The sequence below is a fragment of the Cellvibrio sp. 25HG11W-0 genome, from assembly GCF_057815475.1.
The window spans coordinates 1,499,459-1,614,801 of record NZ_CM174230.1 but is presented as its reverse complement, the minus strand read 5'-3'; the positions used below and the strand labels follow the sequence as shown (position 1 = coordinate 1,614,801).

91 protein-coding genes (1 of these 91 cut by a window edge) are annotated in these 115,343 nt (G+C 47.8%); 46 read left to right on the top strand and 45 right to left on the bottom strand.

Annotated features, from left to right (window positions below):
- Positions 1–8,611, bottom strand: partial view of an FG-GAP-like repeat-containing protein gene (locus AC0KUT_RS06665; RefSeq protein WP_488834530.1) — the 5' portion only. The gene continues 7,241 nt to the left of window position 1, outside the view; 8,611 of the gene's 15,852 nt are visible here — the first part of the coding sequence; the start codon lies at positions 8,609–8,611; its stop codon lies off the left edge, out of view.
- A 690-nt stretch (positions 8,612–9,301) separates the two neighbouring features.
- On the opposite strand from AC0KUT_RS06665, the gene mltF reads away from it, so the two are divergent.
- The gene (gene mltF, locus AC0KUT_RS06660; RefSeq protein ID WP_488834529.1) at positions 9,302–10,816 is read left to right on the top strand and encodes a membrane-bound lytic murein transglycosylase MltF; all 1,515 of its coding nucleotides are present in this window, start codon (positions 9,302–9,304) and stop codon (positions 10,814–10,816) included.
- A 258-nt stretch (positions 10,817–11,074) separates the two neighbouring features.
- Here the strand turns inward: mltF and AC0KUT_RS06655 are convergent, their stop codons facing one another.
- Positions 11,075–13,471, bottom strand: coding sequence for a TonB-dependent receptor (locus AC0KUT_RS06655; protein ID WP_488834528.1), 2,397 nt, complete (start codon positions 13,469–13,471; stop codon positions 11,075–11,077).
- Positions 13,472–13,477: 6 nt separating this feature from the next.
- On the bottom strand, positions 13,478–13,981 hold the full coding sequence (locus AC0KUT_RS06650) for a TonB-dependent receptor plug domain-containing protein (RefSeq protein ID WP_488834527.1): 504 nt from the start codon (positions 13,979–13,981) through the stop codon (positions 13,478–13,480).
- A gap of 248 nt (positions 13,982–14,229) precedes the next feature.
- Between AC0KUT_RS06650 and AC0KUT_RS06645 the strand changes: the two genes are divergently transcribed.
- The 8 genes from AC0KUT_RS06645 to tcdA all read left to right on the top strand — a co-directional run bounded on the left by AC0KUT_RS06645 (position 14,230) and on the right by tcdA (position 25,240).
- Complete coding sequence (locus AC0KUT_RS06645; protein WP_488834526.1) at positions 14,230–14,376, top strand: hypothetical protein; 147 nt, start codon at positions 14,230–14,232, stop codon at positions 14,374–14,376.
- Positions 14,377–14,484: 108 nt separating this feature from the next.
- Positions 14,485–17,538, top strand: a complete 3,054-nt coding sequence (gene ydiJ / locus AC0KUT_RS06640) for a D-2-hydroxyglutarate dehydrogenase YdiJ (protein WP_488835660.1) — start codon at positions 14,485–14,487, stop codon at positions 17,536–17,538.
- A 14-nt stretch (positions 17,539–17,552) separates the two neighbouring features.
- On the top strand, positions 17,553–17,933 hold the full coding sequence (locus AC0KUT_RS06635; protein ID WP_488834525.1) for a transmembrane 220 family protein: 381 nt from the start codon (positions 17,553–17,555) through the stop codon (positions 17,931–17,933).
- A gap of 149 nt (positions 17,934–18,082) precedes the next feature.
- Positions 18,083–20,884: a DUF349 domain-containing protein gene (locus tag AC0KUT_RS06630; protein WP_488834524.1), complete on the top strand. Its 2,802-nt coding sequence runs from the start codon at positions 18,083–18,085 to the stop codon at positions 20,882–20,884.
- Positions 20,885–21,005: 121 nt separating this feature from the next.
- The gene (locus tag AC0KUT_RS06625) at positions 21,006–21,245 is read left to right on the top strand and encodes a hypothetical protein (RefSeq protein WP_488834523.1); all 240 of its coding nucleotides are present in this window, start codon (positions 21,006–21,008) and stop codon (positions 21,243–21,245) included.
- Positions 21,246–21,592: 347 nt separating this feature from the next.
- On the top strand, positions 21,593–22,312 hold the full coding sequence (locus tag AC0KUT_RS06620; RefSeq protein ID WP_488834522.1) for a GntR family transcriptional regulator: 720 nt from the start codon (positions 21,593–21,595) through the stop codon (positions 22,310–22,312).
- A gap of 95 nt (positions 22,313–22,407) precedes the next feature.
- Positions 22,408–24,222, top strand: a complete 1,815-nt coding sequence (locus AC0KUT_RS06615; RefSeq protein ID WP_488834521.1) for a sensor domain-containing diguanylate cyclase — start codon at positions 22,408–22,410, stop codon at positions 24,220–24,222.
- Positions 24,223–24,430: 208 nt separating this feature from the next.
- The gene (tcdA, locus tag AC0KUT_RS06610; RefSeq protein WP_488834519.1) at positions 24,431–25,240 is read left to right on the top strand and encodes a tRNA cyclic N6-threonylcarbamoyladenosine(37) synthase TcdA; all 810 of its coding nucleotides are present in this window, start codon (positions 24,431–24,433) and stop codon (positions 25,238–25,240) included.
- A 59-nt stretch (positions 25,241–25,299) separates the two neighbouring features.
- On the opposite strand, the gene AC0KUT_RS06605 is transcribed toward tcdA, so the two are convergent.
- On the bottom strand, positions 25,300–25,731 hold the full coding sequence (locus AC0KUT_RS06605; protein WP_488834518.1) for a SufE family protein: 432 nt from the start codon (positions 25,729–25,731) through the stop codon (positions 25,300–25,302).
- Entirely contained in the window at positions 25,728–26,582 is an 855-nt protein-coding gene (locus AC0KUT_RS06600; protein WP_488834516.1) for a TatD family hydrolase, read from the bottom strand. Before AC0KUT_RS06600 ends, AC0KUT_RS06605 begins: the two co-directional genes overlap by 4 nt.
- Positions 26,583–26,895: 313 nt before the next feature.
- Between AC0KUT_RS06600 and AC0KUT_RS06595 the strand changes: the two genes are divergently transcribed.
- The gene (locus AC0KUT_RS06595; protein WP_488834514.1) at positions 26,896–27,837 is read left to right on the top strand and encodes a GGDEF domain-containing protein; all 942 of its coding nucleotides are present in this window, start codon (positions 26,896–26,898) and stop codon (positions 27,835–27,837) included.
- Between the two features lie 132 nt (positions 27,838–27,969).
- Here AC0KUT_RS06595 and AC0KUT_RS06590 read toward each other — a convergent pair whose 3' ends face one another.
- Positions 27,970–29,838 (bottom strand): cellulase family glycosylhydrolase, encoded by a 1,869-nt coding sequence (locus AC0KUT_RS06590; protein WP_488834512.1) that lies wholly within the window; start codon positions 29,836–29,838, stop codon positions 27,970–27,972.
- A gap of 591 nt (positions 29,839–30,429) precedes the next feature.
- Here AC0KUT_RS06590 and AC0KUT_RS06585 point away from each other — a divergent pair.
- Positions 30,430–30,918 carry a signal peptidase II gene (locus tag AC0KUT_RS06585; protein ID WP_488834510.1) on the top strand — a complete coding sequence of 163 codons (489 nt, stop codon included), beginning with the start codon at positions 30,430–30,432 and terminating at the stop codon, positions 30,916–30,918.
- Positions 30,919–31,129: 211 nt separating this feature from the next.
- On the opposite strand, the gene AC0KUT_RS06580 is transcribed toward AC0KUT_RS06585, so the two are convergent.
- Positions 31,130–32,965, bottom strand: a complete 1,836-nt coding sequence (locus AC0KUT_RS06580; protein WP_488834508.1) for a glycoside hydrolase family 9 protein — start codon at positions 32,963–32,965, stop codon at positions 31,130–31,132.
- A 418-nt stretch (positions 32,966–33,383) separates the two neighbouring features.
- Here AC0KUT_RS06580 and AC0KUT_RS06575 point away from each other — a divergent pair, with 418 nt between their 5' ends.
- The 9 genes from AC0KUT_RS06575 to AC0KUT_RS06535 all read left to right on the top strand — a co-directional run bounded on the left by AC0KUT_RS06575 (position 33,384) and on the right by AC0KUT_RS06535 (position 41,211).
- A complete protein-coding gene (locus tag AC0KUT_RS06575; RefSeq protein ID WP_488834507.1) occupies positions 33,384–34,082 on the top strand; it encodes a MotA/TolQ/ExbB proton channel family protein in 699 nt (232 codons plus the stop codon).
- On the top strand, positions 34,083–34,523 hold the full coding sequence (locus tag AC0KUT_RS06570) for an ExbD/TolR family protein (protein ID WP_488834505.1): 441 nt from the start codon (positions 34,083–34,085) through the stop codon (positions 34,521–34,523). It abuts the gene before it with no gap.
- Positions 34,520–34,966, top strand: a complete 447-nt coding sequence (locus tag AC0KUT_RS06565; RefSeq protein WP_488834503.1) for an ExbD/TolR family protein — start codon at positions 34,520–34,522, stop codon at positions 34,964–34,966. Before AC0KUT_RS06570 ends, AC0KUT_RS06565 begins: the two co-directional genes overlap by 4 nt.
- Entirely contained in the window at positions 34,966–35,886 is a 921-nt protein-coding gene (locus AC0KUT_RS06560) for an energy transducer TonB (protein WP_488834501.1), read from the top strand. Before AC0KUT_RS06565 ends, AC0KUT_RS06560 begins: the two co-directional genes overlap by 1 nt.
- 44 nt (positions 35,887–35,930) lie before the next feature.
- Positions 35,931–38,240, top strand: coding sequence for a TonB-dependent receptor (locus tag AC0KUT_RS06555; protein ID WP_488834499.1), 2,310 nt, complete (start codon positions 35,931–35,933; stop codon positions 38,238–38,240).
- Positions 38,241–38,397: 157 nt separating this feature from the next.
- Positions 38,398–39,540 carry an alpha-hydroxy acid oxidase gene (locus AC0KUT_RS06550; protein WP_488834497.1) on the top strand — a complete coding sequence of 381 codons (1,143 nt, stop codon included), beginning with the start codon at positions 38,398–38,400 and terminating at the stop codon, positions 39,538–39,540.
- Between the two features lie 42 nt (positions 39,541–39,582).
- Complete coding sequence (locus tag AC0KUT_RS06545; protein WP_488834496.1) at positions 39,583–40,266, top strand: Fe2+-dependent dioxygenase; 684 nt, start codon at positions 39,583–39,585, stop codon at positions 40,264–40,266.
- A gap of 46 nt (positions 40,267–40,312) precedes the next feature.
- Positions 40,313–40,651, top strand: coding sequence for a PepSY domain-containing protein (locus tag AC0KUT_RS06540; RefSeq protein ID WP_488834494.1), 339 nt, complete (start codon positions 40,313–40,315; stop codon positions 40,649–40,651).
- A gap of 20 nt (positions 40,652–40,671) precedes the next feature.
- Positions 40,672–41,211, top strand: a complete 540-nt coding sequence (locus tag AC0KUT_RS06535) for a cytochrome b/b6 domain-containing protein (protein ID WP_488834493.1) — start codon at positions 40,672–40,674, stop codon at positions 41,209–41,211.
- 53 nt (positions 41,212–41,264) lie between these two features.
- Here the strand turns inward: AC0KUT_RS06535 and ltrA are convergent, their stop codons facing one another.
- The 3 genes from ltrA to AC0KUT_RS06520 form a co-directional block, all read right to left on the bottom strand.
- Positions 41,265–42,572 carry a group II intron reverse transcriptase/maturase gene (ltrA, locus tag AC0KUT_RS06530; RefSeq protein ID WP_488834491.1) on the bottom strand — a complete coding sequence of 436 codons (1,308 nt, stop codon included), beginning with the start codon at positions 42,570–42,572 and terminating at the stop codon, positions 41,265–41,267.
- A 730-nt stretch (positions 42,573–43,302) separates the two neighbouring features.
- Positions 43,303–46,893, bottom strand: a complete 3,591-nt coding sequence (locus AC0KUT_RS06525) for a family 31 carbohydrate-binding protein (RefSeq protein ID WP_488834490.1) — start codon at positions 46,891–46,893, stop codon at positions 43,303–43,305.
- A gap of 579 nt (positions 46,894–47,472) precedes the next feature.
- The gene (locus AC0KUT_RS06520; protein ID WP_488834488.1) at positions 47,473–50,088 is read right to left on the bottom strand and encodes a chondroitinase-B domain-containing protein; all 2,616 of its coding nucleotides are present in this window, start codon (positions 50,086–50,088) and stop codon (positions 47,473–47,475) included.
- 552 nt (positions 50,089–50,640) lie between these two features.
- Between AC0KUT_RS06520 and AC0KUT_RS06515 the strand changes: the two genes are divergently transcribed.
- Positions 50,641–52,074 (top strand): polysaccharide lyase family 7 protein, encoded by a 1,434-nt coding sequence (locus tag AC0KUT_RS06515; protein WP_488834486.1) that lies wholly within the window; start codon positions 50,641–50,643, stop codon positions 52,072–52,074.
- 108 nt (positions 52,075–52,182) lie between these two features.
- Entirely contained in the window at positions 52,183–52,755 is a 573-nt protein-coding gene (locus AC0KUT_RS06510; RefSeq protein WP_488834485.1) for a PEP-CTERM sorting domain-containing protein, read from the top strand.
- A gap of 9 nt (positions 52,756–52,764) precedes the next feature.
- Here the strand turns inward: AC0KUT_RS06510 and hda are convergent, their stop codons facing one another.
- Together hda and AC0KUT_RS06500 are read right to left on the bottom strand one after the other, a co-directional pair.
- Positions 52,765–53,493: a DnaA regulatory inactivator Hda gene (hda, locus tag AC0KUT_RS06505; RefSeq protein ID WP_488834483.1), complete on the bottom strand. Its 729-nt coding sequence runs from the start codon at positions 53,491–53,493 to the stop codon at positions 52,765–52,767.
- A 3-nt stretch (positions 53,494–53,496) separates the two neighbouring features.
- The gene (locus AC0KUT_RS06500; protein WP_488834481.1) at positions 53,497–54,984 is read right to left on the bottom strand and encodes a DUF2066 domain-containing protein; all 1,488 of its coding nucleotides are present in this window, start codon (positions 54,982–54,984) and stop codon (positions 53,497–53,499) included.
- A 341-nt stretch (positions 54,985–55,325) separates the two neighbouring features.
- Here AC0KUT_RS06500 and purM point away from each other — a divergent pair, with 341 nt between their 5' ends.
- The 4 genes from purM (at position 55,326) to AC0KUT_RS06480 (ending at position 58,352) form a co-directional block, all read left to right on the top strand.
- On the top strand, positions 55,326–56,381 hold the full coding sequence (purM, locus tag AC0KUT_RS06495) for a phosphoribosylformylglycinamidine cyclo-ligase (RefSeq protein ID WP_488834478.1): 1,056 nt from the start codon (positions 55,326–55,328) through the stop codon (positions 56,379–56,381).
- Positions 56,382–56,385: 4 nt separating this feature from the next.
- On the top strand, positions 56,386–57,060 hold the full coding sequence (gene purN / locus AC0KUT_RS06490; protein WP_488834476.1) for a phosphoribosylglycinamide formyltransferase: 675 nt from the start codon (positions 56,386–56,388) through the stop codon (positions 57,058–57,060).
- A 9-nt stretch (positions 57,061–57,069) separates the two neighbouring features.
- Entirely contained in the window at positions 57,070–57,795 is a 726-nt protein-coding gene (locus AC0KUT_RS06485; protein WP_488834475.1) for a DUF3108 domain-containing protein, read from the top strand.
- Between the two features lie 74 nt (positions 57,796–57,869).
- Positions 57,870–58,352, top strand: coding sequence for an FKBP-type peptidyl-prolyl cis-trans isomerase (locus tag AC0KUT_RS06480; RefSeq protein WP_488834473.1), 483 nt, complete (start codon positions 57,870–57,872; stop codon positions 58,350–58,352).
- 111 nt (positions 58,353–58,463) lie between these two features.
- Here the strand turns inward: AC0KUT_RS06480 and AC0KUT_RS06475 are convergent, their stop codons facing one another.
- Both AC0KUT_RS06475 and AC0KUT_RS06470 read right to left on the bottom strand, forming a co-directional pair.
- Positions 58,464–58,649, bottom strand: coding sequence for a hypothetical protein (locus AC0KUT_RS06475; protein ID WP_488834471.1), 186 nt, complete (start codon positions 58,647–58,649; stop codon positions 58,464–58,466).
- A 148-nt stretch (positions 58,650–58,797) separates the two neighbouring features.
- Complete coding sequence (locus AC0KUT_RS06470) at positions 58,798–59,400, bottom strand: TetR/AcrR family transcriptional regulator (protein ID WP_488834469.1); 603 nt, start codon at positions 59,398–59,400, stop codon at positions 58,798–58,800.
- A gap of 138 nt (positions 59,401–59,538) precedes the next feature.
- Here AC0KUT_RS06470 and AC0KUT_RS06465 point away from each other — a divergent pair, with 138 nt between their 5' ends.
- On the top strand, positions 59,539–60,090 hold the full coding sequence (locus AC0KUT_RS06465; RefSeq protein WP_488834468.1) for a carboxymuconolactone decarboxylase family protein: 552 nt from the start codon (positions 59,539–59,541) through the stop codon (positions 60,088–60,090).
- Positions 60,091–60,510: 420 nt separating this feature from the next.
- Positions 60,511–61,164: a DsbA family oxidoreductase gene (locus tag AC0KUT_RS06460; RefSeq protein ID WP_488834466.1), complete on the top strand. Its 654-nt coding sequence runs from the start codon at positions 60,511–60,513 to the stop codon at positions 61,162–61,164.
- 175 nt (positions 61,165–61,339) lie between these two features.
- On the opposite strand, the gene AC0KUT_RS06455 is transcribed toward AC0KUT_RS06460, so the two are convergent.
- From AC0KUT_RS06455 to AC0KUT_RS06425, 7 genes are all read right to left on the bottom strand, one after another.
- Positions 61,340–61,504, bottom strand: coding sequence for a hypothetical protein (locus tag AC0KUT_RS06455; RefSeq protein ID WP_488834464.1), 165 nt, complete (start codon positions 61,502–61,504; stop codon positions 61,340–61,342).
- A 160-nt stretch (positions 61,505–61,664) separates the two neighbouring features.
- Positions 61,665–62,312, bottom strand: a complete 648-nt coding sequence (locus AC0KUT_RS06450) for a peroxiredoxin-like family protein (RefSeq protein ID WP_488834463.1) — start codon at positions 62,310–62,312, stop codon at positions 61,665–61,667.
- 251 nt (positions 62,313–62,563) lie between these two features.
- Positions 62,564–62,731, bottom strand: a complete 168-nt coding sequence (locus AC0KUT_RS06445) for a hypothetical protein (protein WP_488834462.1) — start codon at positions 62,729–62,731, stop codon at positions 62,564–62,566.
- 646 nt (positions 62,732–63,377) lie between these two features.
- Positions 63,378–64,097: an SIR2 family protein gene (locus AC0KUT_RS06440; protein ID WP_488834461.1), complete on the bottom strand. Its 720-nt coding sequence runs from the start codon at positions 64,095–64,097 to the stop codon at positions 63,378–63,380.
- A gap of 123 nt (positions 64,098–64,220) precedes the next feature.
- Positions 64,221–65,459 (bottom strand): BaiN/RdsA family NAD(P)/FAD-dependent oxidoreductase, encoded by a 1,239-nt coding sequence (locus tag AC0KUT_RS06435; RefSeq protein ID WP_488834460.1) that lies wholly within the window; start codon positions 65,457–65,459, stop codon positions 64,221–64,223.
- 84 nt (positions 65,460–65,543) lie between these two features.
- The gene (gene dcd, locus AC0KUT_RS06430) at positions 65,544–66,113 is read right to left on the bottom strand and encodes a dCTP deaminase (RefSeq protein WP_488834458.1); all 570 of its coding nucleotides are present in this window, start codon (positions 66,111–66,113) and stop codon (positions 65,544–65,546) included.
- An 80-nt stretch (positions 66,114–66,193) separates the two neighbouring features.
- Entirely contained in the window at positions 66,194–66,706 is a 513-nt protein-coding gene (locus AC0KUT_RS06425) for a MerR family transcriptional regulator (protein WP_488834457.1), read from the bottom strand.
- A 442-nt stretch (positions 66,707–67,148) separates the two neighbouring features.
- On the opposite strand from AC0KUT_RS06425, the gene AC0KUT_RS06420 reads away from it, so the two are divergent.
- The 8 genes from AC0KUT_RS06420 to AC0KUT_RS06385 all read left to right on the top strand — a co-directional run bounded on the left by AC0KUT_RS06420 (position 67,149) and on the right by AC0KUT_RS06385 (position 76,186).
- Positions 67,149–67,376 carry a 4-diphosphocytidyl-2C-methyl-D-erythritol kinase gene (locus AC0KUT_RS06420; RefSeq protein ID WP_488834455.1) on the top strand — a complete coding sequence of 76 codons (228 nt, stop codon included), beginning with the start codon at positions 67,149–67,151 and terminating at the stop codon, positions 67,374–67,376.
- 303 nt (positions 67,377–67,679) lie between these two features.
- Positions 67,680–68,075: a GtrA family protein gene (locus tag AC0KUT_RS06415; protein WP_488834454.1), complete on the top strand. Its 396-nt coding sequence runs from the start codon at positions 67,680–67,682 to the stop codon at positions 68,073–68,075.
- A gap of 1 nt (position 68,076) precedes the next feature.
- Positions 68,077–69,042, top strand: coding sequence for a glycosyltransferase family 2 protein (locus AC0KUT_RS06410; RefSeq protein ID WP_488834453.1), 966 nt, complete (start codon positions 68,077–68,079; stop codon positions 69,040–69,042).
- A gap of 131 nt (positions 69,043–69,173) precedes the next feature.
- Positions 69,174–71,147, top strand: a complete 1,974-nt coding sequence (locus AC0KUT_RS06405) for an NPCBM/NEW2 domain-containing protein (RefSeq protein ID WP_488834450.1) — start codon at positions 69,174–69,176, stop codon at positions 71,145–71,147.
- A gap of 70 nt (positions 71,148–71,217) precedes the next feature.
- A complete protein-coding gene (locus AC0KUT_RS06400; protein WP_488834449.1) occupies positions 71,218–73,047 on the top strand; it encodes a hypothetical protein in 1,830 nt (609 codons plus the stop codon).
- Positions 73,048–73,146: 99 nt separating this feature from the next.
- On the top strand, positions 73,147–73,869 hold the full coding sequence (locus AC0KUT_RS06395) for a glycosyltransferase family 2 protein (protein WP_488834447.1): 723 nt from the start codon (positions 73,147–73,149) through the stop codon (positions 73,867–73,869).
- Positions 73,866–74,255 carry a DUF2304 domain-containing protein gene (locus AC0KUT_RS06390; protein ID WP_488834445.1) on the top strand — a complete coding sequence of 130 codons (390 nt, stop codon included), beginning with the start codon at positions 73,866–73,868 and terminating at the stop codon, positions 74,253–74,255. The genes AC0KUT_RS06395 and AC0KUT_RS06390 overlap by 4 nt, the downstream gene beginning before the upstream one ends.
- The gene (locus AC0KUT_RS06385; protein ID WP_488834444.1) at positions 74,255–76,186 is read left to right on the top strand and encodes a hypothetical protein; all 1,932 of its coding nucleotides are present in this window, start codon (positions 74,255–74,257) and stop codon (positions 76,184–76,186) included. Before AC0KUT_RS06390 ends, AC0KUT_RS06385 begins: the two co-directional genes overlap by 1 nt.
- Before the next feature lie 108 nt (positions 76,187–76,294).
- On the opposite strand, the gene AC0KUT_RS06380 is transcribed toward AC0KUT_RS06385, so the two are convergent.
- The 3 genes from AC0KUT_RS06380 to AC0KUT_RS06370 all read right to left on the bottom strand — a co-directional run bounded on the left by AC0KUT_RS06380 (position 76,295) and on the right by AC0KUT_RS06370 (position 80,977).
- The gene (locus AC0KUT_RS06380) at positions 76,295–77,650 is read right to left on the bottom strand and encodes an MATE family efflux transporter (protein WP_488834443.1); all 1,356 of its coding nucleotides are present in this window, start codon (positions 77,648–77,650) and stop codon (positions 76,295–76,297) included.
- A gap of 127 nt (positions 77,651–77,777) precedes the next feature.
- Positions 77,778–80,276, bottom strand: a complete 2,499-nt coding sequence (locus tag AC0KUT_RS06375) for an ABC transporter permease (RefSeq protein WP_488834441.1) — start codon at positions 80,274–80,276, stop codon at positions 77,778–77,780.
- Positions 80,273–80,977 (bottom strand): ABC transporter ATP-binding protein, encoded by a 705-nt coding sequence (locus tag AC0KUT_RS06370; protein ID WP_488835658.1) that lies wholly within the window; start codon positions 80,975–80,977, stop codon positions 80,273–80,275. The genes AC0KUT_RS06375 and AC0KUT_RS06370 overlap by 4 nt, the downstream gene beginning before the upstream one ends.
- A 73-nt stretch (positions 80,978–81,050) precedes the next feature.
- Between AC0KUT_RS06370 and AC0KUT_RS06365 the strand changes: the two genes are divergently transcribed.
- Positions 81,051–81,671: an arylesterase gene (locus tag AC0KUT_RS06365; RefSeq protein ID WP_488834439.1), complete on the top strand. Its 621-nt coding sequence runs from the start codon at positions 81,051–81,053 to the stop codon at positions 81,669–81,671.
- A gap of 150 nt (positions 81,672–81,821) precedes the next feature.
- On the opposite strand, the gene nhaR is transcribed toward AC0KUT_RS06365, so the two are convergent.
- Positions 81,822–82,718 (bottom strand): transcriptional activator NhaR, encoded by an 897-nt coding sequence (gene nhaR / locus AC0KUT_RS06360; protein ID WP_488834438.1) that lies wholly within the window; start codon positions 82,716–82,718, stop codon positions 81,822–81,824.
- A gap of 168 nt (positions 82,719–82,886) precedes the next feature.
- On the opposite strand from nhaR, the gene htpX reads away from it, so the two are divergent.
- From htpX to AC0KUT_RS06345, 3 genes are read left to right on the top strand one after another with little or no spacing between them, the layout of a single operon-like run.
- Complete coding sequence (gene htpX, locus AC0KUT_RS06355; protein ID WP_488834436.1) at positions 82,887–83,774, top strand: protease HtpX; 888 nt, start codon at positions 82,887–82,889, stop codon at positions 83,772–83,774.
- A gap of 27 nt (positions 83,775–83,801) precedes the next feature.
- The gene (locus AC0KUT_RS06350) at positions 83,802–84,137 is read left to right on the top strand and encodes a TFIIB-type zinc ribbon-containing protein (RefSeq protein ID WP_488834434.1); all 336 of its coding nucleotides are present in this window, start codon (positions 83,802–83,804) and stop codon (positions 84,135–84,137) included.
- Positions 84,138–84,188: 51 nt separating this feature from the next.
- Positions 84,189–85,289: a calcium/sodium antiporter gene (locus tag AC0KUT_RS06345; RefSeq protein WP_488834432.1), complete on the top strand. Its 1,101-nt coding sequence runs from the start codon at positions 84,189–84,191 to the stop codon at positions 85,287–85,289.
- A gap of 137 nt (positions 85,290–85,426) precedes the next feature.
- Here the strand turns inward: AC0KUT_RS06345 and recJ are convergent, their stop codons facing one another.
- From recJ to AC0KUT_RS06295, 10 genes are all read right to left on the bottom strand, one after another.
- Positions 85,427–87,178, bottom strand: a complete 1,752-nt coding sequence (recJ, locus tag AC0KUT_RS06340; protein ID WP_488834431.1) for a single-stranded-DNA-specific exonuclease RecJ — start codon at positions 87,176–87,178, stop codon at positions 85,427–85,429.
- A gap of 110 nt (positions 87,179–87,288) precedes the next feature.
- On the bottom strand, positions 87,289–88,686 hold the full coding sequence (gene thrC / locus AC0KUT_RS06335; RefSeq protein ID WP_488834430.1) for a threonine synthase: 1,398 nt from the start codon (positions 88,684–88,686) through the stop codon (positions 87,289–87,291).
- Between the two features lie 56 nt (positions 88,687–88,742).
- Positions 88,743–90,047: a homoserine dehydrogenase gene (locus AC0KUT_RS06330; protein WP_488834428.1), complete on the bottom strand. Its 1,305-nt coding sequence runs from the start codon at positions 90,045–90,047 to the stop codon at positions 88,743–88,745.
- A 207-nt stretch (positions 90,048–90,254) separates the two neighbouring features.
- Positions 90,255–91,064 carry a DsbC family protein gene (locus AC0KUT_RS06325; protein WP_488834426.1) on the bottom strand — a complete coding sequence of 270 codons (810 nt, stop codon included), beginning with the start codon at positions 91,062–91,064 and terminating at the stop codon, positions 90,255–90,257.
- 50 nt (positions 91,065–91,114) lie between these two features.
- A complete protein-coding gene (gene xerD, locus AC0KUT_RS06320) occupies positions 91,115–92,026 on the bottom strand; it encodes a site-specific tyrosine recombinase XerD (protein ID WP_488834424.1) in 912 nt (303 codons plus the stop codon).
- A 133-nt stretch (positions 92,027–92,159) separates the two neighbouring features.
- Positions 92,160–92,516, bottom strand: coding sequence for a 50S ribosomal protein L19 (gene rplS, locus AC0KUT_RS06315; protein ID WP_488835656.1), 357 nt, complete (start codon positions 92,514–92,516; stop codon positions 92,160–92,162).
- Positions 92,517–92,542: 26 nt separating this feature from the next.
- Entirely contained in the window at positions 92,543–93,316 is a 774-nt protein-coding gene (trmD, locus tag AC0KUT_RS06310) for a tRNA (guanosine(37)-N1)-methyltransferase TrmD (RefSeq protein ID WP_488834422.1), read from the bottom strand.
- 49 nt (positions 93,317–93,365) lie between these two features.
- Entirely contained in the window at positions 93,366–93,905 is a 540-nt protein-coding gene (gene rimM / locus AC0KUT_RS06305; protein WP_488834420.1) for a ribosome maturation factor RimM, read from the bottom strand.
- 32 nt (positions 93,906–93,937) lie between these two features.
- Positions 93,938–94,186 (bottom strand): 30S ribosomal protein S16, encoded by a 249-nt coding sequence (gene rpsP / locus AC0KUT_RS06300; RefSeq protein ID WP_488834418.1) that lies wholly within the window; start codon positions 94,184–94,186, stop codon positions 93,938–93,940.
- Between the two features lie 150 nt (positions 94,187–94,336).
- On the bottom strand, positions 94,337–96,259 hold the full coding sequence (locus tag AC0KUT_RS06295) for a beta-ketoacyl synthase (RefSeq protein ID WP_488834416.1): 1,923 nt from the start codon (positions 96,257–96,259) through the stop codon (positions 94,337–94,339).
- Positions 96,260–96,380: 121 nt separating this feature from the next.
- Between AC0KUT_RS06295 and AC0KUT_RS06290 the strand changes: the two genes are divergently transcribed.
- Positions 96,381–97,388, top strand: a complete 1,008-nt coding sequence (locus AC0KUT_RS06290; RefSeq protein WP_488834415.1) for a GlxA family transcriptional regulator — start codon at positions 96,381–96,383, stop codon at positions 97,386–97,388.
- 53 nt (positions 97,389–97,441) lie between these two features.
- On the opposite strand, the gene AC0KUT_RS06285 is transcribed toward AC0KUT_RS06290, so the two are convergent.
- Positions 97,442–97,927 carry an Hsp20 family protein gene (locus AC0KUT_RS06285; RefSeq protein WP_488834414.1) on the bottom strand — a complete coding sequence of 162 codons (486 nt, stop codon included), beginning with the start codon at positions 97,925–97,927 and terminating at the stop codon, positions 97,442–97,444.
- Between the two features lie 447 nt (positions 97,928–98,374).
- On the opposite strand from AC0KUT_RS06285, the gene AC0KUT_RS06280 reads away from it, so the two are divergent.
- Entirely contained in the window at positions 98,375–98,686 is a 312-nt protein-coding gene (locus AC0KUT_RS06280) for an HPF/RaiA family ribosome-associated protein (RefSeq protein WP_488834412.1), read from the top strand.
- 161 nt (positions 98,687–98,847) lie between these two features.
- Here the strand turns inward: AC0KUT_RS06280 and AC0KUT_RS06275 are convergent, their stop codons facing one another.
- The 8 genes from AC0KUT_RS06275 to minC all read right to left on the bottom strand — a co-directional run bounded on the left by AC0KUT_RS06275 (position 98,848) and on the right by minC (position 105,337).
- On the bottom strand, positions 98,848–99,054 hold the full coding sequence (locus AC0KUT_RS06275; protein WP_488834410.1) for a hypothetical protein: 207 nt from the start codon (positions 99,052–99,054) through the stop codon (positions 98,848–98,850).
- A gap of 450 nt (positions 99,055–99,504) precedes the next feature.
- Complete coding sequence (locus AC0KUT_RS06270; protein ID WP_488834408.1) at positions 99,505–100,137, bottom strand: PEP-CTERM sorting domain-containing protein; 633 nt, start codon at positions 100,135–100,137, stop codon at positions 99,505–99,507.
- A gap of 279 nt (positions 100,138–100,416) precedes the next feature.
- Positions 100,417–101,967, bottom strand: a complete 1,551-nt coding sequence (locus tag AC0KUT_RS06265; protein WP_488834406.1) for a helicase HerA-like domain-containing protein — start codon at positions 101,965–101,967, stop codon at positions 100,417–100,419.
- 21 nt (positions 101,968–101,988) lie between these two features.
- Positions 101,989–102,618: a YceI family protein gene (locus tag AC0KUT_RS06260; RefSeq protein ID WP_488834404.1), complete on the bottom strand. Its 630-nt coding sequence runs from the start codon at positions 102,616–102,618 to the stop codon at positions 101,989–101,991.
- A 43-nt stretch (positions 102,619–102,661) separates the two neighbouring features.
- A complete protein-coding gene (locus AC0KUT_RS06255; protein WP_488834401.1) occupies positions 102,662–103,318 on the bottom strand; it encodes a 3'-5' exonuclease in 657 nt (218 codons plus the stop codon).
- Between the two features lie 85 nt (positions 103,319–103,403).
- On the bottom strand, positions 103,404–103,661 hold the full coding sequence (gene minE, locus AC0KUT_RS06250; protein WP_488834400.1) for a cell division topological specificity factor MinE: 258 nt from the start codon (positions 103,659–103,661) through the stop codon (positions 103,404–103,406).
- Between the two features lie 3 nt (positions 103,662–103,664).
- Positions 103,665–104,474, bottom strand: coding sequence for a septum site-determining protein MinD (gene minD / locus AC0KUT_RS06245; protein ID WP_488834397.1), 810 nt, complete (start codon positions 104,472–104,474; stop codon positions 103,665–103,667).
- Positions 104,475–104,563: 89 nt separating this feature from the next.
- The gene (minC, locus tag AC0KUT_RS06240) at positions 104,564–105,337 is read right to left on the bottom strand and encodes a septum site-determining protein MinC (protein WP_488834396.1); all 774 of its coding nucleotides are present in this window, start codon (positions 105,335–105,337) and stop codon (positions 104,564–104,566) included.
- 220 nt (positions 105,338–105,557) lie between these two features.
- Here minC and AC0KUT_RS06235 point away from each other — a divergent pair, with 220 nt between their 5' ends.
- Positions 105,558–107,342 (top strand): DUF3300 domain-containing protein, encoded by a 1,785-nt coding sequence (locus AC0KUT_RS06235; protein WP_488834394.1) that lies wholly within the window; start codon positions 105,558–105,560, stop codon positions 107,340–107,342.
- A gap of 90 nt (positions 107,343–107,432) precedes the next feature.
- Here the strand turns inward: AC0KUT_RS06235 and AC0KUT_RS06230 are convergent, their stop codons facing one another.
- Positions 107,433–109,019, bottom strand: a complete 1,587-nt coding sequence (locus AC0KUT_RS06230; protein ID WP_488834393.1) for a carbon-nitrogen hydrolase family protein — start codon at positions 109,017–109,019, stop codon at positions 107,433–107,435.
- Between the two features lie 566 nt (positions 109,020–109,585).
- Between AC0KUT_RS06230 and ettA the strand changes: the two genes are divergently transcribed.
- From ettA to AC0KUT_RS06215, 3 genes are all read left to right on the top strand, one after another.
- Positions 109,586–111,250 carry an energy-dependent translational throttle protein EttA gene (gene ettA / locus AC0KUT_RS06225; protein ID WP_488834392.1) on the top strand — a complete coding sequence of 555 codons (1,665 nt, stop codon included), beginning with the start codon at positions 109,586–109,588 and terminating at the stop codon, positions 111,248–111,250.
- Between the two features lie 119 nt (positions 111,251–111,369).
- A complete protein-coding gene (gene nhaD / locus AC0KUT_RS06220; RefSeq protein ID WP_488834391.1) occupies positions 111,370–112,812 on the top strand; it encodes a sodium:proton antiporter NhaD in 1,443 nt (480 codons plus the stop codon).
- A gap of 380 nt (positions 112,813–113,192) precedes the next feature.
- Positions 113,193–115,034 (top strand): choice-of-anchor X domain-containing protein, encoded by a 1,842-nt coding sequence (locus AC0KUT_RS06215; RefSeq protein WP_488834389.1) that lies wholly within the window; start codon positions 113,193–113,195, stop codon positions 115,032–115,034.
- Positions 115,035–115,343: the final 309 nt, after the last annotated feature.

The following is a 115,343-nucleotide window of genomic DNA, read 5'->3' as shown; positions in this document are numbered from 1 at the left end:
TAGCAGGCGGGTTGACAATCGCAATGCCAGGTTCAGAACATTGCCCAGTGGTATTACACGCACTAACGGCGTAAGTGTAAGTTTCCCCTGGCGTTACTGATGTGTCGCTATAAGCACGGCCAACAGCTGTCAGCGGTAGTGCATTACGGCTTAGGTTATAGGAAACGCCTCCATCTGATTCCGTCCAACTAACATCAATATTTGCACCGTTTACAACGGCACTTACAAACGGGGCAGATGGCGGTAGGTCGCCAGTAAGAAGCACTGATTTATACGGCGACGTAATACATTCACCTGAAGGCACACAGTTTTTAAGTGCAAACTCGTAAAAGCCAGGTAAGCGATTAATGGTAAACACCTGCACACTATTAGATGTAGTTCCGTTTTGAAGCTGAACAGATCCTCTCACCCGATCTTGAACAATCCAACTATACCCCCCCCCCACAAGGAAGGTAATAGTAGTCGGGCCCGACGCATAAGCATCAAAGTAAGGTCCAGCGGGAATATTTAACGTTGCGCTGCCCGGTGAAGAGCATTGATCCTGAGCATTACAAGCTCTAACTTTATAGACATGCGTACCGGCGTTTAACGTAGTGTCAACGAACTTATTTGTCGAGAGTGTAAACTCTGTATCACTGTCACGCTGCACACGATAATTCGCGGTACCTGTCGGTGTATCCCAACTTACGGTTACAGAGGCACCTCCAAATATAGCCGCTACCGACGGTGGTGCCGGTAACACAGGGGTAGAGTCATAAACTATTGTGGCCGAGTCTGGCGCCGAACATTCACGCTGAACATTGCAAGCTCTTATTGAATAGGTGTACTCAACACCAGAAATCACAGAGCTATCAACATATGAAAGCCCCGTTAACTCTATGGGCGCAGCTAAGTTACGTACCAATTGATAATATGATGCCCCGCTCTGCAAAGTCCAACTAGCTCGGACACCTTGAGCAACATTGATAAGCGATAGCTCTGGTACCGCAGGAGGAATTCTCACTTCCTTGGTCGCTGATGAACAATCACCATTTATATTGCATGCTTGAACGGTGTAAATATAGGTTCTGCCTGATAGCACCAGGCTATCGGTATAAGACGTTGCAGCAGGTAAAGGCAATAGAACAGATCCCCTGTCCCTTAGCAACTTATAAGACACAGCACCGACAGGAGAGGTCCAGCTAAGACTTACAACAGTGCCATTAACCACAGCGGTTACTGCAGGGGCAGCCGGAGGCACGCTCCCACTTACCAAAATGATATTGGATAGCCAAGTGCTGCATCCATTTGTCGTTGGGTAGCAGTTATAAAGTTTATAGGTATAGCTGCCAGAAGGCCGAGTTAACAAAAATGTTCGAGTCTTGCTAATTGCCGATTCATCTAAATTCGGTACCCTACTCCAAATCCCATCTACTAACTCCTCAACATACCAAGAGTAAGTGCTACCAACTATAAGCTGAACTTGATTGGCGACTGTTGATACAACTTGAAATAGAGGCTGGTCAGGGACGCTGGCAGTTACGGTACCTGCTACCGAACACTGGTTATTAAGATTGCATGCTTTGACAGAATAAAGATAACCACTATTAGATTGAATATCTTTATCAACGTAGCTAGTGCCTGAGGAAACAATTGGAACGCCATTTCGCTCAAATTTATAAGAAACTGCTCCTGAGGGTGCATTCCAAGTAACGTCGATAGAAGCTCCTTTAAACTCAGCTGATACCGCAGGTGCTAGAGGGGCTGCAGAGCCTGTTGGACCATCCACGCTTAAATAATCAACATTTGGACCACCTTTACCAATGGTCGCAACCGCACGAATTTTGTTAGCGCCTGCCAATACTTGAACAGTGGTAGTTTGATCCAACCACTTAGCCCAACTGCCTCCGGCAGTAAAGCTCAATGCCCCCTGAGATACACCGTTAACAAATATCTCCATTGGCCTAGAAGTAGCGACGCTATCACCATTAGCGTAGCGGAAATTCAACGCTGCTGTACCCGCAGCAACAGCATTGATATCCCACTCAACATAGCTACCTAAAACGGAATCATAATCAACAAAGCCCCGCCCAGAATATCCAGGATGATTTGTGGCCGTTACTCCGCGATATACGAACGCATCCTCAGCTTCATAGAGAGTACTTAATACGGTCGGCACAGTGATTTCAGATACAGCTTCGGCCGAGCATTCACCGCCTGCACTACAGGCTTTGAGCCTATAGATGTACAGCGTGCCCGGCGTCACATCGCTATCAAGATACGAGGTCCCCGTTGGGGTTAAAGGGCTGGTATTGCGCGTGAGCGAATAAGAAGCCGCTCCGCTTACCGTATTCCAGCTGGCCAGCACTGAAGTGCCACTCATGCTGGTGCTCAAAGTTGGGATAGCCGGCGGAGCTGTACCCGTCAAGGTTACTGATTGGGATGACGAGGTACTACAACCATCGGTTACGGGATAGCAGTTATAAATGCGGTAACTGTAGGTGCCTGCAGGGCGGGTAATGCTATAGGACTGGGTAGCACCTAGTGCAACGCCCGTCTGAACACTCGTCCAGTTACCACCAACCTGCTCATCAATGTGCCAAGAGTAGGTATTGCCCACCAAGAACACCACAGTGTTAGTACCGCTGGTATTCACCTCGAATAAGGGCGCACTATTGGATACGCTAACGGTTGCACTACCCGCCGCCGAGCATTGGCCAGTGGCATTACAGGCTTTCACCGTATAGGTGTAACTTCCCGTGCTGATGGCAGTATCCCGATAGGAATTACCCGATGCACTTAGGGTGCTGCCATTTCGTTGCAGCTGATACGAAGAGGTACCTGATGGCGCGTTCCAGCTAACGGCCACCGAGGCACCCTTAAAGACAGCAGATACCGTCGGTACCGCAGGGATAGACAAAAGCTCGAACGTAGCCGTTGCGGCAGCAGAGCATTGACCTGCAGCGTTACAGGCTTTGAGTGTATAGGTATATGAATTACCTGAAGCAACGCCGCTATCCGTATACGTCGTCCCAGTCGGCGACAAGCTCGTAGTATCACGCTTTAGCTGATACGACGTGGTATAGGTCGGAGCATTCCAATTCAATATGACAGAAGTACCATTAACACTACCGGTTAATACAGGCACTGCGGGAACTGCAGGATACGTAATGGTAACGCTGTCTGCCGCAGAGCAAGCACTAATCGCATTACAAGCCTTGACCGAATAGGTGTAGGTTTCACCCGGCACTATCGTTGAATCTGCATAGCTAGTACCTGAAGGGCTCAATACTTTAGTACCACGCAACAGCTGGTAAGTGGCAGCGCCACTTGGAGCCGTCCAACTAACGTTGATAACGCCCGCGCCGACGGATGCTGAAATAGTCGGAACTGTAGGTATAGGTGCAACGGTGTAACTCAATGTCGCCTCTGCTGAACACTGTCCAACACTGTTACACGCTTTTATACCGTAGGTATACGTTGTACCGGAGGTAACATTGGTTTCCCGATAAGACGTTTGCGTGGTGGTCGTGGGCGCTGCAGCGTTGCGACGGAATTGATAATTTACGGCACCAGCGGGAGAACTCCAACTCACCACCAAGTCTGCACCGGACAGAACCGAACTGATCGACGGAACCGCTGGAATAGCTGGCGGTGTAATCGTCGAGGTGGCTGCAGCAGAACATTCACCCGTTGCATTACAGGCTTTTAAGAGATAGGTATAAAGCGTGCCCGGCGTCACATCGCTATCAAGATACGAGGTCCCCGTTGGGGTTAAAGGGCTGGTATTGCGCGTGAGCGAATAAGAAGCCGCTCCGCTTACCGTATTCCAGCTGGCCAGCACTGAAGTGCCACTCATGCTGGTGCTCAAAGTTGGGATAGCCGGCGGAGCTGTACCCGTCAAGGTTACTGATTGGGATGACGAGGTACTACAACCATCGGTTACGGGATAGCAGTTATAAATGCGGTAACTGTAGGTGCCTGCAGGGCGGGTAATGCTATAGGACTGGGTAGCACCTAGTGCAACGCCCGTCTGAACACTCGTCCAGTTACCACCAACCTGCTCATCAATGTGCCAAGAGTAGGTATTGCCCACCAAGAACACCACAGTGTTAGTACCGCTGGTATTCACCTCGAATAAGGGCGCACTATTGGATACGCTAACGGTTGCACTACCCGCCGCCGAGCATTGGCCAGTGGCATTACAGGCTTTCACCGTATAGGTGTAACTTCCCGTGCTGATGGCAGTATCCCGATAGGAATTACCCGATGCACTTAGGGTGCTGCCATTTCGTTGCAGCTGATACGAAGAGGTACCTGATGGCGCGTTCCAGCTAACGGCCACCGAGGCACCCTTAAAGACAGCAGATACCGTCGGTACCGCAGGGATAGACAAAAGCTCGAACGTAGCCGTTGCGGCAGCAGAGCATTGACCTGCAGCGTTACAGGCTTTGAGTGTATAGGTATATGAATTACCTGAAGCAACGCCGCTATCCGTATACGTCGTCCCAGTCGGCGACAAGCTCGTAGTATCACGCTTTAGCTGATACGACGTGGTATAGGTCGGAGCATTCCAATTCAATATGACAGAAGTACCATTAACACTACCGGTTAATACAGGCACTGCGGGAACTGCAGGATACGTAATGGTAACGCTGTCTGCCGCAGAGCAAGCACTAATCGCATTACAAGCCTTGACCGAATAGGTGTAGGTTTCACCCGGCACTATCGTTGAATCTGCATAGCTAGTACCTGAAGGGCTCAATACTTTAGTACCACGCAACAGCTGGTAAGTGGCAGCGCCACTTGGAGCCGTCCAACTAACGTTGATAACGCCCGCGCCGACGGATGCTGAAATAGTCGGAACTGTAGGTATAGGTGCAACGGTGTAACTCAATGTCGCCTCTGCTGAACACTGTCCAACACTGTTACACGCTTTTATACCGTAGGTATACGTTGTACCGGAGGTAACATTGGTTTCCCGATAAGACGTTTGCGTGGTGGTCGTGGGCGCTGCAGCGTTGCGACGGAATTGATAATTTACGGCACCAGCGGGAGAACTCCAACTCACCACCAAGTCTGCACCGGACAGAACCGAACTGATCGACGGAACCGCTGGAATAGCTGGCGGTGTAATCGTCGAGGTGGCTGCAGCAGAACATTCACCCGTTGCATTACAGGCTTTTAAGAGATAGGTATAAAGCGTGCCCGGCGTCACATCGCTATCAAGATACGAGGTCCCCGTTGGGGTTAAAGGGCTGGTATTGCGCGTGAGCGAATAAGAAGCCGCTCCGCTTACCATATTCCAGCTGGCCAGCACTGAAGTGCCACTCATGCTGGTGCTCAAAGTTGGGATAGCCGGCGGAGCTGTACCCGTCAAGGTTACTGATTGGGATGACGAGGTACTACAACCATCGGTTACGGGATAGCAGTTATAAATGCGGTAACTGTAGGTGCCTGCAGGGCGGGTAATGCTATAGGACTGGGTAGCACCTAGTGCAACGCCCGTCTGAACACTCGTCCAGTTACCACCAACCTGCTCATCAATGTGCCAAGAGTAGGTATTGCCCACCAAGAACACCACAGTGTTAGTACCGCTGGTATTCACCTCGAATAAGGGCGCACTATTGGATACGCTAACGGTTGCACTACCCGCCGCCGAGCATTGGCCAGTGGCATTACAGGCTTTCACCGTATAGGTGTAACTTCCCGTGCTGATGGCAGTATCCCGATAGGAATTACCCGATGCACTTAGGGTGCTGCCATTTCGTTGCAGCTGATACGAAGAGGTACCTGATGGCGCGTTCCAGCTAACGGCCACCGAGGCACCCTTAAAGACTGCCGAGACAGTCGGGGCAGCGGGAATAGGTAGCAACTCCACAGTAACCACTGCATCCGTAGAACAAAGACCTGCGCTGTTACAGGCTTTCAGCGTATAGCTATAGGTGTTGCCTGCTGAAACAGAGGTATCTGTATAAGAGGTTCCGGTCGAGCTAAGGGTGGTATTACCACGTTTTAACTGATACGACGCTGTATAAGTCGGCGCATTCCAATTCAGGACGACAGAAGTACCAACAACGCTACCAGTAAACTGAGGTATTGCAGGCACTGCAGGATAGGTAATGGTTGTAGTAGCCGCGGTTGAACAATCGCCAATTAGATTACAGGCCTTAACCGAATAGGTGTAGCTGGTACCCGCAACGACCGAAGTGTCGCTATAGCTGGTGCCTGATGCATTCAAGACGGTCGTACCGCGCAGCAACTGGTAACTGCTGGCACCGCTCACGGCTGGCCAGCTGACACTTATCACCCCAGCACCAATCGAGGCAGAAAAAACTGGCACCGCAGGTACTGATGCCACGGTAGCACTGGTTGTCGCTTCAGTTGAGCACTGCCCAACGGCGTTGCATGCCGCTATACCGTAGCTGTAGGTGGCACCGGATGACAGGTTAGTTTCCCGATAGGAATTATCGGTTGTGGTAACCGCTGCAGCACTGTTGCGACGGAATTGATAATAAGAAACACCCGTCGGTGCACTCCAGCTCACAATCAAATCCATACCGGAGAATGTCGTACTGATCGAGGGCTTGGCCGGAATAACGGGCGGGGCTATAGATGAAGTAGACTCCGCCGAGCAATCGCCATTAGCATTACAGGCTTTCACCGCATAGATATAGGAGGTGCCTGGGGTGACACTGTTATCTAGATAGGATGTACCTGTGGATGCTAATGTCGTGGTATTGCGTCGCAACACATAACTGGCCACACCGCTGACACTATTCCAGCTGGCCAATACTGAAGTACCGCTCATAGCCGTGTTCAAAGTCGGTTTGGCTGGCGGCGTTGATCCCACTACAGTCACTGACTTGCTTGAAGAGGTGCTGCAACCATCGGTCACGGGGTAGCAGTTATAAATGCGGTAACTGTAGGTGCCTGCAGAGCGGGTAATGCTATAGGACTGAGTAGCACCTAGCGCACTACCCGTCTGAACACTCGTCCAGCTACCACCAACCTGCTCATCAATGTGCCAAGAGTAGGTATTGCCCACCAAGAACACCACTGTATTAGAACCGCTGGTATTCACCTCGAATAAGGGCGCACTATTGGGGACACCAACGGTTGCACTACCCGCCGCCGAGCACTGACCAGTGGCATTACAGGCTTTCACGGTATAGGTGTAGCTTCCCGTGCTGATAGCGGTATCCAGATAAGAATTACCCGATGCACTTAGGGTGCTGCCATTTCGTTGCAGCTGATACGAAGAAGTACCTGATGGCGCAGACCAACTCACCGAGACCGAAGCGCCTAAAAAGCTGGCCGACACTGTCGGCGCACTGGGTGTGGCTAAAGGAACGGTAATACTAGTAGACGCACCACTGGAACAGCCCGATGCATTACATGCTTTGATGGTGTAGGTATAACCGCTACCGGCAGATACACCCGAGTCAGTGTATGAAGTACCCGATGCAGATAATGAAGTAGAACCACGGACCAACTGATACGAGGTGGTATAGGTCGGTGCCGACCAACTAAGGTACACCGACGAGCCGCTCATCGACGAAGAGATGCTGGGATTAACCGGCACAGGCGCTGTCACGGTAATACTGGCAGAAGCACCCGCAGAACAGCCATTGGAATTACAGGCCTTGACTGTATAGGTGTAGCTGGTTCCGGGAGTTACTGCGCTATCGGTATAACTGGTACCCGAGGCGGACAAACTGGTGCCTCCACGAGTCAGTTGATAAGAGGTAGCACCTGATGGAGCAGACCAACTCACGGCCACAGACGCGCCGCTCATGCCTACAGAAATACTGGGTGCCGCGGGCATTACGACAAGTACTGCGGTAGTCGTCTGGCTGCCGCCGGCACCGGTACAGGTAATGGCATAACTCCAGTTGGAGGTTGTGAGCACAGAGTACACATAGCTACCACTTGACCCAGTACTAGGCGCTCCCGTACAACCGGTGGCGTTGGTAGAAGACCAGCTCAGAGTCGTGTTTTGACCAATAGTCGCCGGATTAGGACTAAATGACACTGACACCGTTGGCGCGGGTGTAGGGGTTGTTATCGAGGAAGAAGCGCCCGACGAGCAGCCATAGGCATTACAGGCTTTTATGATATAAGTATAACTGGCGCCCACGGCCACACTCGAATCGGTATAAGAGGTTCCCGACGCGCTCAGCGTAGTGCCATTGCGAGTTAGCTGATAACTCGTGGCTCCGCTGGGAGCCGACCAGCTAACATAAACGGATGTCCCGCTCATGGTTGCTGAAATACTGGGGTTGACTGGGGGGCTATTACCTACCAGGGTGACAAATGCGCTGGAGGAATAATTACACACACTGGGATTGGTGGGGTAACAACTATAACCACGGAATGTATAGGTGCCCCCCGCGCGCGCGGCAGTGTATGAAGAAGATGTACTTATAGTACTCCAGTTACTCCCCACCTTCTCTTCGATGCGCGTGCTGGCATAATAATTACCCAACTGCACGCTTAGGGTGGTTGCGCTAGTGGCCGTCGCTGTAATCGTCGGTGCTTGCGCCTCCGCCCTAGCAGCGAGCAACAAGAGCAAAAATGATAGCGCAACCAAAACAGAGCGGTACCCGCCCACAAATAATCCTATACGCATAAAATACTTCCCTGATGAGGAGAATGGGTTTAAGTGGAAAATATGAATCTTGAGAAAGCTACAGACGAGCCACACAAAGACAGCAATCAGTATAAACGTCGAAAAATTGACCAAGCATCTTAGATCATCAATCAACCGGACACAAGCGTCAAAAAATAAAATGCAATTAGGTAAGTAGAAATCGGGACGGTATTAGTAGAAAAACCTAATATCGGCCTTCGTTTAGATTAAAAACAAAATCACTAGCCAAAAATCATTTCCACTCAAAGGTTACCTATCACCTCATTTGATTATTTTATGCCACAAAATAACCCGAATCTTTACACTCATTGGGGTAAAAATCCGACGAAAGGCATATAAAAGCACATTCTTTATACGAACTAACCGCTTTAGAAATTGCTATTTTTGCACTATTTACACCTTAAATGCGCTACTTTTAACCCCTCTATTTGCCTCATCCTCTACCACGAACCCCTTGCCACGACTGACGCCTGATCAAATTTCAAGCATTTTACACAGTCCTGGCTATCTCACTTTTGCTCAAAAAACAAGCTAGGCACGCCGGTTGCCCAAAGATAAAATGGCCACATATTTGCACGGGTCAGTAATGGAATAGATTCGGCATGAGTGCACACGCGAAAACGAACACCCTTTCGGGCGCTGCAATTCAGAAAACCGGAGTAACCCCTTATGGATATTCGCAAACCTTTTGTGTTAGTGATTAAGTCCTTTTTTACCAGCCTGTGTTTAGGCTTACTTATTATTACCCACTGCGCACTCTTGGTTCGCAGCGCACCCCCAAGTCAACTTGAGCAGGTGCTTACCTCAGGCGAATTGCGCGTACTGTCGAGCAATGGCCCCACAACGTTCTACGAAGGTGCCAATGGCCTCACAGGCTTTGAGTACAATCTCGCCAAAGGCTTTGCCGACTCTTTGGGCGTAACTTTGACGATGGTCGATGAGCCCAACCTTGGCCAACTCTTAGATTCCGTGAGCCGCGGCCAATATGACCTTGCGGCAGCAGGCTTGACGGCGATTGAAAGCCGTCAGCAGCGTCTGCGTTTTAGCAGTGCTTACATGCAGGTAACCCAGCAATTGATTTACAGCAGCCGCGTGCCTGCACCTACCAGCATTCAGGATTTAGCAGGTAAAGAAGTGCTGGTAGTGGCCGACTCTGCCCACGCCGAGCGCCTACGCGAACTGCAAGCTGAATTTCCCGATTTAAACTGGCGCCAAGTGGCCAATGCTGAAATGATTGATCTGCTCGATATGATTCATAAAGGCAAGGCTGATTATGTCGTGCTAGATTCCAATGCCTATGAACTCAATCGCTACTCCTATCCGCGTGCCAAACTCGCTTTTGATCTCAGTGATCCGCAACCATTGGCCTGGGCCTTTCAATCAACGCGCGATCAAAGTCTATTTAAAGCCGCACAAAAGTACTTTGCACGTATTAAACAAGACGGTTCACTGGCCAAGGTGACGGATAAATTCTTCAACCAACATATAGAAGAAGTGACCACTGGCGAAGCCATGGTATTTGCCTATAGATTGGAAAAACGCCTGCCGCAATGGGCAGATGAAATGAAAAAAAATGCCGAAAAGTTTAATCTCGACTGGCAGCTACTGGCAGCTATTAGCTACCAAGAATCACACTGGAAAGCGAACGCCAAATCTTATACCGGTGTGCGCGGTTTGATGATGCTAACCCAGCGCACTGCACGTGCCATGGGTGTCAGTGACCGCGAAGACCCTGCACAAAGTATTTACGGCGGTGCCAAATACTTTCGCCGCGTACTCGACCGCTTACCCAAGAGCATCGAAGGTGAAGATCGTATTAGCATGGCGCTGGCTGCCTACAATCAGGGCTTAGGACACTTAGAAGACGCACGCGTACTCACCCAGCGTATGGGCGGCGACCCGAATAAGTGGAGCCATGTTGCCAAACACATGCCGCTCTTAGCTAAACAACAATATTACAGCCAAGCAAAACATGGCTATGCACGGGGTTGGGAACCAGTGAAGTTTGTGAAGAATATTCGCAACTATCACAAGATTCTCGCCTGGCATCAAAAACAAAAAGCGTTTCGCTTGGCGACTGCCAATACTGGCAGCATGCATCTTAACGAAGAGACCGAGTTCACCACGCGTGTCAGTCGTCGCAGCAAGCTACAAGGTGACTCTGCAAGCCTGTCAGTGCTTTAGGCCTTAGATATTCCCATATCGCTCTCGTTTAAGAGGGCGATTTGATCCTCACTCTCATTAGTTAAACGCCCCCTCAACGCAAGCTGCCCATAGACAACCTCTGCAACATTAAAAAAACCTAGGCACCGCTGTCAGTAAGCCGCAGGCTCGCCCTGTTGTTTCAATCTAAAAACTACCCGCAAAAAAAAGCCCCGATTAAATTTCGGGGCCAATAAAAAACGGCAAAGATTTTTTAACAACTAAACGTGCGATTAATACTTAAAACTTACCGCTAACACCAAAGGTATAGGTTACACCGGGATTGTAGTAAGACTCAGGTACACCTTCATAACCATACCAAGAGCCAACAGGTTCATTGGTAAGGTTGTAAGCATCAAAGGTTACTACCAAGCTGCCATCATCGCCCAAGGTATAGGGCAAGGTATAGCTGGCAGAGAGATCTACCTGTGAGCGCGCCAATGCATAGCGGAAGCGCGCTGGCAGAGGATCACCGTCGTAATTGTTATCAAGGAAACCACTGGCCTTGGCCATATCTTGGTGATAGTAGGTCATGCGAATCGACAGCGCTTCATTTTCGTAAAAGCCGGTCATGTTATAAGCCCAGTCCGACAGGCCAGTCACCTCCGCTAAAGGGTTACTGGAGTTCTGCTCAATATGGGTGGCACTGGTATCAAAACCTAAGCCTTCCACAATAAAATCAAGCGGTTGCACCCAGGTTATTTCACCGCCGAGCAAGTCGGTATTACCTTTCACATTCAAGCGCGTGGACACAGTGACATTACACACACTCGGGCCGCCACATTGGTTGAGAGAGGTCTGCTGTGCTTCGCCTAGGCTGCTGGTATCCAAACCATAGATTGCGTTGAGATCAGCAAACTTTACCGTTTGATTATCTGTATAGGTAAACCCGCTGACATTTTTCTGGAACAGTGTCAGGCCAACATAACCCATATCGCTAAAATACCACTCACCGCCTATGTCTACGTTCTCAGAGAAATAAGGGTCAAGACCGGGGTTACCCGCACGCGCCGTGTCTATACCAGAACTGCTCCAAGAGGCATTGGGAAACATATCCGCAGGATTGGGCCGCGTCATGGAACGCGACGCTGCAGCGCGCAGTTTGATGCTGTCATTCAGATCATAAACAGCACTGAACGATGGCAGCCACTCTTGATACTCAGTGGTAGTGCTCTGCACAATTTGCGTTGAGGTGTTGAGGCTCGCCACATATTGCTCGGTGTTAACAAAGCGGAGGCCAAGATTAGTGCGCAAATCACGATTTAACACTTGCGATTCACTGTTCACCATTAAATAAGCAGCCGTGTAGGTTTCATCAATATCACCTACGGTTTGCCCAAACGCATCACCGCCACGAGTTGCGCCCTTGACTAACGCGTCGTAGTCATAGGTAGCTTTAATAGCATCGTAATCCAACTGTGCCCAACCGGCGTAACCAATACCAGCACCGTCCATAGTGTGACTAAAATCAGTCGTCATTGGCTTGAGGAAGTCGTTGATATCAGGCGCACCAGCCAGCGTTGCCGCTTGGGCATTACCGTTACCATAAGCTTGCATATTGCGCGCTGCATCGTCGTACGACAGGCCAAACTTAATACCATTGCGATCAGCTTCTTCACCCAAGGCGAAATCCGCATGCAGCCCATTGGTTTCGGTATCGCGTGCATCTATATTGAAGCGAATTGGACCAGAGCCACCGCCACCCCAGTTCCAGCCACTGGTGCCATTCAGATCAAACGTAGAGCCGGGGACACTAAAACTGAAGTTACCCACATTATCGGAACCCAAGGTGTATTGCGTCACGCCCTTAGGTGTGGTGTAAAGCCAAGTAGGCATTACCCGACGAAAATCGGACTCGGTATGGCTAGCTGAAATATTCATTTGCACACCATCAGCTATTTGCCAAGAAAAACTTGGCATCACACTGAGGAAATCCACATCTTCTGTGTAGTCACGCGCTTCAACCCAAAACTGCGAGTTGTACAGCGTCGCCGAACGCACCACTTCATTCTCATCCACCACAACATTCTCGGGAATCAAGCCATCGCTTTTATTGTTGGCACGACGCACCCAGAGCATATTGTCGATACGGTTAAAGTCGCGTGTGGCTTGCGTCGCCATCACATCCAATACAAAGCCCATATCATCATTGGGGCGGAATTCAAAAGAGACTAATTCGGTAGTCGCATTGCGGTCACCTTCAACCTTGGCACCGCGACCTAGGTAGGGCATAAGGCCATGATCAAGCTGGGTAGCGGTAGCACCCGAAGTAGCGAGCAAGTCCAAGGTATCACCCACTGCTACCCCAGGGTGAGTAGCCGCATAATCAGCTGAAGCGACCGGATTCCAGTGGAATTGATTGCGCCCTACCATGCCGGTTTGGCAGCTCAGGCCATTAGCATCAGTGGGCGCGTTAACCAGGCAGCCGTCGGTGTAGCCAATAGTTTCATAGCCATCGACTCGGGATTTCATTTGGCTGGTAGTCACGCCCACTAACAGACCAAAACGATCATTCCACGTATTACTGTAAATAAATGAACCCTTAGGACTCAGCTCTTCATTGATTTCAGCATAGGATCCTTTTAGCGAAAACTTTATTTGCTCGCCGGGTGTATCAAAAGCGCGCGCGGTACGCATATCGACCTATCCAGAAACACCACCTTCCATTTGTGCAGCATCTGCAGATTTAGAAACAGAAAGCTTTGAAAATAGCTCGGTAGGAAACATACCCAAATCCACTTCGCGGCCACGACCACCTGCATCCAAAGCACCATCAGATGCTACGGAAATATTATTGCCGTTCAAATTAACCTTGGTAAAAGATGAGCCCAAACCACGCACAGAAATCTGCAAGCCCTCGCCCGTCACTTCACGGGCAATTTTTACCCCTGGAATACGATTAAGTGACTCAGCCAAGTTTTGGCTGGGCATCTTGCCTATGTCGTCGGCATATACTGAATCTGCAAAGCCTTGGGAATCTCGCTTAGCTTCCATAGCACTTTGCAAGGTAGCGCGATAACCGGTAACCGTTACTTCTTCTAGCTCCGGCTTAGATGTCGCCGCCTCTTGAGCCTGCACCATTGACGCGGCAATGGCCAAACTAAGCAGACTGATTTTGAACAAAGGGAGAGTGTGTGTTTTTAGCATTTTCAATTCCTATGGTTTTATCGTATGCGAAAAGCAGGTCCTCGCTAAATACCCAATAGCCGCTAAACCACGACAGCCACTCCTAACACTCGCTGCCGCACCTAGCTCTACAACCTGCTCAACCGGAGTATCCACAAGAGATGACTCCGTCGAAATCAACTTGCGCACTTGTATACAAGCAGCAATCGAGCGAGATGCTATTACTTGTATACAAGCGTGTCAACGACACCAGAAAGGCCCACACTAAAGTGAGTACGTCAGTAACATCAGCACCTGAAATTGATTCCCAGCATGCTTTGAAACAAACCTCCACCCTACTTTCTGATACTGATGCCGACACCCTGCAAGTACCTGACGCGCACCTATTTAGTACTGATCCCACCACTGTGCGCTAGCGTAAAACTCAACCAAGCGACCCATCCTGAACCGACCTGTTGCTAAGGACTTTAGCCACGCAAGGGAGTACAATGCGCCCACATTTTTCTACTGAATTTCAGAGCGCCATGATTCCACGTATCGACCAAACCTCCCCAGTCCAAGCCCTGTATCTAAACTTCATCGACGCCTTGCGCGCCCAGAACTTTAGCGGCGACCTCAATCCCGACTACGCCAATCGCACAGTACTGGCGACCGATAACTCGATATATCAGGTATTGCCGCAAGGGGTGCTTTACCCGCGCGATACAGCAGATCTAGTGAAAATCGCCCAGCTCAGCCAGCAGCCACAATTTCAGAGCATAGTGCTCAGCCCCCGCGGCGGCGGTACCGGCACTAACGGCCAATCGCTTACCGATGGTTTAGTGGTAGACACCTCTAAGTACATGAATCAAATTCTGGAGATCAACGTCGAAGAGCGCTGGGTGCGCGTGCAGTGCGGTGTGGTGAAAGATCAGCTCAATGCGGCAATCAAACCCCACGGATTATTCTTCGCACCGGAGCTTTCCACCAGTAACCGCGCCACCATTGGCGGCATGATCAACACCGACGCATCAGGCCAAGGTTCCTGCCGTTACGGCAAAACCCGCGATCATGTTCTGGAATTAACCACGGTGCTGCTCGACGGCACTGAATGGACCTCTGCGCCCATCAGCGAAAGTGAATTGGAAGCATTATGGCTACGCGAAGATAAAGTGGGCGAAGCGCACCGTGTGATCGATGCGATTCAACGCGAACATCACCAGCTTATTGAACAAAAATTTCCCAAGCTCAATCGCTGCCTTACGGGCTATGACTTGGCGCATATCCGCGATGAACAAGGCCGTTTCAATCTCAACAATATTTTGTGTGGCAGTGAAGGCACGCTAGGTTTTATTACCGAAGCCAAAATTAACTTGCTGCCCATTCCCAAATGCGCCGCGTTGATCAATGTTAACTACCGCGATTTTAATGTAGCGCTGCGCGATGCAACGCAATTAATGACTGCTGAACCCACCTCAATTGAAACTGTCGATTCAAAAGTCTTAAATTTGGCGATGAACGATATCGTCTGGCACAGCGTGGCAGCGTTTTTCCCCGCGCCTGCCAGCGGCGAAAAAATTCAAGGCATCAACTTGGTTGAATACACCGCTGATAGCGAAGACGAACTAAAAGCCGATGTCAAAAAACTCACCGATCTATTGGACCAAGCTGCGCAAAATGCGGGCACAGGCCGCATTAGCTACTCCATTGCCTGGGGCAGCGATGCCGTGAACAAAATTTGGGGCATGCGCAAAAAAGCCGTCGGTCTACTCGGCAATGTCGAAGGTGAAATTCGCCCTGTGCCGTTCGTAGAAGACACCGCTGTACCGCCCGAAAACCTCGCCGATTTTATCGCCGAGTTCCGTCAAGTATTGGATGACCACAAACTCACCTACGGCATGTTCGGTCATGTGGATGCAGGCGTTTTACACGTGCGCCCTGCGCTCAATATGAAAGACCCAGAACAAGAAAAAATGGTGCGCGTTATTACCGATAAGGTGGTCGCCCTAACCCAAAAATACAACGGCTTACTCTGGGGCGAACACGGCAAGGGCGTGCGCTCGGAATATTCGCCTGCTTTTTTTGGCGAACTCTATCCGCAAATTCAGCGCATCAAAGCCGTTTTTGATCCGCGCAATCAACTAAACCCGGGCAAAATTGCTACGCCCGCCGCTGATATTGAACTGCTCAAAATCGATGGCGTAGTAACCCGCGGCCAGGAAGATCGCAAAATTCCCGTGCAAGTATGGGAAGGCTACAGCGAAGGTATGCACTGTAACGGCAATGGTCTCTGCTACAGCTGGAACCCTAACGATGCTATGTGCCCCAGCTGGAAAGGCACGCGCGAGCGCAAACATTCACCCAAAGGTCGCGCGTCGCTCATGCGCGAATGGCTCAAGCAAATGAGCGAGCGCGGTGTTAATGCGGTCGATGAAAGCAAAAAGCTCAAACACACCAGCTTCCTGTTCAACTTGCCTGCGCGCATTGTCAACACTATCGGTAAAAATCGCGGTGACTACGACTTCTCACACGAAGTAAATGAATCTATGCAGGGCTGCCTCGCCTGTAAATCCTGTGTAGGCCAATGCCCCATTAAAGTGGATGTGCCCGAGTTTCGCGCCAAATTTTTACAGCTCTACTACAGCCGCTACCTGCGTCCACTCAAAGATTATTTTATCGGCGGCTTGGAGTTTATGATTCCCACCCTCGCCAAAATGCCATGGGCCTACAACGCCATGATGAAGCCGCAGTTTATGCAAAAATTTATGGCGCGCTTTGTGGGCATGGTCGACAGCCCCTTGCTCACGGGCATAAGCCTGCATAAAGCCTGTGAAAAACTTGGCGTACATTACGCGACACTTGAAAATATCGCCCAGCTCAGCCCCGAGCAAAAAGCCAAAGCGGTTATCCTAGTACAGGACGCCTTCACCAGTTACTTTGAAACGCCCTTGGTTATCGACAGCTTGCGTTTGCTGCAAAAGTTAGGTTTCACCCCCTTGCTCGCACCCTTTAAACCCAATGGCAAACCGCTACAAGTACACGGGTTTTTAACGGCCTTTGCCAAGGCTGCCGACGCCAATGCGACTCAGTTAAATGGTCTAGCCTCTTCAGGGATTCCACTGGTCGGTATTGAACCGGCCATGACCCTCGCCTATCGTGCCGAATACAAAAAAGTATTGGGCGATAACGCACCCAAAGTATTATTAGTGCAAGAGTGGTTGGCGCAGCATACCGACGTCTATCAAGAAAAAGCCGCGCAGCTTAAAGCCAGCGAATTTTCACTGCTGGCACACTGCACCGAAAAAACCAACGCCGCGGGTTCCATTAAAGATTGGCAAACCCTTTACAGCGCGCTAGGGCAAAAACTAACGATCATCGAAACCGGCTGCTGTGGCATGGCGGGTACCTATGGTCACGAAGCGCAAAATGTGGAGACTTCCAAAAAAATCTATGCGCTCTCTTGGACCAAGGTCGTAAACAATCCAGCCAACGCCAATAAGCTAACGGCCACGGGCTACTCCTGCCGCAGCCAAACCAAGCGAATTGATAATGTAAAACTGCCGCACCCACTGCAAGTGCTCTTGCAGCAAATGCACTAGGCGAAGGGCCGGCCATGAATTGGTTGATACGCACCTCTGCGGGCCTGTTGTCGCTCACACTGTTCGGCTTTGCCGCCTTGCAGTTGAATGACCCCGACCCCATTATCTGGGTAGGCTTTTATAGTATTTGTGCACTGGTGCCACTGTTGTTAGTATTCGGACGTTTTTCGTCCGGTTTGTTCTGGGTAAGCTTAGTACTCTGCGCGGTGCAACTGGGGATAGCCGCACCCGAGGCACTAGCGTATTTACACCACAGTGCTCAAGAACCCTTAATGCAGGCCATGAATCCGGATAAACCCTATATTGAAGCGGCGCGCGAGTTCCTCGGCGCGGCGATTGCTCTACTGTTGGTAGGCGCGTGCAAGCCAATGGCGCGCAAGTTAGGTTTACGCTGAAAATGTTCACTTTCTCTGTTTTATACGCTCGCCTATTTTTTAGATTTACCCATTTTTAATATTCACTGATGTTTCACTGTCGCCACTGACTGGCGACTTCTAATAACTGATCACGACCCTCAACTGATCCCAATAAATACCTGAACTCTATGAAACTACTCAAACGCCTCTTTCAAAAAACACCCCCGAAAATCGCCACAATTGACGAGCAAATTCACGCTCTGGGCGCACAATCTGCCGCTCAGTTAGCGGAAGTCGCACTCGGCAGCGCAGACGATAATTTGCGCGAAGCGGCAATTGCCAAGCTCGCCTATGGCAGCGAGCTGCTAGGCCTTGCTAGCAGCAGCGGCACGCAAAGTGCGCGCATTCAAGTAGCGGCGCGCAAACGCATTTGCAAGCTGCTGGATGACGAAACCATCACGCTAAATACCGTCGCACGCGATATTCCCCAACCAATAGAATTAATGACGGTCATCAGCTACTCCGCCAGCACCAGTCAAGCGGCGCTCACAGGCATAACCGATACCGAATTACTCTTGCAGCTTGCAAGCGAAGCGACTACCACGCAAATTCGCCAAGCGGCGGCGGCACAAATTAGTGCGCGCACACAACTAGAACAGCTGGCTAAAACAGCGCAAAGCAAAGACAAAAATGTGTACAAGCTGGTAAAAGCCAAACTTGATGGATTCAAAGCCCAAGATGCACAACTAGCCGCACTAGAAGTGAGCGCCGAAGCACTCTGCATTAAAATGGAAAAACATATTCATCAAGAAGCCGATGCACTCTTCAAAGCCAAGCTCGGCATATTAGCGCAAGAGTGGGAAATTTTAGCGGCTCAAGTTTCGAGCACCTTACAAGCGCGCTATCAAACTGCCCTGCACGCCTGCGAAGCAAAAATTCAAGCACAAGCAGATGTAATCGCTCAAGAAGAGGAAAAACTTGAACTGGATAAACAGGCAATGAATTTTGCCCAAGCGGCGCTCGCGGATGTAAAAGTACTCGCTAAAGAAATTTATACTGCCAGCCACATTGACGATTTGCTTGCCGTTAATTATCAGCAGCGTTTGCAAGAACTAACGCAAGCCATGCGCTTAGCGGCAAATCGCAACCTGCCGATGGATGCCATCAACAAAGAATTTGAACTGCGTAAACAGCAGGCGCTTAACTTGCTCGATCAAGTAAAAACATCGGGCAGCGTGCAGCAACTCATGACTCAACTGCAAGATGTAAAAGATGCTGAGCTAAGTCAGCAACTGCAACACAAACTCAATCAATTACTCAAACAAGCGAAAGATTTTGGCGATGATTTACCAGATATTATCGAGCAGGCCAAAGCTACTCTCGCACGCTGGAATCAAGAGCGCCGCGAATTAGAACAATCGGCTAAAAATTCACTGCGTGAATTCAGCGAACTCACGCGCAAAGGCCTTTGGGCAGCTGAGCAGGGCTTTGTACGCAAAGCGCGCGGCATCCAAAAAGAACTCGCCGAAAAGCGTCAACAATTATCAGAGCTTCCCAAAGCCATGGAAGCTAAGTTCGAAGACTTTGAACAGCAGCTACTCAAGCTGGGCGACTGGCACGAGTTCGCGGTAACACCCAAAAAAGAAGCGCTTGTTACGCAAATGCAAGAACTGATCGGCAGCGATACCAACCCTGAGCACCTCGCCACCAAAATTCACGAACTGCAAGACAACTGGAAAGAAGTCAGCAAGGGCGGCCAGCAGCAAGACGACGAACTTTGGAATCAATTTCAAGAAGCATCCAAAGCTGCCTACGCGCCCTGCAAAGAATTTTTTGATGCCCAAGCTGCTGTGCGCGACGCCAACCTCGCTAAACGCCAAGAAATGGTAGGGCAGCTGCAGACCTATCTCAGTGCTTACGACTGGCAAAACGCAGTTTGGAAAGATGTTGAAAAAACCTTAAAAGTCGCGCGCCAAGAGTGGCAAGGCTATTGGCCTGTACCACGCAAAGCGGGCAACGATTTACAAAAAGAATTTGAAAACTTGATGGAACAATTATTCGGCAAAATTAGCAGCGAATATGAAACCAACAAACAAGCCAAACAAACACTGATCGAGCAGGCGCAGCAGTTGCAAGACAATAGTGATCTGCGCGCAGCAATTGATACTGTGAAAAATTTGCAAGCGCAATGGAAAACCATTGGCAAATGCCGCTACAAAGACGACCAACAGCTTTGGAATGACTTCCGTCAACACTGTGATGCCGTTTTCGCGCGTCGCGAACAGGAGATGAGCACCGCCAACGAGGAGCGCCAAGCTCAGCAGCAACAAGCCGAGGTATTACTGGAGCGCTTGGACACCTTGGCGATGCAGGATTTAGTCGCCCTCACTGCGGCAAAAGCTGATATTGAAATAATTAAAAGCGAATTTTACGCGTTGGAGTTGCCGCGCGATCACGTCAAGCCACTTACCGCAAAACTGCACGATGCCCTGAATAAAATCAGCACTCAAATTAATGCTGAACGCCACAAGGCTGAAGCGCAGAGCTGGAAAGATTTATACAGTGCCGCCGAAATGATAATCCGCTACGAAAATGCCATTATTACTAAAAGCGATGCAGCACAGATCGATAGTCTCAAAACAGAACTCGATAAACATATAGAGCAAATACCACGTCTACCTAGCGGCTTCGCATCGGTATTACAACAACGTATTGCACTGGCTCCCACTCTCGATGCCGCTACCCAAGAGCAAAATACTCAAACCTTGCATTTGCTCGCCATTCGCGCCGAAATTGCTGCAGGTCGAGAAACGCCCACGGAAGACAAGTCACTGCGCATGGCCTACCAAGTCCAACAAATGCAAGAGTCTTTTGGGCAACGCCAAGACAGCGAAGCACAGTTACTTAACGAGTGGATGGCCGTTGGCGGCGTTAAACCTGACGCCTATGCACAACTGCTGCAACGCTTTAATCAGGCGCAGAGTGTCTAATCAAACAACAACTGCTTTCGGCTGAACACTGAAAGTATGAAATACATAAAAAGGCGAGCCACATTCATTTTTGGCTCGCCTTTTTTAATGCACGCATGCAGAGAATAAATATTTATGGCGTGTGCCAGTAAAACTGGCACTTTGTGCAATAAAACAAGTAAATGAAAGAAACAGCCAAAAAGGAAAGAAAGAAGGAAAAGAAACCAGAGGTAAAAAGGTAAACGAAGAACAAGCAGAAGAAAAGTGCAGACAAAAAAATGGCGGATTGCTCCGCCACAAAAGGTCAAACAACAGGGTATATAGCTTGCTAATGTTAATTACCCTACTAGCAATAGAGCAATCAGCAAGCCAGACCCTGTAAATACTACCACTTGCATACTAGTACATCAATAAGACTTTTCACCCTGCGGTCATCCTCTCAAGCCGAACCAAATTAGCAAAAAAAACGGCCACTAAACTCTAGGGGCACGGCCTTGGTTTTACTAAGAATTGGAAGTGCTGACTTTAGCCTTCTATTATTTACGATGAATTCACTCACATTGAGCAAATAACAAACAATAGAGCTACCCCTCGCTTGATATATCTGCATACTTGAGACAAGATCACCCCGCCCTAAAGCTGCACCTATGGCGGACTCGATTACCGCCCACTGTAAGCGCTAAACCTAAAGCGATAACAGATCACACCTTGCACAGGAGAGACCACATAGTGGCCAAACAGCCCCAACTTATCATGCGCCCAGAATCGAAAGGACTATCCTACGACCGCCCTGCGGCAAGCCAAATTTTTAGCTTTATTCGCGATGCTATTGTGAGCATGGAATTACTACCAGGCCAAATGATCTCAGAAACCGCCCTGGCGCAACAATTCGGTGTGAGTCGCACACCAGTACGCGAAGCCTTAATCCAATTGTCGGGCATAGGTTTTGTTGAGGTACTACCCCAACGCGGCACCTATGTTTCCAAATTCAGTATTGAGAAAATACTCGAAGCTCGCTTCATTCGCGAAGCCTTAGAAGTCGCCGTAGTAAGTCACTTAGCTGCAAATATCAGCAGCGAATTGCGCGAGGAAATAGTCGCCAACTGTGAAAAAATTCTCGTAGAGCAAAAAGTTGCCGCTGATAACGATGATGTATTGGTTTTTCAAAATCTCGATGATGACTTTCATCAAGCCCTCGCAAAATTCACCCAATACAATCGTGTCGCATCATTTGTAGAGGCAGAAAAAGCCCATATGGACCGTGTGCGTAACCTCAGTTTGCATGTCGCGGGGCAATTTAAACGCATACTCAGCCAACATTCAGCGATTATCAAAGCGATTAAAGCAGGTTCCTCAGAGAAGGCCTCAGCAGCCATGAGTGTTCATTTAAAAGATGTTTACAATATTTTAGAAGTAATTCCACAAGAACACCCCGAATACTTTAATTAATCGGCGGGCTTTATTACAGCGTATTACAGGCGCGAAGCAGCCTCAAAAGCCAGTGCTATACTGCTTTGCAACTGTTATTAAAAGAGCCCTACTTCTTGCCAATACCCCATGTTCGCGCCAAACACTGCTCACAATTAAGGAGCATTCTTCTATCGCTATGCTTAATTGTCCTGCAATTACTCTCGGCAGCGGCAAGTGCGCAGGATAAAAAGAATTCAACCACCCCTCCCATCTACAATATCAACAATGCACAAAGCGAACGCCCGCTCGGCTTATTTACCCGTTTCTTTAATGAGCAAGAGGCAATCACACTGGCGAAGCTTGTTAGCTCAGCGCCAGACAACGCCCAACCTAATTGGCTTGCAGCATTGCAGCTTTTTGCTACTGCCCCAACTCAATTGATTCAAACCTCCCGGCGAAATGTACTAAATTTTGGCATAGGTGCCGCACCACACTGGCTGGAGTTACAGGTTCACAATTCCAGTTCAACGCTTGACCGTCAATTGCTCATTAATACCTCTTGGCTGGATCAGATTGACGTGATTCATTTAGATGCACAGCAGCAGTTGTTGGCTAGCTTTACCGCTGGCGATGCTCAAGTATTTGGCGCACGCCCCAAAGGACAAACAGGTTTTAGCTTTTCGCTACAGTTTCCGCCGGGGGATAGCAGGCTACTCCTACGCATTGCCACCGCCGATCCCATGGTACTGCCTATTTATTTAACCTCGACCAGCGAATACCAAGCTGCCGCGATGAAACACTACTACAGCTACGGCTTTAGCTATGGCTACCTACTCGCACTGATTGCCTTTAACGCACTGCTTTATTTTGGTTTGCACGATAAAAACTATTTGCGTTACGCAATTTATTTAAGCGCATTTACCTTTATGAATTTCGCTTACACCGGCCATGGTTTTGCGTGGATTTGGCCCGAAGGCGTTACAGTACAGCGTTGGATTCAGCCCATCGCCATGATTGCTTTTATTATTTCCGGACTAAGTTTCGCCTTAAACTTTCTCGACATTCGTCTACACAGGCCCAAACTTTATCGCGTCACCTGCGCAACTATTGCACTCGCTCTTGTTGCATTAACATTGAGCTTACTTGCGCAGTCGCAAGCTGCAGCGCTCTTAGTCGCTTTTTGTGCCGCCAGCGGCTACACCCTTTTGATGTTTATTATTGGCCTTGCGGTTTACTCTAAAACCAATCTGGTAAGCCGCTATTATTTATACAGCGCAATAGTCGGCATCATAGGTGCTGTCTTCACCACGTTTTCAACATGGGGCTTTATTGCTTTTAGCGAATGGACATTTCGCGCGATTGAATTCAGCATGCTGCTCGAAGCCACACTGCTCGCCTTGGCGCTAGCCGCACGTATTCGCCAAACACAAAAAGCGCAAATCATTGCCGAACAGTTAGCCAATACTGACCCACTGACTCAACTTAATAATCGGCGAGCATTTTATCTCAGTGCCACACAACTCTGGAGCAGTAGCCAGCGCCACCACTTGCCCCTGAGCATTGTTTCACTGGATATAGACCACTTTAAACACTTTAACGATACGCACGGCCACGCCGCCGGTGACTATTTACTCACGTTATTGAGTACTTTTTTATTGCGCAGTGCACGCCAAGACGATGTGGTAGCGCGCTGGGGCGGTGAAGAATTTATACTACTTTTACCCCATACCCATGCCAGCGATGCACTGCAGCTCGCCGAGCGCATTAAAAAAGAATTACACCAAGCTAGATTTGTTTGGAACGAGCAAGTTCTGAATGTCAGCGCCAGTTTTGGCGTCGCGGAACGTCAGGATCAAGACAAAACCATTGATGACTTAATTGCGCGCGCGGATGCTGCACTCTACGTGGCGAAACGCGCGGGCCGCAATCGCGCACAACTCGCGCTGTAATTCCGCGCAACCATTCATCGCTAAAAGTAGAAGCTATTCCAATACGCGGCACCAAATGACAACCGAAAGCCTCAGCACTACGTCATGATGTATAATTTGATGCTGCACAATGCGGTTAACTAGGTTGAAACGCATTCGCACATTCACCATCATATTGATGATTCACATAATTTTGCTGCTTACGACACATGCTTTATTGAGATACTTCATGACCGCCACTACAACCAATGATTTAACACCCGCCTATTTACAACGTTTTAGTGGCTTGGGCCGTTTATATGGTGAAGCAGCATTACCTGCGTTACAGCGCGCGCATTTCGTGGTGATTGGCCTTGGTGGCGTAGGCACTTGGGTCGCAGAAGCCTTAGCGCGCTCGGGTATTGGCGAGCTAACACTTATAGAGTTAGATGAAGTCTGTGTAACCAATACCAACCGCCAGAGTCACGCGCTCAAGTCCACCCTTGGTCAGTCAAAAAACGCAGTGATCAGCGCGCGCTTACTCGATATAAATCCAGAACTGATTGTGCATTCTGTGGAAGATTTTCTAGATCAAGACAATCTCAAAAACCTGATTGGCAAACAGCACAATGTGGTTATAGATGCGATGGACGCCGCGCACATCAAAGCGGCACTAGTCGCCTATTGTTTAGCGATTAAAGTACGTTTAGTAACCCTCGGCTCTTCCGGCGGTAAGCGCGACCCGCGCCAAGTAACCAGCGATGACCTTGGGCGCAGCATTAGCGACCCCATGCTCGCCAAAATTCGCACTCAACTTTACCGCCACCATAATTTTGCGCGCGACAAGAACCGAAAGTTTCGCGTCGATGCGGTTTATTCTACCGAGCAGATGGTCTACCCCAAACCCGATGGCAGTGTGTGTATGGATAAACAAGCACTTGCGGAAGGCGTCAAACTTGACTGTGCAGGAGGATTCGGTTCCAGCGTTATGGTAACCGGCACTTTTGGCTTTGTGGCTGCCGAAAAAGCCATTAGTCGCTACTTAGAAAAAGTGCTGTAAACACAACAGCAGCTTGCCTCATGTTTTGCCTTCTTCAGATTGTTTCATTCTCAACACATTTATACTTTCGCACAGTCCTGCACCCGCACTATCAAGGCGGCAATACCGTTATTGCGCGAAGGTGTTAAATGCTTCGCCAAGCCACCACTGCGCAAAAGATCATGTAAATCCAAACTGGCGATAGCCGCAGCCGTTTTTCCCTCCACTTGGCTCAATACCAGCGCCGCTAAGCCTTTAATAATGCGGCTATCGCTATCAAAGAAAAAATAATGCTGCTCACCGCGCTGCATATGCCCCAGCCAAGCGGCTGTTTCACAACCTTTGAGCAATAAGCCTGAATGCCGCAGTGTTGGCTTAGGCTGAATTAATCCACCCCAGCTGGTTAAATAGCGATATTGCGCCTGCCAATTATTAGCGCTGTTCAAATGTGCAGGTGATACATCAGAAAGATCATCTGCGTTGATTTCACGTAAAAAAAGACTTGCACTCATGACCCTAATCCAAAAAGCTTTAGGCTATTTTCGCGTGTTTGCGCGGCTATGTGGGCAAGCGGCTCGGCGCGCAATAGCGCTAGCTGCTGTGCCACCTCAGGAATATAAAGCGGGCTGTTGCGCTCACCTTGGCGCCCACTCAATGGCATGTCCGGCGCATCGGTTTCCAACAACAAATATTCCAGCGGAATTTTTCGCAGCGCTGCGCGGGTTTTTTGCGCGCGCACATAACTAATTGTCCCACCCACGCCCAAATGAAATCCCAATGCAACAAATTGCAGGGCCAACTCATAACTGCCACTAAAGCCGTGAATAACACCCCCAAAGCGAGGGGGATTGTCTTTACACAGCTGAATGACATCAGCATGGGCTTTTACACTGTGAACAATTAAGGGCAGCTTAAATTCGTTCGCTAAATCGATATGCCAATGCAAAAGCCGCCGCTGTGTGTCCATAGGTGTAGCAATCATCTTATCCAGCCCCGTTTCACCTATAGCAAGACAACGGCGCATTGGCGTCTGACCAACTACAGGCTCAATAGCCGCTACTGAGCGATCCTCTTCAAGTAGTTCGCGCAAGGCTCTGGCGTGTATCGCTAACGCTTGCTCAAGCCCAATGTCATCATCCTGTGTTAGCTCAGCAATCCACCAAGGGTGAATGCCCAAGGCATAATAGATACCTTTATAGCTGGCACATATTTGTCGTTGCCGCGCCCAATATTGTGGCGCGACACCGGGAATAAGTAAGTGCTGCACACCCAGCGCCTGACACGCGCGCCACAGTTCATGCCTATCCGCATCAAATTGAGCAAAGTCAAAATGACAGTGACTTTCAAAAAAACAATAATTCATTCGTGACCACTTAACCCTATAACAAGGCCTGAATTACACAGACACCATTCACATCGGTAACCTTAGCAACGTATACACTTGCATTTTTTGCGATGAGCACAGCCACTCAAACACTTAAAACACGAAAGGTCTTTGTACTCATTATTCATTAAAACCAAGGTTTAATAGATTTTTTGTAGATAATAAAGCATTCGCATAGCCACACTTTTCAACTATGCTTGGTTCAACACTTCGCTTTTGAAACACAAAAGCAGACGCAGAGGAAGCCGCCGTCGAGATGTTTGCCAATTCCAAAAACATATTCCAATGTAGGATGGTGTATCTATTTGCATCACTGAGTACGCTCGGCATAACCCCCATCGCTATAGCAAGGGTTTTCAGAGGCGAACTACTCAATGCCGCATTGGACGTGTTCATCATCTTGGCGGCCGTGTACAGCGCCTTTTATACCTATCAAAAAGGCCAGGTTACGCCCAAAATAGCCAATGTTACCGCTATTTTTTACAGCCTCGGTGCCATTATCGTTATCTATTTAAACGAGCCCTTTTTTATCTTTTGGATATTTCCAATTTTAATTGCTAATTTTCTACTCCTAAACCCCAGCCCTGCCCTCGTCGTAAACCTAGTTGCCATAACCGCCATTCTCCCCATGGCTGCTCGTCTTGAAAGCAACATTCAGCTATTTTCGGTTATTTCATCGCTGCTCATGTGCGCGACTATGGCCTATTCATTCGCACGACTCACCCAACGCCAGCAAAATTTGCTGGAAGGCTATGCCACTCAAGATGTGCTAACTCAGCTGGGTAACCGCCGCGCCATGGACTTGGACTTAGCACTCGCCATTGCCGATTTTACCCGCAGCCAAGCGCCCGCTTGCCTAATATTGTTAGATTTGGATTTATTTAAACATGTTAATGACACCTATGGGCACGCCACCGGCGATAAGGCACTTACAGATCTGGCCGACATATTAATTATGCGCTCGCGCAAAACCGACCGAGTTTTCCGCTACGGCGGGGAAGAGTTTGTGCTGCTGGTTCGCAATACAGGATTAAACAATAGCCTTGCCATTGCAGAGCAGTTACGCGAACACATTGCCGCCAACCTAAAAACCCCTGCAGGAAATCTCACAGCATCCTTTGGCTGCGCCCAACTGCATGAGAATGAAACCTATGAAGAGTGGTTCGAACGAGCCGATAAAGCGCTCTACCGCGCCAAACAACAAGGCCGTAACTGCGTAGTCGCGGCAGACTAAACCTAGCTTCCACACAATCAAAAGTGCTGCGCAAGAGAGCGACATCTAAGCAATCACTCTAAGTGATTGAGCACAAAAAAGGCGACACCGAGGTGTCGCCTTTTTCATTTCGAACAAACAGCTATTCAGCGATTACTTTGCATTCACTATGGCTTGTATCAAGTTTGGATAAAGTTGATTGCCCGTAGCGCGATCAAACAGCGCCATGCCGCCATCACCGCCGTAACCGTTATCCCAATACATGGGCACCATGCCGTGTTGCACGGCAGAACCGGTAATGTATTGATTCCAGTAAACGCGGTAGATTTCGTTATCTGACACATTAGCGCGCGAGACTACACCGTACTCACCCAAAATAACGCCTACGCCCTGATCCACGTACTTGCTCTTCATTTTTTGGAATTGCGCATCGGTATAGGATTCATTCGCCCAGGTTTCAGTTGCACTTGGGTTAGTCGCATTTTTGCCCCATTGGGTAATATTGCTGCTGGTATTTAAGGTGAAGTTGTAGGGATCGTAATAGTGAACTTCCATCATTAAACGCTTACTGGCGCTGTCGGTAGGCAGCTTGGCAAAGTTAACGGTGTGATCGATATTGGTATTAAACCCTTGCACTACCAAATGACGCGTTGCATTTTTACCGCCGGTCGCACGCACGGTCGTCACAAAAGTTTGGTTGAAACTATTTTGCGCGTTGTAGTATTCAGCCGTTGGCGTGCCATAGTCACCATCCACCATCACCTCATTGGTACCTGCAAACAAAACACGATCATCATAATCGCGGAAGCGTGTAGCAATTTGCGTCCACATAATGCGTAGACGATTATTCACATAGGTTTGCTGTGCCGCCGTAGGCTGCATCCAACCGCCATCCCAGTGAATGTTCATCACTATGTACATATCCGCATTCAGGGCGTAGTTCACCACCTCGTCAACACGGTTCATCCACGCGGTATCGATCACAAAATTAGACGCATCAGAGAAGCGGCTCCAAGCTACCGGCAGGCGAATCGAGTTAAAACCCGCGGCCTTAACGGCGTTAATAAGGTTTTGCGATACCTTGGGGTTACCCCAGTTAGTTTCGCCACCTATAGCATCCAAAGAATTGCCTATATTCCAACCCTTACCCATCAACTTCGTCAGTGCAACGCTATCCACACCACCGGTACTAGGTGCGCTCGATGATGACTTAGCAATAGAGCTAGGCGCAACCGAACTCTTAGGTACTGAGCTAGGAGCCGCAGAGCTTGGGGCTATTGAACTGGGTGCGGTAGAGCTTTTTGTACTTGATGCTGTACAAGCAGCGCCGCCCACTAAACCATAGGGTGCAGGCTGAGTCATACAGGTAGAGACCGCGATACAGCTTTTGTTGTTCTCCCAGCCCCAGCCACTTTGTGTACTCGTACAAGCAGGATAAAGCGTGCCGTACCAATTGCACTGCTTAGCACCCGTCGTACAGACAGCAGGAGATGATGATTGAGCAACAGAGGACGGAGCTACTGATGACTTAGGAGTTGATGAAGGCGCGATTGACGACTTGGGTGTTGATGACGGTGCTTTCGATGAAAGTGCAGTCGATGAAGGGGCAGTTGATGAAGCAGGCGCGGAAGATGCACCAACCCCACCACAAATAGCCCCCGTCACCACTGGCGTCTCAATGGCGCCATTGGTCTCAACCTGCATGCCAAAAGACACTTTCTGCCCAGGTTGAATACTGCCATTCCAACTGAGATTAGACGCACTGTAAGGATTAGAACCACTGAGTGTCGCATTCCAGCTGCTGCTAATGCGGTTATTCACATAAGCCCAACTGACATTCCAACCATTAATCGCGCTGGTGCTCGTATTAGTAATTTCGATACTGGCCGTACCACCAGCACCCCAGCTATTGCTAACAATGTACTTACAACTTGCAGTTTGTGCCGTAGCGGCTTGCGCCGCAAATAGGCTAGCGCCCATCAGCACCGCCAAACCATAGTGTTTAAACCGTGATAGCTTCATTCTTATGTCTCCAATCGTTATTTATTATTTGAGGTAACACTTAGAAAGCCGATTAGGTAAAGCAACCTACTGCAGGGGAACCCCCTAAAAGGGATCAATCTAGGTTGACCTATGCGTACAACTCAAAAATCGCCCTGTACAACGGCATCGACCAAAAACAGCCTTAAGGCGCACACTGGCTTCTAAGGAATAATTAATATCACGAATGGAAAATTATTTATATGCAAAAATCACATTTATGTAAGATATATAGGAATAATGGCGACAATCACCTTTTGACCTAGACGCAAGGCAAAAACGGAGAAGTCTTCGCCCCCTACCAACCATCGAAGGTCGCATTCAGTAGAGTAATAAAGACAGCAACCAGAACAGCGGCAAATAACGTGTGCAGCACCGTTTAAATACTTGATTGCCATCTTTAGGCGACAAAAAAGGCTAATTAAGCGATGTAAGGTTGTGCCTTGTCGATAGCGTCTAAAGCTGTTCAAATGGCACACGATTTAAAACAGCTCGCTAAGAAGAATTTTGTTTTTTAAAAGCTTAATTTTTCCGCAGTCTCGTTAGTGGTTTATCAGGATTATGGAGTTGTAGATGAAGGTTAAAATATTGTTAATGTTATTTATTTTTTGCCCTCTGCTTGGGTGTGATCGTTACACCAAAGAACAAGCCGTAATTCTTCTCAAAGGCCAAGAACCACTATCACTGCTTAATGGTATTTTTAGCCTTACCTATTATGAAAATACAGGCGCAATGCTAAGCCTTGGAGCAAACTTACCGGATGAATTACGGTTTCTTATTTTTACTTTTATCATTGGTTTGGTTCTGACAGGTGGTTTATTTTATGTCCTAGTAACACCAATGGGAAAATATAGCTTTACTGTAGGGTTACTTATACTTGCTGGCGGGTTTGGCAACCTATATGACAGGGCTCTAAATGAAGGCCGCGTGGTGGATTTCATGCTATTGCAAATAGGACCTTTAAAAACCGGTGTATTTAATGTTGCGGATATCGCAATTATGGCTGGCCTGCTTGGTTTTGTTTTTATTTCAAGCAAATGGGGAAAACAATTAAATCGGTAAGAGGGAGTTTCTAGATCCACCTCCCCACACTATACAGCGAGATATTCTGGATCATCTGTGCCCCTTAAATTTTATATTTTAAGCGCCCCCCTAACCAACTAAGTACACCCCCATACTGCGCCCACCAATAAAAAAACCAGCAACAAAAAAACCCAGCAACAAAGTTGCTGGGTTTGGCGATGACAAATATCAAAACACTACTTTAACCGCGCTATTTTTCCGTTAACACTTGCACGGCAGCCGACACATAGACCAAAGGTGCATTCCAGTTAATGGCAATTTCATTACTGGCGTAGCTGCACTGATCATCTAGGTATGACTTGGCGGGAATATTCGATGGATATGAAACCGAACAACCTGCTTTATCTTGCTGACCCGGTTGCGGGCCACCAGCGATAAAACCAGGAATGGGCGCGGCTACGCCATCCGCTTCCGAGGGGCGATGATGGGGATGCAGTGTCGACTTAGCACCGAAGCCCGTCACGAAGGAGAAGTCCGTCGCGTTGCGCCCCAGCACATAATCCAAGAGGTCTTGCGCGGCGTTTAAATAATTCGCTTCTCCACTTAAACGATTAGCTTGTATCAACATTAAGGCCTGATTGAGCACGACCGAATTACTTCCCCATACAAAATTTTGCGTTTGCATGCTTACACCATAGGCAGATGCAGCGCGCACAGCCAGCAAGCTATCGGCCAAACCGAGAATGCGACTGGAAATTAGCGCTTGATCTGCAGCAGCCGTTAACTGGCTGCGATGTTGCGCCAAAGATACCCACGCCAACCCTTTCACATCCCCCCAAGACGGTACAGTCGCTGGCGTATTTGCGGCGTCCATGGACTGGTAATAGGTATCTTTCGCGGTGGTGATATAAAGCTCGGCAGCAGCCCATGCCCATTCATCACTTAGGTTTCTATCACCATATTCACCGGTGCGCACGTCAGCAGGCTGTTGATAAAAAATGGCAGGATTGGCTTGCGCCCACACCCAAGCACTTTCAGCGGCCGTGAGCATTTGTGCTGACAGCGCTGTATCAAATGGTTTAAGTACACGACTGGCTGTTGCCATTACCGCGGCAAAATCGAGCGCGGCGGCCGTGGTTTTTTGCACCATATAACGCGGGCTGGTGGCTTTGTCGGGCATCACTGAGCCATCGAAATTAAGATTGGTGAGTTTGTGATAGACGCCGCCGTCATTGGGGTCCTGCATGGTCAGCATCCACTCGAGATTCCACAGGGTTTCATCCAGCAAATCAGGCAGGGTATTACCGCTCTCGGGAATGGCGAGATTTTGGTCGTTAAAGTACGCGGGAAAGTGCTCATAAGCCGCGAGCAAGCTGTAAGTCGCAATGCCGGAGTTCACGATGTACTTATTGTAATCACCCGCGTCATACCAACCCTTAGGGCTGGAAACCTTTGTACCCGTGGGGCGCTCAGCGCTGGCGGCTGAAGCGTGAATTAACACTTGGGTATCAGGGTGCCCAAGGGGGCGCGCATAAACACCGGCATATTCAGGCGTAAGCTCCATGCTCGCGCGGTTGTAATAAAACGCCTTAATTGCAGCGGCATTTAGTGCCTTATAGGCATCTGCCTTAATCGCAAAACTATGGGACTTTGCGACACCGTCAACTGCGAGCTGGTAGTCGCCAGCGTCTTGCACGCTAGAAAAATCAGCTAACTTGACGCTCTCTTCCGAGGGTGCCCAGGTTTTTGCTGCAGACAAAGTACCTGTCATCACCACTATGTCAGTACCCGCCTTAAGCAGGCGAAACTCGGTTGCCGCCACATCGGGCACCACCGCGAGTTTTTTAGCACTGGGCAAAAAGCCCAATTGATTCAATTTTATCTTGGCCGTAACCAGCGCTTGGCTACTAGCCGCATTGCTACTCATGGCGGGCGTGCTCAGAGTAACCGCTGAGCTGCTTATACTGGCAACACTTGAAACCGATGTATTTTTACTCGGAGACGTATTATCACCTGCGCAGGCGGCAAGCACCAAGGGCAGCGCCAGTAGAAAAAGACATTTACTTGAACCTGAATAGGTAGGCATAGCACACTCCTTAAAAGCCATTCAGAGCCCTCGCTAGGTATAAAAAACCTAAGCAATACCCTGAATAACCGATTGTTATAATTTTGTGGGAACGCCCAATAAGAAGGCCGTGGTTTTAGCCTAACGCAAAAATGGCGCCGCGCCGCGTTGAATAACCTGACTTTACAAAAAAGCATCGCCACGCACACACGCAACCTAGGTCCGATTTGCCTTTATAACGCCACCTTTCTAACACCACCTTTATAGCCTCACCGCTATTACCCTGCCTTCTTCAACAGCCACTCACCAAATCCATCCGAAGCTGCCTTCCCCAATAATTAATACAAACACTATTGATAGTGATTCGCATTAGCATTACAATGCGCGACATTGAAGCAACAGCTACCATCCCCCTATCCACTCTTGGTTCGAGGTCAACATGTTTACACGTCTTTTGGATTTATTAATTCTCGGTGGGCCAGTGGTATGGATCTTGGCAGGATTTTCACTCGCGGCCCTTACCATAGCCCTACTTAAAGCCTGGCAGTTATGGCAACTTAAATCTGCTACTACCATTCCCCGCGCATTAGAGCACTTAGCGCAGGGTTCGCGCGCTCAGGCACTGCTGCTATTAGGCGACCAACAAAACCCGCGCGCGCTGCTCATCAAAGAAACTATTCATCTCTTCGAGAGCGCCAAACTCAGCGTTGAGGACACCAAGGCCGAAGCCATGCGCTTAGCGCGTTTAATCGTCGCGCACCTGAGCAGCCATTTACGCGCCTTGGAAGTAATCACCAACCTCGCGCCTTTACTCGGCCTATTCGGCACAGTACTCGGCATGATCGGTGCATTTCAGGCGATGGAAGCCGCTGGCGAACAGGTTAACCCAGCGGTCTTATCAGGCGGAATTTGGATGGCGCTGTTAACGACCGCTGTGGGCTTAGCCGTCGCTATACCCGCGTCCCTCGCTCATAACTGGTTTGAACGCCGCGTTGAACTGCAGGCACAAGCACTGCAAGACGACCTAGAACATCTGTTTACGATAGAGGCGCGGCTCAAGGCCTCAGGTGGCCATAAAACCAAAGTTAAAGATACAACCCAAGACATGGCCGCCAAAGCACAGCCCGAGATCGCTTAAATGAGCACGCTTTTATACCAACCACGTCGGCGCGCCTTAAGCCTTACTGCATTGATCGATGTGGTGTTTATTCTGCTGATGTTTTTTATGCTGACCTCCAGCTTTACCCGCTGGAAGGCAGTGGATTTGCAATCGCCCGTCGCCAGTAATAGCACCGCCGCTGATGTGCCACAGCTGATTCTGCTGCAAGCTGATGGCGCACTAAAACTGCACGACAGTGAGTTATCGCTAGCGCATTTTAGCGAGCTGCAAGCTCAGCACCTAAGCCACTTTAAGCCGACTCAAGCAACCCTAGTGCTGCCCGCCGCAGACACAGACTTACAAACCATGATCGCCGCCATAGAACAATTACAGCAACTAGGGCTGACCGCCGTCACCCTAGGTAATGCATTACCTGCGTCCGCGCCGAGCGCAACACAAACCCAAGGTAGCGCGCTATGAACAGCTCACTGCTACCCCAAAAACGCCGCAGCCAAAGCGATGACAATATGATCCCGCTGATCAATATTGTGTTTTTGCTGCTCATTTTTTTCATGATCGCGGGGCAAATCAGCAACAGCAGCCAAGCCATAGCACCGCCGTTATCCGCGAGCGAGAAACCTATCACCCAGCAACCGGTGATTTTAATAATGGCGGCCGACCGCAGCCTCAGTTTGAATCAAAAAAGCATTGCGCTCGATGACCTAAACGCGAGCCTGTTTCACCATGGAAAAGTGTGGCTCAAAGCTGATAAGTCAATTAAGGCAAGCGAGCTGGATGTGGTACTCAACAAATTGCGCAGCCTAGAAATTAGCAGCATCACACTCTACAGCCAAGCGCGCAGCACCACAGCAGCAAATCCAATAACCGCAACGCCGATTGCCAACGAACAGGGTGCGAATTAATGAGCACCATAACCGCAGAAAAGCAGCCAACAATCGCCAACAAAGACGGTGGCAACTCAACGCAGCACAGCTCGTTCAAGCGCACCAAAAAAATAACCGCGCCCATGCCCCGCACCCACTGGGTAATCGCCTTGGTGTTGGCGCTATTAGTACATGCCGCTTTAGGTGTGGCGTTTGCGCTGCAAAAATCTGCACCGCTCATGTTTGAAGGTGCAGCAGACATGGGCGAAGGCGGCGTAGAAGTCGGCCTCGGCCTAGAAGGTTCCTATGCTGATTTACTAGAACCCGAAACGCCTGTAATAACCGAAGAGCCTCTTAAAAAACCTGAGCCCATAGCAACACCAAAAGCGGTCGCCAAACCTGAGCCAAAGCTGCAACCACCTGTAGTGAAAACCCCAGCACCCGAGGTGAAAGTTGCGGATGTTGCAACGCCCGATGCATTGGCCATTGCAGCACCAGAAATTGCAATACCAGACACTGAAAGCAATACAGTTGTCGCACAAGCAGAAGACCCAGCACCTGCAGACACAGCCACACCAACAGCGCCAACCTTATCCACCACCAAAGCCATGGTCAAAGGCAGCGGCAAAGGCGACAACCGCTCGGCGGGTGGCAAAAAAGGCGATGCTAAAAATTATTTCAGCCGTCTTATGGCGCATCTCAATCGCTACAAAAAATACCCTATCGAATTGAAAAAAATGAAAACCCAAGGCGTCGTAACCCTGCAGTTTTCTATTAACAAAGAGGGTCAGGTGCAGAGCGCGAGCGTGAAAAAAAGCTCAGGCCATAAGGAACTCGATGAGGCCGCACTGGAGATGATCGCCAAGGCCAATCCGTTACCGGCCATTCCTGAATTTATGCGGCGCGATAGCCTAAGCATCGCCATACCCATCGAATACTCACTGATTACCAACAATTAAACACACACCTAAACCACTACTAAACCATTAATAGGAATTAGCACATGACCCAGACATTAAAACGCCCCCACAGCCTGCGCTCACCGAGCAAAAATGCTCTCGCCCTCGGTATATCTGCCGTACTGGGCAGCATGGGTGCCATCGCCGAAGACGCGATTGAACTAGACACCCTACAAATTGAAGAGCGCACCATAGACACCAACCCCTACGCTGAAGCGGGCGCACCATACAAAGCTAAGGTGTCGGGCGATGCACGCCATGTAAAACCCATTGCCGATACCCCACAAACCATTACGGTATTAACCCAAACGCGCATTGAAGAATCAGGCCGTGCGGATATGCGCGATGTTCTCGCGCAATTACCCGGCATAACCCTCGGCACCGGCGAAAACGGCAACGCTTTTGGCGATCGCTATGTGATTCGCGGTTATGAAGCGCGCAGCGATGTGTTCGTAGACGGTATGCGCGACCCCGGCATGAGTACCCGCGAAACATTTGCCGCTGAACAAGTTGAAATCACTAAAGGCCCCAGCTCTACCTTTGCAGGTCGCGGTTCGTCGGGCGGCGCAGTCAACACCATCACCAAAAAAGCCAGCACCGAATATGATTTCACCAGTGTGGATGCAGGTATAGGTACCGATTCCTACCATCGCCTAACTTTAGATACCAACAAAAAAGTAAACGATGAAATCGCCCTGCGCGCCAACCTTTTGCACTCCTACAAAGAGACCCCCGAGCGCAGCCCTGCCGATGCAGAGCGCCTGGGCGCATTGCTTTCCGGCTCTTATACACCCAACGAAAAATTCAACCTAGTGGCTGACTACTACTATTTAAAAGCGCAAGACACACCCGACTTAGGCACCTATTTTGTCGATGGCAAACCCGCTAAAAACACACCAGTTTATCTGCAAGAAGACCTCGACTTCCTCGACACGGAAGTGGGCGCCTTCACGCTGAAAATGACCTACGCCTTCAGCGATAACTTCCGTGTAGAGAACGGCCTGCGCACCGGCTCAACCAGCAATGGTTACGTGACATCAAACGGTAGATCTACCGGTATTAGCAGCACTCACAACGGCTGGCAAGAAGTCGATTACATCGGCAACCAAACCAATTTTATTCTCGACACCGAATTCGCCGGCATGGCTCATAAAATTGTCTTCGGCGGTGAATTTACCGATGAAAGTGTACAAAATGGTCTCTACAACATTACCACCGATGCGTCGCCTTACCTGTCGAGCAATGGCGGCTTTGGTCCCAGCATGAATTACGGCTTGGCGCTCACCAACGGTCTCAACATCAACAAAATTTGGTCCGGCAGCGTTGCAAAAGGTCTCGTCGATTCTGACTACAACATAGATACAACATCCTTGTTTTTAATGGACACCATCGACCTCACCGATAAACTCTCGCTGTTTACTGGGCTGCGCTACGACAGCTTTAATTACGAAAACGTTGTGACCGCCAATCGTGGTGCCGGTGAATCAACCACTTTTGCTTATGATGATGGCTACTGGAATGGTCACCTAAGTTTTGTGTACGCATTTGCCGATGACGCCAACATTTATATCACCTACAGCACCGCAACCGATATTAACGGCGGCGAATCTGATGTAGGCGGCAGCTGTGGTTACGGCGGTATTTGTGGCGACAGCACCACTGTTGGCAGAGGCAAGCCAGAAGATTCGGAAAATATTGAATTGGGCACCAAGTGGGAATTCTTCGACGAAAAACTCTTGGTGACAGCCGCGGTATTCCAAATCACCAAAAGCAATGTCATGGAAGGCGATGCGGCCAATAGCTACTCCACTACTGGCACCTACAACACCGGTAAAAACCGTGTGCAAGGTATAGAATTTTCCATCACCGGCAACATCACTGAAAAACTTAGCGCGCAATTTAATGCCACTCGCATGGATTCAGAAATTCTCGAAGCCTATTTGGATGGTACTGTAGAAGTTATCGCGCCCAACGGCAGCAGCTCTTACCCCAATCAAGTAGGTAAGGTGATGGCCAACTTCGCCGATGACAGCCTCAACCTACAATTGCGCTATCAAGCGACGGATGCTATTTCACTCGGTGCAACGGCAACCTACTCAAGCGAATTTTATGTAGGCCAGCCCGACACGGCGGCGTCATTCAGCACCACCACTGGCGAATACTCCTATGAAGTGCCTAGCTACAGCTTGTTTGATCTTTTTGCCAGCTACAAGATCAATGAACAGTTAAACCTGCGCGTAAACATCAACAACATCACCAATGAAGACTACTACACAGCGGCCTACCGCAGCGGTGGATTTGTATACATTGGCGATAAGCGCAGCGCTAACCTAACCGTCACCTATGACTTCTAATCACGAAGTATAAAAAGCACACAAGGGGGCCGCGCAAGCGCGCTCCCTTTTATGGTTTTTGTTATGCTGTTTGACGGTTAGAAAATTAATTCGCCTGCATACTTTCAGTTATCGCGGTATTGCATTTACCTTTATTCGTTTTTTTGTGAACAGATTAATGACTCAATACACACCAAACGCGCCCTATTCTGCTCGCGAAAAACTTCGCACACTACCGCCCGAGCTTATCTCGAGTGCAGATTATGCGCGCATGGCCAGCGAGTTTATTGACTTGCCCACGCTGGAATATATTCGCGGTGGCAGCGGCAAAGAATTAACCCTTGCGCGCAACAACAGCGCCTTTGATGCAATTGAAATTTATCCGCGCTTATTGCGCGATTGCACCCAAGGCCACACGCGCAGCCAGTTGCTGGGCCACGTATTTCGTCACCCTATATTATTGGCACCCGTCGCCGCGCAAAAACTGGTACACCCCGAAGGTGAAATTGCCAGCGCGCGCGCCGCCGAATTACTCGACGCAGGCTTTGTGTGTAGCACACTCGCGTCCACAACCTTAGAAAGCGTTGCGCAGGAACTCTCGGGCAATAAGTGGTTTCAACTGTATTTACAACCTAAACGTGAAGACAGCGTGAAATTAATTCAGCGCGCGCAAGCAGCTGGCTATCAAGCCATTGTTATTACACTGGATGCGCCCATACAACCGCTAAGCCAGCGTGCACAGCGCGCTGGATTTGTATTGCCTAGCTTCGCAGCCCCAATTAATTTGCAACATTTCACTGCATCAGCACAAGTCGCGTTGCGTGCTGATGACAGTATTATTTTTCAAGGCATGATGCGCGAAGCCCCCAGCCTTGCAGACATCCAGTGGCTACAAACCCAAACGCAACTGCCAATTATTGCCAAAGGGGTATTGCACCCAGACGATGCCCTGCAATTAAAAGCGATAGGCATAGCCGCGATCATCGTTTCCAATCACGGCGGACGCAGCCTTGATGGCGCCCCCGCCAGCATAGCCGCACTACCGGCTATACGCGCCGCACTTGGCAAAGACTTCCCGCTATTAATAGATGGCGGCATTCGCACCGGCAGCGATATTTTTAAAGCCTTAGCACTGGGAGCCAACGCCGTTTTGATCGGGCGCCCCCAAGTTTATGCGCTCGCAGTAGCGGGCACCTTGGGTGTGGCACATTTGCTTAAACTCTTGCGCGACGAATTAGAAACTTGCATGGCATTAGCCGGTTGCGCAACGCTCGCCGACATTAATGAGGTGGCTATTTATCAACCTGCTAAAGCCCAATGAATTTATCTAACTACACTTTTTTACTTAGAACGGAACGCCATTATGTTGGTTGTAATTGAAAATTTCTTAACCAAACACGACGTGAAACAACTACGCGCTGAGCTAGACTCCGCTGACTGGGTTGACGGCCGCACGACCGCAGGCAGCTTATCGGCACAGGTAAAACATAATCGTCAATTAGATGAACAGCACCCCACCGCGCTTACATTGGGCCAGCAACTTTTGCGCGCACTCGGCCAGCACCCAGAATTTATTTCGGCCTGCTTACCACACAAAATTTATCCACCTAAGTTTAATCGCTACAGCGGCGGCGAGCACTATGGCGTACACATTGATGCTGCCGTGATGAACATTGCGGGAACTAACATCAGCCTGCGCGCCGATATTTCAGCCACCCTTTTTTTATCCGAGCCGGATGAATACAGCGGAGGGGAATTAGTCATTGAAGGAGAATTTGGCGCACAGGAAATTAAACTGAATGCAGGCGATATAGTGCTCTACCCCGCCTCTAGCTTGCATCAAGTGATGCCTGTTACCCAAGGCAGTCGCTGCAGTTCTTTTTTTTGGATACAGAGCATGGTGCAAGATACCGCTCAGCGCGCTCAGCTCTACGATTTAGACCAAGCGATTCAAGCATTGTCACAAAATGCTACCAACAACCCAGATACTATTTTGCGGCTTACAGGCGTTTATCACAACTTGCTGCGCCGCTGGGCCCAAGTCTAAACCCCGCCAATTTTATTTTTCCATTACACCATTGAGGATTTTTATTATGCACAACAACATTAAAAACACTTTTTTTAGCAAAACCCTAGGCCTAACACTTTCGTCTATTGCCGCACTTGGCCTTAGCTCGCTGCTTTTTACTGCTGCCGCACACGCAAACGCCGACTGTCCCAAGGCGCCACAATCTGAGTGGCTTCATGTCTTAGAGATGCAAAAAAAGATTGTTAACGAATATGGCTTTGCCATTAAAAAATTCCAGACCGATGGCAACTGTTACGAGATTTACGGTTGGGGCCTGAATGAAAAAGGCGATAAGTTTGTCAAAATCGAAGTCTATTTCAACCCCGTTACCGGTGAAATAGTGAAGAAAAAAATCGAAGACTAACAACAGGATTTTACGCGAATATGAGCAACACCATTATTTGGGATAAATTTGTACGCGTCTTTCACTGGTCGACCGCTAGCCTTTTTCTGCTCAATTATTTTGTGTTCGAAGAGGGCGAAGACCTGCATGAATGGGCGGGATACACCATTGCTGCCTTGGTGCTACTGCGCATTATCTGGGGCTTTATCGGTAGCCCCAGAGCGCGCTTCGCGGATTTCTTCCCCACCCCTCAACGACTCAAACATCATTTGAAAAATGGCTTGCGCGCTGACAACCCCGAGCAGGGCCACAACCCCTTAGGAGGCGCGATGATTTTACTGATGCTAATGCTCCTACTCATCACCGCCACAAGCGGCTGGATGATGGGGCTTGATCAATTTTGGGGCGAAGACTGGGTGGAAAACTTACACGAGTACAGTGCCAATATAATGCTGGGAGCTGTAATCATTCACGTTATAGCAATTTTGGTAATGCAGAAAATAACAGGCATTGCACTCGTGCGCGCCATGGTGACTGGGCGATGTAAAAAAAAGCCCTTTGCATCGCATAAAAGCTTTTAAAAAGCTCATAGTTTTACAATCGAGTAGGAGGAGGCCTCACGGCCTCCGTCCTCTCACACCACCGTACATGCGTTGGTCGCATACGGCGGTTCTGGTGGTAAATTTAATAACGCGTAATTCTCTCGCAAGCTGTACAAGCCTTGCTCCTTAAACCATGCATTCGACAGCGCTTGATTAATCACTGGATTTCTCGATAGTCGCCACCAACCTTTCGAGGACATGGCCAGCTGCCACGCCAGAGTTGCTTTCACACCCAAGCTAATAATCCAACTTGCAATGCTGTAGCTTCGCTTGCGTTGCTTGAGTCGATAACACCGTAGTCGCCGCCTGATCCATTCGTCCAGACTTTGCAATTTTGTGCTTAATCTCGCCAAGCGAAAATAGTGCAGCCATCCCCTCAAGAATTGATTTAGCTCCGAAATAACCTGCTCAAACGCGCGCCCCCGGTTTCGGTACGTCAGCTCCCTCACTCGTCGCTTCATGCGCACTTGTGTCTTCGGCGATAGCGCCAAATCACCACTCTTGTGAATGCGGTACCCCAGAAACTGCCGCTCACTCACCAACGCGCAGGCACTTTTAAGATCGTTGACCTTGAGTTTGAGTTTGCTTTCGATAAAACCTTTGACGCTGGTCATGACCCGCTCTGCTGCTGCCTGACTGCTGACATAAATATTGCAATCATCGGCGTAGCGACAGAATAAGTGACCGCGTTGTTCAAGTTCTTTATCCAGTTCGTCCAATACAATATTGGATAGCAGAGGCGACAAGGGACCGCCCTGCGGTGTACCCTTTTGTCGTTGCCCTACCAGCCCGTTTTGTAACAAGTCTGCCGTTAAATAACGACGAATCAATGTCAGTACGCGCTTATCGTTTATTGCTTTCGATAAGCGCGACATCAACCGATCATGATTGACGCTATCAAAATATTTCTCCAAGTCCACATCCACCACATAGACTTTTCCGCTTTTCACGTAGGCACTCGCTTGTTTTAACGCGTCATGCGCGCTGCGCTTCGGGCGAAATCCATAGCTGGAATTCGAGAAGTGCGGCTCATAGAGCGGCGTTAATACTTGCGCTATCGCTTGCTGTATCCAGCGGTCGAGTACGGTGGGTATGCCAAGTTGTCTTTCGCTGCCATCGGCCTTGGGAATTTTCACGCCGCGTATCATTTGCGGGTGATAGTTTCCGTCGAGCAGTTGTTGGCGAAACTCACGGGCATTGTTGTGTGAACGCAACCAGTGTTCAGTGGTTTCAATCGTTAACCGATCCACACCTGCTGCGCCTTTGTTGCGTTTGACTTGTTTGAATGCGCTGTTTGAGTTTGATGGGGCGCAGATTGCGTCCATCAGTTCATTACTCATTATCAAGACTCGTGTTTTCGTTTCGCCTGTGCTGCTTGCTGCTCTTGATTGCATCGAGTTTCGGTGCCGCCGTTACCCAATACAAACGAGCGATGAAAAAAACTACTCGCTTCATTTTTTTTCACCCTTTGCTGCCGCACCACAACCCAGAGAGCGGACTCACTGCTTCTTGTTACTACCAGTTCAGGCCTTCGTTATTCTTGTACGTCGAATAACTACTATGCCCTCTGCTGACTTCTTGCTATGCATCATTCACCATCGCTGACGAATTAGTTTCTCGCGAAACACACAACAAGATCTCCCGAGGTAAGACGACAATCTTTCACAAGGCAACGCCAGATCTACTGCTACACACGTCCGGTCGAGGTTAGGGTTATTTGTCTATGGCCAAGTTACCCCGCTGTAACAGCCTAACTATCTGATTTATACCTAGCTTCGCTCCTACCCTTCGGGCCAGCTAAAGCTGTTCAACACTTCGCTTTTGTCTGTTCGTCATCACCTTGCTTTGCCATTTGGTTACCGTTCCCTTCGGTCACTTTCGCTTCGCTCATGGTTTCCGCTGCGCTACAACTCCTTCAGATTCCACCTCACGATGGACACCCTTGCATAGGCTAGTGCTTCCTCCTCGACGAGGCGCACAGAGGACTTTCACCTCCTAGAATGTCGCCATGCTCGGCGCACCATAAAAAAAGCCCGCTTTGAGCGGGCTTCTCTAGCTAACAATAAAAAATTACAAACTGCGCAAAAACTTTTCAATACTATCTTGCTGGGTTGCACTGAGTCCATCATAGCGATTGATCACCGCATCCGCATCCGAACTAGTAGTACTGCTATTGCGATGTTTTTGTATCGCCGCTTTCAATGAGGTGGCGCGTCCATCGTGCAAGAACAGCAACGGACGAACACGCATGTGATGGGTATCCATAGCCGCCTGATTAGAACCGCCATAAAGCGCAACACCCATAGCCAGCTCGCCATTCACCAGTTTGTTGTTATTCTCCAATAAATCTATATTACGCCCTAAACCCCACAGAGGTGCAGTGCGATAGTTGCCATCGGCTACCTGGTGAATTTTCATGTCAGTATAGGGACGAATGGTAAGATTACGGAATTTTTCCGGCGCATGACTCACGGTTTTCTGTATAGGCTGATGGCAACCGGCACAACCAATATCGCGGAAAAGTTTATCGCCATCTTTAACGCCTGGTTTTTCATAGACACCGGCAAAGCGCGCAGGAACCGTTAAAAATTCGGTGTAGCGACTAATTAATTCCAAATTAGCTGGCGATATATCTGCTGCGTTATCTGGATCAATTTGATGATCTGCTATCAAAGCATTTTTAATTTGCTCGCGCACCGTAGGCACTTTACCGCTCCAGGTGAATCCGGCTTCACGACCTTCAATATACTGCAGTAAACCCACACCGAACGTAGGCGGTGCAATGCGCTTACCACTGGTAGTCTCTATAACATCAGAACCGCGACCATCGCGATAATGGCAGTCGCCACAGGCAACGGGGCCACCTTTCTTAATAGCGGTAATTTCACGGCCAATACCCGTGTCACCAGGGTTAGAACCTAGATTTTCTTGGCTGGGCATCTCCGCCGTTGAACCCTGCAATTTCACTCCGTGAAACAAATGATGGCCCCACAAAAAATCATCCACCTCTTTAGGGTCGTGTAGGGTCGTTAGGTGCTGAGTAAAAATGGCAGCCTTCTCCATAATCACATCGTGAATACCTGCGCCTAGGTGACCATTTTTATATTCACCACTATAGTTTTTAATATTGAACTGCATGTAGGTACCACCCTTGCCCACAAGCGATAAACGTGGGTCGCCAATGGGTGAATGGAAACCTAAACCAAAGGTGTAATATTGATAGGTATTATAGGTTTGCGAACTAATTGCACCCACAACTCCCGTCATTTCAAAACTAATATTTTGGCCATAACTCCAACCATCTTGACTGTAGGTACGCTGACCATTTGATGGAGTAAACTGATAGCGCCAAGTGGGTAGTTTTGCATCGCCCGCGCCATTCTCCAACCCTTCTAAACGCACCAGCCCCTGACTTTCGGGTAGATTTAAATCCAGAATTAAATCGATTGAGCCATCACTGTTAGTGGATTCTATGGCATGTATTGAATAGCGTGCTAACTCCGCTAAACGCGATGAGTTATGCGAAGCATCGCGTATTGCCTCAGTTACGCCATCGTAGGCGCGGGGATGACGAAAGCGCATCCAATTAGCACCTGTGTCATCAAATAAACCACGTTTAGTAACATCCAAGCGCGTACCATCATTGATAAATAACGCCGTGTATTGATAAGCCGTGTCTGGGTCATAGTCATGACTATTAGTCATCACATAACTACCGGCGCCTGGATTTTTCATTTTGTAGCGAAAGAAATACCAATAGCGACTAGCACTGGCGCAAGCGGCAGGAATGGTGGCCGAACCACTGCTAACATCTACCTCTGCAAACTCCATTTGATCTACCGAACAAAACATACTGACACCCGGCGCAGAAACCTCGGCCAACACAGTGCCAAATTGAAAGGTAACTTTATTTTCTTGGATATCAAAAGCAAAACCATTAACTGCTCTGGGCATATTTTTTGGCGTTGTTAAGGCAGCTTGAAATAGCTGAGCAGCAACCGGCACCACATCTACATCTGCAACAAACCAAATATTTCCTGCACCCTGCCCCTTGCGATCACCTGCTTTAGTATCCGGCGCATAGAAGTACAAAGGCTTAGCATTGTAAGTAACTTGTAGTTTGCCATCGGCGCGCGTAATAGTACCCAGAGTCCCGCGCACATGGCTCATAGCCACTAACGCCGCCACATCACTGACGATAAGTGGCGGCCAATTAGTGGCGCAACCACCGCTACAATTGCTAACACCAGCGGTATCATTAGCAAAGGTGTAAAGTGTGTGACCGTAATAACTCGCGTTGTGTAAACCGCCCACCAAATAGTTTTGCTTGCGCTCTAAATCAAAATTTATATCCAGTGCGGGATAGATTTCTTTGTTTAAACTGGGCGCAATAATACGTGTGCCGCCCTGTCCTACTGCACCAGGGTTACCCGAAGAACTTGCGCCAGAAGCTCCGCCACCCTCCCAAGTAAAACTTAATTTTGGATACTTATCGGCACCTAGGCCAGGCACTTTTAACACCGCAGTATAGTTACCTGGTGTCATGTTGGTATGGGTACGTTCCCAGCGACCATTCTTTAAACTGGCAGCATAGCAGTCGGCATCACCATTTTTACAACTGTAAAAATCGCCACTGCGAGGCCAAGCCGCATTATCTTTCACCCAATAGAGCGCACTGGTCGCATTTATTTTTTCTACGCCCATATTGTCATCACCAATAGTAGCGGTAGAACTATTCGCTGCGGAGGTATTCATAACAGAACTATTAATGGCAGAGCTATTTTGCAGCGAGCTAGCGACTAACGAAGCAGTGGCAACAGAAGAGCTAAGCGATGCTGGCGCCGATGATTTAATGGCCGAGCTTATTGGACTGCTACTTGCAACAACCGAACTGCTCAATGGCGCAGAACTAGCCTTGCTAGCTGAACTCAGTGCAGTACTACCGCTGTAACAGGGTGTTGCTGCTAATGCATTACCCAAGGATAGGGTCGCTTGAGTAACACATTGTCCAGTTTTATTGTCTTGGATTTTAAATTCAACACTGTAGTTAGTGGCTGCATTTAAGGGCGCGAATGAACGCTCGTAGCGGCCATTTATTTTATTAGCTGTACGGCAGTCGCCATTTACACAGAGATAAACAAAGCTACCGGTTTGACCGCCATCTAAATGGTAAAGCAGGCCCGCCGCGGTAAAGCCAAAAACACCCTGACTTGCGGTAGTCGCTACACTGCTTACAGCAGTATTAGAAGAGACCGCAGCAGCACTTGACACCGTAGGGCTGGAAGCCATAGAACTTGCCGTCAGAGCACCGCTATAACAGGATGAGCTCGCTAAGCCCGCCGCCAACTTCACGGTGCCAGACGCAATGCACTGACCAAGGTTATTGTCTTGAATTTTAAATTCGATGGCATAGTTTGCAGATGTATTTAAACCAGAGAAGGTTGCCTCATAACGACCATTTACTTTAATCGCGCTGTGACAGTCCCCGTTTACACACAGGTAGGCAAAGCTACCCGTTTGCCCACCGTCCAAATGATATAGAACACCATCATCAGTAAGCCCAAAAACGCTATTTGTCTGGGCAAGTATCACGCCACTCAACGCGGACAAAAACCCCGCACAAGCAGCAAGTAAAAACCTGTAACCGATATTTTTAAACATAAAAGTTCCTCGCGCGAAGCCGCGTGTTGTTATGACTATTATTGAGGTGACGCAAAATACAGAACTACAACTGGCGAAGTTTTCGATCTTATAGCCCCTTGCGACACGCCGGGCTCTTTTTATAGTTCGGCAAAATTAACTCAACCAAAATGTTAACGTTAACTGTCGTCAATGTCAACATTCGAAGGGAATTGCCTTAAGAACACCTAGCTTAATAGCTAAGAAACGGGAATTTACTTACTAGAATTTGCTGATATCTAACCACAACTCTTTGCGTTCAACAGAAGTCTCGGCAGAGACATTATTATTAGGAATATCAAATGCTTACGCTGTTTTAAATTAGTATTGGCAATCGACTTTTTCACGTATTCAGTAGCAAGAAATTTACGATCAAAACTACTATCACCAATCGCTTTATTTGGCACTTCATTCAGATCGCGCGCCAATGATCTTTCTGCCGCACCCTAAGCTAATAAGCTTCACTCACAAAAAAGCGAGCCAGTTATTAACAACCGGCTCGCTTTTTTCGCACTAACTGCCCGCATTAAATCTGCAAGCCACTGCAACTATCTACGCATTTTATCTGCTCGCGGCAGGCCCAACATCACTGGGGTTTAGCGGTGTAATACTGGGGCTAGGGTTCGCCGAATATTCATCTGCACCCACGTCTGCATTTGTGCGTGGCTCGGCATCCATGTCTTGAGTAACATAGGTGTAACTGCCTTTTCCGGCGTTAATCGCGGGGCTGGCAGAGCCTAAACGCTGCAGACTAAAGCCATTGGTGGCGGTGGTTTGCAACATGGGGTCTACCGACCAAACCTCACCCGCTGACTTGCTAACACCCAAGACCGCAGTGCCGCCCACATAGGCAATATTGCCCTCCAAGAGATTACTAGCTTCACCCACATCGCTCATTAGGGTGCCGCGGTTATTGGCAATAATATTATTGGCAATTTTGTTAGTCAGTGGCTTCTTGGTATAGGAAGCTTGAAACCCTGGATTACCTATGGCAATTCCACCTTCGGAATTAACAATAGTGTTATTGGTAATTTCTACGCGCTGTGGGCGCTGATGGCTATTGCCAGTTACACCATCGGTGTCGCCGTTATCAAGCAGTATCGGCAGGCGCCAAGTAGTACCGGTTAAACCCTGCATATAGTTGTTGTACACCTTGTGGTCGGTGCCATAAATACGAATACCACCGGTTTGATAATTGGGGTCTGTATAGGTTTCGCTCGCGCCTTCACCGAAGAAAAAATTGCCGTAGATTTCACTGTGATGACCAAAGCGTACCGACACTGAGCCAAAGGAGTTTTTAAAGGTGTTGTAGCGCACTATATTTTCAGACGTTTTAATGGTGATGATTTCATTTTCACCATCGCAATCTTCAAATAAGTTGTGCTCCACCAGATGATTAGTCGACAGCGTTTGTGAATTCGCCTCACCAAATACTATAGCTTCGCGATCCGAATCGCCGTCTGGTGTCGTTGCACCAGCGCTAATGTGCGGCGCCATATTTTTGAAATAGTTGTGATGAATCCAGAGACGATTGGCGATAACACCTGACGCACCCAAGAGGGTTTTAATGTAGCTGCCGCTCTGCTTGGTTTGGAAATCATTACCTGGGAAGGTGTGATCGCGAAAACTATTATACGCAATCGTAATGTCGTTGCTGTTTAGCGCCACACTGTCAGCAGTTGTAATAACACCACTTTGTGAACCTGCGCCGCTAAAATCAAAATCATTTGCCAAAATACTTAAGTGATGTGAGTTAACCACTTTAAACAAGGTACTGGCAGAAGACTTAAACACAAAATCTCGCACCACAATGTAAGCGCTGGCGTTAACTTCTATAGCGGCAAGCGTGCTGGAAAGCGCGTTAGTGGCGCGCACCGTAATGGGCTGACTCGCAGTACCGACTTTGTTCGCGACTTTAATACTTGAAGTAAAGTTGCCGGTAATACAAATAGTGTCCCCCGGCTGCGCACTGGCAATAGCTGTCGTAAATGCACTGGTGCTAGTCACAGTAGTCGTACAGGCAGCAAGGCTGGCACTGCTGGAATTTGCCTGGCTGCTTGAACTTAATTGATTGTTTGAGCTTACTTGACTGCTGAGCGCAGCACTCGAATTTATCAAGCTAAAACTGCTGGCAGTGCTAGCTGGCGCAACTGAACTCTGTGCAAGGCTGGAGGCCGCCGTCGAGACAGCTACCGCACTTGAAGCGGCAATAGCGCTTGGCGAACTAGATGATGTCTTTGAGCTGGATACAGGAACTGTCTGGCCATTGAAGCAGCCACTTATTTGCGCTTCTATAAGACTATTCCAGCCATTGGCGCTATTGCCCTGACCAATCAATTTTACGTAGCGCGCAGCCGTGGTTGATAGGGCGATTGCTTCAAAACCAGTGGCAGCACCCGACGACTGCTGTCCACTCAGCAGAGGAGTCCAAACAACATTATCGTTGGATATCTGCACATCAAAATTCGTCGTGCGCTGATCACCCTTAAGCCAAGCAAAGGCGAGCCCCTTAACCTGAGCAATGCCCCCTAAATCAAAACTAATCCACTTGCCCTGACCTGAAGATGACCAGCGTGACTCGTCGCTCATGTCTTGATCTATGGCATTGGCAGGCCCATGACCATCATGAGTCCCATCATCAACGGCAGCCACAATAGTTAAGGGATTATTATCAGTGCAGTTTTGCGCTGCGACCGAACTTGCGAGACTTGAGGCGCTTGCCACAGCAGCAGTGCTGAGGGAGAAGTCATCAAAACGGGTAACGCCATCAGCATAGGCCGCAGTAATGGTGACTGAGCTTGCCGGACCGGAGTTAAAGCTGATGGTGGTTTTTTCCCAACTGCTGCTGCCGCCGGTTTTGGTGTAATTAATAAAACCAACTTTAGCTTTTAGGGTGCCAGAGCCAAGAATATAGGCACTGAGCACGTAGTTAGTTTTGGGGGTAAGCGCCAAGGTTTGCGTAACACTTCCTGAGTCACTGGATATTTTGGCCGACTTGCTGCCGCTATAAAAAACATCGGAACTGGCCGTGCCGCTGGCAGAGCGCGTCCAGCCAGTCCAACCATTCTCAAAACCCGGATTTTCAATACTAACATCCGCCGCAAGTGCTCCGCCTGTCTGTACTGCAAACGCTAAAAGTACGGCAATGCTGCTTATTTTTTTACATACCGAATGCATAAACTCACCTTGTTTTTATAATTTCAATAGGAAATAAACACAGAAAAACGACGCTAATAAGCGCGCTTTAATACGTATGTGGTTAAGGAATAGCGAGAAAAAATATCTTTTCAATAGGGTTAAATGGTTATTTTTATTATTGGTTTAACTTACACAAAAACTTACAATTTGGTCAACAAAAGATATAAATTGGTAATCAAAATATAGCTATTGGTAAACAAAAAAGCCTTCGGGAGGATTTGCTGAGACTTGGCTCATCTCTCAACAACATTTACACTTGGATTTAGGTGCCACCCAGCCGACAAGCCAGAATAGGTTACGTAAAGTTACACCAATCAACAAAAAAAGACATTTTTAGCTAATACCAATTTAAAATTAAACCAATTTATCTTTACTACTCATACATTTTGGTTATTATCTTAACCGACAAAAAGTACAAATAATTAAAAATTGGTAATAGATATTCATATATTTTTGTAATACCGATATTTATTAGTTCTGAATGAAATCACACCAAAATAAAACAATAACCTTCCAACAAAAGAGAACCCAATGAACACAACCGTCAAACAACTTATTACCACCCTAAGCTTGGGCGCGAGCCTGAGCCTACTGCCAGCCATCTGGGCAAACGCCGCATCCATTACCATCACCAACCCCGGCTTTGAAAATGGCTGGACTGGTTGGACGCGCTCGGCCAGCGGCACGGCCAGTTCCGATGTTTTTTATACCGGCAGTAAGTCGGCAAAAATTTCCAGCGCGGCGGGCACACTAACGCAAACCATCGCACTCACCCCCAAGACTAACTATGTACTCAGCGCCTATATTCGCGGCACAGGTACGCTAAAAGCCAAAGTCGGCTTTATTAACTACACCAAAACCGGCGGCGGCAGCAGCTGGGAAAAAACCACCATCAGCTTCAACTCTGGCCCAGCAAGCTCGGTCACTATTACCGCCGCCTATAATGGTGCGGAAGGCCGCATTGATGAGTTCACGCTTGACTCAGTAGAGATAGGCACCAGTAGCCTCGCCGCATCTAGTACTGGGCTTTCTTCCAGTGCTCCAGCTTCATCTAGCCCTGTTGTTGTATCGAGCACAGGTGTTTCATCTAGCCCAGCACTATCTTCTAACTCAGCAACCTCCTCAAACCCAGCCGTTGTATCTAGCCTCAGCTCAAGCAGCACCAGCGGCGCTGTTTATCCCGCCGATATAGGCGGTGGTTTAGCGCTTTGGAAACTGACGCTCCCGACGAACACCACGGGTAGCGCTACTTCGGCCCAAGAAATTAAGCAGCCAGCGTTAGCGACTTACTCCTCAGCTTATTTCGCCCTGAACGACACTAAAACAGCCATGGTGTTGACCGACCTATTTGGTGGCTCACGCACCAGCAGCGGCACCGCTTATGCACGTAGCGAGTTGCGTGAAATGACGGCTACCAACACCAGTGCGGCCTGGTCCTGTACCGACACTGTGCGCAAAATGACTCTTCGTCAGCGCATCACCAAAACCCCGACACACAAACCCGAAATGAGCGTTGGGCAAATTCACGATAGCAAAAATGACAATCTTGAAATTCGTTACATAGGCCCAAAAAATTCCAGCAGTATTGGCACTGGCGACGGATTAACCGATACCGGAAAAATTGAAGCCCATTGGAATAACGATACTTCTTCTGACGTTTTAGACAGTGCCTACAAAGTGGGTGACATGATGCAGATTGTTATCAGCACTGATGGTAGCGGCTACCAAACTGTTGCTTATACCAACGAGCGCACCGGTGTAACCACCAGTAAAACCACCGCCTTTAGCGGTGTTATTGGCAGCTGCTACTTCAAAGCGGGCAACTATCACCAAGCTTGTACAGTCACCGATATTTACGGCAACACCAACGACAGCTGCGCCGCTAAAGGTTGGGCAGCAGATCGCTATGAAACAGATCCGTGGGGCACTTCCGTATTGGAAATTTACAACTTGAGCCTCGATTAATTTATCGCCTTCGCCAGTGGCTACTCGCATGAGCAAGCGCTGGCGACAAACAACCTTTACTCAGCACAAACACACTCTTGAGCATGTCATCATTAAGGAAGCTTCATTATGTTGAAAACAACTTTTATAAAATTATTAGCCGTTACCACTATTTTTGGCGCTAGTTGCGGCGCACAAGCGAGCCTTTTAAACGGCGAAAGCCTGAGCTTTACCTACCTGTTTCCAGATCAAGCAAGCATTATGGCGGAGGAGGGAGATAAGGTTGTTGGTGCAGGTGTAGAGTTTAATTTTTACGATATGTTTTTTGTCGATATAGCCGACACGCACATCACCATCAACAACTTTTTTGAAAGCGACAGCGAAACTTCATTCGACACATCAAGCTTTAATGGCTTTGTGATTCGCGATATAAATGCCGCCGTTAACTTCACCTCAGTCACCGTAGATTCAATCAGCAACATGTTGGGCTTGGATGCGAGCCGCATCAATTTTGATGCACACAATATTTATGTGAATTGGCAGGGTCTTAGCTTTAACTCAAATACGCGCATACAACTCAACCTTGAGGGCACCAGCCATGCCCTGAGCACGGTTCCAGAATCAAACAGCTTGGCGCTTTTCGTCTTTGGCTTACTAGCCCTAAGCTTGCGTCACCGCGCGGCGCGCAATCTTAAGGCATAGCGCAATAAACTACAGGCTCAGCACTTTCTTTACGAAGGGAATGGTGAGCTTGCGCTGTTCCGCAAGCGAGGCGTGATCAAGGCGCTGCAGCTGCCAAAACAGCTCATTGGTGTCGCGCGGCAGACGCTGAATAATGTATTGCGCCACTTCATCACTCAGTTCCAAACCGCGGGCGCGGGCGCGTAGCTGTAGCGCCTGCTGCTTGTCTTCATCATTCAAGCTTTGCACTTGATAGGTTAACCCCCACTGCAACCGCGAGCGCAAATCCTCCAAGCCTAAAGCGAGTTCACGCGGGCTCTGCTCGGCAGCTACCAAGAGTTTTTTGTTGGCTTCGCGCAGGCGATTATAGAGATTAAAAATCGCCAATTCCCAATCCGCGCGCCCAGCCACCGAGGGCAGACAATCGAGACACACAAGGTCTAGCGTCTCCAAACCATTGAATAAGTCATCCGGCGCATAGCCAACCAATTCCCGCAGCGGCAGATATTGCATCGTCAAACCCTGCGTTTGCGCTTCGTGGCAGGCCGCCTGTAATAAGTGTGTGAGGCCACAACCTGGTGCCCCCCAGAGGTAAATAAACTGCTCCCCCTTCCCCACCGCTAATTGACGTAAGCCTTCTACTAGCATGGCGTTATGGGTCATCGCCGGTGCATAGAAATTTTCAAAGGTGGCATCATCATTAAGGCTAACCCCTAATGAGAGCTGTTGCGGCAAACCATTATGAGTCATTTCAGCCATAGGTTACTTCTGCCAGACATACAACAAGGGATCTTCGGCGTTGCCAGCCTGAGGCGGCACAAACGCGGGAGCAGCTGCTGCCGCAAGGTCTTGCCCAGTGGGGCCTGCATTTAGCACAGCCATGTCAGCCTCTGGGTCCAAACCAAATTCGCGGGCAATTTCAGCATTAATACTTGCCTCCACCGCCGCCTCATCAGGCGCGGTAGCGGGTGCATAATCAGGTGCGCCGCCCGCCTGCACGGCAACCGTACTCAAAGATTCGATAGAGTCCGTCACTATAGGTGCAAGGCGTTGACCCAGGGCGAGGGTTTCCATCAACAAGCGCAGGTCACCCTCAATTGTCAGTTTCAACCAAAGGCCATCGCCACTGACGCGCATAAAGTCGGCGTGCTGCACCATTGCTAGGTCATTGATGTAGGCTTGAACCTGCTTAAAAGCCCCAAAGCGGGTGATGTTAGCAATTTTGATGACGACCGTTTGCGGGCCTGAACTGTTCGGGCGTATACCGTAGACGCTGGCAAAATAATCTGCACTAAAGTCCATGGCAGATTGCAGTAAATCCGCAACTGCAGGCGCCTCATTGGTGAAGCTTTGCTGTTGCTCCCCACTAACCAACAGCCAATCGCTTTGCCAAGGGCCCAACGAGATCGCTGTGCCATCCACAGTTGTAGTCTGAGCATCTACACCCAAGGAGTCCAACTCTGGCGCCACCATAGGCACTGGCTCAGCGTCTGCACTAGCAAGTGCCTCAGTAAAATCGCCTATAACAGGAAAGGAGGCATTCATGGCGCTAGGGGCGTAGCGACCAATTAAGATAGCATCAGCCTTATAGCGCAAGGAGGCAGCGCGAATTTTCTCAATATCTAGGTTCCACAAATCAGAGGCGTTAATAGACAAGCTATCTTCAAGGTCCATTGCCGGGCGCTGAATGGGCAAGCCGCGTAAACTGGCCTGTGCGCGCAAACTCGCCGCGTCAGTAATCTCAGGAATTAAGTGAAAACCGGTTTGATCCTGCGCAACTAGCCACACCAAAAGCTTGGGACGGGTTGCAGGCCAGAGCGGCAATTGCGCCTTGCGCAGCAGCTGCTCAATTGCCTGGGGAGAATAATTAAGCTGTAACTTCACGGCGGCGAAGGTTTTACCGTCGCGCACCAATTTTTCCGATGAAGCCTCATAACTAAAGCCAAATAAATAGTTGGGCGCCTGCGCTATAGCCTCGCGCACCTGCGGATTTTGCAACGCGGATGTCTGGCCCGATACTCGCACAATGACCTCACCCAAGGTCAATTGCGCCGCGCGATTGCGCTCGCTGTCAGAGGCGTTTTTTACCAGCGCCTCGGCGTGATAGACATCCACCTTTTCGCCCGCTTGAGCATCTGTCGCACTCAATAAGCAAGCCGCGATCACTAGGCCAAAAGAGGCACTCGACGCCTTGAATTTTAAACCGCCAAGAATGCTGAAACAGCGAGCAATACCTGAGAATCTAAACAAGATTTACCCCTAATTAGGAATGATTGGATGATGCAATGAGGCCCAGGCTCTGCGCTCAACAAAAGGAGAGATTTTCTCCACACATGAAGGACTACAAGTTCGGCAAAGCCCACCTGCGCCGCATTGTAACAGGCTTAAAACCAGCCGCGACAAACCAATTTAACAAATCCCCGCGATTAAATTCCGTCAACGGCAAGAGCAACTTACACTCAATCACCACTTTGGTTGCGCTTTGACCTGCACGGCGGCGTATTAACTGTTAGAATGGCGGCCTTTTTTTGAACCATATATTTGAACGAGCTTCAAACTCACTTCGACGTTATCAGCTGCGAGCCATTCCCATGAGCGACAACCAAAACACCACCCCTTCCCTTAGCTATAAAGATGCAGGCGTTGACATAGAAGCCGGCGATGCATTGGTCGAGCGTATAAAGAGCGTAGCCAAACGCACTCGCCGCCCTGAGGTTATGGGCGGCCTAGGTGGATTCGCATCACTGGTTGAAATTCCTGCAGGCTATCGCCAGCCCGTATTAGTATCCGGCACCGACGGCGTGGGCACCAAGTTGCGCCTCGCCATGAACCTGCAAAAACACGACACCATTGGTATCGACTTAGTCGCCATGTGCGTGAATGATCTCGTGGTTACTGGCGCTGAGCCGCTGTTTTTCCTCGACTACTATGCCACCGGCAAGCTGAATGTTGATGTTGCCGCCGCCGTGGTTTCCGGTATTGGCGATGGCTGCCTGTTGGCGGGCTGCGCCTTGGTCGGCGGTGAAACCGCAGAAATGCCCGGCATGTACGAAGGCGAAGACTATGATTTGGCTGGCTTCTGTACCGGTGTCGTTGAAAAGTCAGAAATCATCGACGGCAGCAAGGTACAGGCAGGCGATACCCTTATAGCACTCACCTCCAGCGGCCCGCACTCCAACGGCTACTCCTTAATTCGCAAAATTCTAGAAGTTTCTAAAGCCGATTTGACCCAAGACTGTGGCGGCCGCCCCTTGGCAGATGCGCTGATGGAGCCAACCCGTATTTACGTCAAATCTGTGTTGAAACTGATCAAAGAGTCGCAGGTTAACGCCATGGCGCACATCACCGGTGGCGGCTTGACTGAAAACATCCCGCGCGTACTACCCGACGACTGCAAAGCCGTTATCGACACCAAAAGCTGGGATTTCCCACCCGTGTTCAAATTCTTACAGGCTGGCGGCAATGTTGCAGCGCGCGAAATGTACCGCACCTTTAACTGCGGCGTAGGCATGGTAATCGCCCTTCCTGCAGCCGAAGCTGCCAATGCATTGGCCATCGCCACGGCCGCAGGTGAAACCGCTTTTGTGATTGGTCACATTGCCAAACTGCAAGGCGACGAGCCACAAGTAGAACTTTTGGGCCTCTAAGTAAATGTCCCAAGAATCGGTAACGCGAGCGAAGCGTGTTGTAGTACTTATTTCCGGTAGCGGAAGCAATCTGCAAACCCTAATAGATGGACGCAACAGCGGCGAGCTACCCATCGAGATAGCCGCCGTAATCAGCAATCGCCCCAATGTATTGGGGCTAGAGCGCGCCACTGGGGCTGGTATTGCCACCCACATACTGGATCATAAAACCTTTGCCAGCCGCGAAGATTTCGATGATGCATTAATGGCAATAATTGACAGCTATGATCCTTCATTAGTGGTTCTTGCTGGATTTATGCGCATACTCACACCGGCTTTTACCCAGCACTATCTCGGTCGCATGCTCAATATCCACCCGAGCCTGCTACCCAAATATCAAGGGCTGCACACTCATCAGCGCGCGCTCGATGCGGGTGAAAGCCATCATGGTGTAACCGTACACTTTGTAACTGCAGAGTTAGATGGCGGGCCAGCTGCCATTCAGGCGCGGGTACCTATAGTAGAAGGTGATGACGCTGAGAGTCTCGCCAAACGCGTGCAGCGTCAGGAACATGTGATATATCCGCTCGCGGTAAAGTGGTTTGCAGAAGAACGCCTCACCATGAATCATGGCAAAGCACTGCTCGATGGTGAACTTTTGTCGGTCGCGGGCTATCAAATAGAGGCCAATCAGCCTTAAGGATTCTTTATGCGTAGTCTGCGTTATTTGGGTTTAAGTGTACTTGTGTCACTCGTTAGCCTGCTGCCCCTGAGCAGCATGGCTGCTGATGCGCCCAAAACCTTTGAAAATATTTATAAAGCTAAACTCTACGGTTTTAAAATCACCGTCACTAACGCATTAACTAAAACGGCGGACAACCACTACAACTTACTTTTTAAAGCTGAATCATTTCTCGGGAGCATTACTGAAAACAGCACCCTAGTATGGAACCCCACGCTGCAAACGGTTATTCCACAGCACTATGTTTACGCACGCCGCAGCATAGGTAAAGACCGCGATGCCGAACTCACCTTTAACTGGGCCGATAAAAGCGTCACCAACAATGTGCAAAAAACTACGTGGAAAATGGGTATCACCCAAAAAGTGCAGGACAAACTCAGCTATCAATTACAGTTGCAGCAAGACTTAATTAATGGCTTAGATAAATTTGAATATCAAATTGCCGATGGCGGCCACTTAAAAGATTATGGCTTTGAAAAAGTCGGCGAAGAAGTGTTAGACACGCCGCTTGGCAAAGTAAAAACTGTAAAAATTCTGCGCAGCCACAAAACAGATAAACGTATCACCTACGCTTGGCTCGCCCCCAAGTGGCACTACATGTTAGTGCGCTTGCAACAAGAAGAAAAAGGCGACGTCTACACTATATACATCAATAAAGCGACGCTGGATGGCAAAGCCATCGAGCACTTCTAACTCGCCCGGCGCATCACTGGCCGAATTTTTTCACCCTTAATCCTCAAGACATTCACCGACCTATAGGCTTTTTTATGAACATTACCGAGAATTGCGTTGCCAGCTTTCACTACACCCTCACCGACAGTACTGGCAAGGTACTTGACTCATCCGAAGGGCAAGAGCCACTGTCCTACCTGCACGGCGCAGGCAACATCATCCCCGGTCTGGAAGATGCGCTCTTAGGCAAAAAAGTTGGCGACAAACTTCAAGTATCTGTTGTTGCAGCAGAAGCTTACGGTGTGCGCGATGACAGCATGATTCAAGTGCTGCCCACCAACATGTTTACCGGTATCGACAACATTGAAGTCGGTATGGAATTTCACGCTGAAACCGAGCACGGCTTACAAGTCGTCACCGTCACCAAAGTAGAAGGCGATGAAGTTACTATCGACGGCAACCACGCCTTGGCAGGTGTTGACCTTAACTTTGATGTTGAAATCACCGAAATTCGCGCAGCAACCGAAGAAGAAGTGAATCACGGCCACGCCCACGGCGCAGGCGGTCATCATCACTAATAGCGGCACTTAGCGCTAGACATAAAAAAGGCTTCCCGCGGGAAGCCTTTTTTATGTCGCCATTAATTTTTTCGAATGCAAAGAAAAAATACAACACACCCTATATTCAACCTACCTCGCCTCTACTTTCTGCTCGCCACAACGATTACATTTATACACTGTGACCAATTTCCCCTGCTTAACATCAAACTGCTTTTCCTTCACCACTTCCCACTTATGAAAACCACTGCGGCACAGCGTTTTACCCTTGTGCTTATCAAAGGGGCTAGGTTTTTTAAATTGAATGACATCACCCACGATCCAAGCCCTCACTTACAACCAAAAATCGGTATTTATTGAATTTGTTTACTCGCCACTACATTTGCACGCCCAGTTAAAACCCTGCTACAACTCACTCAAAAAAATTGAAACCAATTGCTTACTCGGTCTCGACATTATGACTGACTCAGCCAAGACGATAAGCATCGAGCATACTAACCATATCTTCAGCAAGAGCCTCAACCTGAGCGCGAGGCACATCACGCTCGGCAAAGGCCCGCAAGCCGATGATCTGTGTTTGCAGTAAGCGCGCCAACCGAGGGCACTCGACATCGGCGCGTAACTCTCCCATTGCTTTGGCCTGCTCAAGCACCGCGCACAGCTCCCCCTCAAAACTTGCGAGCATAGCGTCAGCCTGTGATCGCAGAGTGGCATCTTCAGCATTAACTTCGAGCAAGGTCTTAATTAACATGCAAGCCTGCGCAGGCACCTGCATATCCTCGCCACAAGGCTGCGCAAATGAACGCAAATAATACTTCAAGCCATCTATAGCGCTCGGAAACCCCTTTAACATCTGCTCAAACTCATCCCCAGATCGGACGGCGTAAGCCTTCAGTGCCTCGGTAAACAAACCAGTTTTGCTCCCGAAGGTGGCATAGAGACTGCCCGGGCGCATATCCAGCGCCTTCTCAATATGTTTCATCGACGAGGCGTAATAACCTCTGGACCAGAAGAGTTCAACTGCTCTATCTAGGGCGACTTGGCGATCAAAGCTCGCGGTACGGGCCATAGTGCTCTCTCCCATAAAAACCGAATAAATTCGATTAGCTTGTATTTTGAATGATCATTCAATTTTAACTTGACCCTTACCCATAATGCAATTTAAGATGAGCCCATACTTGAACGATCACTCAAAAAAGGAAAACCTATGACCGCCTTTACGCTACACAACCAAAACAGCGCAACTGACTCAGCCAAACCCCTGTTAATGAAATCGCAGAAGGCCTACGGAATGATTCCAGGTTTACATGCGGTAATGGCCGAAGCACCTGGCTTGCTCGAGGGTTATCAAATACTGCATGAGCTATTTGTGAACAGCAGCTTCAACGCCGATGAAAAAACCGTGGTATGGCAAACCATTAATGTGGAACATGCCTGCCACTACTGCGTGCCTGCCCATACTGGCATCGCCAAGGCCATGAAGGTTTCGGACGACATAACTAATGCGCTGCGCGATGTAACGCCCTTACCTACCACTAAACTTGAAGCACTGCGCAACTTCACCTTGGCTATGGTTCGCCAGCGTGGTGAGCTTGAACCTCAGCAAGTGCAGGATTTTTATAGCGCCGGTTATACCCAACAAAATGTATTAGAGGTCATCTTGGGTCTCAGCCAAAAAGTTATGAGTAACTACACCAATCACATTGCACAAACACCTATCGACGAAACCTTCAAGCAGTTTGCTTGGGCAAAGAAATAAATCCTCTGGCAGCAAGTGCCGATTGAATACAACATCAATCGCGTCTCCTTGAAGACTGAACGTCAGCTAGCCGCTTTAGATAATTAATTGGCGCAACATAAATTTATTGCGGGCGACCAATTGAGCATTGCCGATACTACAATCTGACGCTGGTATGGCAACCTAGTGTTGGGCAATCTTTACGAAGCAAAGGAATTTCTTCAAAGGAAGAGTTACATCCATGTTCAACGTTGGGCAAAGGCCCTACTAGCGCGCCAGCTGTGCAGCGCGCTAGCATTATCAACCGTACATGGGGCGAAGCCTGGGAGTAGCTCGAAAATTGTCACTGCACAGAAGATATAGATAAAGCTTTAGCCTTAAAATCCACGTAAATTATTGCCTGCAAAATTACGTCAGCAAACACTTTAACAGGAGATATACATGCCCAGTATTCCCAACACATTGCACATAGACATAGTATCGGATGTGGTCTGTCCCTGGTGCATCATCGGCTACCGTCAGTTGGTAACGGCGCTAGAAAAAACCGGCACCGCCCATGAAATTCATTGGCACCCGTTTGAGCTTAACCCCAGCATGCCCGCCGAGGGACAGAACTTACGTGACCATCTAGCCGAAAAATACGGCACGACAAAAGAGCAATCAGAGGCCAGCCGAATCAATATAACGGCAATAGGCGCAGACCTTGGGTTTGAGTTTCGCTTTGCTGACGACATGCGTATGCACAACACCTTTAACCTACATCAACTATTGCATTGGGCAAATCAGCAAGGGCGCATGCATGATTTGAAACAAGCGTTATTTAGCGCGCACTTCACTCATGGCCGAAATTTATCTGACAACAGCGTGCTTGCGGATGTGGCCGCAGAAATAGGACTAGAGCGAACAGAAGCCCTAGCCGTGCTAGAAGATCAACGCTTCGCCAAAGACATACGCAGTGCCGAAAAGTTTTGGATAGACGCAGGCATTAACGGCGTACCCGCGATGATTTTCAACCGCCGCCATCTTGTAACCGGCGCGCAAGGTATCGAAAACTACACGAGTATATTGCAACAGCTGGCAGAGGAAGGCAGCTAAGTATTCAGTCACACGGAATCTTGGTGTGAAATCTGGCATAAGGCTTTAAGCCCCTTACTGTTAACTAAAAAATAAGGGGCATAGCTGCCATGGATGATGGTCTTTTTGAAAGAAGAAAATTACAGACTACATACTAGAGCTCAGCTTGATACTCTGCTAAATCTCACGCTTAAACTTACTCCCACGACAAGGTAAGTGTAATCACCTTCGGTGGATCTTCTGGTAGCGCAGTGCGTTTAATATAAACTGATGGCGTTGCCGCTTCCGCAAGATCCGATCCGTACACATGAGTACCTTTTGTGGATTTCACAAACGTGAGCTCTACTGTTTTTGTATTCATTTATTCTCTCCAATACCCACTGTATGCCAGTCTTCAGACCAACACTCTATTCTTCTAAAGCGCCACAAGACACATCAAGCCACCGCAAAACCTTAAACACTTGAAAAATATTAAAGCGTGGCGTCTCCTTGCCAAGCACTCACAATATGCATTAAGTAAATTATTTTTTTAGCTGCAAATACTGTTTCTTCTCTGCGATGACTTTAGCCGCTTCTAAAATTACGGTTTCTGGCAGCCGCGCTCTATGGTCTGGGTTGACATAAGAAAACTGCAACATTCCCTCTGCATCAGCAATAAATACCGAGGGAACAGGCAATATGTGATGTTTTTCACCCGATGCTTTTTCTAAATCAATATTGTAGCTTTTGTATTTTTCTAGCGTCGCTGCATCCACCCTATAGCCAATACCAAACGCACTAACACCTAGAGTCTTGGCATCAGACAAAAGCGTGTAATCTAGAGTCAACTTATCAAGTGATAATTTAAGCTCCTGGGGACGATCCGGGCTAATAGCGATCAATTGAAAACCCAATGCATCAAGATCTTTTTTAATTAAACGCAACCCACTCAACTGCAGGTTGCAATAAGGACACCAACCACCGCGATAGAACACCACTACGGCAGGCTTGCCATTTAACTGGGATTTTAAGGTGGTTGGCTTTCCTTCAAGGGTAAGAAAGTTAACATCAGGCAACATTGAGCCGATTAAAATGGGGGATACCTTATTCGCCGATACAGGAAAAGTATCCGCAGCAAAGGCCGTGAGGTTAAATGTTACCAATAGCGCCGCAATAATTATTCTCAACATGTTATCTCTCCTAAAAAGACGAATATCAGAGACGCATTAGCGATGCGCTTGTTACATACAGGGCGAGCCTATTACCTTCAAAAATGAGACAAAAGATTCGACTTAGCGATTCGCCTTCACAATCAAGATTACAAATCACATAGCTCGTTCATTAACTTTGTAGGTCTATGCTAAGGCACTAAACCCAACATGACCATGTATCTGCAACGACTCAAATCAATATTCGCTCAAAAAAAACCTGACTTCCGCACCTAATACCGTCGATAATGCTTACCAACATAATAGGCAGCTACTATGCAGCCTACTCCACCTAAAATCATCCAGAATCCGTCTATAAATCCAGCGCGAAACACAGCCTTAACTATAACTACCGTTCCGATCACATAAAGCCACAATACAAATTTATTCATTTTATTCATGCTATTTCTAGCTCGCTTTTTGATGCCATTATCATTAAATATTGACTACTGATTTCGCCCGCTGGCGAGTCACTCTTCTTTGCTTCGCCAAAAGAAAAGTAACCAAAAGAAAGGCGACCCAACTCGTTCGTATTTCCTGCGCGCTTCGGAAAATAACCGTCATTCCGACACGCCATCCCTGGCGTGACGTCACTAAAACGGACTTCCTGTCCGTTTTCCGGTAATTTTCCTCCAGTGCTCGGCGAACTCATATGGGGTTTAAAATTCAACAGCAACAACAAATAATTTTTACTTTTAAAATATAGCTAGTGGCACCCGCCTTCACCCCATGAGAATTTCCCGAGCATCGCAAGGTGCTAGGGCAAATTGGGCAGGACGCCCAATTTAGTCTTGATGGGACAGGGACGTCCCATCAAGACGGCCCGTAGGCACCTGAGAAGCGCAGGATCAGAAATTCGCTGGGCCGCCTTTCTTTTGCTTACTTTTCTTTCGGCGGAGCAAAGAAAAGTAAGGCCTGCGGCAGGCATGGATAGTGATAATTATGAAAGATTAAACCTGACATCTGGCTTTCATTAAAGCCCACCAAAAAATATCATAAATCAAAAACCAGACCCCGTTATTTCTTCGCGTTATTTCTTCGTAATTCTTAGAAGCGAAACACACCCAACTTTACCATTATATTACTTTGCTCATTAACCCAGTCACCAAAACTTATACAGAGGGTATAAACTTTTGCTCGCGGTAGTGCGCGAGCTATTCTTGATGATGATGCTTCAAGTGCTTTTGGGTCAGGATTTAAAACAAACCAAATAGATTCACCAATTGGCACATCATCCTGCACTTGATTTAAGCTTTGCAAAAGAAACCTATCAGATTCACACTCAAAAGACATGCCCACAACAAAAAATATATTACCCCAGAGTATGGAGTTAAATAATTGATCTGCTTCTACTGTATTAGGTCTTTGGAGATAGCTATCTTCTTCAAGTAAAAATGGACTGCCGAAATTTAAATTTTCATGTACCTCAACAGTTCCATTTAAGTGGTATACATAACTATTCATTAACCATTTTGGTAAAAATTCTAGGCTTAAAGCTTCAATTTCTTTTTCTATTAGGCAATCCCAATTAGTGGTGATTAATCTATGGCACCATTCATCAGAGGTTTTTTCCGCTAAATTTTTTAAAAACATTTTAATTGAGTGCGTATTAATTTTTTCACTCTGCATTTCATTAAAAATTGCCTTTTTTATTTCTTCAATTTTTTTATCTCTGGGCATTTCATTTAATAGATCAGGAACTTTCCACGTTAAATTACAACCTATAGAGACGCCTCTTCCAAATATCCAATTTACGCACTGAGCCATAATACTGGTGCCTTCTAACAGTTTATTCAGCGGTCAAGCCTGTATATTTACAGGCGGATAAAATCTAGAAAAGTTTCTAGGACACGTGACCCAACACTACACAACCACTTCAACAAAACCCCACTAAACATAACTCCCCGCCGCCACCCCCGACGCCCATGCCCACTGAAAATTAAACCCACCCAAGTGACCCGTAACATCCACCACTTCACCCACAAAAAATAAACCCAGCTGCGCTTTGGCTTCCATGGTTTTGGATGAGAGGTGGTTGGTATCCACGCCGCCTAAGGTCACTTCGGCGGTGCGATAGCCTTCTGTGCCAGCGGGTAAAATTTTCCATTGCTGGAATTGCGTGGCGATTGTCTGTAATTCTTTCGGTGTGTATTGATTAATGGGGCGGCTGCTGTTGAGCTGATCGCCCCAAGTCTCGCCCCAATAATTACACAGGCACTGGGCGATATTTTTGGTGAGCAACTCGCCCAAAATAGTGGTGAGCAAAGATTTAGAGCGCTGCTGTTGTTGCGCGTTTAAAAAATCGAGCAAATCCAACTGCGGCAGAAGATTTATTTCCAACTCCTTACCCGGGTGCCAATAGGAGGATATTTGCAACATGGCGGGGCCGCTTAGGCCACGATGAGTAAACAGCATCGCCTCGGTAAAACTCATTTCGCCGTCAGCTGTTGCGCAACTTACGCGTACATCCAGCGCATTGCCAACACAGGGTGCGAATACCGCGAGTTGTGCGGGCGCTAAAGTAAACGGCACCAAACCCGCGCTGCGCGCTTTGAGCGGCAAACCAAATTGCTCGGCTAGCTCATAACCCACACCGCTAGCGCCCATGGTGGGAATGGAGAGGCCGCCGGTTGCGACCACGAGGGATTCACAAAAAATAACACCCAGCGAGGTTTTGACCTTGTAACGCATAGGCAGGTCACTTTCGGCTAGTGCCGTTACTTGCTCAATGACGCACAGCGGGTGAATACTCGCCCCCGCCTGCGTGCATTCGTCGAGCAGCATGGTCAAAATATCCTGCGCCTTGTTATCGCAAAATAATTGGCCGAGTTTTTTTTCGTGATAGAGAATTTGATGCTTTTGCACCAGTGCGATGAAATCCCACTGGGTGTAGCGCGCGAGCGCCGATTTACAGAAATGCGCATTGTCTGACAGGTAATCTTTGGGCAGCACATCCATATTGGTGAAGTTGCAGCGCCCGCCGCCCGACATGAGAATTTTTTTGCCGACTTTATTGGCGTGGTCAACCACCACGACTGAGCGGCCGCGCTGACCAGCAGCGGCCGCGCACATTAAGCCCGCCGCACCGGCACCAATAATCAACACTTGGGTTTGAGAGGGTAGAGCCATGATGTGAGCCACTAATTGCCAGTGACTCAACACCAGCCATAAACGAGATTCGCGCTATGAATGCCGGCGCTATTCAGTGCGTTATTAAGTGCGCGGCAAGGTAACGCCGCGCTGACCTTGGTATTTGCCACCGCGATCCTTATAAGACGTTTCACAGACTTCATCAGTCTCAAAAAACAGCATTTGCGCTACGCCTTCATTGGCGTAAATTTTTGCGGGTAATGGCGTGGTATTCGAGAACTCTAAGGTCACATGCCCTTCCCACTCTGGCTCCAGCGGGGTGACATTCACAATAATACCGCAACGCGCGTAGGTGGACTTACCCAAGCACACAGTCAAAATTGAGCGGGGAATACGGAAGTATTCAACGGTGCGCGCCAGTGCGAAAGAATTGGGGGGAATAATACAAACATCGCTTTTGATATCCACAAAACTTTTTTCGTCAAAGTTTTTGGGGTCAACCACGGTGGAGTGCACATTGGTGAAAATTTTAAACTCATCGGCACAGCGCACGTCGTAGCCGTAGCTTGAGGTGCCGTAGGAAACTATGCGCTGACCGTCGGCATCGTAGCGCACTTGACCTGGCTCAAAGGGCTCGATCATGCCATGCTCGGCGGCCATACGGCGCATCCACTTATCGGATTTGATACTCATAGTTGCTCCTGATGCAATTAGTTAAACGGCGCGCATCATAGCGTTTTTGTGGGCAGAAAAACACCTATGAGCCAGTATCACTAATCGCTCTCACCGCTAATAAGGGTAAATTTCATGGGCTGAAAAATGCTTTGCGACTCAACCCATGAGCGGTCTATTGATTTAACCCCAGCAACCGAATTCGGCAGAACGTCTGCTTGCGACATTAGCTCCGCTGCCACCGGCTGACGCGCGCAATGCTCAATCACATCTACCAATACAGCATCTAGGGCGATCAACTCGGTCTGCAGCTGCACTAAGCGCGCGCGCTGCTCCTCTAAATCCAATCGCATACTTTCATTGTTTTCCGCTGACGCCATAGCGCTCGGCAAAGCTCGCTGCTCGATGCGCATCAAAAGAATACGGCACTCATCGAGGCTAAAACCTGCAGCGCGGGCACGGCGCAACAATACCAAGCGCGCCAAGTCCGCAGAGGAATAGACCCTGTATTCATTGTTTTCTTGGCGCTCTGGCACAACTAAACCAATAGTTTCATAGTAGCGTAGCGTTTTACTCGGTAGACCGCAGCGCTCGGCAGCTTCACTTATATTCATAAACTCACCTTTAACTTCATTTCACTTACTGCCTGTTTACACCTATTTGCCAGCTTTCACCTAGCTGCCAGTTTTCACCAAGGCGATCCTGCAGAATAAAGAACCCTACAACACAGCGTGGATGACTTCAGGCAGATACTGGGCGGCTACATACCGATGCACACTTAGGAACACACTAACCTTACAGTAAGGGTTATCCATAAATACCCACTGTTCAAAACAATGAATATTTAGCTAATTTCGCACTAAAAAAATGCCACCTTTCAACGAAAAATAAAAACTTATGTGTCATCAGGGCGCGATTATAGGTTACAGTTCGCAAACTGGATCACACTTCATAAAACAAATAGTCTATTAAATCATTAAGTTAAGAGATTGTTTTGACAAAACAAATTAACAAGCCACAATTTGAATACAAAATAATCATTTTCACAGGTAACCCATGGAATATTTGGATATAAACCATCCCGAATGGCAGGCAATGTGGGATCAACTCGCTAGTTTTAGCATCAATGCCCGCGATTCGCTCTGCGTGAATGAAGGCGCCTGTTGGGAATACATGGGCTCAACGGTGGACCATCATCACCTGCGTCACGATTACCACCCTCTTACACTTAAAACGGAATACATTTACATAGAGCGCGCTGGCGCAGCTCTGCGCTGGGCATAACTCTCTTAACCTTGCGACTTAAACCGCCCTGCAACAATAACTCCCCATTGCCATCACGCCTAGATCACACACACTCGCGCTGAAGTGCGAGTTTGTTCTATCGCACCCACAATTTTGATCAAAATGTGCTAATGTGCCTCGGTTTTTATTAAGCGAGTTACAGGTGAAATTGGTGCTTTTTAGAGCATTTTGATGCAGTCATTTGCCACACCCAACGCAAGGTAACACGCAGCGCCTGCACCCCCCCATTTAATATGGATCTCGGGGTGTAATATCATCAAAACAATAACAATTCATAATGCCATGATACGTTTTGCTAAATTTGTGGGAATCGGAGGGACCTCAACACTCATCCAATTCCTCCTGCTGATGCTCTTTGTCGAGCTTGACCTCATGAACAAGGTAATCGCCTCAGCCTTCGCCTATGCGCTGTCGTCAATTTTTAATTACTGGGCAAATTATCACTACACCTTTGCCAGCAGCTCAAGCCACAAAGAGACACTACCCAAGTTTATCGCCGCCGTGGCGCTTGGGCTCAGCGCCAACACGCTACTTTATGCCGGATTTCTATTTGTTTTTGACAATTATTTACTGACAGGCATGGTTAAAAATTATTTAATCGCCCAGTTTTTCGCCACAGGCATCACTGTATTTTTAAACTTTTTGGTCCACAAGCTCTGGATCTACGGGAATCACTGACATGACCATCACCAACCCCTCACTCGCCATAGTTGTACCTTGCTACAACGAAGAAGAGATGTTGCCGAAAACGCTTGCTACCTTACTCGACCTACGTGACTTACTCGTCAATAAAGGCAAAGTGAGCCCGCTCAGCAAAATCTATTTAGTCGATGACGGCAGCAAAGATGCGACTTGGCAAATTCTCGCCGCAGAAGCAGATAAAAATACCGCAATAGTCGCGGTAAAGCTCTCGCGAAACAAAGGTCATCAAAACGCGCTATTCGCAGGCCTTTGCACCACGACTGAAGACATTACTGTCAGTATCGATGCTGACTTACAAGATGACCCCAGCACCATTGAAGCCATGGTAGATGATTACCTCAAGGGCAGCGAAGTCGTTTACGGCGTGCGCTCAGCGCGCCGCACTGATACGTTCTTCAAACGCTTCACCGCAGAGGGTTACTATCACTTAATGCGCACCATGGGCGTAGATTTAATCTTTAATCATGCCGATTTCCGTCTAATCTCACGTCGCGCACTCGATGCCCTAAAAGAATACGATGAATCCAATTTATTTTTGCGCGGCATAGTGCGCGAAGTAGGTTTTCAATCATCAATCGTCGAGTATGAACGCAATGCCCGTGAAGCAGGCGAAAGTAAATATCCCCTGAAGAAAATGCTGTCCTTTGCATGGAAAGGCATTACCGCTTTTTCTACTGCACCACTGCGTATGATTACCATTCTCGGGCTCGTATCTGGCTTTGCCTCGTTTACACTCATACTTTGGGTGTTGGGTGTACGCTTCTTTAGTGACGACGCCATACCGGGATGGGCCTCGGTACTACTCCCCTTGTTGTTTATTGGCAGCGTTCAACTTTTATGCCTAGGGATCATTGGCGAATACATGTCAAAGATCTACGAAGAAGTAAAACGCCGTCCGAAATATCACATTAGCGATATAGTAAAAAAGGACAAAGAAATCTAGATTCACGCTTCTGTGACACGGAGAAAAAATCATCGCGTTTAGCGGGCAAGGAAGCCCTGCACAATGTAAGAATGTGGCTCACAAAAAAATAATGTAAAAAATTAGGCCAGACCTAGCACGAGACAATAACAATGACAAACGATGCCGACCTTGCGTCAACTCAGGCTGACACCAACGAGCAGCACAATACTGAAGACCCAACATCTTCTGCGCCAGACAATTTGGCCGACGCGCCCCTGCCCACAAAAGAACCAACAGAATTAACAACCAGCTCATTTCCGAACTTCATCCCGCTCAGCCCTCTGACTGATCACACTCAATTGCCAACACGTTTTTACGCTTTCTTTCAGCTTTATATATGTGCCGCTATTTTCGCTAACCTCGGCCTACTTTTTTGGGACAGCAATGGCGACGTAGGCTACTGGGTTGACTGGACAAAACAACTCGCCAACAATGGCTACACTAACTTTGATGGCAACTACCCACCGATTTATATTCATTGGCTCTATCTGGTTGCACAGATTTACAACTACCTAGAGTTACCCATCGAAAATAACCTGCTGATTAAATATTTAGCACAGGTGCCCATACTCTTAGCGCACCTCGTATTAATCGCTGTGGTGTATAAACTTTTAAGAAAATATTCGACTAACAGCAGTCACTTTCATATCGCTATGATGCTTACCGCGCTTAACCCAGCGATATTATTTAATGGCCCCATCTGGGGGCAGGTAGATATTCTGCCACTGCTGCCAGTCGCGGCCGCACTTTTAGTTAGCAGCAGCTACAGATTCAAACTCTTAACTATGCCTCTTTACACCTTGGCGCTGCTCACAAAATTTCAAATGATTGCCTTTGCACCGCTTATGGGTATCATCTTTTTACGTCATATCAAATTACACCTAGTCGGCAGCGGCATAGCCTTGGTCACCATAGTCATTGCCTTTATTCCGTTTGCTTTAGCGGGAAACTTTTTAGGCGCAATTCAATTAGCTTATGTAGATGTACTACATCAATACAGCGCCACCACTATGGGCGCTGCTAATATTTGGATTCTACTCACAGGCAATGCAGCGCCCGACAACATCATCCTTTTTGGAATTAGTGCTGACTCGCCTCTGGCCATATTATTTAAAGCAAAACATTTCGGTATGATTTGCTTTACGATCGTCTGCCTAATCGTATTTGCCCAAGGCCTATATTTACTGTGGAAACAAAAACTGGCGCAACAAAACCCCAATAATGCCGCCCAGCTTTTTTTCTACGCCATGATTTGTACAATGGCCTTTTTCACCCTGCTGCCAGCTATGCATGAGCGCTACTTACTTCCGGCCGTGATCATTGCGCTTGTGGGCTATGCACTCAACCCAAAACTACTCATATACCCTATTGCTTTTAGCTTTATCTCTGCCTTTAACCTTGCCATGTGCATGGGTTTAAAAACCGCCAATGTATGGCCGGCTATTTCGTGGTTAATGCTGGGGATTTTTACCTACGGAATATTAGAGCTACTTGTTGGTCGCCGTTGGTTCAACGTTACGCAAAAATATTTTTGGCGCCTAGCCGAGTACCGCTACTTTAGTCTTCTCGTGCTCATAGTCAGTACAACTTACATGAGCAATAGGCTTTACAATGAGAGCTATCTATACAAGCCAACCCTTTCCAGCAATCAAATGTTTCTTACAGAATTACCCATGGCCATAGCAGAACAAGGCTACGGACAAGTCAATATCAACCGCAGTGTCAACGGCACTATTTTGACCGCAGACAACCGCCGCTATGCTGTTGGCATAGGCACTCACGCTAATTCACGCATTGAATATCGCCTGCCTGCACACACGGTGCAACTGCACATAATGGCAGCATTAGATGACGAAGCTGAATCAGCCAGTATTGTTTTCTCGATTTGGGGAGATGATAGAAAACTCTGGGAGTCTCCCCCGCATTATGGTGCAGAGGCTCCAGCGGAGGTGAGTGTCGATCTTACGGGCATAAACAGATTACGGCTAGAAGTTGATGGCATGGGAGAAATAAGTAGCGACCATGCAGACTGGCTAAATCCGGTTTTGACCTTTCAACCAGATCAAGCGCCACTGAACAATTAAAATAAATGACTAGGTTAATCTGCCTCATCGAAGGCCAACACCTAAAAGTGTATTGAAGATTGAGATAACTATGAATAAAACCTTACGATTTTTTATCACGAGCCTAGTCGCACTCGTCACTGTTGTAGCACTTATGTGGATATCAACGTGGCAGTCCATCAGTATAAATAAAGTTGAACTCGCCAAAGGCAGTGAAGCCTTTGCCCCAGCTGCATTACCCTTGTCATTAGATTTAGTAGGCGACTATAAGGTAAGAGTAGAGATAGCTGGCATCACCTCTTCGCACCATAGCTTTCGCATCTATCCCGACGATGAGATTCGCGCACTGAGCGTCAACGGTGAGCCCATTTCTTTAGACCACCTTTCTAGTGAGCAAAAACGCGACTACGCTGCCGGCTTTGTGATAGAACTTGAAAAGCTTTCGACCCAAATGCCCAATATCATTGAAGCAAGTTTAACGAATGCCAATAATCCTGCAGGTTTTCGCATTGAATCCACACAGCGCCTAAGCGTCAGCAAACTCGCCATTATCTATATTATTTTGCTTGGTTTCTCGCTCTATTTAACCCGGCATTTAAAAATTACCCGCAGCCAAATGTTATTACTTGCCTTGAGCTTGGCATTATCAACGCTCTATTTATCAAAAACAGACGAGCGTACGCGCACCTTCGATGTATTCGAAGGCGGGGGCCACAAAGACTATATTGAATACCTTATTGATAAACACGAACTGCCAGTACCAGGCGATGGCTGGGAGTATCACCAGCCGCCACTCTATTATTTAACAGCTGCACTGGCCAAGCAATCCGCGCCCATTAACAGCAAACTGACAGGGGAACTCTGGGGTCAACTACTTGCATTGGTACTCTGGTCGCTATTTCTTTTAAGCAGTCTCGCCAGCCTACGCATCGCCTTTTGTAAAAGCCACTTAGCGCTCTTATTTGCAAGTGTCGCACTTTGCCTATGGCCTTCCGGCATTATTCACAGCATCAGAATCGGCAATGATATTGGGCTTTATGCATGCTACGGTCTAACATTTTTCTACACAATTAAGTGGTGGAAAAGTCGCAGCTCTCGCACCTTATTTTGGGCCAGCCTATGGATGGCCGCATCACTGCTGAGTAAATCTAACGGTCTTGCCGTCGCGGGAATACTCGGTGCGTTAATGCTTTTACATATCTATAGTTTTACAAAAAAACCAGAACTGCTCGCCGCGAACAAACGAAAAATATTCCGCGACACTGCTATAGCCGCTGGTTTTTTTCTCAGCGCTATAGTCTTAAACTTTGCCGACAATGTGCAGAACTACCTTAATGGCACCTCTGAAGACTGGCTGCTTTCCAATGTTAGCAGCATGATCAATGAAGGCCTCAAAGTCAGTAATCTCCCACAAAATTATCTTATTTTTGATAGCGCCACCTTTATTGAGCAACCTTTTATCAGCACCTGGGATGATAAGTACGGACGGCAATACTTTTGGAACTTTGTAATGCGCTCTGCACTCAGCTCGGAGTACTTTTTCAATGGAGAAAAAATGCAATTTTGGGGTGTTGTTAATGGCATCCTCTTACTGCTGATGCTTTTCGGAATATTTATATTTGTTGTTCAACGCCAAGTTCAAATGAGCTCTCAGCAAATAAAACGCTACGCCTATCGCAATGCACCTTGGCTAATGGCGTTGATTTTCCCCTTTGTTTTATTACTCGCCTATCGCATCAAGGTGCCGCTCTCCTGCAATACAGACTTTCGTTATATTTACCCGGTGCTGGTAGCAATTTTGTTCTTCACCCTCGGCAGCTGGCGCCACCACAGACAACTATTAATACCGAAGCTATTAACCCTCGCAGCTCCCTTGATCGGTATTAACAGCTTGTTATGGATATATTTACTTTTACAATAAAAAGCCACTTAGCGGTAAGATAAAAATCTAACAATAAAGAAAAGCTGGATCCGTCCAGTTAGGGACCATCATCAATACCGCTTACATTAGGAGTAAATCATGCCTAAAAAAGTTCTCATCATTGTTCCCGCCTACAACGAAGAAAAAAATATTACCAAAGTGATACTTTCGCTCAAGCAGGAAAGCACCCAATTCGAATGCTTAGTGGTGAATGATGGCTCTAAAGACAATACACAGCAAGAAGCCGAATCCAGTGGACTGGCAACGGTTATTCAACTACCCGCTAATTTGGGCATTGGCGGCGCGGTACAAACTGGTTTTAAATATGCCCTTTATCAAAACTTTGACTATGCGATTCAATTTGATGGCGACGGCCAGCACATAGCCGCCGAAATACCCAAGTTACTTGCCCCTCTAAAAGAAGGTTTGGCCGATGTCTGCATTGGCTCGCGCTTTATTGAAAAAACCCAGGGATTTCAATCGACTTTTATGCGTCGCTTTGGAATTAAAATATTCGAAATCTTAAACGGGATTTTAATTCGTCAAAAAATCGCTGACAGCACTTCTGGCTTTCGCGCTTACAACAAAGATGCCATCGCTTTTTTGGCTGACAACTACCCCACTGACTACCCCGAGCCAGAGACAATTATTCTACTCGGTAAGAATGGCTTCAAAATAGTCGAAGTCTCCACCGAAATGCTTGAGCGCCAAGGCGGAGAATCGTCCATTTCTGGGCTTAAGTCTGCCTACTATATGATTAAAGTTATTTTAGCCATGTTAATAACCGCGCAGCGCGTACAAATTCGCAGGAAATCATCATGACAGACTTTTTCAACTGGGTCGCGGATAACAGAATTCAAGTGTTCTCCACTGTAGGCAGCCTACTGTTGGTGGCATTTATTTATAGGCTCATCAAGCATAAAAAACTGAAAGAAGAGTATTCATTGCTCTGGCTTGCATTCGGTATTATTTTTATTCTACTATCAATTTTTAGGCCATTATTAGAGGTTTTTGCCGAGGCTGTAGGTATTGCTTATGCGCCAGCAGCGCTCTTATTGGTACTAACACTTTCCACTTTTTTTATTCTGATTCAGTTTTCCACCGTCATCTCCAAACTATCTGAAAACAATAAAAACCTCATTCAAGAGGTGGGCATACTCAAATCTGAATTAAAAAAAATAAAACATCGTATGGAAGAAAAATCATAATGCGCAACTTAATAACATCGAAATATTTTTACCTCATCATCGCCATGGTCGCAACGCTATGCTTTTCCCAAAAAGCGATACAGCCCGACTTTTCCGACTTCACTATTACAACCCCATCGGGTCAAACCAGTCCAACAGAGTTCCCTTTTTTTAAAGCCTCCGCCGAGAGCGGTGTCTATAGACTGCACGGTTTTGTAGATATGGGAAAATACGCCAGCAGCAATATGCGCATTATTCCCGACGATGAAATCCTCAGCTTGATCATCAACCATCAAACGGTTGATTTGAGTATGATTCCCTACGAGGCGCGACGCGACTACTCCAAAGGCTTTACCTACGATTTAGCAGCCTATCTTAAACCTGGGAAAAATGAACTTGAACTGCTCTACTCTGATGGCGGCGGCCTTATGGGCATTATCATTAGCGCCGAAGGCAGTGAGAACTTCTATACATTCTTCTACGCATTACTGATAGCAATTACACTTTTAATAAGTACATTGATCATCAAACCCCTTAAATTACGCGTTGCCATCAAGGTATTATTTATAGGCGCATTGTTTATTCGCCTTGCCTACTTTATGGCAACACCACCCGACTTGCGCGACCATGACATGGGGGATCACATTGGCTATACCGAATACCTCACCACTCACTGGTTACCACCACCAATTGACTATGCTACGGGCGGTGCTTTTTTTCACCCGCCACTTTATTACTATACTGGCGCGATTGTGTATACCTTCACACAATGGATAGAACCTTACAACAAGGTCGCCATTTACCGCGTACAGCAATTATTAAGCTTGGCGTATGGCATGGGGTTTGTATTCTTTGGGCTACTAATACTGAATGAACTGCTCGAACGCTATAAACCAAAAATGACTGAAAATGAAGATGAAGATGAAGATGAAGATGAAGATGAAGATGACAGTCAATTAGATTCTTCTAGCGCGCCAGAAAAAAAATCCTATTTATCGCTGAGCTACTGGTGCGCGCAATATAAGCAGGATCAATTATTTTGGACTATAGGTGCCCTGTTCGCCTTCTGGCCCGTGGCCGTAGTTCACTCAGTGCGCATAGGCAATGACCCTATGCTCTACTGCTTCTTCGCGGCAAGTTTGTTTTATATCATCCGCTGGTATCACTCAGATAAAAAACGCGATCTACTTATTGCGAGTATTCTAGGTGCCATCGCCATTGTCACTAAGGCCAATGGCGAAATTTTAGTAGCGGTACTGGGGGTTATAGGCCTCTATAAAATGATTAAAACCCAGCAATGGCTCGACTACTGCAAACTCGCTATTGCCCCCTGTTTAATAATGTTTATCGCAGTGGGCATAACCATAACACCAGGTTTGATTTTGAACTTAGAAGGCAAGCGCGACAAACTCTATATTGATAATCTTGATGGTATTTCTACCGCCAACTTAGTCGGCAACACTGCATCTAACTATCTTTGGTTTGATGCAAAAATATTTATCACCGAACCCTATGCTGACCCCTATGACGACCGTATGGGGCGTCAGTTTTTTTGGAATTACTTAGCAAAAACGGGTTTGATTGGTGAATTCAAATACCCCAAAGCAATCTCTACCAATTTAGCTGTTATCCTTAGTTTTATCGCCCTGCTCATGATGCTCTATACACTTGTGGGTATATTTCATTTGCGAAAAATAGATTTCAAACGCTCGGCGCCCATTCTGCTTTCAGGATTTTTCCTGTGGGCGGGAGTGACTTATATGCGCATGACGTTTCCAGCAAATATAGATTTCCGCTACATTGTGCCCATACTTATCACCATATGTGCGCTCTATGCTATGAGTATTATTAATTTCCAACGCATAGGCGCCACACGCCTAGCTAACCTAGGCTTGAGCTTGGCGACGATGTTCACACTTAGTGGTATTTTATTTGTGTTAGCACTTCTGTAACAGTTAGAACTCAACGTAGATTGAAATTTAAGTAAGAAACAGAAGCAACTTAAAAAACTCACCAAAAAAAGAATAAAAAAAGAGCTGACTCTAGGGTCAGCTCTTTTTTTATGACGCCAAAGAAACAACACCTGAAGTCATCCACTTGGCTTGCCGCCAACGCCAATATTTTACTAAAGCACGTAAACACTCATCACACAGCGCCGCAATCAATAAACCGTATAACCCCCAGCTCATATAGATCGCCAAAAAATACGCCAACGGAACTGAAAACAACCAAATAACACTAATGCTTGATAAAGACGTAAAAGTTGCATCCCCACTACAGCGCAACACACCGCCCACTAAAATATTCGTAGTGCGCCAAGGCTCCGCTAAAAAACTCAGAAAAAATGCCCAAAACCCAAGCGCAATAACAGCTGGGTCGCCACTATAAATCGCCAAAATTGATCGATTAAAAACAAGCCAAATTAGCGCCATAAGGCTGGTACCTAACAAGGCTATTTTTAAACTCTGCAACAACTGCGCTTTGATGACATCAAACTCGCCACGCCCTAATCGCTGGGCCACAATAGTTTCTGTTGCCATGGTAATAGCACTAGAAATCATCAAACAAAAGAGAAAGGTATTGAACGCATAAATTTTAACCTTTAATGCCAACTCACTAACCTCAGCAGCAATAAAGTTTAAGGTGATCATATAGGCTTGGAATGACATAGGTTCGAGTATAGAAGGCAATGCAATCATGAGCACCGGCGCCATTAATACACGAAAATTTTTCCAACCCGCGCTAAGTGGAATAAATATTTTTAAATATCCATGCACCACCACAATTACAAACAACAAACTTACCCCTGCAGCCGCAACACTGGCCAGTGCAACACCCCAAACACCACTAGGCGGAATCCCCAAAAAGCCATACACAGCAACATAATTCCCACAGAGATTAACAACAAATAAAATCACATTACTAAAGCTATTCCACTTAGGCTCACCATAAATGTTTAACAGGGTTTGATACGCAACCCGTGCCCCCCAAAACAACATCATCCACCCTATAGTTTCCAAGTAAACATGGGCATTCTGTTCAACTTCCATACTCAAGGTCATCGCCGAAGCAACCCATGGGCCACCATAACTCAATGCAATACATGCCATTATTCCAAGTAAGACAACAAAAACACTATAGGCAGCAATAGTGGCATTGCCGCGCTCGTAATCCTCCGCACCTATACGCTGGTTCGCAATGCTAGCCCCCGCAAAAGCGCTCACCACTAAAAACGCGTTGGCGAGAAAAACTAAAGGCGTTACTGCCCCAACAGCGGCAGCGGCAGCATCGGAAATACGGCTAAGAAAATACATGTCGACCAGAGGAATACTGTAAGCAACCGCTTGATCTGCAAACATAGGGGCACTCATGCCCCACAGCCCCTTGTCTAACACACGACTTTTGGCCAGCGCCATGAATCTATACACCTGAAAAATAAAGAGAATGAAAAATCTAAAAGAAATGAGCTGGCACTAAAACCGAAGCTAAAAAAAGCAGCTAACACAATAGCTAAAAGGTGCGCGGCATCCTTGCCCGCGGAACTTAAATTGACTCGCGCAATACCACTGCTGGCGGCGTGGTAACAACCTGACGACAGCTCACATAGCCAAGCAGTGCTATAAATAGAGCGCCGCTCAAAGGCGCCACTAACCAGTAAATATAATGAGGCTGAATTGGTGTACCCAATACAAATCGCTGTAAACTAAAAAGCAAAATTTCTGTGCCTATTATAGCGATCAAGCCCGCAAGAAATCCAAGCACCGCAAATTCCGTAGCAATGCTACCCACCAGTAACCGTCGACTACTTCCCAGCGCGCGCAACAGACCGGCCTCCTGTTTTCGGCTTTGTATACTAGCCAAAACAGCAGCCAAGAGCACTAAGCAGCCGCCAATTAAAGTCAGCCACAATACCAGTAAAACTCCATCACTCACCTGATTAATAATAGTGCGAATTTGCTCAATAATGCGATCTAGCTCTATAACAAGAACACTGGGGTGTGCACGCAGAAGTTGATTGATCAAGGTTTTTTGCTCTGGCGGCAAAAAAATACTGGTGATAAACGTTGGCGAATAGGCCTCTAGGCTTCCTGGTTCAAAAATAAAAAAGAAATTGGGTCGCATACTGCGCCAATCTAAACTGCGCGTGCTCGCCACTTCTGCATTGAGCAATAACCCACCAAAAGAAAAAGTGAGTTTATCACCCAATTTCAATCCAACATCTTTAGCAACCTTTTCCTCTACCGATACACCCGGTAAGTTGGCAGCACTACGCTGCCACCTATCCCACCAATGGCCACTTATAATTTTATTATCCGCAGCCAGCTTATCCGCCCAAGTTGTATTAAGTTCACGCTGCAATGCATTGCTAGCTTGACGCTGTTCTTCTGTCGTTGCTATGCCATTAATTTCAATTAACCTTGCACGCACCATCGGATAAAGCGGCTCCGGTCGGACTTGAGCCTCAGATAACATATTTTGTATCTGCGTGAGTTCTGTAGGTGGAATATTTACCAAGAAATGATTGGGGGCATCGCTAGGCACTTGTAAGCGCCACTCTTCAATGAGAGAACTGCGCACTATAGTCATGGTAAAGAGCAGCATTATGGCAATAGCAAATACCATAATTTGAACCAAACTTTGCCCGCGCCGACGCTGTAAATTCGCAAATGCCAAACGCCAAATGCCCCCTAAGCGCAAGGCTAATTGCTTGCTCACACTCAGAAGTGCAAATGCAGCGACGAAACTGACTGCAATCACGGCAATTAAGGCACCACTAATGCTTAAGGCTAACTGGACGTCACGGCTAAACAGCATCACTAACCCTAGCACTGCAAACAAAGCTAAAGCACCTTGCTGCCACAACTGCACAGCATCGACGTTCATTTCTCGCCGTAAGATCTTAAGCGGTGATACCCTAGGTAATTGCCAAATAGCAGGCAAAGCAAAAAACATTAAACAAATTAATCCACTAGAAAAGCTCAACCCATAGGGATAAACGCTCGCAAGGCCTAGACGTAGTTGATAGGTTTTTTGAATACTGTAAGCCACCAATTGCTGTAAAATTTCACCCAGTAACAAACCTAACAACGAAGCGATGACACCTAACAATACTAATTGACCAATATAAAGTGCACGAATTTTCACTGATCCAGCGCCTAAACTTTTCATCAAGGCAACTTGATCTGTATGGCGCTGCGAAAACTGACGTGCGGCTATTGAAATGGCAACGCCTGCAAGCAGCACTGCTATTACGGCCGCTAACACTAAGAATTGTTTGGCGGTTTTCAAGGTGCGCCCAATACGCTCTTGAGAACTATTTATATCCACCAGCTTTTGATGCGGGCTGAGCTTAGGCTTTAACCACTCGACAAATTTTTCCAATGTGCGCGCATCATCTGCTGCTAGTAACCATTGGTAATCAATGCGGCTGCCAGGTTGCACTACTTCCGTTAAGGGCAAGTCCTCCAAGTTCATCAACACCCGCGCGCCCATTACGCTAAAAGGGCTGGCACCATCGGGCTCGCGAATAAGCACTTGGGTGGCCTTCAATTCGTATTCACCTACAAATAATTTATCACCTAAGTTTATTTGCAGTAGCGGCAATAAACGCGAATCTACCCAGACCTCTCCGCGTGCGGGAATAGCTTGCACATGTTCAATTTTTTGCGGGTCAAGTGTAAAGGGGACCTGACTAATTTCAAACTCGCCGCGCAAAGGATAAGCCTTCCCTACCGCCTTAACCGATGCCAAATGCATTTCATCGCCCGCAAATACCATAGAAGAAAAAAGTGCTGCTTGACTGGTGTTAATATTTTGCTGCTCAGCTGCAAGTGCCCAAGTTGCATCCTGTGGTTGGTTACCGCGCACGACTATATCCGCGCCGAGCACGCTATTACTTTCACTGACTAGCGTGCGCTCCAAGCGATCGGTGAACACGGCTATACCGGTCAATACAGCAACAGCCAACACCAACGACAAGCTTAATAATTTCAATTCGCCACTGCGCCAATTACGCAGTAATAATTGCGCTGCTAACCTCATGATTCCGCCACCAACGTATGTGCGATTGATAATTCAGATTCTGGGACGACCAAAGCACCCGCAGCCAACTCTAGCCTGCGCTCGCAGAGTTGAGCCAAGCGATCTTCATGGGTAATTAAAATTAAGGTCGCACCCTGCTCGCGATTTAGCTCAAACAACAGCTCTATGATGCGAGCACCTGTAGTGCTATCAAGATTGCCCGTTGGCTCATCGGCAAATAATACTTGCGGTTCACTCGCAAAAGCGCGCGCTATAGCCACGCGCTGTTGTTCACCACCAGATAATTGCGGAGGATAATGTCCACAGCGCTCTGCTAAGCCCACGCGCGCTAAAAAAGCCTGCGCTTTTGCGCGCGCCGCTTTATCACCATGCAGTTCTAAGGGCAGCATAACGTTCTCTAACGCCGTTAAGCCCGGCAACAACTGGAAGGATTGAAAAATAAAACCTACATTATCAGCGCGCACTTGAGCACGCCCATCCTCATCGAGCGCAGTGATATTGATTCCATTGAGCAATACCTCACCACTGCTCGGCACATCTAAACCAGCCAATATACCCAATAGCGTCGATTTACCTGAACCAGAAGCCCCCGTTATTGCAACGGACTCACCGCGCGCAATCGCCAGCGATATAGGCTGTAAAATAATTAATTCGCCCTCCTGCGTTAATACACGTTTGGTTAAGGCATTGGCTTGTACCATAGCAACTGCAGACATATTTAAGTAACCTAGTAAGTAATTCACTTCATTCTATTGGCATAGGAATTTTATCACCATGCGCCAGCTACAAATTTACCTGTTTTTACTCCTGACAATTGTCAGCAATCTGACGAATGCGACAGAATCCAAACGTATTCTAGTGTTGGGAGATAGCCTCAGTGCGGGCTACGGCATAGATATAGAGCAGGGATGGGTAAAATTACTCGAACAAGAATTAACGCAAAACTATGCCATTGCGATCACTAATGCGAGCGTGAGCGGTGAAACCAGTTCCGGTGGCTTAGCGCGGCTACCAGCACTACTAGCACAACACCAGCCTCACATTGTCATTTTAGAGCTGGGCGGCAACGATGGCTTGCGCGGTCAGCCTCTTAAGTTACTACAAAAAAATTTACAGGCCATGATCGCACTCTGCCAAGCAAAAAATGCCAAGATCATCTTGGCCGGCATGCAAATTCCACCTAATTACGGCGCGCGCTACGCCACTCAATTTAAAACAACCTACTCACAATTGGCCGAGAAAAATGCGCTTTTGTTAATTCCATTTTTACTGGAAGGTGTCGCAGGAAAAGGCGAGTTAATTCAAGCCGATGGAATACATCCCAAAGCTGAAGCACAACCTATCATTATGGAAAATGTGGCGCCTATATTAATAAAAGCGCTATCGACAAAATAGAACACTTCCTTTTCTGACGTCGAGAATAACCAAACAATTACAGCTTAAGTCAATAGATATGCTTTAGGCGAATTCGGATAATAAGAATACTGTAAACACTAGCCGTGAGCACAAGTTTCACTATTAGTGTTTACTTAATCGCCCGTAATTTTACAACATCAACAATGAATGCTTCGCTGCATCACTCACAGCAACTACCGCAGGGTGGGTTAAACGCCGTTCAATTGATATGGCAAAGTATTTAATGGTTAACTCCTCAATTACACCCAAGCTTTGTACTTGATATTGCCGCTCCATCTCTTGCGCAATGACCGCAGGTACAGGAAATATTCCGCCCCCAATTTGGCCAAAGGCTTTCATTAACGCTGCATCATCAAATTCACCCACAATGTGCGGATGGATCTGCTGTTGATCCAACCAATGCTCTAAAGGTCCACGCAGTGCTGCGCCTTCACCGGGCAGTAAAAAAGGTGCGCCCGTTAAACTCTTAATATTTTTTAAACTATAACGTGCCGCTATATCAGGGCGCGCCATCAATACGACAGCGCTGCCACCGAGCAAATGACTAAACCCTTTCACGCCCAGCTCTGTTGGCAAGGGCCGGTCGGCTAAGACCAAATCTAATTTATGAATCGCCAACTCTGCAAATAATCGCTCCAACTTATCCTCATGGCAGATCAGCCGCACAGGCTCGGCCAACGCCATCACCGGCGCCAATAACCGGCAGGCAATAGATTTGGGAATTACATCAGCGATACCCACGTTAAAAGGTAAGTCTTTGTATTTAGAGGGATAACGCAGCAACGCTTCAAGCTGCGCACCCACTTGAAATATCTCCTCCGCATGAACTGCAGCGGCCTTACCCGCAGACGTTAGCTCCAAGCGCCGCCCACGCCGCCGAAATAGTTCTACCCCCAAGGACTTTTCCAACTCACTCAGTTGGCCGCTGATGGTTTGCGGGGTGATATGCAGCTGCTCGGCGGTGCGCGCAATACTGCCCGCCTTGGCTACTTTCCAAAAATAAAAGAGTTGTTTGTAGTTGAGCATGGCGCAGCGACCCTAAGCCTTAGATAAATCGGCTCAGACTAGCAGTTTTTTCCGATGAAAACACAAAGAATAATCGACTTTTATTGCTGCAATACCAAGCCTAGAATCGCACCACTGAGCCTTGATGTAATCGCTCGCACTCAATAACACCTACCACCAGAGGTTTACATGAAACGCATCTTTCTTTTTCTAGCCACTAACTTCGCCATAGTCCTCGTGCTGTCGCTGAGCATGCGCCTACTTGGGGTTGAACCCTACTTGAATGCTCAGGGGTTAAATCTGAGCGCACTGCTGATATTTGCTGCAGTCATGGGTTTTGGCGGTTCGTTTATCTCCTTGGCTATTTCTAAGTGGATGGCCAAAAGATCCGTAGGCGCGCAGGTTATTACCACGCCGAGCAATAACACCGAGCAGTGGCTGCTGCAAACTATCGAGCGCCAAGCTAAGGCCGCCGGCATAAAAATACCCGAAGTAGCCATTTGGCAGTCTCCCGAGGTTAACGCCTTCGCCACCGGTATGAATAAAAATAACGCGCTGGTAGCGGTATCTACCGGTTTGCTGGAGCAGATGACCCAGCAGGAAGCCGAGGCAGTGCTCGGCCATGAAATCGCCCATATCGCCCATATCGCCAATGGCGACATGGTGACCCTGGCGCTTATTCAGGGTGTGGTGAATACCTTCGTGCTGTTTTTATCGCGCGTGATTGGCTACTTGGTCGATAAGATTATTTTTAAAACCGAAAATGGGCAGGGCCCCGCGTTTTGGGTGACCACCATTATTGCCGACATAGTGTTAGGCATTTTGGCATCTACCATTGTGATGTGGTTTTCACGTCAACGTGAATTCCGCGCCGACATTGGCGGCGCACAATTATCCACCCGCCAGAACATGATTGCCGCACTGGAGCGCCTAGCCACACTGCACCCGCAACCGCTACCCGATAAATTAACCGCCTTTGGCATTAGCGCGGGTGGCGCATCTGGCATTAAACGTTTATTTATGACCCACCCGCCTTTAGCCGAGCGCATTGCCGCACTGAAAGCACAATCGCTTTAATCCTATTTTCCTACAGAGGTTTTTGCTATGAAATGTCCAACCTGTAAAGATGTAAGCCTGACAATTTCTGAGCGCCAAGGTATTGAGATAGATTATTGCGGCGAGTGCCGCGGCATTTGGCTGGATCGCGGCGAGCTAGATAAATTAATTGAGCGCTCGCAGCAATTTGACGCCTCCACTGCCGCCCCAGTACTCCAAGCTCAACCACAGGCGGCACAGTATCGCAGCGAGCCCAGCCGCTATGATCAGCATCGTCATGAACAAAACCGCCACGATCAAAATCGCAGCCACCAAAGTCACCCGCAGGATCAATATCGCCAAAACAAACCACGTAAATCATTTTTAGCGGAGCTATTTGATTAACTGCTATTGTTAACCACCTAAATAATTTTTAGTTTCTTTATTGGACTCATTATGTCGTTTACCACCCTAGCTCTTCTTATACTCGGTTTAGTACTGCTGGTTGCCGGTGCCGAACTCTTAGTGCGCGGCGCGGCACGTTTAGCGCTGCGCTTTGGCATATCACCCTTGATAATCGGCCTTACGGTGGTTGCCTTTGGTACCAGTGCGCCTGAACTTGCCGTAAGTGTGCAGGCAGGCTTAGCGGGGCAAAGCGATATTGCCGTAGGTAATATTGTGGGCAGCAATATTTTTAACGTGCTGGTAGTACTTGGGCTTGCGGCTTTAATCACACCGCTAATTATTTCGCAGCAATTAATACGCATCGACATACCCCTCACACTGGGCATATCGGTCTTGTTTTTATTGATGGCTTACGATGGCAGCATAGGTATATTTGACGGCTTACTGCTTACCGCTGGCATCATCGCCTACACGGTATTTGCGATACAACAAAGCCGCAGCGAGAGCGCCACCATTGAAGCTGAATACGAACAGGAATTTGGCGGCAACAACAATTCACTTATGACAAAACTGCCCATCCAAATTGCATTAATTGTTGCAGGCCTTACACTCTTAGTATTGGGGGCACACTGGTTGGTAGAAAGTGCCGTGAGCATTGCGCGCACCCTAGGCGTAAGCGAAGTTGTGATTGGTTTAACCATTATTGCCGCAGGTACATCGCTACCTGAACTCGCCACCTCCATAGTGGCGGCGCTGCGTGGCGAACGCGATATAGCCGTAGGCAATGTGATAGGCAGCTGCCTGTTTAATTTATTGTCCATTGCCGGCATTGCCGCGCTAGTAACCCCCGGCGGCCTAGACGTTAGCCCCAGCCTCATCACCTTTGATATACCCGTAATGATCGGCGTAGTACTCGCCTGCGTCACCCTCGCCGCCACCGGCCATGTCATCACCCGCTGGCAGGGCGCACTGCTGTTCAGCTACTACCTCGCCTATATTCTCTACTTGGTATTAGACGCAACCCAAAGCCCGCTACTGGGTAGCTACAGCACTATAATGCTAAGCGTTGCAATGCCGCTCACGCTTATCGCCTTAACGTTATTGTTGGTGCGTTATAGGGCGGGGAATGTGGAAGTTAAGCAAGGGGAGTAGAAAAGATTAAGCCATTACCGGTACAAGCAATCGCCTGTTCCGGTAGTGACTTAAGTTGGGCTTCGTATTACTTGCTAGTTCTTTTTACGTTCATCTTCCCATCGTCTTCTATAAAACCAAGTTTGCTCGCTCAGATATCAATCTGACAACTCAATAAAATCCACCAACAACTGCAAGCTGCTTTTTCCTCTAAATTCATTCACATCCATTTTATAAGCTAGGCGAACTTTTTTGGCGTTGGCGTTGGGCCATAGTTTTGGGTCTATGTTGAAGGCGATGGCGTCTACGAGTTGTTGGCCTTGGGCATCTAGCGCGAGGATCATTTTTAAGTGTTTTTCGCCAACTAACTTTTGTTGGATCAGAAAAAATTCACCGTCAAATACTGGCTCGGGGAAGTGTTGACCCCAGGGGCCGGCGGTGCGCAATTGGGTGGCGAGTTCGATGGAGAATTCTGTTTCACTTAATTCACCGTCGCTCACCACTATGGCCGCTAAATTTTCTTGGGTTAATTGACGGCGCACTTCGGCGTCAAAGGCGAGAGAAAAGGCCGCAAAATCTGCGCGCGCTAAACTCATGCCCGCCGCCATGGCGTGACCGCCAAATTTTTGTAGCAGTTCTGGATGGCGTGCGGCAATTGCATCTAAGGCATCGCGAATATGAAAGCCGGGAATAGAGCGCGCAGAACCTTTTATTTGCTCATCACCCGAAGTTGAATCGGCACCCGCATCGGCAAACACGATACAAGGGCGGTGATATTTATCTTTAATGCGCGAGGCGAGAATGCCTATAACCCCCTGATGCCAGGTTTCATCGAATAAACACACACCCCAGGGCAGCGAGTTTTCATCGGCGGCGAGTACTTTTTGCAGCATGCCCATTGCCTCTTGCTGCATGCCGGTTTCTATAGCTTTGCGGTCGCGGTTTAGCTCATCCATTTGCTGCGCCATTTCGCGCGCAAGATTTTCGCTGTCGCACATTAGGCATTGAATACCGAGCGACATATCGTCCAAGCGGCCTGCTGCATTTAACCGCGGCCCCAAGGCAAAACCTAAATCGCTGGCGACTAGTTTGTCGGCGGGGCGCCCGGATATTTCTAGCAGCGCGCGAATACCCGGGCGCGCAGCGCCGGCGCGCATACGCGCTAAACCCTGCGCAACCAATATGCGGTTGTTGTAATCCAACGGCACTACATCGGCCACCGTACCCAGCGCCACTAAATCCAAATAGCTCGCCATATTTGGCTCGGCGATTCCGCTTTCGGCAAACCAACCCATTTCGCGCAGCTCCCCACGCAACGCATTCATCACATAAAAAATAACGCCAACACCCGCAAGATTTTTACTGGGAAATTCGCAGCCGGGTTGATTGGGGTTGACGATTGCATCGGCACTGGGCAAGTGCGCACCGGGCAAATGGTGATCGGTAACCACCACCGCTATGCCTAAGTCCTGCGCGGCGGCAACACCCTCAAGACTTGAGATACCGTTATCCACTGTGATAATAATATCCGGCTGTTGCGCCGCGGCGACTGCAACAATTTCTGGTGTTAAACCATAGCCGTACTCAAAGCGATTGGGCACTAAAAAATCGACACTGGGTAAACCCATAGCGCGCAGTGCCAAAACCGCGAGCGCGCTACTAGTGGCACCATCCGCATCAAAGTCGCCCACTACAATTACTTTGGCTTGCGCCACTACTGCATCGGCTAAAAGACTAACCGCTTCGGGTAATCCTTTAAAGTTTGGCTTTAACAGCTGCGCTAAACCATATTGCAATTCAGTGGCACTGCGCACACCGCGCGCGCTATAAATTCGCTGCAATAGTGGGTGCAGACTAGGGTCAAAATTTTCGTGAGTTTCAGTGGCGCGGCGGCGAATTACTTTTTGCATAATATTGGGGCTTCACTTTATTCAATTGCTTATTTATAAGAGTAAGGACAGTAAAAAAAACGCCGCATTAGCAGGACCAATGCGGCGTTTTTTACAGCGAGTTTAGCAATTTATTTACGCACATTGGCCGCAACAAATTCCTGCACCTTGGTCATGTCCTGTGGTAACACAGTGAAGCGCTCTTCGCGTTCAAACAAGTCCAGCATATGGTGCGGTAGCGCTGGGTCTTCGCTTTGCCCCGCTTTGCGCACTGCTTCTGGGAATTTAGCAGGGTGCGCCGTGGCCAGACACACCATAGGAATGTCGTGGCGGCGACGAGTTTTGCGCGCGGCTTCAACGCCAATGGCGGTGTGTGGGTCGAGCAGGTATTCAGTGCGATCAAATACGTCGCGAATTACGTCAATGGTGACTTCATCGCTTACGCCGTAGCTAGTGAACAATTCGCGCGCGCGGCTCAGTGCCGATTCTTTTAAGGTCATGCTGCCGGATTTAAAGTCTTCCATTAGTTGACGAATCGCATTGCCATCGCGGTCGTACAAATCAAACAACATACGCTCGAAGTTGCTCGACACCATTATGTCCATGCTGGGCGATAGGGTGTGTTGCAGTTCGTGCTTGCTATGATCATTGCCGCTGATGCAGCGGTGCAGAATATCGTTGCAGTTAGTAGCGATAACTAACTGGTCGATAGGCAAGCCCATTTGCTTGGCAAGGTAGCCCGCAAAAATATCGCCAAAGTTGCCAGTAGGCACCGAGAAAGCAATTGGGCGATGGGGTGCACCCAAGGCCAAACCGGCGTAAAAATAATAGACGATTTGCGCCATGATGCGCGCCCAGTTGATGGAGTTTACCGCCACCAATTGACGCCCTTCAGGCAAAAAGGATTGATCGCCAAAGCTGGCTTTCACCATGTTTTGGCAGTCATCGAAGTTACCTTCAAGCGCGATGTTAAATACGTTGGGCGCCAGTACCGTGGTCATTTGACGACGCTGTACATTGGACACGCGATTGTTGGGGTGCATGATGAAGATATCGATATTATCGCAGCGACGACAGCCTTCAATAGCGGCCGAACCGGTATCACCAGAGGTTGCGCCCATGACCACCACTTTTTGATTGCGCTTTTTCAACAGGTGATCGAGCAAGTGACCAAGCAACTGCAATGCGAAATCTTTAAACGCGAGTGTTGGGCCTTGGAACAACTCCAGAATCCACTCGTTGTGCGCCGTTTGCACCAGCGGCGCTATGCCGTCGTGACGGAAAGTGGCGTAGGCATCGGCAATGATTTTTTTAAATTCTGCATCGCTAATGGCACCAGCCACAAACGGCTGCATAACATTAAACGCCAAATCTTGGTACGAAAGGCCGGCCCAAGAGGCGATTTGCTCTTGGGTAAATTTGGGCAGGGTTTCTGGCACATAGAGGCCGCCATCAGGTGCAAGACCTGTCAATACAACTTCTTCAAAACTGAGCGCGGGCGCTTGGCCGCGGGTGCTGATGTATTTCACGATATCAACCTTTAATTCAATAATGTCTGCGAAAAACTTAGTTCAAGTTGTAGCTATTAGTTCAGCATTTCCATGCGAATACGCATAACAGGTGAGCTAATGGAGTCCAAGGCTTCAATTTTACTAATTGCTGCCGCCAGCTTTTTCTCTTGAACAATATTGGTCAGTAAAATAAGCGGTACGGTGTTCTCGCCCTCTTTGGCTTCTTTCTGAATCATGGCCTCGATACTAATACCTGAATCACTCAATATGGTCGCGATTTTGGAGAGTACGCCCGGCTTGTCTTCAGCAGACATACGCAGGTAATTGGCTGTTTCCACTTCATCAATCGGCAATATGTGCTGCTCAGTGACGAAGTCTGCACCAAAGCCCAAGTAAGGTACTCTATGTTCTGGCGAGGCGGTCAAAGTACGCGCCACATCCACTATATCACCCACGATAGAAGAACCTGTTGGCTCAGCGCCAGCACCAGCGCCGTAATAAAGTGTTGGACCTACAGCATCGCCTTTGACCACAACCGCATTCATAACACCGTCAACATTGGCTATTAAACGCTTTGCTGGAATCAGGGTTGGATGCACACGCAATTCAATGCCTGCAGCGACACGGCGAGCAATACCTAAGTTTTTAATGCGATAGCCCAACTCTTCAGCGTAAACCACATCTTCCGGCAAAATTTTGGTAATGCCTTCAGTAAATACACGATCAATTTCTAAAGGGATACCAAAAGCCAAGGACGCCAAAATAACTAGTTTATGCGCTGCATCTATGCCTTCAACATCAAAAGTAGGATCAGCTTCGGCATAACCTAAAGCCTGGGCTTCTTTTAAGACATCCTCAAACGAGCGACCCTTGTCACGCATTTCTGTGAGAATGTAGTTGCCAGTACCATTAATAATGCCCGCCAGCCATTCAATTTTGTTCGCAGCCAAGCCTTCACGAATAGCTTTAATGATGGGAATACCACCCGCGACCGCCGCCTCAAAGGCAACGGTTACCCCCTTAGCCTTAGCGGCAGCAAAGATTTCGTTGCCGTAGTGAGCAATGAGCGCCTTGTTGGCCGTAATCACATGTTTACCATTGGCAATAGCGGTTAACACCAAGTCTTTAGCTATAGTGGTGCCGCCAATCACTTCAACCAATACATCTACATCGGGGTTATTCGCCACGTCAAAAATATCGCGAGTTACCGCATACTGCGAAGTGTCGCAATTAGGGTTGTCGCGGCGCGCCGCAATTTGCACAATCTGAATATTACAACCGGCACGGGCATCAATTAGGCCTTTATTGCGCGTGAGAATATTTACTGTACCGCTGCCTACGGTTCCTAGACCGCAGATACCTATTCTTACCGGATTCAAGATGATGTCCTCATTAAACGGGGCTATAAAAAGAGCAATTAAATAAGTTGCGCAAGTGGCCGATTTTTCATCGCCCACATAAAAAGACGGCCACCATACTCATGGTGGCCGTGGGTGTCAATCGCGTTTGCGGCTATGACTTTTTTTCGCTGTGATTTAGCTGGGCAAGTAGTATTTAGCAGCTAATTGCCTTCCTTAAAACACCTATTATATACCGAGGCTACGCGCCAACTCTTCTGGCGGCAAATATCCTGGCATCAGCTTACCATCAGGCATGAACAGTGCCGGCGTGCCATTTACGCCAACTTGCGCCCCCATTTGGAACTGTGCAGCAACTGGGTTATCGCAGCTTGCACTGGGAATAGGCTGATCATTTTTAACATTGGTAAGCGCCGCCTGCTTATCTTTAGCGCACCATGCAGAAATCAACTTGTCAGCCGACGAGCTAGGAATGCCGGCACGCGGGTAAGCCAAATAGCGGATTTCTATGCCCAGATCGTTGTAACCAGGCTTTTCTTGGCCATTCTCTTGGTATGCATGCATTTCACTGTGCAACTTACGGCAATAACCACAATCCGCATCAGTAAATACATAGACAACCGCCTTAGTTTTACCTTTTGGTTTGAATGCAATTGACTGCTTAGGGTCTATGCTGGAGTAGATTTTTTTACGTTCTTCAACAACGAAAGGATCCTCTAAGCGCGCAAAGCCACCCTCTTGAATACCAAATATTTCGCCAGCGATAAACTTATCACCCTCAGGCGTTACATAGAGGATAGGACCTCCAGCAACTTGCACTTGATACAAACCCTCAATCATCGAAGGACGCGGTTGGCCAAAGTTGATTTCAGGGCGTGACTTGTGCAGTTTTTCCAAAATCGTCTCTTCAACTGACTTACGCTTTAGCAGGCTGCCCGCCTCACTATCGACCGCATTGGCAGCTAGGCTGTATACCGCAGAAAAGGAAACACCCGTTAAAGCAGCTATAAGTCCACATTTTTTTAACATTCTTATCATGAGTTTATTCTCTTAATGTGTTTGAATTTTAATTCCCATAAGGGCCTATCTTACCCTCTCGGGTGATGCTCGGCATGCTGTTTTTTCATTCGCAGCCGCGCCACATGGGTATAGATTTGTGTTGTAGATAAATCGCTATGGCCCAATAACAACTGAACCACCCTTAAATCTGCACCGTGATTTAACAGATGTGTTGCGAAGGCGTGACGCAGCGTATGCGGCGAAAGCGACTTTTGAATGCCTGCAACCTCGGCCCAATGCTTGATCCTATGCCAAAAGGTCTGGCGTGTCATGGGTTGGGCGCGCAAACTGGGAAACACTACCTCTTCTGGTCTATTATTAAGCAAAATTGGCCGCGCTTCGCGCAAATAGCGCGCCAACCAAGCAGCGGCTTCCTCTCCCATTGGCACCAAGCGCTCTTTGCTACCCTTGCCCATAACTCGCACAACATTTTGGCGTAAATTAACTTGCGCCATGGTTAAATCTACGAGCTCGCTTACACGCAATCCGCAAGCGTAAAGCACCTCCAGCATAGTTCTGTCGCGTAAACCTAGAGGGTCTGAGAGATCCGGAGCAGCGAGCAGGCTTTCGACATCAGCTTCACTCAAAGAGTTCGGTAAAGAGCGTGCTAATTTTGGATTTTCAATCAGAGCCAATGGATTTTCAAACAAAATACCTTCGCGCAACTGATAGCGATAAAAACCACGAGCGCAAGAGAGAAAGCGCGCTGCTGAGCGACTGGAAAGCTTTTGCTGGTGTCGCAGATCCAAGTACTCCTGCACCTCTGCTGAATCTGCATGTAGCAAATCCCGCCCCCTCGCATTCAGCCAACTAGAAAAATGCTGCAAATCGCGCCCATAGGACTCGAGCGTGTTGCGACTCAGGCCTTTCTCCATCCAAATATTGTCCAGATATTGGGCTATAGTCGCATCATAATCACTTGCCTGCGCCACCTTCTTCATAAGCTATTACACACCCACCCAAGCTAACGATACAGACACTTTACGTTTTTATGCGCAAAAGCCCAATAAAAAAGCCAGAACAGTTACCTGTTCTGGCTTTTTAGCGCTGGGCTGATAGATCAACCGCTGCGACTTATACCAACTTTTCTTTAATACGAGCAGCCTTACCAGTAAGGTCGCGCAGGTAGTAAAGCTTAGCTTGACGAACATCACCGCGACGCTTCAGGGCAATGCTTTCAATTTGGCGGCTGTGCGTCTGGAACGTACGCTCAACACCTACACCGTGAGAAATTTTACGCACAGTGAATGCAGAGTTGATACCGCGATTGCGAATAGCAATAACGATGCCTTCAAAAGCCTGCGAACGAACACGCTCACCTTCTTTTACGATTACTTGTACTACAACAGTATCACCTGGTGAAAACTCAGGGATATTAGTTTTCAGTTGCTCGTTGTCCAACGCCTGAATAATTTTGTTAGTCATTGATATGCTCCTAGGAGTCTATAGCTTCACAGCTAGAGTTTGTCGTTATCAAGGTCCCGACGATATTCCGTCAACAGCCGCTGCTGTTCCTCGGTTAAATTTATTGCGTGCAATAAATCTGGCCTTTTCAGCCAAGTTCGCCCTAGCGCTTGTTTCAAGCGCCAGCGCCGAATATGTTCATGGTTGCCAGACATAAGTACATCTGGAACCCTCATGCCATCAAGCTCTTCCGGCCGAGTGTAATGCGGGCAATCAAGCAGGCCCGCCGTAAATGAATCTTGCTCTGCAGATTGAGCATGCCCCAAGGCTCCAGGAATCAAGCGCGTTACCGCGTCAATCAGCACCATTGCCGGCAATTCTCCACCACTTAAAACATAGTCACCAATTGACCACTCCTCATCAATCACGGTGTCTAGCAAGCGCTCGTCGATCCCTTCATAGCGCCCTGCAATCAAAATCATATTAGGATAAGCCGCCAAAGCGCTCACCCCTTGCTGATTTAGCGTTCTACCCTGAGGTGAAAGATAGATCACCTTTGCCGCCTCGCCTGCCCACACTTTTGCGGCAGCTATGGCATCGCGTAAGGGCTGCACCATCATCACCATACCGGGGCCACCGCCGAAAGGGCGATCATCCACCGTCGAGTGACGATCATGGGCAAAATCCCGCGGCGTCCACGTTTTCAGTTCCACCAAGCCCTGCTTTAGCGCCCGACTGGTAATACCGAAATTGGCAATAGCACCAAACATGTCGGGGAAAATCGAGATAACCGCAACTTTAAGCGGTGATCCTACTGACTGTGGCATATCGCTCACCACACTCCCCCAAAGGTTAGGATACTAAAAGTAATTAGGTTTAAAATTCCGGATCCCAATCGACATCAATCTCACCAGCCACTAAATTAACTGACAAAACAAATTGTTCGGGAACATAGGGAACCAAACGCTCTTTATCATCGATACTCGCTGCATCTGCAGCCACTACCAAGACATCATTTGCGCCTGTCTCAAACAGCTTCGCCACTACACCCAAACGCTGACGTTGACCGCCAAATTGTGTGTAGACCGCAAGCCCCTCAAGCTGACTCCAGTAGTATTCCCCAGAATCCAATTCAGGCATTAATCTCCGCTCTACAGCAATATCAGTAGCGGTATATTCAGCGGCTAAATCGCGATCATCGACACCCACAATGTGCCCAACAAATGCGTCACCATGTGGCCGAACCTCATCAATTTCCACTTTTTTGACACCATGCTTGGTCTTTAACCACCAAGGATGATACTCAAACAGGTTTTCCTGAGGTTCGGTATAGGAATGGATTTTCACCCAGCCTTTAATGCCAAAAACAGCAGTAATACGCCCGACATTGATTAAATCTAATGAGTTTTCAGACATCCGGCGCCTTTACTTGCAAACTAAAGCAGCAATTATGCTGCTTTTTGGCTTTCTTTAACTAATTGAGCAACGCGATCACTCATTTGAGCACCCAAGCCCAACCAGTGTTGCAAACGCTCAGCATTGATGCGCAATGCCTCTTCTTGACCGCGAGCTACTGGGTTGAAAAAACCAACGCGTTCAATGAAACGGCCATTACGGGCGCTGCGGCTGTTAGTTACGGTCAAGTGATAAAATGGACGAGCTTTTGAGCCGCCACGAGACAGACGAATAGTTACCATTGAGGTCTTCTTCCTGTGTTTACATTGTAGAGAGCAGCAACTGCTCTCGGTTAAAAATCGTTACTCGCACAGAAGCTGTGCGAAAGGCGCAGCATTCTATGTGAATGAAAGCCATTTGTATAGACCTGTTTAAGCCCTAATCCACAAGATCTAGTCACACATATCTGCAAAGCGATTCGTACAGGCCAGATCTATAGCCTGAGCAAATCCTGGGAGGCTTAATTTGTCGCGATCAAATCGAATCAAGCTCTCATCAATCAAGTCTTGGCCAAAATGATAAATAGTGGCGAAATCACCGCGCAGTGCAGCCTGATCATATGCCTGAGCCTGAGACCGCACCACCTCACGCTTTTGCTTGTAGACATCCATCGCCGCTTGACCGTGACGCTTAGCCAGCATCACCTCAACCACCCGCGGTGCTACCACAGTAGCGGTAGCATTATTACCACCAAAGCCTTTGGAATTGAGGAAGGCAACATCTATCGGCACCGCCGCGCGATCCACATCAACTGTAGAAATACTTAAACGCTCAGCAAAGACATCATCGGCGACTTTATCGATCGTTTTAATCCCTGGAATTAAACCGTACTTAAACACACCAAGAGTAGAAATGAGCTGCTCGCCACTCGCGGCAGACAAGGAGTGCCCAACATAGGCCTTTACCGCAGTAACAGGCCAACTTTCAATCCCAAATACCTGCGCCACTTGATCAAAAATTTGCGATTCAGTCACACGATTTTGTGGCGTACTCGAGCCGTGAGCCTGAATCATTGAGCGCTGCTGCACAGCTTCATCACCCAAAAGTGCACGCGCTGCCGCTACCGCCTTAGCCATAGTTATGTAATTGCCTGGGCCAGGTGCAGAGATGGATTTTTTAAAACCATCGGCATTGATAAATACATCGCTCACGGCACCATGGATATCAGCACCCAGCGCCAGCGCCAGCGTATCATCCATTAACACCACGTACTGACTGGCTTCAGCCATAGTAAAACCAGCATTTTCGCCAAATGGGCGACTGGTTCGACGCGGATCAGCCTCATCGCTACCATCAAGCTTTTTTAGCTTATCTTCGCTCGCCAAGGCACCCATGGTGGCGTAGCCATCGATGATTTCGGGAACTATAGGCGCCTCAGCACATCCCACCACCGCTACACGACACTTACCCGTCGCTATATCTTCCACAGCTGCGCGCAAATTATAGAGAAATGACGCACAGGCCCCCGTAATAGCACCAGTATGCCCAACACTGCCAAGAATATAAGCATTTACGAAATCCGCGGGCATAGTATTCAAACCCAGCGGACACTGTTTAGTGCTCACTCGACCGCCCTTTAGACGCGACTGCAGCAATCCGCCAAAACCATCCTCATCCATTTGACTCATAACGTTGCTGGCATAGACCCCCACTTGATCAGGCTTAATTGCAGCCATGATCGAAGACCACTCAATACCAATAGATTGCACAGCATCGGAAGCGCCAATCACCGCCATTTGCAGTGCACGCGGATGAAAATGAGAACTGTAAAGCGCACCAGGGTTGAACCCCTCAGGTAATTGCCCCGCCGACTTCACCGGCAACTCACGATAACTGTCGAATTTGACTTCCATGCCGCCGGAAACAGTAACGCGCACCCTATCTCCATCACCTAGAGACTCAACCTGCCAACCAGCAGGTACAGGCTCAGGCAATTCGCGTTGACGCATTTCAAACGTCAAGGATGAATCCCCTGCACCCAAAAGCGCGGTTTTTTGCCAGTGCGCCGCATCAACATCAAAAAAACTTTTGTTTATACGGCGAATTAGCGTGCCATTAAGCACCCGTTCGCCAAAGTTAGATTCAATCGCATCCAAGCTGACAGGCTCCCCTGCTTCGGCTCGATAGTGACCATCCTCAAACTTAATCAAACCCATCATTACCGCCAAGCCAGCCAAGGTTTCTTGGCGCAGATTAACGGGAAGACTTTCAATGACCATACGACGATAAGCATGATGCCCAGAACTACGCCCAGCCGCATTGAATCCACCAAAACCCACAACAACCGGAAAATGCGCAACAGCGGCAGAGGACATAACTCAACTCCAAAAGCAAAAAAGAAGAAAATTCACCAAGGTCGAGAGTGTAGGCGCAACTCATGTTGATTTCTTCGGCAATCTAGCCATAATCAATGACAAATCAGTCAAGTAGCCATGTATGAATCAGTCGCCCCCAATAGAAATTCGATTCCTGCTCTGCGAACGCATGCTCGCCACCAGCAGCACACTCCCCATGGAAATGCTATTAGCAGCGGATAGCGCCGCTAAGGCGATACTACCTATAGAGAAACAAAGGAGATTACGCATTAGCACCGTCGGGCTCTCCAGCAAGGCTGTAACAACACGAGGAGGACTAAATTGGCAACCGGAGCAATCGCCAGAAGACGCAGCTCAATGCGATCTTATTTATATACCCGGCTTATGGCGCAATCCACGCCCCATTATTCAGCAACATGGAGCCACCCTTAAGTGGCTGCGAGAGCAATATGAGCAAGGAGCCATCATTAGCGCGGTTGGTACAGGCTGCTGCTTTTTGGCAGAGGCAGGACTACTAGACGGCAAGGCCGCCACCACTCACTGGCACTACTTTGATCAATTTCAAAAAGATTATCCAACCGTGCAACTCAAGCGACAGTATTTCATCACCCAAGCCGGCAACCTTTATTGCGCTGCAAGTGTTAACTCCCTCGCCGATCTAACCGTGCACTTTATCCAGCGTTTTTTTGGCAAAGAAATCGCAAACCATGTTGAGCGTCACTTCTCCCATGAAATTCGCAAGTCCTATGAAAGCAGTGCTTTTTTCGAGGACACCCAAAAACCACACCCAGACGAAGATATTATTCAAATTCAAATATGGCTTCAAGATAATTACTATCGCATTATCCTATTTCCACAATTGGCAGAAAGATTCGGTATGAGTACGCGTACACTCAATCGCCGTTTTAAAAATGCACTTGGTAAAACCCCACTAGAATACCTACAAGAAATCCGCATCAATACAGCACGCGACCTACTCAAAACCAGCAATCTATCCATTGGCGATATAGCGGATCGAATTGGTTATCAAGACACTAGCTACTTCGCCGGCCTTTTCAAAAAGCACTGGGCTACTACACCTCAGGCCTACAGAGATACAGTGCGCGCAAAATTATTTAAAACGGAATAAAAAAAGCCCCTGCAATGCTGCAGAGGCCCTCAAAAAAACATTAGTTATGAAACTTAAGCTGCGATACCTTCCACTGCTGATGGCTTATCACCAGTAGTCAACTTTTCCGCGGTAGCCTGGGCGCCAATCTCAATACGCCGTGGCTTCATAGACTCAGGAATTATTCGCTGTAAATCTACGTGTAGCAGCCCGCTCTCGTAGTTAGCGGAAAGCACTTGCACATGATCGGCAAGCTGAAAACGACGCTCAAAACTGCGCGCAGCTATGCCCTGATGCAAATACGTTTTCGCCTCTTGCTCCGCCTCTTTATTAGCAGAAATAGTTAATAAATTCTGATGCATTTCAATATTAATCTCGTCGCGATCAAAACCAGCTACGGCCATAGTAATTCGATATTTATCCTCCCCCGTTAATTCAATATTGTAAGGTGGATAACTGGGCTGCGCTTGTTCACTGCGTGACAAATTGTCGAGCAAACTAGCCATGCGGTCAAAACCAATTGCAGAGCGATAAAGTGGAGAAAAATCAAAGTTACGCATAATATATATCCTCAAATGAGCAATATGTTGAAGTTAGCTTATCTTCAAAGATCAAGCTTATTTATGTTTGCGACCCTCTTTCAAGCAATCGCAATCTTAAAGTAAGGTTCAACAATATTATTTCAAGGGCTAGCATTAAAAAATTAAATAAATTTGCTAAAAATATTTATAGGCTAGCCCCCAAGACAAAGCTTAAACTCGACACTAAGCACCAGACGCAACACTATGAATCAAGTCATTCTGCAACCCAACTTACAACCAAAGCTCACCATCAATAAAAAAGCTTTAGAGCTTAAAAGCATATAGGAAGATCAAAAAATATTAAGAAAAAAGCATTTAACACTTGATATTTTGCCAAAGAGTATCAATATAGAGATGAGGGTTAGGTTTTTACGCAACCCAAGCTGGGAGCCCTGCCCTCCAACTTAAACGTTAAGGAGCCCTACGATGAAACCTGCTGTCGACGTTGTATATCGTGATTTGGATTCTTCTGCTGCACTCAATAACATCATCCTAAAAAAGCTTGAAAAGCTCAGCCGCTTCACCGATCAAATAGTACATAGCCGCGTTATTTTGGATACCCCACACCATCACAAACACAAAGGCAAACAATTTCGCGCCTCAATCGAGCTAGATATTAAAGGCCATCCAATGGCTTTCACTCAAGATGATGAATCTATTCACGTTGCCGTACGCGATGCATTCTCCAGCGCAGAGCGAAAAGTTAAACAACTCGTCTCTCGCCAGCGTAACCGCTAAAACTTCCAAAGGATATTTTAAGACTTTAGAATAGACTAATGCTTTATTGATACACATACACATACACATACACATACACATACACATACACATACACATACAAAAGGAGGGTGAATAAATCACCCTCAGAATGCGCCCAAGCCCCACCTAAAAAGTGGGATTTATACTTCCAGCGCAGATGAATCAGCCTCCCCTTTGTCGTTAATCGTTGCACATCCGTGTGACCCACACTGCATGCAGCATCCCGTCGAGTCACCACCTTTATCCGATTGCGACTGTGCATCTATTACTCCAAAAATCGATACTGATGCCATTGCTGCAGCCTGAATGGCATCCCCCGACAGCCTAAGCAATTCGTGGTATTGCATGGAAGTAATTGAATCGCTAGTCAGGTGTAACCAATGATACTGATGCCGAAGATAAATAGCTGTTCGGCAAAAGACTCCACTTCTTATTCAAGCGATAATCAATACCGAACGTAAAGCTTACGAAAGCGAGCATTGCCTTATATCGGTGATGATCTGCCTTGCATTTACCGTATGGAGATCGAGATAATAAAATCCTTAGACCTGTTTTAGACATACAATATAAATACCGCACTCTATTGCAAATAAACTCAAAAATAACTCACCGATTATTTTCATGTGGCAGATAGCTGGCAGGGACGAGATTCTCGAGGGTGAACATTTCCTGCATAAGTTAAGGCGAGGGCAAGGTTTTAACTGCTGTCTTCACGAATTAGTTTGCACCATCAAATAAAAAGCCCCTGCTTTTGGCTAGGGGCTTTTCGGTGACCTGAGGACTAATAAATTCAACCCTTAGCGAGAGCGTACACGCACTGCAATCAAACCCATAAAGCCTGCCAAAAACAATAACAAGGCAGAGGGTTCGGGTACTTTCGCAACAGCGCGATAGGCGTGATTATCGCTTTCAAATGCAAATTGAGTGCTTGTTAATTTAACGCTATCAAACAAGTCCGTACCAAATGCAAAGTTAATGTAACGATTTGAATTCAGGCTTACACGATTACCATTCGCATAACTTGCACCTACTATTTGTGTACCCGTATAACTTGCAACCAGGCTACCCGCTAGATAGAAGCTGATGCTGTTATAGTTGTCGATAGAGCCCCAATATAAGCCAAAGTAATCCGCATTGGTGTCCAATTTGAACATAGCTGAACCATTAGATACCGGATTAGGTACAGCTAAGTATTGAGTATTAGTACCGGCAGGTTGCGCATGCTGACTTGTAGTACCTAAAACGATTTGATAATCACCACTGCAAGTAGCATAACCACAAAGCCCACTATTAAAGTCAATTACAGTGGCACCTGCCACAGAGGTGGTGGTGAGGCCAGTGGCAGAGAGAGTAACGACGGGAACAGCCTGCACAATAGCAGCAGCCATCAGGACAGCGGCACCTAAGGCTAATCTTATAAGTTGCTTCATGTGAATCTTCCTTTTTGAGTTTGATATGTGAATGAAGTCGATGTCAGTTTTTCAACATACCCACACAAAGGCAATTAACGCGCCACTTTTAAATAGAAACCTTATTTCAAAGACTTGCAAAAATGTGACGAAAATCACAAAATGAAAATGTATGAAATTCCGACACAATGCACCGGTTAGAGCCGGACATCAGCTTTATTCAATAGAACAGAGCTATTAGCATTGAATCATAGATATAACTCTTTACTGGTCTGCTCCCCACTTAAATCTTGAATTGAATTAACGCCGTCCACCGAGTAGCGAACCAAGAATTCCACGCACTATTTGCCGCCCAAGATTACTGCCCACTGCTCGAGCGGCGCTTTTCGCCATGGCCTCAAATGCGCTTTCGCGCTTGCTACTACTTCGCTCGGCTTGCTGTTGCGCGCGCGCTTGTTCACGTGCGAATCGCTCTCGCTCTTTTTGCTGCAATTTATATTGGCGCTCCTGCTCCTTACTTAACTGCTCCTGCACCTTTTGCTGTTCTTGCTGAGTTGCAATATGCAACTGCTGTTCGACTCTTCCACGCAATACTTCATAGGCAGACTCGCGATCAATAATTTTTTCATAGAGGCTTTTGTAGGGCGAGCGCGCTACAACTTCCAGTCGCTCATTGGCTGTGATAGGCCCCATCTTTGATGCAGGCGGTACAATCAAAACTCGCTCCACCGGTGTAGGCGCACCTTTATCATCAAGCACTGAAACCAAAGCCTCACCAATACCCAGCTCGGTTATCGCCATTTCTGTAGCAAAAGCGGGGTTAGCTCTAAAGGTTTGCGCAGCCACTTTTACCGCTTGCTGATCTCTAGGCGTGAAGGCCCGCAGCGCATGCTGCACCCTATTACCAAGCTGCCCTAATACCGCATCAGGAATATCTGCTGGGCTTTGCGAGATAAAATAAATACCTACACCCTTAGAGCGAATTAAACGTACAACCTGTTCTATTTTATCAAGCAACACTTTAGGTGCATCATTAAACAGTAGATGAGCTTCATCAAAGAAGAAGACCATTTTAGGTTTTTCTACATCACCCTGCTCAGGTAGATTTTCAAATAATTCTGAAATTAGCCAGAGTAAAAATATCGAATAAAGTTTAGGTTGATTGACGAGCGTCGTGGCATCGAGAATATTAATCACCCCCGTTCCCTCTAATGTCACCTGCATAAGGTGCTGCAAATCCAATGCAGGCTCGCCAAAAAAATGGTCCGCCCCCTGCTGCTCTAACATCATTAAGCGGCGCTGTATTGCAGAGATACTTGCCTCACTTAAACCGCCATATTCATCAGCTAGATTTTTACGTTCGTCCTTCATCCAATTAAGCATGGCCTGCAAGTCTTTCAAGTCGAGCATTAACATGCCTTGATCATCGGCAATTTTAAACGCGGCGTAAAGCACACCTGTTTGGGTTTCATTGAGTTCGAAATAATTGGCTAGTAACAACGGCCCTACATCTGAAATAGTGGCGCGTACCGCGTGGCCCTGCTGCGCGAATAAATCCCAAAACACACAGGGAAAGGGGCGCTGATAATAACTTTCAATACCGATTTTTTTTATGCGCTCATCTATTTTTCCATGCGGCTTTCCCGCCTGTGTAAGGCCCGATAAGTCACCTTTAATATCCGCCATAAAAACAGGCACACCCGCTTTGGCAAAACCTTCAGCAAGTATTTGCAAAGTAACTGTTTTACCTGTACCTGTTGCACCCGCTATCAAACCGTGGCGGTTGGCCATGCGTAAATTCAGTGATACCTGCTGGGTACCATTGCCACCAATCAAAATTCCATTGCTCATTGCAGCACCTCACATCGTAATTTATTGCTGTTGAAATTCGGCAAACACTTCAAGGTCGACCTGATCCGCTAAGGCGGGAATTAAATTATCCATGCCAAATACCGAGCGCTGTAAGCTACCGCGCGCACTAAAGCCCAGCGTATAGGCACCACTGAGTAAATTATTGCCAGCACCATTAAAATGTATGCGTAAAACTATCGGAGCTGTAACCCCATGTAAGCTAAGGTTGCCGCTAAATTCGGCATTGCTTTCATCCAACAAACGCACACTGGTCGTTTTAAAAAAGGCTTGCGGATAATGCTGCACATCAAACCAACTACCACTCAGAAGTGTTTCAGTAAGTGAGGCATTATTAATATCCAAACTGGCAATATCAATTGCCGCTGACAATTTTGCAGCCGCCAAGTTATTGGGATCAAACTCTAAGCTGGCTTCTACTCGATTAAAGCGCCCCACATAGGTGGAAAGCCCTAGGTGATTAATTTTAAAGAGCACTGTTGCATGAGCTTTATCCAGCTGGTAACTACCTTTCTCTAACTGAAAAATACTTTGCGTCAGCGTCGGCTGAATGAGGTAGCCGCAACCCGCCAGTGCCATAAACACCAACGAGTAGAAAAAAATAACCACGATTTTCGCACTAATCCTCAACATAAACCGAACCCTCACCCTTGTGAAAAATCACGTCACCTACACCTTAGTTAACTGCAACAACTGAAGCGGAACGCCAAGTATCTACAAAGTGCGCTAACTTATGCTTAGGCACTTTGGTCAGTGCTTGCATAAACTCAAAGGAAACATTATCCACGCCATAATTCACCCGCACCTTATCAAGTAAATTCAACCACAGGTGCGCAGTCACTTCCGCATCAGCCAAGGCACGGTGGTAATTACCCTCATTGGGCAGCCCAAGATAATCTGCCAAGGTAATTAATTGGTGGTTAGGCGCAGTAGGCAATAAGCGCCGCGCTGCCAGCAGACTGCATGCGATAGCACCGCCAAACGTCTTTTTAATACGCCGAAATTCCGCACGCAAAAAACGGTCGTCAAAAGAGGCGTTGTGTGCGACAAGATTATGCCCGGCGATAAATTCGTAGAACTCTGCCATCACCTTGGCATTACTGGGTGCAGCTTGAGCCATGGCCGTGGTAATGCCCGTTAGATTTTCAACAAAAAGCGGAATGCGAACACCGGGATTCATCAATTGTTGAAAGCGCTGTGTTATGCGCCCCGACTCAATAAGTACCGCGCCAACTTCAATACTACGGTCGCCCATATCGGGCGACAACCCTGTGGTTTCAAAATCAAACACAACGAGACTATCAGCGCTGCGCGTCATTGCGTGTAAGTTCATAAAAACTCATTTTATTGAGTAAACAAAAAGGGGCTGCAGCTTTCACTGCAACCCCTTGATACGAATAATTCTACTCGCATGCAAACTATTCTGGCAAGGTAATGTTCAGCTCTAAGACCGAGCAATGATCAGTGTTGTCGAGGCTTACGGTCACCTGATCAGAATCGATATTAATATACTTGCGAATTACTGCAATAATTTCCTGCTGCATTTGCGGCAAGAAGTCAGGCTGATTCAACTGACGCTTATTGCGTTCGTGGGCTACGATAATTTGCAAGCGCTCCTTCGCAGTAGATGCTGACGTAGGGGCAGTTTTTTTGCGTAGATAATCAAAAATACTCACGGTTTACACCCCCAATAAGCGTTTTATAAAACTTTTTTTCTCGGCTTCCAGAAAACGGTGCGGTATATCTTTACCCAGCAAGCGATCGACAGCATCGCTATACGCCTGACCCGCTTGAGTGGCCTCATCCATGATTACGGGAGTCCCTTGATTTGACGCTTTGAGCACTGCTTCTGACTCAGGAATAACACCCAGCAGCGGAATGGCTAAAATTTCTTCCACATCGCCCACACTGAGCATTTCACCCGCATCAACACGTGTAGGATTGTAGCGCGTTAATAACAAATGCTCTTCTATTGGTTCAAGATTCTGCTCAGCACGGCGCGACTTGCTTTGTAGTATACCCAAGATACGATCCGAGTCACGCACCGAGGAAACCTCTGGGTTGGTAACAACTATAGCCACATCGGCAAAATAAAGTGCCATCAACGCGCCTTGCTCTATGCCGGCAGGTGAATCACAGACTATATATTCAAAGTCTTTCGCGAGATCATTGATAACCTTTTCGACACCTTCGCGCGACAATGCATCCTTATCGCGTGTTTGCGAAGCAGGCAAGATGAACAGGCCTTCCACACGCTTATCTTTGATCATAGCTTGATTGAGTGTCGCCTCGCCTTTGATCACGTTCACAAAATCGTACACTACGCGGCGCTCACAGCCCATGATCAAATCGAGGTTGCGCAGACCCACGTCGAAATCTATTACAACGGTTTTGTGGCCGCGCATAGCCAAGCCGGTACTGATCGCTGCGCTGGAAGTGGTTTTACCCACTCCGCCTTTACCTGAGGTAACAACAATAATCTTGGCCAAGGGAGGCTCCTTTAAATAAATACATAAAATCAAATAGAAACAAATGTAGCTTCATACAAACGAATTAAAACATCTGTAGTCGCGAATAATTAACTGCTAAGCAAAGCCTCAAGAATTACTTTTTCGCCCTGCAGCGAAACTTGGACTGGCTTTTTAAATAACTCTTTAGGCAGCGTATCCTGCAACACAAAATTACCGGCAATGGACACCAACTCAGCCTCCATTTGCTGACAAAAAATGCGCGCACTCTCATCGCCCTTGACCCCTGCCAACGCACGGCCACGCAGCGATCCATAAATATGAATATGGCCATCAGCCAAAACCTCTGCACCCTCACTCACTTGTGCCAAGACAATTAAATCTGCGCCTTCGGCGTAGATTTGTTGACCTGAACGCACGGGGCGGGTAATCACTTTGCTTTGACGCTGCACCAAGCGCTCTTCGATCACGGTCTCTATAACCGTCTCAACTCGAGTTTCAACGATAGTATCAACACTTCGCGTAGCATCAACATCGCGCGCAGGCGCCTTGGGTAACTTTAAGGCTCGCTCGCTGGGCGTTGGCAATACGGCCAACCCTGTCGCAGCAACCGACGCTAACAATAACTCAGGTACGCCGCTAAAACCTAGGGGCTGCAGGTCTAGCTGGCGACAAATAGTGAGCAATTCGTCGGCTCCCGCTATAGCCTCAGGGTTTTCCAAGCGATCTAGGTTAATCAAAACAGGGGAATTCACAAAAAACTGCGGTGCTTGATCTATTTTCTCTTTCAATTGCGCCAGTAACTGTTCCGGCTCATAACTGACAATAGCCAATACCACAACAGTAACAGCACTGCCTTTAAGCTGAAAGTTCACGTCTATCATGCGCTATCTCAAAATAAGAGGGGTCTAATTCCTAAGGGCGACACTATGCCGCTTTGGGTGCGCCATTATCAAGCCATGGGTCGATTAGTCAAGCGAGTGAAGCAGCTTAAAATCTATATATATCCAGTATTCAGGCCGCATTAAGCACTTGCGGCCTATAAATGAACCAACAAGGGTTATTAACCCTCTAAAAACGTGTAACTCCCCGAGAGACATGACCATGAAATCCACCAACTTTCTCTATTCTTTTAGCTTTGCTCGCTTTTTGCCTCTGCGAGGCAGCCCCCTCGTTAGAAATCTAGCATTGATTCTACTCATAGCTGCCAGCCTAGGCACCCCCCTCAAGAGCGCAGCAGCACAAGAGCCTCCGGTCGTCGAGTTCAGCCAAGCGCAGCTGGATGCCATGCTCGCGCCTATAGCTCTTTATCCAGATACTGTTCTGTCTCATCTACTAATTGCGTCCACCTACCCGCTAGAAGTAGTAGAAGCCGATCGCTGGGTACGCAGCCACACTAAGCTCGAAGGTGAAGCTGCCGTCAACGCGGTAGATAACAAAGACTGGGACCCCAGTGTAAAGGCACTGACAGCCTTCCCCGACATTCTGCGCCGCATGAGCGAGGATCTCGACTGGACCCAAAACCTAGGCGATGCTTTTCTTTCTAATGAAGCACGCGTAATGGACAGTATTCAAAATTTGCGTAATCGCGCCTACGCCTCAGGTAACCTCGACAAGGTTGATAATGTTCGCGTCATACGCGAAGAGAAAACCATCATCATCGAGCCCTCGGTGGAGCGTGTTGTTTACGTACCCGCCTATGATACGCGCGTCATCTATGGCAACTGGTGGTGGCCAGATTATCCGCCTGTTTACTGGAACTACCCTAGCAGCTATGTATTTGTGTCAGGCTTTTACTGGGGCCCACGAGTTTATCTAGGTCCTAACTTTTATTTCAGTTCCTGCCACTGGCGCGACCGCCGCGTAGTAGTGGTAGATCGCCATCATCATTACTCAGGCCCACGCTTTTATGATGGTCGTAGTATTTCCCGCTACGAAGACGCGCGCCCTTGGCAGCATAACCCTGTGCACAGACGTAATGTGGCCTATCACAATGAGCGCACTCGCGCGCTTTACAATGGCAGACAAGAAAGTTACGACAGCGCCCATCGCTACCGCGACAGCTTGCGCGGAAATAACGGCGGCTCAGGTAATGGCTATGTAGCACCTAACCGGGCGCGCGAATTGCGTCAAAGCAACGCGCGTACAGAGCAGCCCTATGATCGTCGTGCTGAGCGTTCAAATGGACAGCAGGCAGGCGGTGCACGCTTGCCCAATCTCGACAAGAGTAACAACCCACGCAATGAACGTGTTGTACGCGGCAATAGCAATAATGTAGTCAAGCAACAGAATGATGCAGGTAATCAAGTAATACAAAATCGCGCCGAACAACTGCGCGAGCGTATGGGTGCGCACAATGAGACTCAAACAGCCAATCGCCAAAACATCCAAAGAAATGAAAGACAACTCCCTGGGATTAAATCCGACAGTCATCAACCAGAGAGAGCAGCGATACCCGGCCGAAGTACGACCACGACTGACGCACCACGTTTTAACAATCGTCGCGATACCATTCAAAATACACGCCCGCAGAATGGGCCCGAGCAGCGCAACAACCAATCTACTAATCCAGTTGGTATTAGGGCAGAGCACACAACAGAAACACGCAACTACGGCAACTCGCGCCCTCAGCAACAGGAGTCGAGAACAGTTACTCCTATTACTCGCACAGAGACTTATAAGGCTGATCGTCCGCAACGCATTGAGCACAATAGCGAAGAGCGTATCAATTACAATCGCGACGACAACTCAAACAATAATTCAGACAACAATCCAAGAAACAACAACACAAGAGACAATAATCGCATTGAAAACATGCGCAACAATGATCGAGGCAATGCGAGCGGTGGCGGAGAAAGGCGTATAATGCGTGGTGGCCGCGAGATGTAACTTCGGCCAAGAATAGTTATAGCTATAAAAAAAGCAGCGCCTAAATTAGACGCTGCTTTTTTTATTCAAACTTACTTCAAGTAAAAATGACTAGCTTTTGTCGCCGCGCCATTGCATACGGTATAAATCATGACGGCGATCTTTCAAGTTTTGTACGGTACCACTGTTACGCGCTTGAATTAACAGATCAGGGCGTAAATCTGCAAAACCTATCATCTCCACATTCGGAGTAGTATCGGCGGCAATACCATCACGGGCGAAAGGGAAATCACAAGGCGTGAGAATACAGCTTTGCGCATACTGAATATCCAAGTTCGCCACGTTAGGTAAATTACCCACATTACCGGACATCACCACATAAATTTGGTTTTCTACCGCCCGCGCTTGGCAGCAATAACGCACACGCAAATAACTTTGGCGCTCATCCGTACAGAAAGGTACAAACAAAATTTGCACACCTTGATCGACCAAATGACGCGCAAGCTCAGGGAACTCAGAGTCATAACAAATCAATACACCAATAGGGCCGCAGTCAGTATCGATTGCGCGCAGAGAGCTTCCACCTTCAATATCCCACCAATAGCGTTCCATTGGCGTGGGGTGGATTTTAGGTTGCTCAAATGAGCGGCCATCACGCAAGAAAACGTAACTGATATTTTCAATGCGCCCATTCTCAACCCGCGTAGGGTGAGAGCCAGCAATAATATTTACATTGTACTTAAGCGCTAGCTCACGCATTGACTCTTTAAAGCGCGGAGTATACTTCGTCAGTGCTTCTATCGATTCACTTGGCGTCAATTCCTGATCTTCGATAGAGAGTAATTGCAGGGTGAATAACTCCGGAAATACCACAAAGTCACTTTTATAATCCGCAACCACATTCACAAAATATTCTATATTTTGAATGAACTCGCTGAAAGAACTCACTTTCCGCAGCTGGTACTGAACCGTAGCAATGCGCACCACGTCGGGCATACGCACCCCAAACTGCTTTACTTGCTTGGATTCACTCGATTGCACTTTAGGATTTTTCCACACCATGTGCGCGGCATAACCCATAGATTGATCATCATCTGGCAAATAATTTTCTACTATGCCGATCACTTCAAAACCGTTACGCAATTGAAATGACAACACAGGGTCTTTAATTTTTTTGTGAACAACTTGGTCTATGTAGTTTTCAACTGTTTTTAATTTTCCAATCCGCTTAGCTAAATTAGGAATACGCCCGGCGAAAACAACTCCCTTTAAGCCCAAGCTTTGGCATAATTTTTTACGCTCATTATAAAGACGCTGGCCAATGCGATAGCCGCGACAACTGTCATCAATACAGACTTCCATGCCATAGAGCCAATCGCCGTTAATATCGTGACGCGAAGCGTAACCGTTGCCAGTAATTTCATGCCAAGTGTGGGGCTTTAAACCAATTTTTTCAGCAATGCGGAAAGTGGCGCAATAACCTACTAAGGCATCGCCAACGATTACAACTATCTGACCTTGTGCGAAATTATTGATTTGCCCAATAACGGCAGCAGGTGAATACACCTCCATTTTCAGCGGCTTATAAACACGCTCAGAGAGCGCCACAATGGCAGGGACATCTTGCAGGGTCGCATTGCGCACAATCAAATGGTTATTGGGGTCTTTTAAGGTATTCGGGTTTTTAGCAGACATCATTTTCCTCACCAAGTCATTTCAAGGAGATCAATTCGCACCCTATTAAAGGCAAAGTTGATTTTTAAGTGTAGATTGCAGGGCAATAAATACAGCAAGTAACGAATGATTTTTTATAGCAAGTAACACTCACAGAAACCAGTACGCCATTAATCAAAAACAATGCAGAATGAAAAGGTATTCAGCGAAAAACACCGTTTCACTAACACCCCTTTAGAATTAGATATTCCTGTTCTAAATGGCTGCTCTCTTGAACAAAATAATTGCAGTAAATTAGGCGTTGCCAAATTCAGGATGGGGCCTAAAGATCGGCTCCCTAGACTGCGCGGCATGCAAAACTTTCAGCCTACATACGTACTTCGCAGCGGTGCCAGTCTAACAGATTAGCCGCCTAAAGCCGAATTCAATCTTTTTTTGAACGTTTTAGGATAGCGTCAAACATGCACCAAATACGCGCAACTTTAGGGCTCGCGCGCGCGTAAATAAAATCCAATGGTGTATGTCGCTTTCCCCCCAGCGCGGCTTTCTTTATAGTAGGCACCCTCTTTACTGACCGAGGTTTTAGCTCCATGGCTCAATATGTATACAGCATGCATCGACTGGGCAAAGTTGTACCGCCCAAACGTGAAATCCTGAAAGACATTTCGCTGTCTTTCTTCCCTGGCGCCAAAATCGGCGTGCTCGGTCTAAACGGCTCGGGCAAGTCCACCTTACTGCGCATTATGGCGGGCGTGGATCAGGATTTTAACGGTGAAGCGCGGCCTATGCCCGGCATCAAAGTGGGCTACTTACCTCAAGAACCCCAACTAGACCCAACCAAAGATGTACTCGGCAATGTGCAGGACGGTGTGCGCGAAGCGGTAGATGCACTGGCTGAACTCGATCAAATATATGCAGCCTACGCCGAAGCAGATGCCGACTTCGATGATCTGGCTAAAAAACAAGCCAAATGCGAAGATATCATCCAAGCATGGGATGCGCACAACTTGCAACATACCCTAGACGTCGCGGCCGATTCATTGCGCTTGCCGCCGTGGGATGCTGACGTTTCTAAACTGTCAGGTGGTGAACGTCGCCGTGTAGCGCTTTGCCGCCTGCTGCTTTCGCGCCCCGACATGTTGTTGCTCGACGAACCCACCAACCACTTGGATGCGGAATCGGTTTATTGGCTGGAGCAATTTTTACTCGGTTTCACCGGCACCGTTGTGGCCATTACCCATGATCGCTACTTTCTCGACAATGCTGCCGGTTGGATTCTCGAACTCGACCGCGGCCACGGCATTCCTTATGAAGGAAATTACACCAACTGGCTGGAACAGAAAGAAGCTCGCTTAGCGCAAGAATCACGCTCAGAAGCCGCCCATCAAAAAGCCCTGAAAACCGAATTGGAATGGGTTCGCCAAAACCCCAAGGGTCGTCAAGCGAAAAGTAAGGCACGTTTAGCACGCTTCGATGAACTGCAATCGCAAGAATTCCAAGCGCGCAACGAAACCAACGAGATCTATATTCCACCCGGTGAGCGCTTGGGCGATAAAGTTATCGAATTAGAAAATGTCAGCAAGGGCTACGGCGACCGTCTCTTAATCGATAACCTCACCCTGAGTATTCCCAAGGGTGCCGTCGTCGGTATCGTGGGCGGTAACGGCGCGGGTAAATCCACCCTATTCCGCATGATAGCCGGAGCCGAACAGCCAGATAGCGGCACTGTCACCATCGGCGAAACCGTCAAGGTCGCCTATGTAGAACAGAGCCGTGAAAATCTCGACGATAAAAAATCCGTATGGGAAGCAATATCCGACGGGCAAGATATTTTGAAAATCGGCAACTACGAAGTTAACTCGCGCTCTTACATTGGCCGCTTCAACTTTAAAGGCTCCGACCAACAAAAACGTGTAGGCGAATTGTCCGGCGGTGAGCGCGGCCGTTTACATTTAGCTAATACGCTAAAGCAAGGCGCTAACGTACTGCTGCTCGATGAACCCTCAAACGACTTGGATATTGAAACACTGCGCGCACTGGAAGATGCAATTCTCGCCTTTCCTGGCTGCGTATTAGTGATCTCGCATGATCGTTGGTTCCTCGACCGTATCGCCACGCACATACTGGCCTATGAAGGCGATTCGGATATTGTCTTCTTTGAAGGTAACTACACCGATTACCATGAAGACTTCGTAAAACGCAAAGGTCACGACTCACAACCCAAGCGCATGAAATATAAGCCACTCAAAGCTTAAGCATAGAAAAGGCAGCTCTTATTGGAGCTGCCTTTTCTGCTTTATGCTAGCCACTATAACCTCCTGCGCACAACCTTACTCTCTTCACTCTTTGTTGCCACTGCTCTTAAAGGAACACCATGCTACTTTCACGTTTACGCATCATCTTGCCGCTACTGCTGTTGGGTCTCAGCAATTTTGCACAGGCCAGCAGCGGTGAAGCCTTAAACCTCACCAGCACTACCATCGGCTGGGTTTGTGTCGGTCTGTTTGTTATTGCTTACGCTTTCGTAATGCTGGAAGAAAAACTACACCTACGCAAATCTAAACCCGTTTTGGCGGCAGCAGGTATCATTTGGGTACTCATCGCCTGGGTTTACACTCAACAAGAAAACTCTCACTTAGCAGAGCAAGCCTTTCGCCACACGCTGTTAGAGTTTGCAGAATTAATGCTCTTCCTGCTCGTTGCCATGACGTACATCAACGCCATGGATGAGCGCGGCTTGTTCAACGCGCTGCGCTCCTGGATGATTCGTAAAGGCTTTAGCTTTCGCCAACTTTTTTGGATTACCGGCATACTCGCCTTTTTTATCTCGCCGATTGCCGACAATCTCACTACCGCATTACTCATGTGCGCTGTCGTATTAAAAATTGCAGAAAATGATCGCGCCTTCGTTAACCTCAGTTGCGTCAATATTGTTGTCGCAGCGAATAGTGGCGGTGCCTTCAGCCCCTTTGGTGATATCACCACGCTTATGGTATGGCAAGCAGGCAAGGTAGACTTTCTTACCTTCTTTCACCTATTTTTACCGTCGCTCGTGAACTTCTTAATCCCCGCCATTATCATGAGCTTTTTTATTAAAAATAAACTGCCGGAGAAAAATGCAGCAGATTCGCTAGCAGAAGGCATGGGTCATAAAGAGGGCGCATTCCCTATTTTGTTTTTGTTTCTACTTACCGTCGCCAGTGCAGTACTCGGCCATATTGTGCTGCACATGCCACCCGTAATGGGCATGATGATCGGCTTAGCCTATCTGAAAATTTACGGGTTTGTATTGCGTCGTCGCGGCATTATTAATATGCAAACGGCTTCAGATTTTGTTCAATACCGTAAAGACCGTTCTATTGCCGATATAGCCCTACCCTTCGACGTATTTCAGCCGCTCGCACGCCTAGAGTGGGATACCCTATTGTTTTTTTACGGCGTCATTATGTGTGTAGGTGGCTTAGGTTTTATGGGTTATCTCACCTTGCTTTCTGAGTCACTGTACGGAAACTTTACCGAAACGGTTTCTAACGTAAGCTTAGGTATGATTTCTGCTGTGATAGATAACATTCCTGTCATGTATGCAGTGCTCACCATGGCACCCGATTTCTCCCAAGGGCAATGGCTACTTATCACCCTCACAACAGGCGTCGGCGGCAGCATGCTCTCGATTGGCTCTGCGGCAGGTGTTGCGCTTATGGGTCAAGCGCGCGGCTACTACACCTTTATGGGTCACCTGAAATGGGCACCGGTAATAGCGCTAGGGTATGTTTGCAGCATTTACACCCATCTATGGCTGAATGCGGGCCTTATGTAATTCAACAAAAAACCTTAACAAACAATGCCAGTCAGCAAAACCCGCTGGCATTGTTTATAGCGAAACAAAAATCATTTGAAAAGTTATAACGAAAACACCATATAGATTCTACTCCTCGCCATCATCCAACAATTCCACATCCACGTACCGCGCCAACATGTTACGAATAGACGCCAATCTAGCCGGAAGTTTAGTAACACCTGTAACGAAATTAAATTTAGTGTCGCCTTAGATAGGCTTTATGTGTATTGATGCGAACATTTGAAATTAGCCGATTGACCTCAGGATACTGATCCACTATTCCTTACCGACACATGGAAATTGGGCATATTGTCCAGTGATGAACTTACGAGGGATTTTATAACCATGTGAGGTTACTCATGCAGGCTAGAAAATACTTATATACATCCTTGCTCACAACGCTTATAGCGACAACGGGTTACGCATCACTAACATTTGCGCAAACTGATACAGCTAAACCCAGTTCGCTCACTCTAACAAAAACGGATGATGCAACTGCTATAGTCGCTGCCAGCTTTCCCTTTAGCGAAACCCGTCAAAAAGAAATAAAAATTCAAATTGGAAAAGAGGCAATAAGCCTATTTGATGACGGAAGCAATGGCGATGTACGCGCGGGCGATAATATCTTTAGCAGTAAGGTCCCATTCGACTTTTCATCTTTTGCGAAGGCAAATGCACAATTAGCCAATAATAAAAATTTAGAAAAAATGCCTATTTTTGCGTCTGGGGATCGCCAAATTTTAGGCACACAGTCGCTTAGGAAATCGCTCGACGGTATAAGTATCACAAGCTTGAGTGGAAAGACTAAATTTAGCTTTTCACTGCCGACAGACCCGAAGCTTATTAAACTAAATCAAACTATTAATTTACCACTCGTTAACCTTCCACTTGGTTTGCCCCAAGATATTGACCTAGCGCCCGCCGCTGTCAGTATTCCACACTCACTCATGATCACCAGTACTAATGTCGTTAGTGACCCAACTAGAACCTGGGCCTGCGCTGGCCCCAATAGTGCCCCGAGCGGTAACGCAACTGGAGACTGGACGTTTTGGCAGCAAATGGAAAATATGGCAAATGGCACTGCTAGCACCTCTGACTTTATTAAAAAGCTTTTTAAACACTGGACAGTAAATCAAACCATTAACAGCTTTATCGTTAACGCACGCCCCAACGTGTACCAAAAAATAATTGAGGAGTGGGAACTGCGCAGCGGTGGCCCAGGCGCCATCCTTAAACCGGAAGAGAGCCCTTTCCGTTTGCTCGGCATAGTGCCGCGATTAGATTTACGAGGCGGCACAGGCCCCTATGCCGGTGGTGATGCAGGTGAGGGACGTTTTGTATTTACCCTCCACGATGGCCACTGCAATAACCTGAGCAAAACTATTATTCTTGAATACAAAGTGCCCATCAACGGCTGCACCAACATTCGCAGCTGGGCACAAAAATGGATAGATCTCGCCAGCTCTAGCAACTACAACGATGACCTTGCCAGCCTAACGCAAGTATTTACGGCTGCTGGCGCCAATCCTTCAGGCCCCAATCAAAGCGCCATCAGTCAAGTGCGCACTAATGAATTTTTAGCAGGTTCGCCGCAATGGCAACTGCGTGAATTTGTACTACCTGCAACAGGCGGCTTTTTAATGCAAACGGATACTAAACAGGAGCCACATATCAGCCTAAACAACTCAATTACACTTGCAAAATATATCAACGCCAACTGGCCGCTATTGGTAGGGCCGCCTGCAGCCCAGCACACAGTCCCCTTAATGTTTAACGGCAGTGCATTTGCTGCAGGCAGCGCACCTGACCCCGTACTTTGGAGTGCACCCAACGCATTCTTAACCGTGCCCACCACACCGGCGCCCGTTACACCACCGCCGGCAACTGTACGTGATGACGCGCTTTTTCAATTAGCACTAAATACCTGTAGTGGTTGCCATCAGATGGAAACATCTACGTCTTTTGCGCACTTACACTACAACTCCACACCAGGAATGCCCGCACTACTATCCGGATTTTTAACAGGTGTGTCGTTACCCGACCCTCGCAACCCCGCCATTGTGCGAAGTTTTAACGACCTAGCTCGCCGCGCAGTTGATATAGACATAGCGGCGAACATGAGCTGCCTTAAATCCCTACCCATAGGCAACGTATTAGTCAATCAATTCACCTCACCTGCTGTTTTACGTTCCTCGCACTAAACAAAAGCCGCAGCTTTATTACCCGATCTTAAAGCCAACTTAAGATCGGGTATCTAAAAGCAGTAAAAACACCAGTCGACCCATAAAAAAAATAACCCGTACAAAAAAGGCGCGAGTGAACCCTGAAGTGCAGTATCAACAAGCTTTTGGTCTAACGTCATAACAACGCCTTACCCATAAGGAACCATAGAACGTATTTTTTATTCATCGAATCTCTCCTCCGTCGAAGACTAAAACACACACAATACGTGGGAGAAGGAATTACTTAGCCATATATAATGCTCTCCTATCAACTCTTATAAAGAAAGT

Bases quoted from the DNA above. Each gene is read 5' to 3' on its own strand.
- mltF (WP_488834529.1), top strand. From the start codon at position 9,302: ATGGATATTCGCAAACCTTTTGTGTTAGTGATTAAGTCCTTTTTTACC.
- AC0KUT_RS06655 (WP_488834528.1), bottom strand. From the start codon at position 13,471: ATGCGTACCGCGCGCGCTTTTGATACACCCGGCGAGCAAATAAAGTTT.
- AC0KUT_RS06650 (WP_488834527.1), bottom strand. From the start codon at position 13,981: ATGCTAAAAACACACACTCTCCCTTTGTTCAAAATCAGTCTGCTTAGT.
- ydiJ (WP_488835660.1), top strand. From the start codon at position 14,485: ATGATTCCACGTATCGACCAAACCTCCCCAGTCCAAGCCCTGTATCTA.
- AC0KUT_RS06635 (WP_488834525.1), top strand. From the start codon at position 17,553: ATGAATTGGTTGATACGCACCTCTGCGGGCCTGTTGTCGCTCACACTG.
- AC0KUT_RS06630 (WP_488834524.1), top strand. From the start codon at position 18,083: ATGAAACTACTCAAACGCCTCTTTCAAAAAACACCCCCGAAAATCGCC.
- tcdA (WP_488834519.1), top strand. From the start codon at position 24,431: ATGACCGCCACTACAACCAATGATTTAACACCCGCCTATTTACAACGT.
- AC0KUT_RS06605 (WP_488834518.1), bottom strand. From the start codon at position 25,731: ATGAGTGCAAGTCTTTTTTTACGTGAAATCAACGCAGATGATCTTTCT.
- AC0KUT_RS06600 (WP_488834516.1), bottom strand. From the start codon at position 26,582: ATGAATTATTGTTTTTTTGAAAGTCACTGTCATTTTGACTTTGCTCAA.
- AC0KUT_RS06595 (WP_488834514.1), top strand. From the start codon at position 26,896: ATGGTGTATCTATTTGCATCACTGAGTACGCTCGGCATAACCCCCATC.
- AC0KUT_RS06590 (WP_488834512.1), bottom strand. From the start codon at position 29,838: ATGAAGCTATCACGGTTTAAACACTATGGTTTGGCGGTGCTGATGGGC.
- AC0KUT_RS06585 (WP_488834510.1), top strand. From the start codon at position 30,430: ATGAAGGTTAAAATATTGTTAATGTTATTTATTTTTTGCCCTCTGCTT.
- AC0KUT_RS06580 (WP_488834508.1), bottom strand. From the start codon at position 32,965: ATGCCTACCTATTCAGGTTCAAGTAAATGTCTTTTTCTACTGGCGCTG.
- AC0KUT_RS06575 (WP_488834507.1), top strand. From the start codon at position 33,384: ATGTTTACACGTCTTTTGGATTTATTAATTCTCGGTGGGCCAGTGGTA.
- AC0KUT_RS06570 (WP_488834505.1), top strand. From the start codon at position 34,083: ATGAGCACGCTTTTATACCAACCACGTCGGCGCGCCTTAAGCCTTACT.
- AC0KUT_RS06565 (WP_488834503.1), top strand. From the start codon at position 34,520: ATGAACAGCTCACTGCTACCCCAAAAACGCCGCAGCCAAAGCGATGAC.
- AC0KUT_RS06560 (WP_488834501.1), top strand. From the start codon at position 34,966: ATGAGCACCATAACCGCAGAAAAGCAGCCAACAATCGCCAACAAAGAC.
- AC0KUT_RS06555 (WP_488834499.1), top strand. From the start codon at position 35,931: ATGACCCAGACATTAAAACGCCCCCACAGCCTGCGCTCACCGAGCAAA.
- AC0KUT_RS06550 (WP_488834497.1), top strand. From the start codon at position 38,398: ATGACTCAATACACACCAAACGCGCCCTATTCTGCTCGCGAAAAACTT.
- AC0KUT_RS06545 (WP_488834496.1), top strand. From the start codon at position 39,583: ATGTTGGTTGTAATTGAAAATTTCTTAACCAAACACGACGTGAAACAA.
- AC0KUT_RS06540 (WP_488834494.1), top strand. From the start codon at position 40,313: ATGCACAACAACATTAAAAACACTTTTTTTAGCAAAACCCTAGGCCTA.
- AC0KUT_RS06535 (WP_488834493.1), top strand. From the start codon at position 40,672: ATGAGCAACACCATTATTTGGGATAAATTTGTACGCGTCTTTCACTGG.
- ltrA (WP_488834491.1), bottom strand. From the start codon at position 42,572: ATGAGTAATGAACTGATGGACGCAATCTGCGCCCCATCAAACTCAAAC.
- AC0KUT_RS06525 (WP_488834490.1), bottom strand. From the start codon at position 46,893: ATGTTTAAAAATATCGGTTACAGGTTTTTACTTGCTGCTTGTGCGGGG.
- AC0KUT_RS06520 (WP_488834488.1), bottom strand. From the start codon at position 50,088: ATGCATTCGGTATGTAAAAAAATAAGCAGCATTGCCGTACTTTTAGCG.
- AC0KUT_RS06515 (WP_488834486.1), top strand. From the start codon at position 50,641: ATGAACACAACCGTCAAACAACTTATTACCACCCTAAGCTTGGGCGCG.
- AC0KUT_RS06510 (WP_488834485.1), top strand. From the start codon at position 52,183: ATGTTGAAAACAACTTTTATAAAATTATTAGCCGTTACCACTATTTTT.
- hda (WP_488834483.1), bottom strand. From the start codon at position 53,493: ATGGCTGAAATGACTCATAATGGTTTGCCGCAACAGCTCTCATTAGGG.
- purM (WP_488834478.1), top strand. From the start codon at position 55,326: ATGAGCGACAACCAAAACACCACCCCTTCCCTTAGCTATAAAGATGCA.
- purN (WP_488834476.1), top strand. From the start codon at position 56,386: ATGTCCCAAGAATCGGTAACGCGAGCGAAGCGTGTTGTAGTACTTATT.
- AC0KUT_RS06485 (WP_488834475.1), top strand. From the start codon at position 57,070: ATGCGTAGTCTGCGTTATTTGGGTTTAAGTGTACTTGTGTCACTCGTT.
- AC0KUT_RS06480 (WP_488834473.1), top strand. From the start codon at position 57,870: ATGAACATTACCGAGAATTGCGTTGCCAGCTTTCACTACACCCTCACC.
- AC0KUT_RS06470 (WP_488834469.1), bottom strand. From the start codon at position 59,400: ATGGCCCGTACCGCGAGCTTTGATCGCCAAGTCGCCCTAGATAGAGCA.
- AC0KUT_RS06465 (WP_488834468.1), top strand. From the start codon at position 59,539: ATGACCGCCTTTACGCTACACAACCAAAACAGCGCAACTGACTCAGCC.
- AC0KUT_RS06460 (WP_488834466.1), top strand. From the start codon at position 60,511: ATGCCCAGTATTCCCAACACATTGCACATAGACATAGTATCGGATGTG.
- AC0KUT_RS06455 (WP_488834464.1), bottom strand. From the start codon at position 61,504: ATGAATACAAAAACAGTAGAGCTCACGTTTGTGAAATCCACAAAAGGT.
- AC0KUT_RS06450 (WP_488834463.1), bottom strand. From the start codon at position 62,312: ATGTTGAGAATAATTATTGCGGCGCTATTGGTAACATTTAACCTCACG.
- AC0KUT_RS06445 (WP_488834462.1), bottom strand. From the start codon at position 62,731: ATGAATAAAATGAATAAATTTGTATTGTGGCTTTATGTGATCGGAACG.
- AC0KUT_RS06440 (WP_488834461.1), bottom strand. From the start codon at position 64,097: ATGGCTCAGTGCGTAAATTGGATATTTGGAAGAGGCGTCTCTATAGGT.
- AC0KUT_RS06435 (WP_488834460.1), bottom strand. From the start codon at position 65,459: ATGGCTCTACCCTCTCAAACCCAAGTGTTGATTATTGGTGCCGGTGCG.
- dcd (WP_488834458.1), bottom strand. From the start codon at position 66,113: ATGAGTATCAAATCCGATAAGTGGATGCGCCGTATGGCCGCCGAGCAT.
- AC0KUT_RS06425 (WP_488834457.1), bottom strand. From the start codon at position 66,706: ATGAATATAAGTGAAGCTGCCGAGCGCTGCGGTCTACCGAGTAAAACG.
- AC0KUT_RS06420 (WP_488834455.1), top strand. From the start codon at position 67,149: ATGGAATATTTGGATATAAACCATCCCGAATGGCAGGCAATGTGGGAT.
- AC0KUT_RS06415 (WP_488834454.1), top strand. From the start codon at position 67,680: ATGATACGTTTTGCTAAATTTGTGGGAATCGGAGGGACCTCAACACTC.
- AC0KUT_RS06410 (WP_488834453.1), top strand. From the start codon at position 68,077: ATGACCATCACCAACCCCTCACTCGCCATAGTTGTACCTTGCTACAAC.
- AC0KUT_RS06405 (WP_488834450.1), top strand. From the start codon at position 69,174: ATGACAAACGATGCCGACCTTGCGTCAACTCAGGCTGACACCAACGAG.
- AC0KUT_RS06400 (WP_488834449.1), top strand. From the start codon at position 71,218: ATGAATAAAACCTTACGATTTTTTATCACGAGCCTAGTCGCACTCGTC.
- AC0KUT_RS06395 (WP_488834447.1), top strand. From the start codon at position 73,147: ATGCCTAAAAAAGTTCTCATCATTGTTCCCGCCTACAACGAAGAAAAA.
- AC0KUT_RS06390 (WP_488834445.1), top strand. From the start codon at position 73,866: ATGACAGACTTTTTCAACTGGGTCGCGGATAACAGAATTCAAGTGTTC.
- AC0KUT_RS06385 (WP_488834444.1), top strand. From the start codon at position 74,255: ATGCGCAACTTAATAACATCGAAATATTTTTACCTCATCATCGCCATG.
- AC0KUT_RS06380 (WP_488834443.1), bottom strand. From the start codon at position 77,650: ATGGCGCTGGCCAAAAGTCGTGTGTTAGACAAGGGGCTGTGGGGCATG.
- AC0KUT_RS06375 (WP_488834441.1), bottom strand. From the start codon at position 80,276: ATGAGGTTAGCAGCGCAATTATTACTGCGTAATTGGCGCAGTGGCGAA.
- AC0KUT_RS06370 (WP_488835658.1), bottom strand. From the start codon at position 80,977: ATGGTACAAGCCAATGCCTTAACCAAACGTGTATTAACGCAGGAGGGC.
- AC0KUT_RS06365 (WP_488834439.1), top strand. From the start codon at position 81,051: ATGCGCCAGCTACAAATTTACCTGTTTTTACTCCTGACAATTGTCAGC.
- nhaR (WP_488834438.1), bottom strand. From the start codon at position 82,718: ATGCTCAACTACAAACAACTCTTTTATTTTTGGAAAGTAGCCAAGGCG.
- htpX (WP_488834436.1), top strand. From the start codon at position 82,887: ATGAAACGCATCTTTCTTTTTCTAGCCACTAACTTCGCCATAGTCCTC.
- AC0KUT_RS06350 (WP_488834434.1), top strand. From the start codon at position 83,802: ATGAAATGTCCAACCTGTAAAGATGTAAGCCTGACAATTTCTGAGCGC.
- AC0KUT_RS06345 (WP_488834432.1), top strand. From the start codon at position 84,189: ATGTCGTTTACCACCCTAGCTCTTCTTATACTCGGTTTAGTACTGCTG.
- recJ (WP_488834431.1), bottom strand. From the start codon at position 87,178: ATGCAAAAAGTAATTCGCCGCCGCGCCACTGAAACTCACGAAAATTTT.
- AC0KUT_RS06325 (WP_488834426.1), bottom strand. From the start codon at position 91,064: ATGATAAGAATGTTAAAAAAATGTGGACTTATAGCTGCTTTAACGGGT.
- xerD (WP_488834424.1), bottom strand. From the start codon at position 92,026: ATGAAGAAGGTGGCGCAGGCAAGTGATTATGATGCGACTATAGCCCAA.
- trmD (WP_488834422.1), bottom strand. From the start codon at position 93,316: ATGCCACAGTCAGTAGGATCACCGCTTAAAGTTGCGGTTATCTCGATT.
- rimM (WP_488834420.1), bottom strand. From the start codon at position 93,905: ATGTCTGAAAACTCATTAGATTTAATCAATGTCGGGCGTATTACTGCT.
- rpsP (WP_488834418.1), bottom strand. From the start codon at position 94,186: ATGGTAACTATTCGTCTGTCTCGTGGCGGCTCAAAAGCTCGTCCATTT.
- AC0KUT_RS06295 (WP_488834416.1), bottom strand. From the start codon at position 96,259: ATGTCCTCTGCCGCTGTTGCGCATTTTCCGGTTGTTGTGGGTTTTGGT.
- AC0KUT_RS06290 (WP_488834415.1), top strand. From the start codon at position 96,381: ATGAATCAGTCGCCCCCAATAGAAATTCGATTCCTGCTCTGCGAACGC.
- AC0KUT_RS06285 (WP_488834414.1), bottom strand. From the start codon at position 97,927: ATGCGTAACTTTGATTTTTCTCCACTTTATCGCTCTGCAATTGGTTTT.
- AC0KUT_RS06280 (WP_488834412.1), top strand. From the start codon at position 98,375: ATGAAACCTGCTGTCGACGTTGTATATCGTGATTTGGATTCTTCTGCT.
- AC0KUT_RS06275 (WP_488834410.1), bottom strand. From the start codon at position 99,054: ATGCAATACCACGAATTGCTTAGGCTGTCGGGGGATGCCATTCAGGCT.
- AC0KUT_RS06270 (WP_488834408.1), bottom strand. From the start codon at position 100,137: ATGAAGCAACTTATAAGATTAGCCTTAGGTGCCGCTGTCCTGATGGCT.
- AC0KUT_RS06265 (WP_488834406.1), bottom strand. From the start codon at position 101,967: ATGAGCAATGGAATTTTGATTGGTGGCAATGGTACCCAGCAGGTATCA.
- AC0KUT_RS06260 (WP_488834404.1), bottom strand. From the start codon at position 102,618: ATGTTGAGGATTAGTGCGAAAATCGTGGTTATTTTTTTCTACTCGTTG.
- AC0KUT_RS06255 (WP_488834401.1), bottom strand. From the start codon at position 103,318: ATGAACTTACACGCAATGACGCGCAGCGCTGATAGTCTCGTTGTGTTT.
- minC (WP_488834396.1), bottom strand. From the start codon at position 105,337: ATGATAGACGTGAACTTTCAGCTTAAAGGCAGTGCTGTTACTGTTGTG.
- AC0KUT_RS06235 (WP_488834394.1), top strand. From the start codon at position 105,558: ATGAAATCCACCAACTTTCTCTATTCTTTTAGCTTTGCTCGCTTTTTG.
- AC0KUT_RS06230 (WP_488834393.1), bottom strand. From the start codon at position 109,019: ATGATGTCTGCTAAAAACCCGAATACCTTAAAAGACCCCAATAACCAT.
- ettA (WP_488834392.1), top strand. From the start codon at position 109,586: ATGGCTCAATATGTATACAGCATGCATCGACTGGGCAAAGTTGTACCG.
- nhaD (WP_488834391.1), top strand. From the start codon at position 111,370: ATGCTACTTTCACGTTTACGCATCATCTTGCCGCTACTGCTGTTGGGT.
- AC0KUT_RS06215 (WP_488834389.1), top strand. From the start codon at position 113,193: ATGCAGGCTAGAAAATACTTATATACATCCTTGCTCACAACGCTTATA.